The following is a 114571-nucleotide window of genomic DNA, read 5'->3' as shown; positions in this document are numbered from 1 at the left end:
GTCGAGGGTCAGCACCACGATCTGGTCCTGGCCTTTTTCGTAACGAATGGCATCGGTCATGACAAATTCCTTAGGCTCAGAGGCGTTCGATAATGGTGGCGATACCCATGCCGCCGCCCACACAGAGCGTGGCCAGGCCGTAGCGCTGCTGGCGCACCTCCAACTCGTCGAGCAAGGTGCCGAGGATCGCGCACCCCGTGGCCCCCAGCGGGTGGCCCATGGCAATCGAGCCACCATTGACATTGACCCGGGCGGCGTCGATGCCCATGTCCTTGATGAACTTGAGCACCACCGAGGCGAAGGCTTCGTTGACCTCGAACAGGTCGATGTCCTCGACCCGCAGGCCGGCCTTGGCCAGGGCCTTGCGGGTGGCCGGCGCGGGGCCAGTCAACATGATGGTCGGATCGGTACTGGTGACGGCGGTGGCGACGATACGCGCACGCGCTTGCAGGCCCAATTCACGGCCCCGGGCCTCGGAGCCGATCAGCATCAAGGCCGCGCCATCGACAATCCCGGAACTGTTACCCGGTGTGTGCACATGCTGGATGCGCTCGACATGGCTGTAGACCCGCAAGGCCGTGGCATCGAAGCCCATCTGCCCCATCATTTCGAAGCTCGGCTTGAGTTTGCCCAACCCTTCGAGCGTCGAGTCGCCACGGATAAATTCGTCGTGATCGAGCAGTACGATGCCGTTCTGGTCCTGCACCGGGATCAGGGATTTGTTGAAGGACCCATCTGATCTGGCCCGCGCCGCTTTCTGCTGGGAGTGCAAGGCGAAGGTGTCGACATCTTCGCGGCTGAAGCCTTCCAGGGTGGCGATCAAGTCGGCGCCAATCCCCTGGGGCGTGAAGTGGCTGTGCATATTGGTCTGCGGGTCCAGCACCCAGGCACCGCCATCGCTGCCCATGGGCACGCGGGACATGGACTCGACACCGCCGACCACCACCAGGTCCTCGAAGCCGGAACGCACCTTCATCGCCCCAAGGTTGACCGCCTCCAGGCCCGACGCACAGAAGCGGTTGACCTGCACACCGGCGACGCTGACGTCCCAGTCGGCTACCAACGCGGCGGTCTTGGCGATATCCGCGCCCTGGTCCCCGACTGGCGTGACGCAACCGAGCACGATGTCATCCACCTGGCGCGTGTCCAGGTCACTGCGCTGTTGCAGGGCGCTGAGCAAGCCGGCCAGCAGGTTCACCGGCTTGACGCTGTGCAAGGCGCCATCGGCCTTGCCTTTGCCCCGGGGCGTACGTATCGCATCAAAGATCAAAGCTTGGGTCATGACGTCCTCGAACCACTGTGCAATGGAGCTCTCAAGGGGAGAGCCGACCGTGCCCTTACCTTAAGCGCCGCCAGGGCAGATTCAATGACCGATGCGCTCATTGGCCTTGACGAGCACGCTCAGACGAACGGTAGGAGGCTGGCGAAAACCCCAGGTTAATCGTTTTAGCTGTCTAGCCAAGGGGCTGGCGCGAAGATGGCCATATGCCTCATGCGCTTTTAAAAGGATTTCAATCTAAGTTGATATGAAAGCGATCTAAGCCACGCCCGACATGGGCTCTAAGGTTGAATCAGTAAGAAGTGTATGACGCTGCTGCCGGGTCTTGCTGGAGCAGCTGTAAGAAAAATGCCATCTCGCAGGCCTAACGTAGTCAATGATGGTGCTTGCATCGGCGCATTTGACGCTCAGGAATAACAACAAAAGGCAGTCAGCCATGTTCAAACAATCGAAAGTCCGCCAGGCGGGGCTCATTCTCTTCGCCACCACACTGATTCTGATTTTGCCCAACCTGACCAAGATCATTGGTTGAGCGGGCCGATCACACCTAGACATTGCAGCCTTTGGCAGCACCGCCCGGGAAACCGCGTAGAGCGCTCCCGTGACCGGGGCTGTCTTTTTTGCGTACGGTTTCGTCGTTGATGTCCGGTATCCTGAGCCCAGACCGCCACTGCCACATGGGACTCACCTTGAAACACATTATCGTCCTGCTGATGCTGATCCTGGCCTACCCCGCCATCGCCGCCTCGTTGACCATCGAGCTGGATCACAGCCGCACAACCTGGCAAACCGCCGAGTTGCTCAAGCACCCGGCAGCGCAAACCGTGCAGATCGTTGATGACGTTTCCTACAAGCGCAACATGACCTATCGCGCAGTACCGCTGGCCGTACTCTTGCCGGGCGTGTTGGCGCAGAACCATGTGCAGGCGGTAGCGCTCGATGGTTTCGCCGCCGAACTGGCTGCCGCCCCGCTGCTTTCGCAAAGCGGCGCCCAGGCGTGGCTGGCGGTGGAGGATCCGGCCCAGCCATGGCCCCCGCTGGCCAAGGGCAAGCCCAGCGCCGGGCCATTTTACCTGGTGTGGACCCAACCCCAGGCGAGCGGGATCAGCCCGGAACAGTGGCCCTTCCAGATCTCGACGATCAAACAGTTGAAAACCGTTGCCGAACGCTTCCCGGCGCTACTGCCGGACCCTGCGCTGGCGGTGGACGATCCGGTCAACCAGGGGTTCGCCCTGTTCCAGAAGAACTGCCTGGCCTGCCATCGCCTAAACGGCGCGGGTGACGCGCAGGTAGGCCCGGACCTGAATCTACCCTACAGCCCCACCGAATATTTCGGCGGTGACTTTCTCAAGCGTTACATCCGTGATCCTCAGAGCCTGAGGCATTGGCCGCAAGCCAAGATGCCGGCGTTTACCGCCAGCGTGTTGCCAGAGGCCGACCTGGAGTTGCTGGTGGGCTATTTGAAGCATATGGCCACTCGCAAAACCGACGCCCCCTTCTAGGGGTTACGCGCCAGATGCTCCGACGGCAATACGCGCTTGGCGCTCAAATAGGCATTCTGCCAGTAGGCCTTGGACAAGGTATCAAGCTTCACCGTACCGCCGGTTTGCGGTGCATGGACGAAACGCCCTTCACCCACATAGATGCCGGCATGGCTGACCTGCGAGCCGCCGCCCGTGGCGAAGAACAGCAAGTCACCGGTCTGCAGCGCATCTTCACGCACGTCCTGGGCCCGCATCACGATCAACTCGCGAGTGGTGCGCGGCAGGGAGATACCAGCGGCATCGCGGTAGACAAAACCAATCAGGCCACTGCAATCAAACCCCGAATCCGGAGTATTGCCGCCCCAGCGATAAGGCGTGCCGACCAGGCCCAGGGCGCGAAACAGCACATCTTCAGCCGCTGGCGAAAAATTCTGGGTGGCGTAGTTGAAGACCGGCTTGGGCTTGACAGCCACAGGCGCAGGTGGAGGACGGCTGGCGCAGGCACTGAGCAGTGCGGCGCAAACAAGAAGAATTAGGCGGGCCGAGGTCGACATGGGCAGAACAATCCTGATCTGGATGCGGCTTTCGCTGCCGAACGCTGAAAACTAGACCGCGCAAGCAAGCTTGCGCGGTCAGGTTCGCAACAATATCTCAGGATTCTAGCGCTTACGCGTCAAACTTCAAGTATCACTTTAACTTTACTTGCGAGCGGTAACGGTAGTCGGGGCCATCGCCAATGCACGCTTGGCTTCGATGAAGGTTTTGCTCCAGTAGCTGTCGCCCAGCTTATCGACCCGCACCCCACCGCTGCGGCGGCTGCTGGAGTGGATGAACTGGTCATCGCCCAGGTAGATACCGGCGTGGCTGACACGACCACGGCCATTGGTACTGAAGAAAAGCAGATCGCCAGGCTTGAGGTTGTTCCGTGCGACCAACGGTGCATCCACGTTGATCATTTCGCGGGTGGAGCGCGGCAGGTTCATGCCGGCCTCTTCACGAAACAGATAGCCGATAAAGCCACTGCAGTCGAAACCGGCTTCAGAGGTACCGCCGAAACGGTAACGGGTACCGATCAGGGACATGCCGCGTTCGAGAATGCTATCGGCCAGCAGCGGCAGCTGATAAGGCTTGCTATCGGCGAACTGGGCCAGTTCTTTTTCGGTCGCCACCTCTTCTTCATAAACAGAAGAAGACTGTGCTGCGACGAATTTGGCTTGATGCTGTTGTTGCGGCTTTTGCTGCTCGACCACCTGCTGGGGGTGGGTGGCGCAACCAAACAACAGGGTAACGAGTGCGAGAGGCACGAGGGGTGCGAAGCGATTTAGCATGGGCACGACCGTGGCTGATATGTAAAGAAGTCGAGACTATGCCTTCTATGACATCGATTTGCAAATTCAATCGTGATCTATGTGACTTCTTGTTTGACCTATGTCATCTAAGCCCTTACACCCCATTTAAACCCTTTTGCGTGGCCATAGCGGCTCAAGCGCAGGTTTTCTGGCGCCTGGAATTTGCCAGGAGCACCGGTTTCAAAGGGCTGGCTACCAGCCGAGGGTTTCTTTGAGAAAGGGGATAGTGAGCTTGCGCTGGGCCTGCAAGGAGGCCTGGTCGAGCTGCTCGAGCAAGTCGAACAGCGCGCTCATGCTGCGGGTACCGCGGGTGAGGATGAAATGCCCGACTTCATCGGTCAGGTGCAAGCCACGGCGCGAGGCACGCAGTTGCAGGGCCCGCAATTTGTCTTCGTCGGACAGCGGGCGCATCTGGAAGATCAGCGCCAGGGTCAGGCGCGACTTGAGGTCTGCCAGCTTGACCGGCAATTCCCGCGGCGAAGTGGACGCGGCAATCAACAGGCGCCGGCCACTGTCGCGCAGGCGGTTGAACAGATGGAACAGTGCTTCTTCCCAGTCTGCCCGGCCGGCGACCGCTTGCAGGTCGTCCAGGCACACCAGTTCGTATTGCTCAAGGTTGTCGAGGATGCCGATGCCACGGTCCAGCAGCTCGGCCAACGGCAGGTACACCGCCGGCTCACCCAACTGCTCAAAACGCAGGCAGGCGGCCTGCAACAGGTGGGTCCGCCCCACGCCGTCCTTGCCCCAGAGGTAGATCAGGCTTTCCGTCCACCCGGCGTCGGCTTCGCAGAGCCGCTCGACATAGCCGAGTGCAGCGGCATTGGCGCCTGGGTAGTAATTGATGAAGGTAGCGTCGTCACGCAGACGCACACCTAGGGGCAGCTGAATCGGTTTCATGCTGACTGAACGGTTCCAATCGAACCGTTAGTGGCCTCTGTGAAAAGTTTGCAAAGTTTATACCCGTGACGCCGGGCGCACAATGCAACAGACCACAAGCAAAATCAAAGGTTTGCGTTAACTCATTGGATTTTTTGGAGATTGTTTGACGCGATGGCTAAATGCCAAGCCCTAGAGGCAACAAACCCGGCCTTGAGCCGGGTTTGTGATCAGCCTTACAACTGAGGGTCATCGGCGCCCGTATAGACGTCCGAATCCTTGTACACATCATGCACATGGCGCACCAGCACCATGATCACCGCCGCCACCGGCAGCGCCAGGAGGATGCCGGTAAAGCCAAACAGCTCGCCGCCCGCCAGGATCGCAAAGATCACGGCCACCGGATGCAGGCCGATGCGGTCGCCCACCAGCAACGGCGTCAGCACCATGCCTTCCAGGGCCTGGCCAACCATGAATACCGCGACAATCCCCAGCATCGGGTACAAGTCGCCGCCAAACTGGAACAGGCCGGCCACCAGCGCCGCGCCAATCCCGATGACAAAGCCCATGTACGGCACAATCGCCGCCAGGCCGGCAATCATGCCGATCAACAGGCCCAGTTCCAGGCCAATCGCCATTAGCCCGCCAGCGTAGATAATCCCCAGCGCGACCATCACCAACAACTGCCCGCGAACAAACGCACCCAGTACCTCATGGCACTCCCCGGCCAGGGACACGATGCGCTCCTCGCTATCACGGGGCAGCAGGCTGCGGATCTTGGCCATCATGATGTCCCAGTCACGCAGCAGGTAGAACGCCACCACCGGGATCAACACCAGGTTGGTCAGCCAACCGATCAGCGCCAGGCTGGAGGCCGTGGCTTGGCTGAGGATCACCCCGACGATATCGGTGGTCTGGCCCATATGCTCGCTGATCGCGGCCTTGACCTTGTCGAACTTCCAGAAGCCATCGGCCAGGCCGAGCTTGGACTGCGCCCACGGCATGGCCGTGTGTTGCAGCCAGTCGAGCATTTGCGGCGCCAATTCGTAAAGGCGGATCATCTGCTTGGCCAGCATCGGCACCAGCACCAACAGCAGCGCCATGACGATCAGGGTAAACAGCGCAAATACCGCCACCACGCCCCAGGTGCGCGACAGGCCGAGTTTTTCCAGGCGATCGACCACCGGGTCGAACAGATAAGCCAGCAGCAAGGCGACCAGGAACGGCGTCAGGATCGAATGCAGCAAGAACACAAAGACGCACAGCAGGACAATCCCGCCAAGCCACACCCAACGACGCGTATCCGCCATAAACCACTCCATCTGTCAGTTGCTTCTATATAAGGAAGAACATTTACCAACGAAAACGCAGCTGCGGCTCGGGCTCGGCTTGCGGCACGGGTGCCGGTGAAGCGCCTTCGACCACTGGCGCCGGCACAGGTTGTGGCGCGAGCGCCTCGCCGGGCGGCACTTCCTGCAGCTTGGCCAGGCTCAACTGGCTGCGCAGTTGCTCGCTGCTGCCATTGACCCGATAGACGATCCGGTCGCCATCCACTCGCTGCAACTGCGCACCAAAGGGCTCCAGCAGGTGACCGAGGGCGGCGTAGCGTTCCAGGGTCATGCCCTGCACTTGCAGCAACTGCTCGCTCGACACCCCGGCTTTTACCGCAAACCGTGGGGCAAGCCGCTCACTGACCGCCAGCAAGACGGCATCGGCCAAGGCCGCAGTGTCGGCGCCCTGTACGGTGCCCTGCTCGGCTTTGTCACCCAGCCACAGGCGCCACTTGGCTTGCCATTGGCCCGCGTCTTCACGGGCATGCACCGCCAGCAGCGCATCGGCGCCATAACGCTCGGAGGCCGAACGCAGGGGCGCGGGATCTGCGCTCTCAAGATTAGGCGCGGTGGCAACGATCTGTTCATCGAGGTCACCCAGCGGCAGGCGCAACGGCAAGCCCCGGTGCTGGGCCGCACGGCGCAGCGGCTCGGCAGCGGCCTGGCCATCACCCACCAGGCTGCTGCCTTCGGTGGAATCGCTGAGCCACCAGCCAAGGATCGATGGCCGATTGTTACCCCACAGCGCCAGGCCGGCATCGCGCAGGGCGCGGTCGGTGCTGACCGGATCGAAATCCACTTGCAGGCTTTCCGGCGGACCGGCGTCGTAGCCGTACTGGCTGATGATCTGTTGCGGATCCTTGCGAATTGCCGCCAGGCCAGGGCCCTGGGCGGCCTTGGTGTCGCCGGTGAGGCGGATCACCAGGGTTTCCAGGGCGCGCTGGGTAGCTTGTGCGCGCTCCTCGGGCGCCTGGCTGCTGACCGGCTCCAGCACTTGATAAAGACCATTAACGGTTTCGGCATGACTGGCCAGGCTGACCAACGACAAACAGCCCACAAAAAAATATCTACTCAGACCCATGAAAAAAGATTCCCGAACGACAAAAAAGCGGCTGGAACAGGCCGCGTGAAGAAGGTTAAGCAAGGCTGTGACCACAGCGACCGGCAAAACATTCACAAGGCCCCGGTAAGTTTTCGTACTGTCATAACGATAGCGGGTTAAAGGCTATACCTTAATACAGGCGATCGCGGCGCCGATTAAGGTTTTTTTAGCACCATATGCCCCTGCCCGTCGGCCCGAGGATGGCCGCTGCCCCTCAAGCCTGATAAAATCGCGCGCCTTCGCAGACCGTCAACGGCTGGGCGTCCTGAAGTGTTCGACTTCCGTACCCCCACCGCATCGGTCGTTACCCCTGAATCCCCCCCTAAAGGCCTGGATCATGAGCAAGCAACCCTCCCTGAGCTACAAGGACGCCGGTGTAGACATCGACGCCGGTGAAGCATTGGTCGAACGCATCAAGAGCGTCGCCAAGCGCACTGCGCGCCCCGAAGTCATGGGTGGCCTGGGCGGTTTCGGCGCCCTCTGCGAGATCCCGGCCGGCTACAAGCAGCCTGTGCTGGTCTCCGGCACCGACGGCGTGGGCACCAAGCTGCGCCTGGCGCTGAACCTGAACAAGCACGACACCATCGGCATCGACCTGGTGGCCATGTGCGTCAACGACCTGGTGGTATGCGGTGCCGAGCCGCTGTTCTTCCTCGACTACTACGCCACCGGCAAACTGAACGTGGAAACCGCTGCACAAGTGGTCACCGGTATCGGCGCTGGCTGCGAACTGTCGGGTTGCTCCCTGGTCGGCGGCGAAACCGCTGAAATGCCGGGCATGTACGAAGGCGAAGACTACGACCTGGCCGGCTTCTGCGTCGGCGTCGTGGAAAAAGCCGAGATCATCGACGGCTCCAAGGTGGCTGCCGGTGACGCCCTGCTGGCCCTGCCATCGTCCGGCCCGCACTCCAACGGCTACTCGCTGATCCGCAAGATCATCGAAGTGTCCGGCGCCGACATCGAGAACACCCAGCTCGACGGCAAGCCTTTGACCGACCTGCTGATGGCCCCGACCCGCATCTACGTCAAGCCGTTGCTCAAGCTGATCAAGGACACTGGCGCAGTCAAGGCCATGGCCCACATCACCGGTGGCGGCCTGCTGGACAACATCCCGCGCGTGCTGCCAAAAGGCGCCCAGGCCATCGTCGACGTGGCCAGCTGGCAGCGCCCGGCGGTCTTCGACTGGCTGCAAGAGAAAGGCAACGTCAACGAAACCGAAATGCACCGCGTGCTGAACTGCGGCGTGGGCATGGTCATCTGCGTGGCGCAAGAGCACGTGGAAAGCGCGCTGAACGTACTGCGTGAAGCCGGCGAGCAGCCATGGGTGATCGGCCAGATCGCCACCGCTGCCGAAGGCGCTGCCCAGGTTGAACTGAAGAACCTCAAGGCTCACTGATGCCAGCAACCTGTGATGTCGTGGTGCTGCTCTCCGGCACCGGCAGTAACTTGCAGGCCCTGATCGACAGCACGCGCGCCGGCGACAGCCCGGTGCGCATCGCTGCGGTGATTTCCAACCGCAGCGACGCCTACGGCCTGCAACGCGCCCAGGACGCGGGTATCGATACCCGCTCCCTGGATCACAAGGCGTTCGAAGGTCGCGAGGCCTTCGATGCAGCCTTGATCGAACTGATCGACGCCTTCAACCCCAAACTCGTGGTGCTCGCCGGCTTCATGCGCATTCTCAGCGCTGATTTCGTGCGCCATTACCAGGGGCGCCTGCTGAATATCCACCCTTCCCTGCTGCCCAAATACAAAGGGTTACACACTCACCAGCGGGCCCTTGAGGCCGGCGATACAGAGCACGGCTGCAGCGTGCACTTTGTCACCGAGGAACTCGATGGCGGGCCACTGGTCGTACAGGCAGTAGTTCCGGTAGAGTCTGCGGACTCAGCGCAGAGCCTTGCGCAACGGGTTCACACCCAGGAACACAGGATTTACCCGCTGGCGGTTCGCTGGTTTGCCGAAGGACGCTTGGTTCTCGGTGAACAGGGGGCATTGTTGGACGGCCAGTTACTTGCGGCCAGCGGCCACTTGATTCGTACCTAGGAGATTTTATGCGTCGCGCCCTGCTCTTCGCTTTTGCTCTGCTTGCCCTGCCTACCGTGCACGCGGCAGATCTTCAGCCTTTCTCCGCCAGCTATACCGCCGACTGGAAGCAGTTGCCCATGAGCGGTACTGCGGAACGCAGCCTGGAAAAAACCGCCGACGGTACCTGGAAGCTCAGCTTCAAGGCCTCGATGATGATCGCCAGCCTGACCGAAACAAGTACCTTGACCCTGGACAAGGATACTTTGCTGCCACAGTCCTACCACTTTGAACGGGGTGGGCTGGGTAAAGCCAAGAAAGCCGACCTGGACTTCGACTGGACCGCCAAGATGGTCACCGGTACCGATCGCGGCGATGCGGTGAAGATCCCGCTGAACCGTGGCATGGTCGACAAATCCACTTACCAGTTGGCCCTGCAGCATGACGTGGCCGCCGGCAAGAAAACCATGAGCTACCAGGTGGTGGATGACGGCGAAGTCGACACCTATGACTTCCGCGTGCTGGGTGCCGAGAAAGTCGACACCAAGGCCGGCAAGATCGACGCCATCAAGGTTGAACGCGTGCGCGACCCGACGCAAAGCAAGCGCACCACCGTGATGTGGTTTGCCAAGGATTGGGACTACCTGCTGGTTCGCCTGCAGCAAGTCGAAACCGACGGCAAGGAATACAACATCATGCTGTTGGACGGCACGGTCAATGGCAAGGCTGTGAAAGGCATCTGATCGTTGATGGGTTGAAAGAGCCTCGCTAAATGCGGGGCTTTTTTTCGCCTGGAGTTTGTGGTGAGGCGACTGGCGCTATCTATCGCAGCCAAGCCTGCTCCCACAGGTAAGCGCATTCCAAGCTGGCTTGCCTGCGATAGCGGTGGGATGCCCGGCACACGGCCAAAAGCCTCACTCAAACATGAAACTTTTGTCATAAATCCCCGCCCCCCTGCGACGCAATGTCGCGGTTTACTTGGCCTGGAGCATTGTTGCGTTTGCTGCAATGAATTGTTGCGCGCAAAGTCAGTTTACTTAGCAAGCTAACAAAATATATAACAAAGGCCTGCGACGCCTTGCCGCAGATCAACCAGAGACTGGAGCAAGCAGATGACAGTAAAAGTAACGGAACGCGACGATGCCCATATGTCCCACGAGGCCCTGGCCCACGGGATTCATATCTGGGATGTGCATCAACAAGACCTGCTGGTCGGTATGTTTCACAACGAGTCCGACGCCCATAACTATAAAAACGAGCTCGAAACCCTCGAAATGAGACGCCAGGCATCTAGCTCCTGAATAACTGAAATCCCATAGCCACCCGGCCCACGCAGCCGCAGTGCCTATAAACACAAACCCCGCCTTTTGAGCGGGGTTTGTTGTTTTAACGCTTTACCACATCAGATCGTCAGGGATCTGGTAGGCGGCATACGGATCATCTTCATCCGGCACCTGGGCCTCGGTAAGGATGTTCATCTGCACGATACGCTCCGGTGCGCGCTCCTGGATTTTCAGCGCGGCCTCCCGCGGGATCACTTCGTAGCCGCCGCCGTGATGGACAATCGCCAACGAGCCGTTGCTCAGCTTGTTGCGCATCAAGGTGTTGACCGACAGGCGCTTGACCTTCTTGTCGTCCACGAAGTTGTAGTAGTCCTCGGTGGTCAACTTGGGCAGGCGCGAGGTCTCGATCAATTGCTTGACCTGCGCGGCACGGGCCTTGGCCTCGACCTTTTCCTGCTGCTGGCGGTTGAGCTCCTGGTCGCGCTTGACCTTCTCGGCCTGCGCCTCCAGGGCCAGGCGCTGCTGGGTGTCATCGGCCTGGGCCTGGCCTTTGTGAACCAGGCGCTGCTGCTTCTGCTTGTCTTTGCCGACCTGCTTGGCCTGCTTCTGATTGACCAGGCCTGCTTTGAGCAACTGGTCGCGAAGGGAAATGCTCATGGTGCTTACTCACTTAGGCAACTGCTCAACCGCAGTTGGACACATTCTTTTCCTGGCGTTTGGCTTCGCCCCATAGGGCGTCCAACTCTTCGAGGGTGCAATCTTCCATGGGACGGTGGGTGTCGCGCAATGCCTGTTCGATAAATCGGAATCGCCTTTCGAATTTGGCATTGGCACCGCGCAGGGCGGTTTCCGGGTCCACCTTGAGGTGCCGCGCCAGGTTGACCGCCGCAAACAGCAGGTCACCGACTTCATCGGCAATCGCTGCCGGGTCGTTGTCGGCCATGGCTTGGAGCACTTCATCGAGCTCTTCACGTACGTTATCCACCACCGGCAACGCCGCCGGCCAGTCGAAGCCGACCTGGCTGGCGCGCTTTTGCAATTTGGCCGCGCGGGACAGGGATGGCAAGGCGGTAGGCACATCATCGAGCAGGGACAGTTGCTGCGGGGCGTCGGATTTTTCTGCGCGCTCCTCGGCCTTGATTTGCTCCCAGCGCGCCTTGACCTGCTCTTCGTTTAACTGAGGAATATCCAGCGGCGCATACAGGTCACCGGTGGGGAACACATGGGGATGGCGGCGAATCAGCTTGCGGGTGATGCTGTCGACCACGCCGGCAAACTCGAAGCGCCCTTCTTCCCGGGCCAACTGGCTGTAATACACCACCTGGAACAACAGGTCGCCCAGCTCGCCTTGCAGATGATCAAAATCCCCGCGCTCGATGGCGTCGGCGACTTCGTAGGCTTCTTCCAGGGTGTGGGGCACGATGCTGGCGTAGGTTTGCTTGATGTCCCACGGGCAACCGTATTGCGGGTCGCGCAGGCGGTTCATCAGGTGTAGCAGGTCTTCAAGTGAATACATCGTTCTCTATCCGATCAAGTGGGAAAACCACCGAGCAAATGTGGGAGCCGGGCTTGCCCGCGATGCAGGCACCTCGGTATCGGGTAGACCGAGGCGCCTGCATCGCAGGCAAGCCAGCTCCTACACAAGCCCGCTCCCACATTTCAGGCCGCACTCATCCAGCGACTCATGGCGTGCGGTTACGCCGGGTCTCGATGATGTTCGGCAACTGGGAAATACGCCCCAGCAGCCGCCCCAACGCGTCCAGCCCCGGAATCTCGATGGTCAGGGACATCAACGCAGTGTTGTCCTCCTTGTTCGAGCGGGTGTTGACCGCCAGTACGTTGATCCGCTCGTTGAGCAGCACTTGCGAGACGTCACGCAGCAACCCCGAACGGTCGTAGGCGCGGATAATGATGTCCACCGGGTAGGTGAGCACCGGCACCGGGCCCCAGCTGACCTGGATGATCCGCTCCGGCTCGCGCCCGCCCAGTTGCAACACCGAGGCACAATCCTGGCGGTGAATGCTCACCCCACGGCCCTGGGTGATGTAGCCGACGATCGCGTCGCCCGGCAACGGCTGGCAGCAGCCGGCCATCTGGGTCATCAGGTTGCCCACGCCCTGGATCTGGATATCGCCGCGCTTGCCCGGCTTGTAGCCCGTGGCCTTACGCGGAATCAGCTCCAGTTGCTCGCTGCCGCGCTCCGGTTCCACCAACTGCTGGGCCAGGTTGACCAGTTGCGCCAGGCGCAAGTCGCCGGCGCCGAGGGCGGCGAACATATCCTCGGCAATCTTCATGTTGGCTTTTTCGGCCAACTTGTCGAAATCCACCTGGGGCAGGCCCAGGCGTCCCAGTTCGCGTTCGAGCAGGGTCTTGCCGGCGGCGACGTTCTGGTCCCGCGCCTGCAGCTTGAACCAGTGGACAATCTTCGCCCGCGCCCGCGATGTGGTGATGTAGCCCAGGTTCGGGTTCAGCCAGTCGCGGCTCGGCGTGCCGTGCTTGCTGGTGATGATCTCGACCTGTTCCCCGGTCTGCAGGCTGTAGTTGAGCGGCACGATGCGCCCGTTGATCTTGGCGCCACGGCAGTTGTGGCCGATCTCGGTGTGCACGCGATAGGCGAAGTCCAGCGGCGTCGCGCCCTTGGGCAGGTCGATGGCGTGGCCGTCGGGGGTGAAGATGTAGACCCGGTCAGGCTCGATATCCACCCGCAACTGCTCGGCCAGGCCGCCGATATCGCCCAGTTCTTCGTGCCATTCGAGCACTTGGCGCAGCCAGGAGATTTTCTCTTCGTACTGGTTGGAGCCCGCCTTGACGTCGGTGCCCTTGTAGCGCCAGTGCGCGCAAACGCCCAGCTCGGCTTCCTCGTGCATGGCGTGGGTGCGGATCTGCACTTCCAGCACCTTGCCCTCGGGGCCGATCACCGCGGTGTGCAGCGAGCGGTAGCCGTTTTCCTTGGGGTTGGCGATGTAGTCGTCGAATTCCTTGGGAATATGCCGCCACAGGGTGTGGACGATGCCCAGCGCGGTGTAGCAATCGCGCATTTCCGGCACCAGCACACGCACGGCGCGCACGTCGTAGATCTGGCTGAAGGCCAGGCCCTTGCGCTGCATTTTGCGCCAGATCGAATAGATGTGCTTGGCGCGGCCGCTGATATCGGCCTCGACACCGGTGGCCTGCAACTCCGAGCGCAACTGGCCCATCACATCGCTGATAAAGCGCTCACGGTCCAGCCGCCGCTCATGCAGCAGGGTGGCGATCTGTTTGTATTGATCGGGTTCGAGGTAGCGGAAGGACAAGTCCTCCAGCTCCCACTTGATATGGCCGATCCCCAGGCGGTGGGCCAGGGGCGCGTAGATATCGAACACCTCGCGGGCGACGCGGTTGCGCTTTTCGTCATCCGCGGTTTTCACCGCACGGATCGCGCAGGTGCGTTCGGCCAGCTTGATCAGGGCGACGCGCACGTCGTCGACCATCGCCACCAGCATCTTGCGCAGGTTTTCTACCTGGCCCTGGGTGCCCAGCACCATCGACTGGCGCGGGCTGAGGCTGGCGCTGATCGCGGCCATGCGCAGCACGCCATCGATCAGCTTGGCCACCACCGCGCCGAAACGCTGGCTGACCAAGGGCAACGCGATATGCCCTTCGCGCACGCCGCGATAGAGCACCGCGGCGATCAGCGAATCCTGATCCAGCTTGAGGTCGGCGAGGATCTCGGCGATTTCAAGCCCGGTACGAAAACTGGAGGTTCCTTCGGCCCAAAGATTCTTGGCCGCATTGTCTTGCTGTTCAGCCTCGCGAGCGAACTCGCAGGCGGCTTTCAAGGCTTCACGGTCCAGTGCCGGATCGACACTGATGGCATGATCCAGCCATGCCTCGAGATTGATACTGCCGTCGGTGTTGATCGGCTGGTGTGCTCTCACCTGTACCATCTTGCTTACCTTCCCTACGACGCGCCTGTAGCGCGTCAAAATCGCTGACCCTTGTACCGCGAACTCCCTGGCAGGTCACAGGCCCTGGAGAACGCAGGCCAGTCGGACTAAGCGAGCATCCTAGCTCGCTTCAAATAACGCCATCGCCTCGACATGCGCGGTTTGCGGAAACATATCGAGGATCCCGGCACGTTTTAGCCGGTAGCCTTGCTTGACCAACTCGACAGTGTCCCGCGCCAGCGTGGCTGGATTGCAGGACACATACACCAGGCGATCAGCCCCCAGAGTGGCGAGCTTGCGCACAACCTCCAGGGCACCATCGCGGGGTGGGTCCAAGAGTACCGCACAAAAGCCTGCTTTGGCCCATTGCGCATCACTCAAAGGCTGGGACAAATCGGCCTGAAAAAACTGCACATTATGCAAATTATTGCTGCCTGCGTTGAGGGCTGCGCGGTCCACCATGGCCTGCACGCCCTCTACCGCCACCACTTCACGCACTTGGCGGGCCAGGGGCAAGGCAAAGTTGCCAAGGCCGCAGAACAGGTCCAGCACCCGTTCGTCGGAACGCGGGGCCAACCAATCCAGCGCCTGGGCCACCATCGCCTCGTTGACCCCGGCATTGACCTGCACAAAATCCCCCGGCCGGTACGCCAGCTCCAGGCCCCACTGCTCCAGACGATAGCCCAGGGCCTGCCCGGCCGCGAACGGCTGCGGCTCGCCCTCGCCATGCAGCCACAACTGGGCGTCATGGAACGCGCAGAATTCTTGCAGCACCAGCAGGTCTGCCTCCGACAGGGGCGCCATATGCCGCAGCAACACGGCAATCGACGAGCCGCTGAACAGTTCCACATGCCCCAGGGCCTGAGGTTTGCTCAGGCGCCGCAACATGTTGGGCAGGCGCTGCATGATCGGTTGCAAGGCCTGTACCAGCACCGGGCAATCATCGATGGCGACGATGTCCTGGCTGGCCACGGCGCGAAAACCCACGTCCAGGCGCTTGGCCTTGGCATCCCAACGCACGGCGACCCGCGCCCGGCGGCGATAGCCGAACTCGGGGCCGCTCAACGGCGCTGCCCACTCCTGGGGCTCGACCCCGGCAACACGGGACAATTGCTCGGCGAGCATGCGCTGTTTCAGGGCAAGCTGTTCGGCATGGGGCAGGTGTTGCAGGCTGCAACCGCCACAACGGCCAGCATGCACGCACGGCGCCGGGCGGCGCAGTTCGCTGGCCTGGAACACCCGCTCGGTGCGGGCCTCGACCACTTTGCCATGGGCACCGAGCACCCGCGCCTCGACCTCTTCGCCGGCCAGGGCGCCCACCACAAACCAGGTGCGACCTTCGAAAAACACGATCCCCCGGCCATCATTGGCCAGGCGCTCAATGGTCAGGCGTTGTTTCTTGCCGACCGGGATTTGGGGCGCCCGGCTGCCGCCCGTGGGCTGGAAGCGCAGGCCTCGCTCTTGCTTGGCCATCAGTTGGGCGCGTCGAAAATGCCGGTCGACAGGTAACGGTCGCCTCGGTCACAGATGATCGCGACGATCACCGCGTTTTCCAGTTCTGCAGACAGGCGCAACATGCCGGCCACGGCGCCACCGGAGGACACGCCACAGAAGATGCCTTCTTCACGGGCCAGGCGACGGGTGGTGTCTTCGGCTTCGCGCTGGGCCATGTCGATGATGCGATCGACGCGGGCAGCGTTGTAGATCTTGGGCAGATACTCTTCGGGCCAACGACGGATCCCCGGGATCGCCGCGCCTTCCATCGGTTGCAGGCCAACGATCTGGATCGCCGGGTTCTGCTCCTTGAGGTAGCGCGAGTTGCCCATGATGGTGCCGGTGGTGCCCATGGAGCTGACGAAATGGGTGATGGTGCCCTGGGTCTGGCGCCAGATCTCCGGGCCGGTGCTGGTGTAGTGCGCCTCGGGGTTGTCACCGTTGGCGAACTGGTCCAACACCTGGCCACGGCCTTCGGCGGCCATGCGCTCGGCAAGATCACGCGCGCCTTCCATGCCCTCTTCCGGGGTCACCAGTACCAACTCGGCGCCATAGGCGGTCATCGCCGCCTTGCGCTCGGCGCTGCCGTTGTCGGGCATGATCAGGATCATTTTGTAGCCTTTGATCGCCGCGGCCATGGCCAGGGCAATCCCGGTATTACCGGAAGTGGCTTCGATCAGGGTGTCACCGGGCTTGATCTGCCCGCGCTGCTCGGCACGGGCGATCATCGACAGCGCCGGGCGGTCCTTGACCGAGCCCGCCGGGTTATTCCCCTCGAGCTTGAGCAGCAAGGTATTGCTGGTGTTACCCGCCATGCGCTGCAAGCGGACCAAAGGTGTGTTGCCGACGCAATCGGCGATGGTTGGGTATTGCAGGGTCATGGCGTATTCGCAATCCAGACTGCGGGGGCGCCTATCATACCGGCAAACGCTGGCGGGCCATATCACGCAAAGTATGGTGCTTATAACTCAATGCGCTAACAGCGCCAAAAACGCCTGTCGGCGATGGCGACCTATTGATCGCCATCGTCGGCAAGCCGGCTGCTGCACAGTGTTTTACGTTGCAAGGATCCGCTCAGACCGTATCCACCTTCAACGAATGGTCATTCAACATCCCGTTGATGATCGTCGCGGTATCCGCGCCACCCGCAATCAGCCCGCCCGCGCCCGGTGTCACACCGTATTGGGTCGCCAGGTTGACCCCGGCCAGGTCGATGGTCTGGGTCGGCGTGGCACCGGCCACGGCGCTGATGTCGATGGTGGTCAACAACGTGGCCCCACTGCCCGTGACCTTGAAGTGCAGGTAGTCATCCAGGGACGCCGCCGTCGCATTCTCCCCTTGCAACAATTGCGAGAGGTCCAGCTTGTCGGTGCCCACGCCAAAGTCGGTGATGACATCGTGCCCGCTGTTGCCCGTCAGGTACTGGAACGTATCGGCACCAGGGCCACCGGTCAGGGTGTTGTTGCCCGGGCCGCCGATCAGGATGTCATCGCCACCCTCGCCCTTGAGGGTGTCATTGCCCAGCCCGCCGGAGATCAGGTTGTTGTTGCCGTTGCCAGTGAGGAAGTCATTGAAGTTGGAACCCACCAGGTTTTCCAGGGCCATCAATGTATCGGTCCCGGCCCCGCCGGTGATTTGCGCGCTCGCCAGGCCAAGGTTGACGGTCACGCCTGCCGTGGCGTGGGCATAGCTGACCGTATCGATGCCCGCCCCGCCATCGAGCAGGTCGTTGCCGATGCCACTGAACAGCAGGTCATTGCCATTGCCGCCGTGCATCTCGTTGTTGCCGTTACCAGCGCTCAGCACATCGTTGCCGTCGCCGCCATTGAGGATGTTGTTGCCCGCTCCGGCCAGGATGATGTCATCGCCGCTGGTCCCGTTGAGGGTGGTGCCGGCCTGGTAGCTGATGTCCACGGCAGCGCTGTCACTGCCGCCGTGGTTATCGCTGACCGAGTAGTTACCGTGGTAGTCCGGCGTGTAGTCCTGGGCGCCGGAGTAGTTGATCTTCATGTTCAACTGGTAGTTTTCGGCGCTATTGACCCCGCTGCCTGTCGGGTTAGTGACGTTGGTGATATGGATCTGATAGGTGCTGTCCATCGCTGCAGCAGGCAAGGTCGTGCCATCGGGAATGACAGTCTCGGGTCCGCCATTGATCGAGTACGCCATGATGACGTTACCGCTCGCCAGGTTGTGATCCAGGTTGAGGGTTTCACCCGCCTTGAGGCTGACCGTAATGCGGTCTTCGGCATTACTGTTGCCGACCGCGCCGAGGTTACCGCTGACCACGAGTAAAGCGGTCATGGCCGCCGAGTCGCGGGCAAAGGAGGTACGCACATCCGCCAGGGTCGTGCTGCTGGGGTTGATGAACGATCGGCTCCCCGACCCGGTAAAGCTGACGCCCTTGGTGGCCACCCAGCCGGTTGGAAAACTGGTAGGGATAGCCGTCAGGGTGTCATGGTTGGCATCGCTGTCATTGGCCAGCAGCAACTCGGCAGGCACCACGATATTGCCCGACAGGATATTGGTGATCACATGGTCGTCACCGGCCACCGGCGCCACGTTGGGGTTGACCTTGACCACCAGGCTGGAACTCGCCAGGTCGCCGTCGTTGTCGCTGACGATCACCCCAAAGGTTTCGGTGACCAGCGAGCCGGTCAGCTTGGGCGGTGTGTAGCGGAACTCGCCGTTGTCCATGTCCACTATCAGCGTGCCGCCCTGGTTGGTGGTGATGGTGACGCTGTTGCTGACGGTGTCGAACGTGCCATGCCCGCCCGGCAGGTTGGCGCTCATCGAGCCCCCCGCCGCGGGGTTGTAGGTATAGGTGATGCCGTCCACCGTGAGGGATTTGACGAAGCCACCATCGGCGCCGAACGTGCCGTCCGTCAGCAGGCTGCCGGTGACCGGCGCGCCCTGTACCGTACCAGCCAGCACCGCATCCAGGCCCGCCAGGTTGGCCACTACCACCGCGTTGGTGTTGGTGTGGGTGCTGCCGTCGTAGGCCACCGGGTCCAGGTAAATACTGTTGACCCCCGCCCCCAGGCCAATGGCATAGGCCTTGATGCCGTTGGCATCGAGGAAGGCGCGCCATACACCTTCTTCAGTGGCGTCGATCCCATCACCGTATTCCGGGTTGACCACGTTGCCGGGGTTGTTCGGGTTATTGGTGTTGGACGTGGTGGGGTTACCGTCCGAGAAGAAATACGCCACGTTCTGCGCACCTTCCAGCTTGCCGGCAGTGCCGTAGGCGGTCTGCGCGGTGCCGAGGGCCGAATCGTAGTTAGTGCCGTTGAACGCGGTGAGGCCGTTGACCAAGGACTTGGCCGTGGCGACGCTGACCCACTGGCTGCTCAATTGCTGGGAGCTGTCATTGAAGGTCACGATCTGCACCTTCACATCGCCCATCTCGTCATAGCGGTTGAGCAACTCGACGATGGAGGCCTTGGCCAGGTCGAGCCGCGAACCACCGGCCCCGGACGGGTCGTTCATGCTGCCGGAAATATCGATGATCAGCAGCAGGTTGGAATCTACCTCCGTGGCCGTGACCTCACGTGCGCTGGACACCACTTTGGGCACGTCATCGACGATGCTCACCACGATGCTGCTGGTGGTGGAGTTGCCCAGTTGGTCGGTGGCCTTGTAGGTGAAAGTCTCGGTCAGCACATTCGGCCCATCGTTGCTGTTGGGCAAAGTCTTGGGAGCCGACGTCAGGGTGTAGGTGTAGGTGCCGTTGGGGTTGAGCAGGATCTGCCCATAGCTGCCCGTTGCGCTGCCCACCAGGCTGAAACTCAACGGGCCACTGCCACCCGTGGCCGACCCCACCAGGGTGCCGCTGGCGGTTTCGCTGGTGGCGGTCGGGTCGCTGCCGACCACGGTGCCGGGCGCCAGGTCCTGGCCATCGAGGTTCAGGTCCAGGGCTTTCTCGTAGACCGTGACGTCGCCGTCGACTGTCGCCACCAGGCCGCTGTCGGCCACCGTAATGGTCAGGGTCGTGGTGCTCAAGTCACCGTCGCCATCGCGCACGGTATACACGAAGGTATCCACGGCTCCCGGCGGGCTCACCGAGTTGGGGTTGCTGTGGTACACGGCATTGCCGTTCGCATCCAGGGTCAGGTAACCGAAGTTGCCGTTGATATTCACGCCCAGGCCACCACTGGCCGGGGTGCCGGTATTGCTCCCCGCCCGCACCCCGACCACCGCGCCGGCCAACGTGGGGCTATCGGCGCCGCCGACGTCATTGCCCAGCACATTGGCGCTGACCACACCGCCTTCTGCCACCGAGCGCACGTCAGGGTTGGCGGTGGGCAGGTCGTCGATGATGTTGATATCGATCGTGCCCGTGGCCGTATTGGTGTCGTAATCGCTGGCCGTGACCGTGATGTGCTCGGGCAGGCTGTTGTCACCGCTGGCATTGGGGTGCATTTCATTGTCGAGCAGGGTGTAGCGGTAGCTGACCACCCCGGTGTTGGGGTCGTAGCCGACCACCGTAAAATTATTGCCCAGCAGGGTGCCTTCCGACAGCGGGAAGGTGGCTACGACGCCGTTGGTCACCACGTTCAGGCCGCCGACCGTGAGGTTCTTCAAACCGTCCAGGGCCGTCACGGTGAAGGTACCGGTCTGGGTCAGCAAGGGGGTGTTGGGGCTGGAACCGTCGATCAGGTTTTTTTCAAAGACGGTCAACTCACCGCCGGTGAGGTCCAGGCCGGTCAGCACCACCGGATCGTTGTTGTTATGCACCTGTAGCACCAGTTTGGCGGTGCTGGTATCGCCATCGCTGTCGTTCAACTGATAAGTGAAGGTCTCGGTGCCGTTCCCCCCTCCGTGAAGGGCGACAAATTGTGGGTCGGTCTTGTCGAGGGTGTAGGTGTAGCTGCCGTCGGCGAACAGCTGCAGGGTGCCGTAGGTACCGACGATGGTGTTTGGCGTAACCGGGCCGGTGGCGATGCGGTCGGCGCCTTGTACGTCGTTACCGAGAACACTGCCGCTCAGGATGAGTTGGCTTTCAGAGGCAATACCCGCCGGATTGTCGTCGACAGCTTTTGGCACATCGTCGACCACATTGACGTCCAGGGAGCCATTGGCACTGCTGTTGTTGCTGTCGGTCGCAACCACCGCAAACGACTCACTGATGCTATTGATACCCGCGCCGGTTGGGTGGCTGTCAGTGCCGTTGAGGGTGTAGCTGTAGCTGATCACCCCAGTGCTGGCGTTGTAGCCGGTGATGGTCAGGGTGTTGCCGAAACCGGTAGGTTCCGACTGCGGGAACGTCGCGGCAACACCGTTGGTGACGACGCTAATGCCGCCCACAGTGAGGTTTTTCAGGCCGTCCAATGCCGTCACGGTGAAGGTGCCGGACTGGGTCAACGCAGGCCCGTCGATAGCACTGCCCAGCGGCAAGTTTTTCTCGTAGACCGTGACCTCCCCGCCATTCACCTCGAGTCCCGTCAGCACCACCGGGTCGTCGTTGTTATGCACCTGTAGCACCAGCTTGGCGGTGCTGGTATCACCGTCGCTGTCGTTCAGTTGGTAGGTGAAGGTTTCAGTGCCGCTGCCACCGCCATTTAGGGCGACGAATTGTGGGTCGGTCTTGTCGAGGGTGTAGGTGTAGCTGCCATCGGCAAACAGTTGCAGGGTGCCGTAGGTGCCGACGATGGTATTTGGCGTGACGGGGCCGGTAGCGATGCGGTCGGCGCCTTGCACGTCATTGCCCAGCACGCTGCCGCTCAGGGTCAGCAGGCTCTCGGAGGCGATACCTGCGGGGTTGTCGTCGACGGCTTTGGGCACATCGTCGACCACATTGACGTCCAGTGAACCATTGGCGCTGCTGTTGTTACTGTCAGTGGCAACCACCGCAAACGACTCACTGATGCTATTGGTGCCCGCTCCGGTTGGGTGGCTATCGGTGCCGTTGAGGGTGTAGCTGTAGCTGATCACCCCAGTGCTGGCGTTGTAGCCGGTGATGGTCAGGGTGTTGCCGAAGCCGGTGGGTTCCGACTGCGGGAACGTCGCCGCGACACCGTTGGTGACGACGCTAATGCCGCCCACAGTGAGGTTTTTCAGGCCGTCCAACGCCGTCACGGTGAAGGTGCCGGATTGGGTCAGCGCAGGCCCGTCGATAGCACTGCCCAGCGGCAGGTTTTTCTCGTAGACCGTGACTTCGCCGCCGGTGACGTCTAAGTCGGTCAACACCACCGGGTCGTCGTTGTTATGCACCTGCAACACCAGGTTCGCGGTGCTGGTATCGCCGTCGCTGTCGTTCAGTTGGTAGGTGAAGGTTTCAGTGCCGCTACCACCGCCATTCAGGGCCATGAACTGCGGGTCAGTCTTGTCGAGGGTGTAGATGTAGCTGCCATCGGCGAACAGTTGCAGGGTGCCGTAGGTGCCGACGATGGTGTTTGGCGTAACCGGGCCGGTGGCGATGCGGTCGGCGCCTTGTACGTCATTGCCCAGCACGCTGCCGCTCAGGGTCAGCAGGCTCTCGGAGGCGATACCTGCGGGGTTGTCGTCGACGGCTTTGGGCACATCGTCGACCACATTGACGTCCAGTGAACCATTGGCGCTGCTGTTGTTACTGTCAGTGGCAACCACCGCAAACGACTCACTGATGCTATTGGTGCCCGCTCCGGTTGGGTGGCTATCGGTGCCGTTGAGGGTGTAGCTGTAGCTGATCACCCCAGTGCTGGCGTTGTAGCCGGTGATGGTCAGGGTGTTACCGAAGCCGGTGGGTTCCGACTGCGGGAACGTGGCGGCAACACCGTTGGTGACGACGCTAATCCCGCCCACAGTCAGGTTTTTCAGGCCGTCCAATGCCGTCACCGTGAAGGTGCCGGATTGGGTCAGCGCAGGCCCGTCGATAGCACTGCCCAACGGCAGGTTCTTCTCGTAGACCGTGACTTCGCCGCCGGTGACGTCTAAGCCGGTCAACACCACCGGGTCGTCGTTGTTATGCACTTGCAGCACCAGGTTCGCGGTGCTGGTATCACCGTCGCTGTCGTTCAGTTGGTAGGTGAAGGTTTCAGTGCCACTGCCACCGCCATTCAGGGCCATGAACTGCGGATCAGTCTTGTCGAGGGTGTAGATGTAGCTGCCATCGGCGAACAGTTGCAGGGTGCCGTAGGTGCCGACGATGGTAGTTGGCGTGACGGGGCCGGTAGCGATGCGGTCGGCGCCTTGCACGTCATTGCCCAGCACGCTGCCGCTCAGGGTCAGCAGGCTCTCGGAGGCGATACCTGCGGGGTTGTCGTCGACGGCTTTTGGCACATCGTCGACCACATTCACGTCCAGTGAACCGTTGGCGCTGCTGTTGTTGCTGTCGGTCGCAACCACCGCAAACGACTCACTGATGTTATTGGTGCCCGCTCCAGTTGGGTGGCTATCGGTGCCGTTGAGGGTATAGCTGTAGCTGATCACCCCGGTGCTGGCGTTGTAACCGGTGATGGTCAGGGTGTTGCCAAAGCCGGTGGGCTCCGACTGCGGGAACGTCGCCGCGACACCGTTAGTGACGACGCTAATCCCGCCCACAGTCAGGTTGTTCAGGCCATCCAACGCGGTCACGGTGAAAGTGCCGGACTGGGTCAAAGCAGGCCCATCGATAGCACTGCCCAGCGGCAGGTTTTTCTCGTAGACCGTGACCTCCCCGCCATTCACCTCAAGTCCCGTCAGCACCACCGGGTCGTCGTTGTTATGCACCTGCAACACCAGGTTCGCGGTGCTGGTATCACCGTCGGCATCCGTCAGGGTGTAGGTAAACGTCTCCGTCCCATTGCCGCCACCGTGCAACCCCAGGAAGTCGCTGTCGGCCGGGTTCAGCGTGTACACATAAGTGCCATTCGCCGCCAACTCCAGCGTGCCGTAGAGCCCCGTGAAGGAGCCCGGCGTCACCGGCCCGGACGCGACCCGATCAGCGCCTTGCACGTCATTGGTCAACACCGTGCCGCTCAGGGTCAGCAGGCTTTCGGAGGCCACTTGTGCATTGCTGTCATCGGCAGCGGTCGGTACATCGTCCACCACGCTCACGTGCAGGGTGCCGGTGGCGGTGCTGTTGTTGGTGTCATTGGCGATAACGCTGAAGCTCTCGGTCAGCTCATTCACCCCTCCTGCCGACGGGTGCGCCTCGGTGCCGGTCAGGGTGTAGCTGTAGCTGATCACCCCGGTGGCCGGGTCAAACCCGGTGATGGTCAGGGTATTGCCCAGGCCGGTGGCGATCGATTGCGGGAAGCCGGCGGCGACACCGCCGGACACCACGTTGATACCGCCCACGGACAGGTTCTGCAAACCGTCCACGGCCGATACGGTCAGGCTGCCGGTACGGGTCAGCGCGCCAGCGTCGGGGCTGCTGCCATCCACCAGGTTTTTTTCGTAAAGGGTCAGGTCAGCGCCATTCACGCTGATGCCGCCGATCACCACCGGGTCGTCGTTGTTGTGCACTTGCAGCACCAGGTTGGCGGTGCTGCTGTCGCCATCGGCGTCGGTCAGGGTGTAGGTGAAGGTTTCCGTGCCATTACCGCCGCCCTGCAGCGCGACAAAATCAGGGTCGGCGCTGTTCAACGTGTAGGTGTAGCTGCCATCGGCCGCCAGCACCAAAGTGCCATATTGACCCGTGAACGTACCGCCCGTGATCGGGCCACTGGCGACTCGGTCGGCGCCCTGGGTGTCGTTGTCCAGGACGTTGCCGCTGAGGGTCAACAGGCTTTCCGAAGCGCTGCCCTCATGGCTGTCATCCAGCGCCTTGGGCACGTCATCGACAATGGTGATATCCAGCGAGCCGGTGGCGGTGTCGTTATCGCTGTCGGTGGCCACTACCGCAAATTGCTCGCCCAGGCTGTTGGTGCCGCCACCTGACGGATGGGCCTCGTTGCCGGTCAAGGTGTAGCTGTAGCTGATCACCCCGGTGGCCGCGTTATAACCGGTGATGCTCAGGGTATTGCCCAGCCCGGTGGTGATAGTTTGCGGGAAGCTGCTGGCCACCCCGCCGCTGACCACACTGATGCCGCCCACCGTCAGGCTTTGCAGACCATCGGGCGCTGTGACGCTGAAGGTGCCGCTTTGCACCAGCGCCGCCGGGTTGCTGGCCGAGCCTTGGGCAAGATTGGCCTCGTTGAGCGTCAACTCGCCGCCCTCGACCTCCAGCCCACCCAGGCTCACCGGGTTGTCGGGAGGCACCACCACAGGCTGGCCGTTGCCGGTGTCCGGCTGGCCGGCGACCTGGAACAACGGGAACTCGGGAATCCCACCAAACCCTGCCGTAGGAAAGCCGATGACCGGCTCCACGCGCCCGGCGACTTCGGTCAACAGCACAAAGGAGTGCCCGCCGCCCAACTCACCCGCCGCCGTGCTGCCGGTTTGCCCGGCAGCCGTGGCTTCAGCGGTCTGGGTCGGGTCGTCACCGGCGGCGATGGCTTTTTGCAACTGCTGCACATCGGTCAACTGCGCCTGGCTCGGCGCAAGGTCTTCGGAGGCGTGAATCTGCGGCGCCTGGCCAGCCAGCAATTGCGGGGAAAGGCCCAGGCTGCTGTCGCGCCCCAGGGTCAGCTCATGGCCGTTGGTCAGTTGCACCGCCACCGCACCGGCCGCGCCGGTCTGCAGTTGCTCGCCGGCAAACAGTCGGTCGCCTTCGACCAGGCTTCGGCGGCTGCCATCTCCCGCCACCGCGAAGACTTCCCCAACCACCTTGCTGACAACACCGATTAACTTGGCCATGTGCTTATCTCCCTGTCCGACCCCAGTAGTCGGCACCTCGGTTACGTGCACAAGCGCAGTGGATCGGGTGGCCCGCAGGTGGCACAAAACTGATTCAAATCAGCCGCCAACCAGCGCTTTGACCCGCCTGCAGAGAGCCTTCCAAGGGAACAAGTGACAAAAAACCGTCACCCTGAAATTCCCTTTTTTCCGCTACCCCATCATCCGCTTGCACTTGCGATTGAACTTTCCAAGAGCCTCAAAACGCGCCGAAGCGCACATAACTCAAGGCTTGTGCTTTGAACAATGTCTTGCTTCGCGCAGAACGCATAAGTTTTTTTGGACATAACCATTATGAGAAATCCTTCTTAGGTCCTCCCGCAAATGTTCTTAGCTCTGTTGTTACAAGCCTGAGACGGTTTGACCCCTTAAATTCGTCAAATAAATGGCGACAGACCAGCAACATTGATACACAGGAGAGGTACCCATGCGCGTCTTTACCCCCCTCTGCAGCGCGATTCTGATCGCCATGGCCTGCACCAACACCCAAGCGATGTCGCTGACCCAAGCGATCCAAAGCACGCTGGACACTCACCCGGAACTCAATGCCAGCCGTAATAGCCGGCTGTCGGCTGATGAAGATGTGAAAGTCGCCAAGGGCGGTTTCTACCCCAGCCTCGACCTCAACGCCGCCTACGGCCGCGGTTACAGCGACAACAGCACCACCCGCGCCCGTGGCGGCAACCACCACACCGAGACCGACAACTACACCCAGTCGGAACTGCGCCTGCGCCAGATGCTGTTCGACGGTTTCAACACCTCCAACGAAGTGCAGCGCACCGGGGCGGTGGTCAACTCCCGCGCCTATTACACCCGGGGCACCGCCGAAAGCCTGGCCCTGCGCACCGTCGAGGTGTACCTGGAAGTGCTCAAGCGCCGCGACCTGCTGACACTGGCCAAGAACAACCTGCAGGCGCACCTGCGGGTCACCGACCAGATTGGCCTGCGCACCGAGCGCGGCATCGGCAGTACCGCTGACCGCGATCAGTCCACCGCCCGCCGGGCCCTGGCAGACAACAACTACCAGACCGCCCTGGTCGACCTGCAAGACGCCGAATCGAACTTCTACAGCGTGGTCGGGCGCATGCCGGACGAACTGGAAAGCCCGGCCTCGATCAAGGGCGAACTGCCCAGCGACCAACTCGGCGCCCGGCGCAGCATGCTGGAGAACAACCCCTATCTGAAATCGGCCCAGTCCGACGTGATGGCCGCCGAGAGCCAGTACGAAGTGGCCAAGTCGCCGTTCTACCCACGCTTCGATGCCGAGGCGGCGGTGGGTGCCAATAACAATGTGCAGGGCGACCTGGGCCACGACAACGAATGGCGGGTGGGCGTGGTGATGAACTACAACCTGTTCCGTGGCGGCAGCGACAAGGCCCGCCTGGCGTCGGACTCGCACAAGATCAACCAGGCCATGGACATCCGCAACAACGCCCTGCGCATGCTCAACGAGAACCTCAACCTGGCATGGCATGCCATGGACAACGCGCGCATCCAGACTCCCACCGCCCGCGAATACGCCGAAACCACCCAGCGCGTACGCGCGGCCTACCAGGACCAGTTCGGCCTGGGCCAACGCACCCTGCTGGACCTGTTGGACAGTGAAAACGAGCTGTACAACGCCAATCGGCGCTACACCGAAGTGCGCTACACCGAAGAGTTCTCCATGTACCGCGTGCTGGCCAACATGGGCGAGTTGCTGAACAAGGAGCGCGTGGTGGTGCCGGCCGAAGCCATTGCCCAGTCGGAAGTCAGAAGCGAAGCCCACCTGCCTGACCTGAAGTAGCCAACACGTGGAGCAGATCGCCGTGAGCCAGATGGAACCGCTGAACCCGGGTGTCGACCCGCGCCAGAGCTTTGATGACCCGCTGCTCGACGGCCTGCTGATCCTGTGCAAGCTGCACGGCTGTACCGTCAGCCGCTCCAGCCTGAGCGCCGGCCTGCCCTTGGCAGAGCAGCGCCTGAGCCTGGACTTGCTGCCACGGGCGGCGGCCCGGGCCAGCTTGCAGGCGCGGGTATTGCGCCGGGACTTGAAGGCCATCTCGGCGTTGAACCTGCCAGTGCTGTTGCTGCTCAAAGAAGGCCGCTGCGCGGTGCTGCGGCGCTGGGGCGAGGATGGCCAGGCGCTGATCCTGCCCAGCGAAGCCGAGGGCGGCGAACAGTGGGTCAGCCGCGAGGAGCTCGAGGCGGCCTACAGCGGCCAGGCCCTGTTCGCCCGGCCCCGGCACGAGATCGAAGACCTGCGCGCGCCGCTGGTGCCACGGGTCGAGGCGTGGTTTCGCGACACCCTGAAGCTGTCGCGCTGGCTGTACAGCGATGCGATCCTCGCCAGTTTGCTGATCAACCTGCTGGGCCTGATGGTGCCGCTGTTCGTCATGCAGACCTACGACCGCGTGGTGCCGAACCAGGCCACCTCGACCTTGTGGGTGCTGGTGATCGGCCTGCTGATCGGCACGGGCTTCGAGCTGGTGCTGCGAGTGGTACGCGCCCATCTGCTGGACACCGCCGGCAAAAAGACCGATGTGATTCTTTCCGCCACCCTGTTCGAGCGCATCACCGGCATGTCGATGAAAGCGCGCCCCGCGACCATCGGCGGTTTTGCCCAGAGCATCCATGACTTCCAGGGCCTGCGCGAATTCCTCACGGCCGTGACCCTCACCAGCTTGATCGACCTGCCCTTCGCCGTGCTGATGCTGGTGGTGATCGGCCTGCTCGGTGGCTGGCTGGTGATCATCCCGTTGTGTGCGTTCCCGCTGACCATCGGCTTTGCGATGCTGATCCAGGCGCGCCTGCGCGACACCGTGCAAAAAAGCCTGAGCCTGGGCGCCGAACGCCAGGCGCTGTTGATCGAAACCCTCAGCGGCCTGGAAACCCTCAAGGCCTGCAGCGCCGAAAGCGAGCGCCAGCACCAGTGGGAAAGCACCCACGGCGCCCTCACCCGCCTCGACAGCCACGCGCGCAACCTCTCGGCGCTGGCCACCAATGGCACGCTGTTCATCCAGCAGTTTTCCGGGATGGCCACGATTGTCGCCGGGGTCTACAGCATCATCGCCGGCAGCCTCAGCGTCGGCGCGCTGGTGGCCACCTACATGCTCGGCAGCCGGGTACTGGCGCCGCTGGGGCAGATCGCCGGGTTGATCACCCGCTACCAGCAGGCGCAGTTGACCATGCGCAGCACCGACGCGCTGATGGCCCTGCCCCAGGAGCGCGACCCGCAGCAGCGCCCACTGGAACGCACGCAACTGAGCGGCGCCCTGGAAGTCAGCCAGGTCACCTTCCGCTACGCCGGGCAAAACGCCCCGGCCCTGAGCCAGGTCAGTTTCCAGCTCAAGGCCGGCGAACGCGTGGGGATTATCGGCCGCAGCGGCTCGGGCAAAAGCACCCTGGGCCGCCTGGTGATGGGTTTTTACGCGCCAGAAGAAGGCCAGTTGCTGCTCGATGGCCTCGACCTGCGCCAATTGGATGTGGCCGACCTGCGCCAGCAAGTGGGTTATGTGGCCCATGACCTGCCGCTGTTGGCCGGCAGCCTGCGCGATAACCTGACCCTGGGCGCGCGCTACATCAGCGATGCGCGGATGCTCGAAGTGGCCGAATTGACCGGTGTCAGCGAACTGGCCCGCCAGCACCCTCAAGGCTTCGACCGGCCGGTGGGCGAGCGCGGGCAGTTGCTGTCCGGCGGCCAGCGCCAGGCGGTGTTGCTGGCCCGCGCGCTGCTGCTCGACCCGCCGATCCTGCTGCTGGACGAACCCACCAGCGCCATGGATAACAGCAGCGAAGAAACTCTGCGCCAGCGCCTGGAACTGTGGGTCAAGGGCAAGACGTTGCTCTTGGTCACACACCGCACCTCGATGCTCAGCCTGGTCGACCGCCTGATCGTGCTGGACAACGGCCGCATCGTTGCCGATGGTCCCAAAGAAAGTGTGATCGATGCTCTGCGCAAGGGCCGTGTCGGCTCGGCCGCCGTCTAGGAGCCCCACCATGTCAGCCACTCCCACGTCACCGGGCTATTTCAAGAGTTTTGGCAAAACCGCCGACAGCGAATTCATGCCCGAACTGGCGGGCGCTGCGCTGCAGGACTCGCCGCGCCGCTCACGGATTATCGTGTGGCTGACCGCCGGCCTGATCATCTGCGCCCTGCTATGGGCCAACTTTGCCGTACTCGATGAAGTGACCATGGGCGAAGGCAAGGCCATCCCGTCGAGCAAGGTGCAAGTGATCCAGAACCTGGAGGGCGGCATCGTCACCCAGATTTATGTACGTGAAGGGCAGATGGTGGACAAGGGCGACAAACTGCTGCAACTGGACGACACGCGGTTCCGCTCGAACAAGGGCGAAAGCGAAGTCGACCGGTATGCCCTCACCGCCCAGGTCGAACGCCTGTCGGCCGAGGCCGAGGGGCGGCCGTTCAAATTGTCCGATGAAGTGATCGCCAAGGCCCCGCAAGTGGCCGAAGACGAACGTTCACTGTTCGAACAACGCCAGCGCCGCTTGAGCAGCGAGCAACGGACCTTGAGTGAACAACTGCGGCAGAAAACCCAGGAACTGGCGGAGTTTCGCTCCAAGCAGGGCCAATTCAGCTCCAGCCTGGCGCTGTTGCAACAAGAGATGAACATGTCGGCGCCCCTGGTGGGCACCGGTGCGGTATCACCGGTGGAAATCCTGCGCCTCAAACGTAGCGCCGTGGAGATCCGCGGTTCGCTGAACGCCACCACCCTGGCGATCCCCCGGGCGGAATCGGCGATCAATGAGATCAAGAGCAAAATCGACGAATCGGTACAGACTTTCCGCTCGGAAGCCGCCAAGGAACTCAACGAAAAACGCACCGACCTGTCAAAAATCACCGCCACCAGCATCGCCATCGATGACCGCGTCAGCCGCACCACCGTGGTCTCGCCGGTGCATGGGGTGATCAAGCAATTGAAGGTCAACACCATCGGCGGCGTCGTCCAGCCAGGCAGCGACATGGTGGAAATCGTCCCGCTGGAAGACAACCTGCTGATCGAGGCCAAGGTGCGGCCCCAGGACGTGGCGTTCTTGCATCCGGGGCAGAAGGCGATGGTCAAGTTCAGTGCCTATGACTACACCATCTACGGCGGGCTGGCGGCGAAACTGGAACTGATCGGCGCCGATACGATTACCGACGACAAGGGCAACAGCTTCTACCTGATCCAGGTGCGCACCGATAAGAACCATCTGGGTGGGGAGAAAAAACCGCTGCTGATCATCCCGGGGATGGTGGCGACGGTAGACATCATTACCGGGGAGAAAAGCGTGCTGGATTACTTGCTCAAGCCGGTGTTGAAGGCACGCACGGAGGCGATGCGCGAGCGTTAGCGGTGTTTGGGTGGGCGCCATCGCCGGCAAGCCGGCTCCTACACTGACCGCGCATGTCTTGAGCAACGCGGTCAATGTGGGAGCTGGCTTGCCAGCGATGGCCCCACCTCGGTGCCCCTGCTAGTCACCCCCATGATTGCGCTGGAAAACCTCTTCCCCCATCGCCGCAATCTGCCCCTCGATCAGCGCCTCGAACGGCCGCAACAAGGGCTCGAATGACTGCGGCGCCTCCAGCACCTGCAACGCCTGCACGATCGCCTCCACCGTCGACAGCGCCCCCGGCCCCGGTGCCTTGCGCAGCCGGTAGCGGGACACGGCCCCTTCAGCCAGCGTCACCCGTGGCAACGCCGCCAGCAGCGGGTTGAGGTGCAGCAACTTGCGCGCCTTGCGCCAGGTGCCGTCGGGCACCACCAGCAGCAACGGCTGGCTGGATGGGCTGTAGGCCTGCAAAGGCTGCGCATCCTCGGCGGGAAACAGCAGCCGCGCCTGATAGCCCGGCGGGTTGAGCAAGGCCTGCAAGTCTTCGAATATTTCACCTACCACCAGTTGCGCATTCACCAGGCCCAACGCGGCCAGGCGTGCGGTGTTGAGCGCATGGTTGACCTCGCTGGGATGCTGCAACAGCAACACCCGGGTGCGGCTGTCGAGGCGCGGGATCAGTGCGCACAGGCAGTGGGTGGTTGGCCGCAGGCAGCGGGGGCATTGGGGTCTGGACATGTTCAGGCCTGATTGAGCTGTGCTTTGAGTAAATCGCGGAAGGTCTGGATCAACGGCTCGCGGCTGCGCCCACGGCGCATGATCAGCGAAAACGGCGCCTGGTAGCCAAAGGTCGCCGGCAGCAGCACCCGCAAGTCGCCCTTGTCGGCCCAGGCCTGGGCGTAGTGTTCGGGCAAATAGCCGATGTAGGCGCCGGACAGCACCAGGATCAACTGCGCCTCCATACTTTCTACGGTGGCGGCGCTGTGCTTGAAGCCGTGGCGCGCCAGTTCCGCCTGGCTCCAGTAACCGCGCCCGACCATGCGTTGCTGGGTGATCACCTGCTCCGGAATGCGCCTTTCGCTGAACAGCGGATGCCGCGAGCTGCAATAGAGCCAGTGCTGTTCGCGGTACAGCGGCATGTAGACCAAGCCGCTCATGCGGTTGGAGAAGGCGCCGATGGCGAGGTCCAGGCGATTGTCCTGCACCCCCAGTTGCAGTTCGTAGGGGCTCATGACCGATAAGTGCAGATGCACCGCCGGGTGCTCAAGGCTGTAGGCGCCGATGACTTCGGCGAATGGCAGGGCCTTGTCGCTGACCGTGGAGTCGAGCACACCCAGCTTGAGCGTGCCGCGCAGTTCGCCCTTGAGCGCCGCCGCGTATTGCTCGAAGCCCTCCAGTTCGCCCAGCAGGCGCAGGGTCTCCTGGTGAAACAACTCACCCTTGCTGGTCAGGCTGAAGCCGCCACGCCCGCGATGGCACAACACCAGGCCCAAGGCGCCTTCCAGCTGGCTCATGTAGGTGCTGATGGCCGAGGTCGACAGGTTGAGCTCGTGCTGGGCACTGGCAAACCCTTGGTGGCGCACCACGCTTGCGAAGATGCGCAACAGTTTCAGGTCGGGCAAGGCGCTGGCCATGGAACCTCCAGGCAAAAAATCGGCTGACAGGCCCATTCCCTGTAGGAGCGAGCTTGCTCGCGAAAAACCTGAGAGCGCCGCGTACATTCTGAATGCCCGCGTAATCGTTAACGTTTTTCGCGAGCAAGCTCGCTCCTACAGGGAACAGGGTTTGCAACCCGGTGGAGTCTACCCCAGGCATTAGTTCAGAAAAATCTGAACTAAGTATTTCCCCACAGCGATTCTTCCCTTGTCTGGCATTTCGCAGAATCGACCCCTGATAACCACAACAACGATGAGGCCCTGCCGTGGACAAGATCTTTCACCAACCACTGGGCGGCAACGAAATGCCGCGCTTTGCCGGCATCGCCACCATGATGCGCCTGCCCCACCTGCAAACCGCCGCCGGCCTGGATGCGGCCTTTATCGGCGTGCCCCTGGACATCGGTACTTCACTGCGCGCCGGCACCCGCTTCGGGCCGCGTGAAATCCGCGCCGAATCGGTGATGATCCGCCCCTACAACATGGCCACCGGCGCTGCGCCGTTCGACTCGCTGTCGGTGGCCGATATCGGCGATGTGGCGATCAACACCTTCAACCTGCTGGACGCCGTGCGCATCATCGAAGAGTCCTACGATGAGATCCTCAAGCACGATGTGATCCCGCTGACCCTGGGCGGCGACCATACCATCACCCTGCCGATCCTGCGGGCGATCCACAAGAAGCACGGCAAGGTCGGGCTGGTGCATATCGATGCCCACGCCGACGTCAACGACCATATGTTCGGCGAGAAAATCGCCCACGGCACCACCTTCCGCCGGGCCGTCGAAGAAGGCCTGCTCGATTGCGACCGCGTGGTGCAAATCGGCCTGCGCGCCCAGGGCTATACCGCCGAAGACTTCAACTGGAGCCGCAAACAGGGGTTTCGCGTGGTCCAGGCCGAAGAGTGCTGGCACCACTCCCTCGCGCCGTTGATGGCCGAAGTCCGGGAGAAGGTCGGCGGTGGCCCGGTGTACCTGAGCTTTGACATCGACGGCATCGACCCGGCCTGGGCGCCGGGCACCGGCACCCCGGAAATCGGCGGGCTGACCACCATCCAGGCGATCGAGATCATCCGTGGCTGCCAGGGCCTGAACCTGATTGGTTGTGACCTGGTGGAGGTTTCGCCGCCCTACGACACCACCGGCAACACCTCGTTGCTGGGCGCCAACCTGCTGTACGAAATGCTCTGCGTACTGCCGGGCGTCACGCACCGCTGATGTAGCGCGCTACCTGATCAGTCAATAAAAACAATAACTGGAGAAGCGCCACCATGGCCCTGGATCTGTTCGTCGTACTTATCTACGCCGCCGGCATGCTTGTGCTCGGCTATTTCGGCATGCGCCGGGCCAAGACCCATGAAGACTACCTGGTCGCCGGGCGCAACCTGGGGCCGACGCTGTACATGGGCACCATGGCCGCGACGGTGCTGGGCGGCGCGTCCACGGTGGGCAGCGTGCGCCTGGGCTATGTGCATGGCATTTCCGGTTTCTGGCTGTGCGCGGCGCTGGGCACAGGGATCATTGCGCTGAACCTGTTTCTGGCCAAACCCTTGCTCAAGTTGAAAATCTTCACCGTGACCCAGGTCCTGGAGCAGCGCTACAACCCCACGGCCCGCCAGGCCAGCGGCCTGATCATGCTGGCCTACGCGCTGATGCTGGCGGTGACCTCGATCCTGGGGATTGGCACCGTATTGCAAGTGATGTTCGACCTGCCGTTCTGGGCTGCCATCCTGCTGGGCGGTGGCGTGGTGCTGGTGTATTCGACCATCGGCGGCATGTGGTCGCTGACCCTGACCGATATCGTACAGTTCGTGATCAAGACCGTCGGCCTGATGTTTATCCTGCTGCCGATCTGCCTGTACCGCGTAGGCGGCTGGGATGAGCTGGTGGCCAAGCTGCCGGCGGCCAGTTTCAGCTTCACCAGCATCGGCTGGGACACCATCATCACCTACTTCATGATCTACTTCTTCGGCATCCTGATCGGCCAGGACATCTGGCAACGGGTATTTACCGCCCGCGACGCAAAGGTCGCCCAGTATGCGGGGACCTTCGCCGGTTTCTACTGCATCCTCTACGGCCTGGCCTGCGCCCTGATCGGCATGGCCGCCCACGTGCTGATCCCGGACCTGGACAACGTCAACAACGCCTTCGCCGCCATCGTCAAACTGTCGTTGCCCGATGGCCTGCGCGGCCTGGTGATTGCGGCGGCCCTGGCGGCGATGATGTCCACCGCCAGCGCCGGCCTGCTCGCCGCATCCACCGTGCTGACCGAGGACCTGCTGCCGCGCCTGCGCGGCGGCAAGCAGTCGAGCCTGAACATCAACCGCCTGTTCACCCTGCTGACCGGCTGCGCCGTGCTGGCTATCGCCCTGGTGGTCAGCGATGTGATCAGCGCACTGACCCTGGCCTATAACCTGCTGGTCGGCGGCATGCTGATTCCATTGATCGGGGCGATCTACTGGAAACGTGCCACTACCGCGGGCGCGATCAGCGCCATGGCATTGGGGTTTGTCACATCCCTGGGGTTCATGATCAAGGATGGTTTGGAGGCAAACACACCGATCTACTACAGCCTGGGCGTGAGTGTGGTGAGTTTTGTGCTGGTGAGTGTGCTGTCGCGTCGGCCAGAGGTGGCGGCGGCCGACGCAGCCTGAGTGAAGCTGGCTTGAGCGGGTGCGATAAACACCAAACAAAAAATGGGAGCGGGCTTGCCCGCGATTACGGTAGGTCAGTCAAACTTTCAGTGACTGATTTAGCGTAATCGCGAGCAAGCCCACTCCCACATCGAATCTGCGGTGTTGCGTGCTCCTACAACCGCGCTCAAACCCTGTGTCTGAGCGCTTTTGCGGACTTACCTGCGACGCGGGCGGCGCTGTTCGTCATCGGTGCGGATTGGCACCGGTTGCAGCGGTGGCTCGATCAAGCCGAGTGCGACGCCGAGGTCGTGCAGCCAGTTTTGCAGTTTTTCTTTCATGGTGCCCCCTTTGAGGGTAGTGCCGAGCAGCTGGAATTCTGTGGCTGCTTCCTACAGATAGTAGTACTAAGTCCTACGCAATGCTTGCCTGAAACCGCAACGAACCATTACTGAATTGATACAAATCCTGACGGGGTGGTCAGGCAATCGCGTGCGCCTGCTGTTCTGGACGCGTCTTGCCCGCTTGCTGCAGGTCAATCCACGCGTTGAGATTAGCGCCGAGCATGCCCTTGCGCCACATCAGCCAGGTGGTGGCATGGGCAAATGGCTCGGCCAGGGGGTGGATCGATACACTGTCCTTGCCCGGCAGACTGTCGAGCATCGACTCGGACATCAACGCGACCCCGGAACCGGCGATCACGCACGCAAGCATGCCTTGATAGGACTCGATCTCGATGGCCCGGCCCATGGCCACGCGATCGTGGGAAAACCACGCCTCCAGGCGCGTCCGATAGGAACAACTGCGTCGGAAGGTGAATACCGCGCGCCCGGCCACATCCTGCGGGCCGCGTACCGGCGGGTGGTCCGCCTCGCAAATCAGCAGCAAACGTTCCTCGCACAATGGCACACCGTCCAGGGTCGCCAACGCCAGCGGGCCATCCACCAATGCCGCATCCAGGCGCCCGGTGATCAGGCCCTCGAGCAACTCGCCACTGGGCGCCGACTGCACTTGCAGGTTCACCATCGGGTAAGCCTTGTGATAGCGCGCCAGCAGTTTTGGCAAATGGATCGCGGCGGTGCTGTACATGCTGCCTAGCACAAAGTCCCCGGCCGGCTGCCCGCCCTGCACGGCGCCGTGCGCTTCATCATGCAGGGCCAACAGCCGCGTGCTGTAGTCGAGCAGCACCTTGCCCGCAGGCGACAGTTGCAGGCGCTGGCGCTCGCGCACGAACAACTCGACACCCAATTGCTCTTCCATTTGCTTGAGCCGGGTCGAGAGGTTCGACGGCACCCGGTGCAGACGCTCTGCAGCACGGGTGATGGAGCCCTCCTCGGCCACGGCCTGGAAAATACGCAATTGGCTGAACTCCACGACCATTCTCCTTAACTGAACAAGTTACTCAGTATTATTCATTTTTACTGAACAACAATCCACCTTAACCTGGGGTCATCGCTTCTGCAGGAAGGTGCCCCATGTCTCCCCTGATCCGTTTACTCGCCAGTTTTATCGCCCTGATGATGGCCATGGGCATTGGCCGCTTCGCCCTTACCCCACAGATGCCGCACTTGCTCAGCGAAGGGCAAATCGACCTGACCGAGGCCGGGCTGATCGCCGCAGCCAACTACCTGGGCTACTTCGTGGGGGCCGTGGACTCGATGTTCGCGCGCAGTCATCACCACATACGCGGGCGGTTGCTCGGCGGGTTGTGGTTGTGTGTGCTGCTGACCCTGGCGTCGTTCTGGGCCAACGGCTTCTGGTCGCACCTGCTGCTGCGCTTTGGCACGGGCGTGGCCAGCGCCTGGGTGCTGGTGATGATTACCGGCCTGAGCCAACCCCTGGCGATTGCCGCCGGGCGCCCGCGGCTGGGCGCATTGGTGTTTGCCGGGCCGGGGCTGGGGATCCTGCTGACGGGATTGCTGGCACTGGCCTCCAACCTGCTGGGCAAGGATTCGGCGACGCTGTGGCTGGTGTATGGCGTGGTCGCTCTGGGCATGTTGCTGGTGATCCTGCCATTGCTGCCCAAGCCGCACAGGGAGGCGCTACAAAGCAGCGCCGCTGCCGGGCGCAACGCCAGCATCACGCATCTGGGCTGGGTTTACCTGCTGTATGGCCTGGGCTACATCATTCCCGCCACCTTCCTCTCGCAAATGGCCAACGCGCAGTTCAAGGGCGCCTGGCAGGCAGACCTGTTCTGGCCATGCTTTGGCTTGGCGGCGGCCCTGGGCGTGTTGCTGGTCAGCCTGCGCAAGCCCAACCCCGACACCACGCGCTACTGGTTGATGGCCACACTATGGCTGCAAGCGGCTGGCGTCTTCGCGTGTTTGTTGGGCAATGGCCTGGGTTTGGCCCTGGGCGTCGTGCTCTGCGGGCTGCCGTTCCTGGCGTGCATGCAACTGGTGATGCAACGCCTGCGGGAAATCGCGCCGCACGCGGCGCAACGCGGCACGGGGTTGCTGACGGCGTGCTTTGCCCTGGGCCAGTTGAGTGGGCCGTTGCTGGCCTCGTTAAGCAGTCACCTGAGCGGCGGCTTGCAACCGGCGCTGATGGTAGCGGGTAGCGGCCTGATACTGGCCGGCGCATTGCTGCTTCGACCTGCCCGGGCACTGATTGATTGCCGCGCGCGGGTCAGCCGCTGACGCGGCGCGCCGCGCCGTACCCCAACGCACAACAGGCCGCCGTGAGGCAGGTGCCCCACGCCATGTCCATCAATGCAAGGCCCGCAGACCAGCCTTGCAAGGTCGCCCAGTTGCTCAGGTCATAGGTGCCATAGGCGACCAACCCGAGCAACGCGCCCAGGCGGGCGGCCCGTTGCCAGCCTCCACTGGCCAGCGCCGGCACCACCACAAAGGCTACACAGCCCAATGCATAAAGGAAGTAGAACAGCGCCGCCGGCAGCCATCGCGGCTGTTCAAGCATCAGCGGCCCCAGCAAGGCCTTGTAGGTCGGCCCCATCAACACGCCAAGCCAGAGGCCATCAAGCACCAAAAAAGCCAATAACGTACCGAGGTAAGCAAACACGACTTTTTTGCCCATGACGACAACCTACTGTAGGAGCCGGCTTGCCGGCGATAGCGACTCCTACCCAAGAGCAGCTTGCAGTCAGCTTAGTTCAATGCGATCGGCATGAATCACGATCTGACCCTGCTTGTACAGCGCACCAATGGCCTTCTTGAAGTTGCCCTTGCTCACGCCAAACAAGTTGCTGATCACGGTCGGATCGCTCTTGTCGCTGACCGGCAGGCTGCCGTTGTTTTCACGCAACTTGGCGAGGATCTTCGAGTTCAGGCTGGACGCCGCTTGCTCGCCGACCGGCTGCAGGCTCAGGCTGATATTGCCGTCGGCGCGGATTTCCTTGATGAAGCCCTTCTCTTCCTTGCCCGGACGCAGGAACTTGAACACTTCGTTCTTGTGGATCAGGCCCCAGTGCTTGTTGTTGATAATTGCCTTGAAGCCCATATCAGTGGCTTCGGCAACCAGCAAGTCGACTTCCTGACCCACGGTGTAGTTGGCCGGCGTCTTGTCCAGGTAACGGTCCAGGCGCGCGGTGGCGGTGATGCGCTTGGTGTGTTTGTCGAGGTAGACGTGCACCACGCAGTATTCACCGGCGGTCAGTTGGCGCTTTTCCTCGGAGTAAGGCAGCAGCAGGTCCTTGGGCAGGCCCCAGTCGAGGAACACCCCGATACTGTTGACTTCGACCACTTTCAGGCTGGCAAACTCACCCACCTGCACTTTTGGTTTTTCAGTGGTGGCGATAAGTTTGTCATCGCTGTCCAGATAAATAAAAACGTTAAGCCAGTCTTCATCTTCACTGGGAATATCTTTGGGAATATAACGATTGGGCAAGAGGATTTCGCCATCTTGCGCACCGTCCAGATACAAACCAAAGTTAGTGTGTTTAACCACTTGCAAACTGTTGTAGCGCCCGACTAAAGCCATTTCCAATACCCTCATTGCGTGGGCGGCATTCTACCCGAGTTGAAGGCGGCGGTCCCGTGTCCGGGCGCGCAACCCTGAAAAATCGCGGGTTTGCCGGGCAGTTGTGGGCAATTGCCCCGCTCGTCAGGTCAAGCCCGAGCTGTGCAGCAATGGCCAGGTGCTGTTTTTACCCATGGTTTCTATTTAAAACAGCGAGTTAGGGCCTTCGATCAAAGACCAACTTCGGGCTTTTATAATAGCGCAGCTTATTCCTGGGAGATATTTACCAAGCAATTGTCAAGCTTTTCATGTACGATGCCTGGCCAAGTTAATTTTCTACAGGTTAGTGGCCGCCATGCGCGTAAAAGCATCCAACAGCAAAGCAAAGCCAGCTCCCGCCGTTGAAACCAGCGAATCGATCAACAACCAAATCGCCGCGTTCCTCAAGTCCGGTGGCGAAATCCAGCAGATCGCCAAGGGCGTGAGCGGCCAGACTTTCGGCCCGTCCAAGCAGATCACCCTGGGTAAAAAGTAAGCGCGCAGCCGCCTACGCACCCCACCTGGTCCCTAAGCGCCTTGCCATCAAGGCGCTAGGACTAGAGCAAGCAACCTCCCCCTGACACACATTCAACTGCGCCAATCGACGAACGGGCCTCAACCCCGGACTTTCGCCGGTATGCTTGCACACCTCTAGAACGGGCGTTTGCCCGATTCCTTCGGTTACTGCTCCTCGCTTTTCATGGAGTGACGCATGCTCAAGCCCTGCATATTCCTGGTCAGCGCCCTGCTCGCCAGCCCCCTCGCCCAAGCGCAGGTTTTCCAGCGTGAACTGGGCGACTTCGACTTGAAACTGGGAACCACCCCCAGCCGCAGCATGGCCCAGGGCCTGGTCAAACCCACCGCTCCGGGCAGCAACTCGTTCCACGGCGGCCTCGACCTCACCCACGCCAGCGGCCTGTATTTCGGCCAGTTTTCACCGAGCATGGGCCTGTCGCCCGCCAGCAACCTCGAAGTCGATTCCTACATGGGCTTCAAGCGCCCGTTCGACCAGACCCTGGGCTATGAGCTGGGGATGATTCACTACAGCTACCCCAAGCTCAGCCCCCTCGACAGCCAGGAGTTCTACGGCGGCCTGAACCTGCTGGGCAATCGGTTTGGCGTGTCACTGGGCAACGACCCCGACCGGCGCGACAGCACCCTGTTTGCCGACCTGGGCGGGACCCAACCCTTCGGCATTGGCGTGAGCATGAAGTACACCACTCATCAGTTGGGCGCCCCAGCCTCGGTGGAGGGCGGCTCAATCCGCAGCTTCAGCGACTGGTCGGTGAAATTCTCGCGGCCATGGATGGGCATGGACCTGGACCTGATCTACAGCGACTCCAGCCTCAACGGCAGCGACTGCTCGGCCTACTCCGGACACAATTCGCAATGTGATGGCCTGTTGACCCTAAAGGCCGAGCGGTCGTTTTATTGATGGGCTGAACTGTCACGCCCCCGGCGGGTTCAGATAAACATCCCTGGTCTGTGCAAGGACTCGCCCATGCTGCGTCGGTTAAGAATCCTGGTGGCCTTACTGGCCCTGAGCGTCCTGCTGGCCGGCTGCAATCGCGTGGGTCTGGCCTATCGCAATCTCGATGTGATCATCCCCTGGACACTCAACGACTACCTGGACATGAACGCCGGGCAGAAAAGCTGGTTCAACGACACCCTCAAGGAACACCTGGCCTGGCACTGCACCACCCAATTGCCCGGCTACCTGGACTGGCTCGACCGCCTGCAACAGATGGTCGACAACCATCAAGTCAGCGATGCCGCCCTGCAAACCCGCACCCTCGAAGCCAAGCAGGCAATCGCCGACGTCGCCCGGCAGATTACCCCGTCAGCCATCGAGTTGCTGCGCGGGCTGGATGAGCAGCAGGTGCGCGAGATGGATCAAGCGCTGGCCAAGGACCTGCGCAAACGCCAGGACGAATACCTCAAGCCGCCCTTGGAACAGCAGATCAAGGACCGCAGCGAGCGCATGAGCGAACGCCTGAATACCTGGCTTGGCCCGTTGAGCACCAGCCAGCAGGAGCGTGTGCGGGCCTGGTCCACCGCCCTCGGTGCGCAGAACCAGCAATGGATCGGCAACCGCGCCCATTGGCAGGCGCAGTTCATCGCGGCAGTCAATCAACGGGCCAGTAGCGATTTCCCGCGCAAGATGGAGCAACTGCTGGTGGACCGTGAAAGCCTGTGGACAGCGGACTATCGCCAGGCCTACGCCCAGACCGAAGCGGCGGCCCGCAGCCTGCTGGTGGACTTGATGGCCGAAAGCACCGTGCAGCAACGCCAGAAGCTGGTGCAGCGGATCGATAAGGTGCGCAGCGATTTCCAGGCACTCAAGTGCCTCAAGGGCAGCGCGGCCTAGGCGACTGCAGCGCCCTCAGAACCACAGGCGCACGCCCAGGACCCAGCGCACTTCGCTGCGGTCCTCGCCCTCATCCCTGGCGTATTCGGCCGTCTGGCCATAGGCGCGATTCCAGGTCACGCCGACATAAGGGGCAAACTCGCGGCGGATTTCGTAACGCAGCCGCACCCCGACCTCGGTGTCCGCAAGGCCGGAACCAATCCTTCTCTGAGGGTCGTTTTTCCCGTAGACGTTGGCCTCGGCGGTGGGCTGCAGCACCAGGCGATTGCTCAGCAAAATGTCGTAGTCGCCCTCCAGGCGCGCGGCAGTCTGGCCACCTTCACCGACAAACAGCGTGGCCTCGGCCTCGAAGTTGTACAGGGCCATGCCTTGCAGGCCCAGCGCCGCCCAACTCTGGCTGTCGCCCGGCTTGAAATCCTGGCGCATACCGGCCACTACATCCCACCAGGGGCTAATGGCGTGGCCCCATAACGCCTGGACCTCGGCCTTTTCGGTATTGCCCTTGGCGCGCTCGCCCTCGCTGCGCAGCCATAGGCGATCGATATCCCCGCCGACCCAACCCTTGGCATCCCAGCTCACGGCATGGCCATCGCCGGCCCCCTGCCATTCCAGCTGGTTGATCACAAATAGTGAGTTGAGGGCGCTGTCATGCACCACATGCCCACCCGGCGCGTCGTACACCGCTGCGCGGTCGGCATCGGTCAGCAGCGGGATCGGCGTGCGGCTCTGGCTGGGCGGCGTCATGCCGTGCATCTGGCTGTGGGCCAGCGCTACGGGGGCGAATGTCGTAATCAGCAGCGCAACGCGGCGAAATAGAGAGTTCATGCTCGGCTCCTCACTCTTGCACCCGGACTTCACGGAACATGCCCATTTCCATGTGGTACAGCAGATGACAGTGGAAGGCCCAGCGCCCCAGGGCATCGGCCGTCACCCGGTAGCTGCGGCGGCAACCTGGCGGCATATCGATGGTGTGTTTGCGCACCATGAACTGGCCGTTTTCGTCTTCCAGGTCGCTCCACATGCCATGCAGATGGATGGGGTGGGTCATCATGGTGTCGTTGATCAGCACCAGCCGCACGCGCTCGCCATAGGTCAGCCGCAGCGGCTCGGCATCGGAGAACTTCACCCCGTCGAAGGACCAGGCGAACTTCTCCATATGCCCGGTCAGGTGCAACTCGATGGTGCGGCCGGGTTCGCGGCCATCGGGGTCGGCAAAGCTGCTGCGCAAGTCTGCATAGGTCAGGACCCTGCGCCCGTTGTTGCGCAGGCCCATACCCGGATCATCGAGCTTGGGTGAGGTGCTCATGGCCTGCATGTCCACCAGCGGGTTATTGGTTTCGCTGGCCGGGTGGCCTTGCATCGGCATCGCCATCCCGGCCATTGCGCCGTGGTCCATGCCGGGCATCGCACTGTGGTCCATGCCAGGCATAGCCCCCGTGGCACCGTGATCCATGCCGCCCATGCCCATGTCGTCCATGGTCAACCAGGGGCGCGGGTCCAACGCGGGAACCGGCGCCCGCAAGCCCGGCTGGCGGCTGAGAGTGCCGCTGGCGTAGCCGGTACGGTCCATGGATTGGGCGAACAGGGTGTAGGCGGCGGCGCTCGGTTCGACGAGCACGTCGTAGGTCTCGGCCACGGCGATGCGCAACTCGTCCACGCGGATCGGTTTTACCGGCTGGCCATCGGCAGCCACCACCGTCATCTTCAGGCCCGGAATACGCACATCGAAGTAGGTCATGGCCGAACCGTTGATCAACCGCAGACGGATCTTCTCACCGGCGCGAAACAGCCCGGTCCAGTTTTGCGCAGGTGGCTGGCCGTTCATCAAGAAGGTGTAGGTCGCGCCGCTGACATCCGCCAAGTCCGTGGGATTCATCTTCATTTGCGCCCACATCAGACGGTCGGCAGCGGTGGCCGACCAGCCCTTGTCGGCCACATCCTTGATGAAGTCGCCCACGGTGGGTTTATGGAAATTGTAGTAATCGGACTGTTTCTTCAGGGTCTTCATCAGGCTGGCGGGATCTTCATCGGTCCAGTCCGTGAGCATCACCACATAGTCGCGCTGGTAGGTGAAGGGTTCCGGCTCCCGCGGATCGATCACCAGCGGCCCATAGACCCCTTGTTGCTCCTGGAACCCGGAGTGGCTGTGATACCAGTAGGTGCCGTGCTGGTTGACCTTGAACTGGTAGACATACACCCCGCCCGGCTCGATCCCCTTGAAACTCAGGCCCGGCACGCCATCCATATTGGCCGGCAGGATAATCCCATGCCAGTGGATCGACGTCGGCTGCGCCAGGCGATTGCGCACGCGCAGGGTCACGGTATCGCCTTCACGCCAGCGCAGCAGCGGGCCCGGCAGGCTGCCGTTGATCGTCAGCGCGGTGCGCACGTGGCCGGTGATATTGACCGCAGTCTGGCCGATAGACAGCTCGAACTCGCGGCCCGCCAGCACACCCGGCTCCCCGGGGCTGGCCAGGGCCCAGACCGGTGGCCGCCACAGGCCTGCGCCGCCCAGCAGGCCGGCCGCAGCCAAGCCTTTGACGAAGGTTCGTCGAGAAGTGTTGGGGTGCATGCCGATTCCATTCCCGTCAATTGAATGACCGCAGAGTAGGGACCGGCGCCTGTCAGTTGGCTTAGCGCCAGATTACCTATTTGACAGTTTGCGCGTGCTCAGGCGATCTGCGCCTTGGAGGCCACCACCTCGAACGTCGCCGGGTCCAGCGCGTCAGCCTGCTCGTCCAGCACCTGGCGCGGATGATTGTTACCCGGGATGGAGCTGTCGATCAGCGCCAGCAGCCGCGCACCCAGCGGCGTCAAAATGAAGTTCTCACCGTTGCCGCCCTCATCCTCGGGCCGGGACTCGATAAAGCCGCGCTTGAACAACAATGCCTCGTAGTCGGCGGCAGTCTTCTTCAGCGCATCAAGGTCACCGTTGAACTCACCCGCCGTGGCCTTCTCGGCGGCTTCCTGTTCGGCATATTTGCGCGGGGCAAAGCTGCCCTCGCCGTTTTGCACTTCATGCAATAGACGTTCGATCAGATCCCAATTGTAAGTGCTCATCCTCAATCCTCCTGCAGGCACACCGGCTGGCTGCCTTCGAAGGTTGTGACCTGTGGGTGCGGGCGCCGTTCAGCCGGGTCGACGGGCGTGATTGCACTGAACTTTTCGCCGGCCGGTGCCCTCAACCGGGTATCACCGCCAAGGAGGTCTACCCCATGAAACCCCTGATGCAACTGGCTGTCGCCGCCACCCTGTTGAGCGCCTTGCCCGCCTGGGCCTGTACCCCGGAAGAAGCCACGCAAAAACGCGAACAACTGGCCAAGGAGGTCAGCACCCTCACCCAGCAGAACCCGACCAAGGCCAAGGAAATCAACGACGAACTGCAGCAGATGGACCTGGACACCGAAAGCGCGAAGTTTCCGGACAAGTGCCAGTTGATCGAGGCGCGGCTCAAGGAGTTGAAGGAAGCGGCGGCCAAGGCGAAAAACTGAGGGCATAAAAAAACCGGACATTGTCCGGTTTTTTAGTGCGCTGGCGTATTACTCGGCAGCCGGCGCTTCTGGCTTGCGGCGCTTGAGCGGCGCCATGCCGTCCTTGCTGACCAACGACAGGTTGTCGGTCTTCGGCCGGTTGGCGATCTTGCGCTTGGTCGGCGACTTGGCGCCGGTTTTCTTCTTGTCGCCCTTGGCATCGACCTTTTTCTTCTTCACGCCCACGGCCTTGCCCGAAGCCTTGACCTTCTTCGGCCCGGTGTAGGTGCCTTTGACTTCCTTGATGGTGCGGCGCTCGAACGACTGCTTGAGGTAGCGCTCGATGCTCGACATCAGGTTCCAGTCGCCATGGCAGATCAGCGAGATGGCCAGGCCATCGTTGCCGGCCCGCCCGGTACGGCCGATACGGTGCACATACTCGTCGCCGCTGCGTGGCATATCGAAGTTGATCACCATGTCCAGGCCTTCGACGTCCAGGCCGCGCGCGGCGACGTCGGTGGCCACCAGGATCTTCACGCCGCCCTGCTTGAGGCGGTCGATGGCCAGCTTGCGGTCCTTCTGGTCCTTCTCACCGTGCAACACAAACGCCTTGTACTCCTGAGCCACCAGGCGCCCGTAGATACGGTCAGCCATGGCCCGGGTGTTGGTGAACACGATGGCCTTCTGATAGGTCTCGTTGGCCAGCAGCCAGTTGAGGATCTGCTCTTTGTGCACATTGTGGTCAGCGGTGATGATCTGCTGACGGGTAGTCGAGTTCAGGTCGCTGACGTTATTGACCTGCAGGTGCTCGGGGTTGTTCAGGACCTTGGCGACCATCTCGCGCAGGGTCGAACCGCCGGTGGTGGCGGAGAACAGCATGGTCTGCTGGCGGTTGACGCATTCTTCGACCAGGCGCTGCACATCGTCGGCAAAGCCCATGTCGAGCATGCGGTCGGCTTCGTCGAGCACCAGCACTTCGACTTCCTTGAGGTCCAGGTTGCCGGCGTTCAATTGCTCGATCATCCGCCCTGGGGTGCCGATCAGGATATCCGGGACCTTGCGCAGCATGGCGGCCTGCACCTTGAAGTCTTCGCCACCGGTGATCAGGCCGGACTTGATGAAAGTGAACTGCGAGAAGCGCTCCACTTCCTTCAAGGTCTGCTGGGCCAGCTCGCGGGTAGGCAGCAGGATCAGGGTCTTGATGCTGACGCGGACCTTGGCCGGGCCGATCAGGCGATTGAGGATTGGCAGGACGAAAGCGGCGGTCTTGCCACTCCCGGTTTGAGCCGTCACCCGCAGGTCACGCCCTTGGAGCGCGAGCGGGATGGCCGCTGCTTGCACAGGCGTAGGCTCGACAAATTTAAGCTCGGCCACGGCTTTGAGCAGGCGTTCGTGCAGGGCGAATTGGGAAAACACGGGTGCTACCTCGAAGAAATACAAAAAATCAGCTGCATAGGGTAACGGTTTCGGGCGCTCAGGCCGAGTTTCTTTACGCGAAGTGGGCCAATCAGGTGGTTTTTTGTCAGGTGATTTGTCTGCCTGCACAACTTTGCAGCACTTAAATGCTCTAATCGCCCCGTCATGTCTTACAGAAGAATCGCGTTAAACCATGGATATCAAACAGCTCTGGCTCAACGTCCAAGACCTCTGGGGTGCCTTGGACCAACACCCGCTGCTGCATTCAAGCCTGGCTTTGCTGGTGCTGTTGGTGGTGGCCCTGCTGGTCGGACGGGTGGCACGCTACCTGATCCTGCATGCCGTCAAGTTGCTCGGCCGCCAACCTGCCCTGCATTGGCTCAATGACCTGCGCCACAACAAAGTCTTCCACCGCCTGGCACAGATGACGCCGTCGCTGGTGATCCAGTTCGGCCTGCACCTGGTGCCGGAATTGAGCAAGACCAGCGCGCTGTTCATCGGCAACGTGGCGCTGGCGTTCACCATCCTGTTCCAGGTATTGGCCATGAGCGCCCTGCTCAACGCCCTGCTGGATATCTACGCCCGCACCGAACATGCCCGCACGCGCTCGATCAAGGGCTATGTGCAACTGGCGAAAATGGTGTTGTTCGTGTTTGGCGCGATCATCATCGTCGCAACCTTGATCGACCGCTCGCCGCTGTTGCTGCTGTCGGGGTTGGGTGCGATGTCGGCGGTGATCCTGTTGGTGTACAAGGACACCTTGTTGTCGTTTGTCGCCAGCGTGCAATTGACCAGCAACGACATGCTGCGAGTCGGCGACTGGATCGAAATGCCCCAGGTCGGCGCCGATGGCGACGTGGTGGACATCACCTTGCATACGGTCAAGGTGCAGAACTTCGACAAGACCATCGTCTCGATCCCCACCTGGCGCTTGATGTCCGAGTCGTTCAAGAACTGGCGCGGCATGCAGGCCTCGGGCGGGCGGCGGATCAAGCGCAGCCTGTTTATCGACGCGGCCGGCGTGCGTTTCCTGCGTGACGATGAAGAAGTGCGGATGACCCAGGTCCACCTGCTGACCGACTACATCAGCCGCAAACAGGCAGAATTGAAAGCCTGGAACGAAGCCCAGGGCCACAGCGCGCAACTGTCGGCCAACCGCCGGCGCATGACCAACCTGGGCACCTTCCGTGCCTATGCCCTGGCTTATCTGAAGAGCCATCCGGATATCCAGCCGAACATGACCTGCATGGTGCGCCAGATGCAGACCACCTCCCAGGGCGTGCCGCTGGAAATCTACTGCTTCACCCGCACCACGGCGTGGGCGGATTACGAGCGGATCCAGGGGGATATTTTCGACTACCTGCTGGCGGTGCTGCCGGAGTTTGGCTTGAGCCTGTACCAGCAACCGAGTGGCAACGACCTGCGGGCCGGAGTACTGCCGGCGGTGTTGGGTGCCAGCCATTTGCCGGCGCCGGAGAAGGCTACGCTCTAACCAGGCGCGAAGCAGCGCCCCTGTGGGAGCGGGCTTGCCCGCGATAGTGGTGGGTCAGTCAACACATCTGTTACTGATCGTCCGCTATCGCGGGCAAGCCCGCTCCCACCTTGGGAACGATCATTGCCGGCAGAGTGGCGCCGGGCGAATCCCCAACCGGCTGATCCACACTGCCGCCACAATCACCGCCCCGCCCAGGAACAACCGCCCCAGCGGCTCATGCTGATTCCAGATCAGCAGATTCAGCAGCAACCCCACCGGCACATGCAGGTTGTTCATCACCGCCAGGGTGCCGCCATTGACCAGGCACGCGCCCTTGTTCCACCAGTACAAACCCAAGGCGGTGCTGACCAGGCCAAGAAACAGCAGCACACCCCATTGCAACGGCGCTTCGGGCAGGAAGTTGGCCTTGCCGAACAGCAGGAACGCCGGCAATACCACCGCCAACGCTCCCAAATAGAAGTAGCCAAAGCGCCGGTAGTGCGGCAGGTCGCTCGGGTGCCGCGCCACCAGGCGCCGATACAGCACTTGCCCAGCGGCGTAGGTGAAGTTGGCCAGTTGCAGCAGCAAAAAGCCCATGAAGAAGTCCGGGTTGATCTGGTCAAAACGGATCACCGCCGCCCCCGCTACCGCCACCAGCGCGGCGATCAGCGCCCAGGGGTTGAAGCGCCGGTTCAGCGCGTCTTCGATCAGGGTCACATGCAACGGCGTGAGGATGGTGAACAGCAGCACCTCCGGCACCGTCAACACGCGAAAGCTCAAATACAGGCATACGTAGGTCACACCGAACTGCAACGCGCCGATCAGCAGCATGCCGCGCATGAACGCAGGCTCCACCGAGCGCCAGCGGGTCAGGGGGATAAACACCAACCCAGCCAGCAGCACACGCACCAGCACGGCGAAGTAGCTGTCGACATGACCGGCCAGGTATTCGCCGATCAAGCTGAAGGAAAACGCCTGGATCAGGGTGACAATCAGTAAGTAGCCCATGTGCGCCTCATATTTGAATGGGCGCGACATTAGCGCCTTTCACGGCGGGGCGAAACTCGGGGCAAAAAAAACCCGACCTCGCTAAAGCGTCAGTCGGGCAGGAGCACTCAGGAGCAACGAGCGCAAAGGGAGGTTCGATACGCGTACTTGAAGGGTTGCGTGGAGCTATAAAAACATCGCGCGATTATCTGGCGATTAACGCTTCAGGCAACTTGTGCCAGCAGGGCCTTGGCATGGTTCACGCCCTTTTCCTGGAAATCGCCACCCAGGTTCACCCCTTCGGCATGAATGAAGGTCACGTCATGGATGCCGATAAACCCCATGACCTGGCGCAGATACGGTTCCTGGTGATCGCTGCTCGCGCCGGTGTGGATGCCACCACGGGCGGTCAGCACAAAGGCGCGCTTGCCGGTCAACAGGCCCTGGGGGCCGGTGGCGGTGTACTTGAAGGTCACGCCGGCACGCAGCACATGGTCAAGCCAGGCCTTGAGGGTGCTGGGGATGGCGAAGTTGTACATCGGCGCCGCCATCACCAGCACATCGGCGGCCAGCAACTCGTCGGTCAGGTGGTTGGAACGGTCCAGGGAAGCCTGCTCGTCGCTACTGCGCTGCTCGACCGGCTTCATCCAGCCACCCAGCAGGTTCGCGTCCAGGTGCGGCACCGGGTTGACAGCCAGGTCGCGCACGGTGATCTGATCGGCCGGATGGGCCGCCTGCCATTGGCTGATGAACTGTTGGGTCAACTGGCGGGAGATAGAGTCCTGCTGGCGGGCGCTGCTTTCGATGATCAGAACGTTGGACATGGCTTTGTAAGCTCCATCGGTAATTGCTGTAAGTCGATGGAGTGAAGGTTAAACAGAGCCCGTTCGATAAAAAAGCGCAAAAAACTGCTATAACCCATCTATAAAGTTGTTTATAAGCGGAGCATCGTCAGTGCTCCGCAGCACCTTACTTGGGTTCGCAGGTCAGCTTGATCCGCATCTTGATAATCGCGCGGCTGAACTTGACCGTGGTGTTGGTGCTTTTGCCGGCGGGGACCGTGACCTTGCGCACCCGCGCTGGCTCCGGGCCATTGGTAAACGCGACCGTACACGCAGCGTCATTGCTGCCGAAGTTACTGAGCTGGATGGAGCTGATATCGCCGTCCACATCGGAGGCGTTGTAATCGATGCTGACCCCCTTGATCGACTTTGACACGTCGATCGGATAGGCAAACGCGCTCAACGGCAACAATGCCAGCACTACACAACAGAATTTTCTCATTCGGCAGTCTCCAATAAGGACCGCCAGCTTAGGACAAGAGGAGCTCATCTTGAAAGCGCCCCGCGTGACCCTTGATCAATGGCGCACGTTGCAAGCCGTGGTCGACCATGGCGGCTTCGCCCAGGCGGCCGAAGTGCTGCACCGCTCGCAATCCTCGGTGAGCTACACCGTGGCCCGCATGCAAGACCAACTGGGCGTGCCCCTGTTGCGCATCGATGGGCGCAAGGCCGTACTCACCGACGCCGGCGAAGTGCTGTTGCGTCGCTCCCGGCAACTGGTGAAAAACGCCAGCCAACTGGAAGACCTGGCCCACCATATGGAACAAGGCTGGGAAGCCGAAGTACGCCTGGTAGTCGATGCCGCCTACCCCAACGCCCGCCTGGTACGCGCCCTCACCGCCTTTATGCCGCAAAGCCGTGGCTGCCGTGTGCGCCTGCGCGAAGAAGTGCTGTCGGGTGTCGAGGAACTGCTGATCGAAGGCGTGGCCGACCTGGCGATCAGCGGCTTCAGCATCCCCGGCTACCTGGGCACGGAAATGAGCGACGTGGAATTTGTCGCCGTGGCCCACCCCGAACATCCGTTGCACCGGCTCAACCGGGAATTGAGCTTCCAGGACCTGGAAAGCCAGATGCAAGTGGTGATCCGCGACTCCGGTCGCCAGCAACCGCGGGACGTCGGCTGGCTCGGCGCCGAACAGCGCTGGACCGTGGGCAGCCTGGCCACCGCCGCCACCTTCGTCGGCAGCGGCCTGGGGTTTGCCTGGCTGCCCCGGCACATGATCGAGCGCGAACTCAAGGAGGGTGTGCTCAAGCAACTGCCCCTGGAGCAAGGCGCCAGCCGCCACCCGACGTTCTACCTGTACTCGAACAAGGATAAGCCCCTGGGCCCGGCCACGCAGATTCTCGTCGAACTGCTGCGCACCTTCGACACCGCACCGCTGGACGCACCCTTTGCCGCTCCCCGGCAAGCCTGACACGGAGTTCACCGATGGCCTATTTCGAACATGAAGGCTGCACCCTGCATTACGAGGAATACGGCCACGGCGAGCCACTGATCCTGATCCACGGCCTGGGCTCCAGTTGCCAGGATTGGGAGCTGCAAATACCGGTATTGTCCCGGCATTACCGCCTGGTGGTGCTGGATGTGCGCGGTCACGGGCGCTCCGACAAGCCCCGGGAGCGCTACAGCATCGCCGGTTTTACCGCCGACCTGGTGGCGCTGATCGAACACCTGCAACTGCCCGCCGCCCACGTGGTAGGCCTGTCGATGGGCGGGATGATCACCTTCCAACTGGCGGTCGACCAACCGCAGTTGCTCAAAAGCCTGTGCATCGTCAACAGCACGCCCGAGGTCAAGGTGCGCAGCGCCGATGATTATTGGCAATGGGCCAAGCGCTGGAGCCTGGCGCGCGTGCTGAGCTTGAATACCATCGGCAAGGCGCTTGGCGACCGGTTGTTCCCCAAGCCCTCACAGGCCGACCTGCGGCGCAAGATGACCGAACGCTGGGCAAAAAACGACAAACGTGCTTACCTCGCCAGCTTCGATGCGATTGTGGGCTGGGGGGTGCAGGAACGACTTTCGCGGATTACCTGTCCAACCCTGGTCATCAGCGCCGACCACGACTACACCCCGGTGGCGCAAAAACAAATCTATGTAAAACTGCTGCCTGATGCGCGGTTGGTGGTGATTGCGGACTCACGTCACGCGACACCGCTGGACCAACCCGAGACCTTCAATACAACCCTGCTCGATTTTCTCAAGACCGTCCAAACCACTTCCCAGGATCACTGACCCATGCTGAAAAAAATCGCCGTTTTTGCCGGTTCTGTTCTGTTTGCTGCCAACCTGATGGCGGCGGACGCCAAGGCACCGCATGTCTTGCTGGACACCAGCTTCGGCAACATCGAAATCGAACTGGACCCGGTCAAGGCGCCGATCTCCAGCAAGAACTTCCTGGAATACGTGAAGAGTGGTTTTTATACCAACACCATTTTTCACCGTGTGATTCCAGGCTTCATGGTCCAGGGCGGTGGCTTCACCTCGCAAATGGTCCAGAAAGACACCAAGGACCCTATCCGCAACGAAGCCAGCAACGGCCTGCATAACGTGCGTGGCAGCTTGTCGATGGCCCGGACCTCCAACCCCAACTCGGCCACCAGCCAGTTCTTCATCAACGTTGCCGACAATGCCTTCCTCGACCCAGGTCGCGATGCCGGTTACGCAGTCTTCGCCAAAGTCGTTAGTGGCATGGACGTGGTGGACCAGATCGTCAACTCGCAGACCACCACCAAGCAAGGCATGCAAAACGTGCCCGTCGATCCTGTGCTTATCAAGTCGGCCAAAATCATCGACTGATCGACAGGAGTTCCGCGCGCCGCCCACAAGGCCGCGCGCGTATTCAACAAGGAGAGCCCGCCCGGCGGGCGTCAGACCTAATGCTCTATCGTCGTTTTGAACAACTGATCGATATCTTCCGCGACGCTCCCAGCGCGGCACCTCCCGATAAAGTCCTGCCCTTCTATCTCTATTACCTGCGCCAGGTCTGGCCGTGCTTTGCCGCTCTGCTGGTGGTGGGCCTGATCGGCGCGCTGATCGAGGTGGCGCTGTTCAGCTACCTGAGCCGCATCATCGACCTGGCCCAGGGCACGCCGCCGGCCAATTTCTTCCAGATCCACGCCACCGAGTTGATCTGGATGGCCGTGGTCGCCCTGCTGCTGCGCCCGATCTTCGGCGCCCTGCACGACCTGCTGGTGCACCAGACCATCAGCCCCGGCATGACCAGCCTGATCCGCTGGCAGAACCACAGCTATGTGCTCAAGCAGAGCCTGAACTTCTTCCAGAACGATTTTGCCGGGCGCATTGCCCAGCGCATCATGCAGACCGGCAATTCGCTACGTGATTCGGCCGTGGCCGCCGTCGATGCCATCTGGCACGTGGCGATCTATGCCATCAGTTCCCTGGTGCTGTTCGCCGAGGCCGACTGGCGCCTGATGATCCCGCTGGTCACCTGGATCATTGCCTACAGCCTGGCGCTGCGCTACTTCGTGCCACGGGTCAAGGAACGCTCGGTGATTTCCTCCGAGGCGCGCTCCAAATTGATGGGGCGCATCGTCGATGGCTACACCAATATCACCACCTTGAAGCTGTTCGCCCACACCCAGTCCGAGCAGGAGTACGCCAAGGAAGCGATCATCGAGCAGACCGAAAAAACCCAGCTGGCCAGCCGCGTGGTCACCAGCATGGACGTGGTCATCACGACCATGAACGGCCTGCTGATCGTCACCACCACCGGCCTGGCCCTGTGGCTGTGGACGCAATCGCTGATCTCGGTCGGCGCCATCGCCCTGGCGACCGGCCTGGTGATCCGCATCGTCAACATGTCGGGCTGGATCATGTGGGTGGTCAATGGCATTTTCGAGAACATCGGCATGGTCCAGGACGGCCTGAAAACCATCGCCCAGCCGCTGGCGGTAATCGACCGCGAGAACGCCCCGCGCCTGCGCGTGCCCCACGGCGAAGTGCGCTTCGAACAGGTGGATTTCCACTACGGCAAGAGCAGCGGCATCATCAGTGGCCTGAACCTGGTGATCAAGCCAGGGGAAAAGATCGGCCTGATCGGCCCGTCCGGTGCCGGCAAGTCGACCCTGGTCAACCTGCTGCTGCGCCTCTACGACCTGCAAGGCGGACGCATCCTGATCGACGGCCAGGACATCGCCGAAGTGGCCCAGGAAAGCCTGCGCGAACGCATCGGCATGATCACCCAGGACACCTCGCTGCTGCACCGCTCGATCCGCGACAACTTGCTGTACGGCAAACCCGATGCCACTGACCAAGAGCTCTGGGAAGCGATCCGCAAGGCGCGTGCCGATGAATTTATCCCGCTGCTGTCGGACGCCGAGGGCCGCATTGGCCTGGATGCCCATGTGGGTGAGCGCGGGGTGAAACTCTCCGGCGGGCAACGCCAGCGCATCGCAATCGCCCGGGTCCTGCTCAAGGATGCACCGATCCTGATCATGGACGAAGCCACTTCGGCCCTGGACTCGGAAGTGGAAGCGGCCATCCAGGAAAGCCTGGAAACCCTGATGCAGGGCAAGACGGTAATCGCCATCGCTCACCGCCTGTCCACGATTGCTCGAATGGACAGGTTGGTGGTCCTGGAAAAAGGCCAGATCGCCGAAAGTGGCAGCCATGCGCAATTGCTGGCACATGGCGGCCTGTACTCGCGATTGTGGCAGCACCAGACCGGAGGATTCGTGGGTATCGACTGATTCTGGACTACTAACCGCGCGATCAATTCCGAACAATTCTGACAGTTTTTTCTAACTCGCTGGCCGTGTATCACAATCCTGCTGTACTGCAATCAGGGCCCAAGGAGGGCCCTGACATCAGACTGCAGGGAAGCCTCACCGACCAGTTGATTTAGAAGGACGCGTTCATGTCTCTGTTCAAACGTTCCGTTACAGAAGGGTTAGGTACGTTTTGGCTGGTGTTGGGTGGTTGCGGGAGTGCGGTTCTGGCCGCAGCGTTCCCCGATGTCGGAATCGGCCTGCTGGGTGTCTCGCTGGCATTCGGGCTTACCGTACTGACCATGGCATTTGCCATTGGCCATATCAGCGGCTGCCACCTCAACCCGGCAGTCACCGTGGGCCTGGTGGTCGGCGGCAGGTTTTCGGCCAGGGAAATGCCAGCGTATATCGTCGCGCAAGTCATTGGCGGCGTAGTGGCAGCGGCCCTGCTGTACTTCATTGCCAGCGGCAAGCCGGGTTTTGAGCTGGCTTCGGGCCTGGCATCCAATGGCTACGGTGAACACTCGCCGGGCGGGTATTCGATGGCGGCTGGGTTTGTCACCGAACTGGTGATGACCGCGATGTTCGTGCTGATCATCCTCGGCGCCACTGACCGTCGCGCACCGGCTGGCCTGGCACCCATCGCCATTGGCCTGGGGCTGACACTGATCCACCTGATCTCCATCCCGGTCACCAACACCTCGGTCAACCCGGCCCGCAGCACCGGCCCTGCGCTGATTGTCGGCGGTTGGGCGATCCAGCAGCTGTGGCTGTTCTGGCTGGCGCCGATCCTTGGCGCAGTGATCGGTGGCATCACCTACCGTTGGTTGGGCAAAGAAGAAACCGCCTGATCCAACAGTATTGACCCACCCTGTGGGAGCGAGCTTGCTCGCGAAAAACCTGAGGGCGCCGCGTTTATCCAGAATGAACGCGGTGTACTTGAGTTCTTCGCGAGCAAGCTCGCTCCTACAGGGGAACAGGTTGAGTTCCCTGAGCGTTATTCCTGTCGATACGGCAACGCCGACCGCGCCTCTTCGGCATACGCCAGAATCCCCACCCGCTCGCGCTCCAGGAAATCCGCCACGGCGCTTTTCAAGCCTGGATGGCGCAAGTAGTGCCAGGAGTGGGTAATCACCGGCTCAAATCCACGGATCAACTTGTGCTCGCCCTGGGCCCCGGCGTCGAAACGTTGCAGGCCATTGGCAATCGCGTGGTCCATGCCTTGATAGAAGCAGGTCTCGAAATGCAGCCGGTCGAATTCGCCCAGGCAACCCCAATAGCGGCCATATAGGCTGTCGCCGCCGACCAGGCTGAACGCCATGGCCACCGGGCGCGGCCCTTGCTTGGCCAGCACCACCCGTATTGCCTGCGGCATGCGTTCGGCCAGCAGGCTGAAAAACGCTCGCGTCAGGTACGGTGACTGCCGGCGCACCGCATAGGTGTTGGCGTAGCAGGCGTAGACAAAATCCCACTGGGCCTCGCTCAGTTCATGGCCGTGCAGCCACTCGAACTCGATGCCCTGCCCCGCCACTTGTTCGCGCTCCTTGCGCATCTGCTTGCGCTTGCGCGAGCTCAAGGCGTCGAGGAAGTCCTGGAAGTCGCGATAACCACGGTTCTGCCAATGAAACTGGCAACCCAGGCGCGCAAGCCAACCGGGTTGCTGGCCCAGCGCGGCATCGGCCATGGCATCGGTGAAGTTGATGTGGGCACTGGAAAGCCCTTCGATCTCCAAGTAGCCAGGCAGGCTCTGGAGCAGCTCCAGGCCATCCGCGCCACTGGCCGTCAACAGGCGCGGCCCGCTGACCGGGCTGAAAGGCACCGCTGTCAGCAGCTTAGGGTAATAGTCGATGCCCGCGCGCGCGCAGGCGTCAGCCCAGCCATGGTCGAATACGTATTCGCCATAGGAGTGCCATTTGCGATAACTGGGCAGCGCCGCCACCAGCCGCTCGCCCTCGTAATGCAGCAAGTGCTCCGGCTGCCAGCCAGAATGCCGGCCAAGGCTGGCACTGTCTTCCAGCGCACTGAGGAAAGCATGGCGCAGAAACGGCTGATCCTCGGGAACCAATGCGTTCCATTCATCAGGCGACACTTCGGACAGGCTATTCAAACGTTTCAACGGCATGCCATTCCCCGACGGTAAACGCTCGCTCACAATATTCAGGCCATTCTGACAGAACCTGCCACCCGCGCGGTCAGCAAAAAAAAACCCCGCCAGTTGGCGGGGTGAAAAAGAGGATCGCGCTTTAACGGATGAAGAAAGAGCGCGTTGGAGCGGTATTACAGTTGCTTAGAACACGTACTGCACACGACCGACGATGGAGTCACCGCTGTCATCGCCATTGGCGTTGGTGATTTTGTCGGTGCTGACCTTGCTGTAGTTCACGGACAGCTTGACCGCTTCGTTGGCGTACCAGTTCACACCCAGGGTGTTCACGTTGGCCTTGGCGTCGCCGGTTTCGCGGGTAGCGCTGCTGACGACGATGTTCTTGTCGTCAACCTTGATGCTGTCGTAACGGTAGAACACTTCCCAGGCGCCGTACTGCTTGTTCTCAGGCTTGATGGCGTCGAACTTGCCGCCGTCGAGCTTGTAGGCACGGGATTCGCCGGTCAGGGTGTAGGCCAGTTGGCCGTAGAAACCGCTGGTTTTCACGTCCTGGTAGGCATTGCTGTCAGCCTTCATCTTGCGGCTCAGGGCTTCAGCCTGTACCGAGAATGGGCCAGTGGCGAAGGCAAACTCACCACCAAACACGGTGTCGGTGTCATAGGCGCCGACTGCGGTCAGGTTGCTGGCGTTCAGGCCCACACCGCCGCCGAAGGTAGCGCGGTTGCCGTTGGAGCCAGCATCGTTGCCACCGGTCGTCGCCACGCCACGGGCGCCAAGACGCGGACGGATCCGCGAGTCGAAGGCCGCGTCGTTGAGGTCACGTGCCGCCACGTTCAAGCCGAAGTGCAGGACGTCGCCGCCTTTGTTCATCGGCGCCAACACGATACGGCCGTTGAATTGCTTCACGCCCTTACCGTCTTCGTCGTTGATGTCTTTGGAAGCCAGGCTGGCGGAGCCGTAGAACATCTCAGCCGCAGTGCCGCTGACCTGGATGCCCATGCCGTTTTCGTGGGTGTTGACCCAGTCTGCAACCTCGTAGGCCGAGTTACGCTCCATGGCGGTGATCCACTTGGAGCTGGTAGCTTTTTCCAGGCCGAAATCCGGGTCAAAACGACCAACGCGGATAGTCACCGGCTTGAAGCCCACATAGGACATGGACGCTTCGTCGAAGTAACCGTCGTCGGAGTTACCCGAGTTGTGGGAGAAGTCGTAGTTGAGCTGGTATTTGAAATCCTTGTAGACGGTGCCACCCAGCTCCAGGAAGGCGCGACGGAAGTAAGCGGCGTCGCCCGAATCACCGTTCTTGGTGTAGAAGCCGTCAAATGTGCCGTAATCGGCTTGCAAGCGACCACCCAGCTTGAAGCTGAAGTTCTGGTCGGTAGTAGCAACCTCAAGGCCGCCCTTGGTTTTGACAACGATATCGGCGCCGTCAGTAGTGACAGTACCAGCGAAAGCCTGGGCGGTAACGGCCAGGGCCAGGGCGCTGGCCGCGAAACCGGCGAAGTGCTTACGGATCATCGAAGAATTCCCCTAATTGGTGGTCTTTTGCGTTGGAAAACACACGGGTTCTGCCCCGCTGGTGTTGGGAGGGGATCTTGGCGAGGGGATATTTCAGCCAAGTTGCTGCAAGATAAATATTTTATTACAGGGGAACTTTCTTACAACCACTTGGAATAAGCGCAACGCTACGGCCGGCGTGGGCTTGAGCGAAAAAAGTACGAGAAATGCCAAGTGAAAAAAAGGTGAAAAAAAATGACAAACCTACAAGGTTTTTCAGCGCATAGCTTTTCGCCGACACAAAAAAGCCCGCGACGGGGACGTCGCAGGCCTTGGCAACCGCAGACAGCGTTGGGTCAGGAGTTGCGCTTGAGCTCCGAGGCCAGGCGCTCGGCCAACCCTTGCGCATCGGCCACTTCGGGTTCGGGCAGGATGCGCAACGTGGCTTGCATCAGGCGCATCTGGCGAATGAAGCGCCGGCAATTGGCGCAGAACATCAGGTGATGGCGCATACGCAGGCGCTCACCAAAGCTCAGTTGCCCATCGAGAAAATCGCTGGAACGCGCCACTTGTTCTTTGCAGGTCAACATTCGCCGGTCTCCTCGAAATGCTCCACCGTAGCGAAGACTTTAAGCCGCGCCCGGTGCAGCAGCACTCGCACATTGGAGAGCGAGATCTCCAGAAGATTACAAATCTCTTCCAGTTCCAGCCCCTGGCGCTCGCGCAGCAGCAGCACACTGCTTTGCAGCTCGGACAGACTTAGCAACGTGTGCTCCAGACATTCACGCAGCTCGTTTTCGGTGAGCAGCGCCTCAGGGGTGTCCTGGTGCCAGGCAAATGGCGCGATCAGCCAATGCTCATCGCCGGCGGCAAAACGCTCATCGCCGATGGTGCCGTGGGGCGACGGCAGGTCGTCCAGCAGCACTTCCCGTCGATTCTGCTTGTAGCGCCCCTTGGCCGAGTTGGCGGTGATGGTCAGCAGCCAGGTCTTGAGGCTGGAACGCCCTTCAAACCGGGCGAGGCTGCGCACCACCGAGAGCCATGCGTCCTGGACCACTTCGTCGGCATGGCGCTGGCCTACGATGGCGTAGGCCACCGCACGCATCGCGCTCTGGTAGGTGGTGACCAATTCCTTGTAGGCCCGCTGCTCGCCCTTGAGCAGGCGTTCAAGCAGGTGCGCGTCGTCGGCTGCTGCCATTCAAAACCTCATTGTGCAGGACGTGGCCGCAATCGCCTGGTTCCTAGCGCTTGCGCAGGATCACGCTGCCAATCGAATACCCGGCGCCAAACGAGCTGAGTACCGCCAGCGCGCCCTTGGGCAAGTCGTCCTGATAGGTGTGGAACGCGATCACCGAACCCGCCGAACTGGTGTTGGCGTAGGTATCGAGGATCACCGGTGCTTCTTCGATCTCGGCTTCACGGCCCAGCAGCTTCTTGACGATCAGATGGTTCATGCTCAGGTTGGCCTGGTGCAACCAGAAACGCTTCACATCGGTGACGCTCAACTGGTTTTCCGAAAGGTGCTGGCCGATCAACTCGGCAACCATCGGGCAGACATCACGGAAGACTTTGCGGCCTTCCTGCACGAAAAGTTTATCTGGCGCACCAACGCCCTCTTCCGCCGCGCGGTTGAGAAAGCCAAAGTTGTTGCGGATGTTATTGGAGAACTTGGTCAGCAACTTGGTGCTGACAACGTCGAACTGGTGTTCGGAAGTGGCCAGGTCGGCACGCTCCAGAATCACCGCGGTCGCCGCATCGCCGAAGATGAAGTGGCTGTCACGGTCGCGGAAGTTCAGGTGGCCGGTGCAGATCTCCGGGTTGACCATCAGGATCGCCCGGGCCTGGCCCAGCTGAATGCTGTTGCAAGCGTTCTGGATACCGAAAGTCGCCGAAGAACACGCCACGTTCATGTCAAAACCAAAACCCTGGATGCCCAGGGCTTCCTGGACTTCGATGGCAATGGCCGGATAGGCGCGTTGCAGGTTGGAGCAGGCGACGATCACCCCATCGATATCGGCGGCAGTCTTGCCAGCGCGCTGCAGGGCTTGCTCGGCGGCGCCCACGGCCATCTGGCAGAGAATCGACCACTCGTCGTTGGAGCGCTCGGGCAAACTCGGGGTCATGCGCTGGAGGTCAAGAATGCCTTCCTTGTCCATGACAAAGCGGCTCTTGATACCTGAGGCCTTTTCGATAAAGGCGGCGCTGGATTCGGTCAACGCCTGAACGTCGCCCTGCTCGATGGCCACGGCGTTGTCGGCATTGAACTGTTGAACGTAAGCATTGAAAGACTGCACCAGCTCTTCGTTGGAGATGCTGTTGGCCGGGGTGTACAGGCCTGTGCCGCTGATGACGACGTTATGCACGGTCGTTCCTCTAAATCTGTTCAGGCAGAAGGGATTGGTACCTTCGTACCAAACCGTAAATCGCTCTAGTCCGCCGCGCGGACATCAAACGGGGAAACGCTTTGTCCCGGCGCGTCGAGGCTGATACAGCCAATCTAGACGATCCTGGCATTTATAGCGGCGAAGTTTGCCATAAACCGGGGGGTTTGGCGCCTGTCGCGCGCGCACCCGCCCCCGGCACGCCAGGTCAAGGCTCGACCTGGCTCCACTGTTTGCTCAAGCGTTTGTCGGAAATCGGCGCCTTGGTGCCCAACTGCTGGGCAAACAACGACACCCGGTATTCCTCCAGCCACCAGCGGTAAAGCTCCAGTTGCGGGTCGCGCTTGCCTTCCTGGGTGTGCTTGTTCAGGCGTGTCTGGTACTGGCTCCACAGGCCGCTCAACTCACCGCTCCAGACCCGGTCCTTCTGCACCTGGCTGGGCAGTTTTTCCAGGCGTAGCTCGATGGCCTTGAGATAGCGCGGCAGTTCCTTGAACCACTGCGCCGGGGTTTCGCGCACAAACCCTGGATACACCAGGTTGCTCAGTTGCTGCTTGATATCGTTGAGTGCCACGGCCTGGGCCAGGTCGATCTTGCCTTTGAAGCGCTTTTGCAGGCCATGCCACAGTTTCAACACTTCCAGGGTCAGGCGCGCCAGGCGTTCGGCATGTTCGGTCCAACTGCCGCGCTTGCGCTCGGCCAGGGCGGCCAGGCCCGCGCCATCCCTGGGCAGGCTGGCCTCGCCTTCCAGCACGCAGCTGTCGAGGCTGGCCAGCAGAATGTCCTCCACCAGGGCCTCGATACGTCCCAACTCGCGGTACATCAGCCCCAGCTCTGTCAGGCCCGGCAATTTGCCGCGCAGGAATTTTGCCGGTTCGGCCAATTGCTGCATCAACAGGCGCTGCAAGGCACGGCGATGCTGGAACTCGGCTTCGGCAGCCGTGGAGAAACGTCCTTCCTTGACCGTGCCGTTTTCTTCTACCAGCGCCGGATACACCGTCATCGACAGGCCAGCAATCTTCTGCTGGGTAGTCTCGGCAACCGCAGCGAAGACCTTGGCCTCCACCGGCTGCTGGCTTTTGGCAGTCTGCGGCACCGCCAGGGCAGCCTGGCTGGCTTCGACAAACCGCGCAGTCAACGCTGCCAGGTCGCGGCCTTCGCCGAGGAACTTACCCTGGGCATCGACCACTTCCAGGTTCATCTTCAGGTGGTTTTCCACCTGCTGCGCCGCTTCGCTCCAGGCTTCATCGCTGACCCGTACACCGGTCATGCGCAACAGTTCGCGCCCCAGCGCCTGGGGCAGCGAGCCCTGGGCAAATTCGATACGTTGCAGCGCGGCCTTGACGAAGTCCGGCACCGGCACGAAGTTCTTGCGCAGGGCCTTGGGCAGGTTGCGCACCAGGGCAATGCACTTGGCTTCGATCAGCCCGGGCACCAGCCATTCCAGACGCTCGGCGGGCAAGGCCGGCAACAGCGGCGCCGGCACGCGCAAGGTCACGCCGTCGCGCGGGTGGTTGGGTTCAAAGTGGTAACTCAAGGCCAGGGCCAGGTCGCCCAGGTGCAAGGTGTCGGGGTAATGGGCGGCGGTGACCTCGCTGGCCTCGCGGGCCAGCACGTCTTCTTCGCGCATGATCAGCAGTTGCGGGTCTTTCTGGCTGGTGATCTTGTACCAACTGTCGAAGGTCGCCGTCTGATGAATCTCCGCCGGCAGGCGCGCGTCGTAGAAGGCGTACAGGGTTTCCTCGTCGGCCAGGATATCGCGGCGCCGGGCCTTGGCTTCCAGCTCGTCCAATTGCTCCAGCAACTGCTGGTTTGCGGCCAGGCACTTGGCCCGGGATTGGATCTCGCCACGCACCAGGCCTTCGCGGATAAACAGCTCGCGGGACACCACAGGGTCCACCGGCCCGTAATGCACGGGCCGGCGCCCCACCACAATCAAACCGAACAACGTGATCTGCTCAAAGGCCACGACCTGGCCGCGCTTCTTCTCCCAATGGGGTTCGAAGTGGTTTTTCTTGATCAGGTGCCCGGCCAACGGTTCGATCCAATCGGCATCGATCTTGGCCACCATGCGCGCATACAGCTTGGTGGTTTCCACCAGTTCGGCGGTCATCAACCATTGCGGACGCTTCTTGCCGATCCCCGAGGAGGGATGAATCCAGAAGCGCCGCTGACGGGCCCCCAGGTAATCGCCGTCTTCGGTTTTCTGGCCGATCTGGCTCAACAGGCCGGACAGCACCGCCTTGTGCAGTTTCGGGAAGTCCGCCGGTTCCTTGTTGACCGTCAACTGCATATCGCGGCAGATCAGGCTCAACTGGCGATGGGAATCGCGCCACTCGCGCAGGCGCAGGTAGTTGAGGAAGTTCTTGCGACACCAGTTGCGCAGCGGGCTGGCGGTCAGTTCCTGGCGCTGCTCTTCAAAGCCGCGCCACAAATTGACCAGCCCGGCGAAGTCCGAATCGGGATCCTTCCATTGCGCGTGGGCCTGGTCGGCCGCTTGCTGGCGCTCCGGCGGGCGCTCGCGCGGGTCCTGGATCGACATGGCGCTGGCGACGATCAGCACTTCCTGCAAACTGCCAAGCTTGGCCGCTTCCAGCAACATGCGACCCATGCGCGGGTCCACCGGCAGGCGCGCCAGTTGCCGGCCCAGGGGTGTCAGTTGGCTATTGCGGTCTACTGCCGAGAGTTCCTGCAGCAGGTTGAAACCATCGCTGATGGCCTTGCCATCCGGCGGCTCGATAAACGGGAAGTCGGTGATTTCGCCCAGGCGCAGGTGCAGCATCTGCAGGATCACGGCCGCAAGGTTGGTACGCAAGATCTCCGGGTCGGTAAATTCCGGGCGCCCGATAAAATCTTCTTCGCTGTACAGGCGCACGCAAATGCCCGGCTCGACCCGGCCGCAACGGCCTTTACGCTGGTTGGCGCTGGCCTGGGAAATCGCCTCGATCGGCAGGCGCTGGACCTTGGCGCGGTAGCTGTAGCGGCTGATGCGTGCGGTGCCGCTGTCGATCACGTAGCGGATGCCAGGCACTGTCAGCGAGGTTTCCGCAACGTTGGTCGCCAGCACCACGCGCCGCCCCGGATGGGACTGGAAAATGCGCTGCTGTTCGGCCGGTGACAGGCGCGCGTACAACGGCAGGATTTCGGTGTGCTTGAGCTGGGCCTTGCGCAGCATATCGGCGGCATCGCGGATCTCGCGCTCACCGGGCAGGAACACCAGCACATCGCCAGGGCTCTTGCGCTCGCTGCGTTCAAAGGCGGCGATTTCATCGAGGGTGGCGAGGATCGCCTGGTCCACGGTCAAGTCGTCTTCGACGCGGTTGCCCTCTTCGTCCTGCTCCAGGGTCAGCGGGCGGTACCAGGTTTCCACCGGGAACGTACGCCCCGAGACCTCGACAATCGGCGCATCGTCGAAGTGCTTGGAAAAGCGCTCCAGGTCGATGGTGGCCGAGGTGATGATGACTTTGAGGTCGGGACGGCGTGGCAGCAGGGTCTTCAGGTAGCCGAGCAGGAAATCGATGTTCAGGCTGCGCTCGTGGGCTTCGTCGACGATGATCGTGTCGTAGCGTTCGAGGTAGCGATCGTTCTGGGTCTCAGCGAGCAGGATGCCGTCGGTCATCAACTTGATCAGGGTGTTGGAATCGCTCTGGTCCTCGAACCGCACCTGATAACCCACCAGCGCCCCCAGCGGCGTGGCCAACTCGTCCGCGACCCGGCTCGCCACACTGCGCGCGGCGATACGCCGGGGCTGGGTATGACCGATCAAGCCGTACTGGCCGCGACCGATTTCCAGGCAGATCTTCGGCAACTGCGTGGTTTTACCCGAGCCGGTCTCGCCCGCGATGATCAGCACCTGGTGCTTTTGCAGCGCGGCCTTGATCTCGTCGCGCTTGGCGGCGATGGGTAGGCTGTCGTCATAGCGAACCTGCGGCACGCTGGCCGCGCGCGCCGTGACCTGGGCACACGATGCCTGCATGCGCGCCACCCACTGCGCCAGCTTCTCCTCATCGGGTTTCTTGCGCAGCTCAAGCAACTGCCGACGCAAGCGGTGGCGGTCGGCGAGCATGGCGTGATCGAGGTTTTTCAGGAGTTGGTCGATAGCGGGCGCTTGGTCAGTCATCAGGTACTTTGAAGGTCGTCTATTTATGCACGGCCGGCAATTGTGGCAGAAAAGCGCACACAACGTTAAAGGGCGCGTAAATCACCTGAAGGGGCTGGCCCGGTCGGCATCGCTGTTGGCTGGCCCACCGCTATCGCAGCCTCGCCGGGGCTCGACAGCTCCCGCAGGGTCTGGCGGTATTGATGCCCCTATTCGTTATCCAGGCCCTTGCGCCGATACGGGAACACATCAATCACCTTCCCCGCCCGAATCGCCTCTTGCAGGCCTTTCCAGTAGTCGGCGTTGTACAACTCGCCGTGCAGCTCATCGAACAGGCGCCGCTGCCCGGCGTCGGCAAACAGGAACGGCGGGAATTCCTCGGGGAACACGTCCAGCGGGCCGATGGAATACCAGGGCTCGGAGGCCATTTCGTCTTCCGGGGTGCGCGGTGCCGGGATGTGGCGAAAGTTGGCTTCGGTAAGAAAGCAGATCTCGTCATAGTCGTAGAACACCACGCGACCATGACGGGTGACGCCAAAGTTTTTCAGCAGCATGTCGCCGGGAAAGATATTCGCCGCCGCCAGTTGCTTGATGGCCAGGCCGTAGTCTTCGAGGGCTTCGCGTACCTGGGCCTCGTTGGCGTTTTCCAGGTAGAGGTTGAGCGGGGTCATGCGGCGTTCGGTCCAGCAGTGGCGAATCAGTACCGTGTCGCCTTCGACTTCGACCGTGCCTGCGGCCACTTCCAGCAGTTCGGCCAGGCATTGCGGCTCGAATTTGCTCAAGGGAAAACGGAAATCGGCGAACTCCTGGGTATCGGCCATGCGCCCGACCCGGTCGACACTCTTCACCAGGCGGTACTTCTCGATCACCGTGGCACGGTTGACGTTTTTCGACGGCGAAAAACGGTCCTTGATGATTTTGAACACCGTGTTGAAGCCCGGCAGGGTAAACACGCTCATGACCATCCCACGCACGCCCGGGGCCATGATGAACTGATCGTCAGTGCTGGCCAGGTGGTTGATCAGCGCCCGGTAGAACTCCGACTTGCCGTGTTTGTAGAAGCCGATGGAGGTGTACAGCTCGGCGATGTGCTTGCCCGGCAGGATGCGCTTGAGAAAGCCGATGAACTCTGCCGGCACCGGCACATCCACCATGAAATAGGAGCGGGTGAACGAGAAGATGATCGACACATCGGCTTCATCGGTGATCAGCGCGTCGATGCGGATGCCCTGCCCTTCGCGGTGCAGCAGCGGGATGACCAGCGGCCATTGTTCATCGCGGGTGTAGAGGCGGCCCACCAGGTACGCGCCCTTGTTGCGGTAAAGCACCGAGGAAAACAGCTCGACGTTGAGGTCCGGGTCCTTGCATACCCAGTCCGGCAGGTTCTCGCGCAGTTGTGCTTCGAGACGCTGCAAGTCGCCGGCCAGGTCGGCGTAGGGTTCGCTGAAGCGGTAGTCGCTGAAAATTTGCTCGAGCATCCCGGCCAACTGGCCCTGGGGCTTGTAGGTGCGGGTTTGCGCGGCACGGGCGCGGCGCAGGCTCGGGCGGGTGGTGTGGATGAACATGCAGCCGTCGCTGATCAGGTCGTGGCTGAACAGCCCGCAAAAGATCGAGTTGTACCAGGTCTCGGACAGTTCATCGTCAAACCGCAGGTCGATCAGGCTGATATAGGCGCTCTTGACCAGGGGCCAGGACTGGATATCCAGCAGCGCCCCCGCATCGAAAGTGGCTCGCAGGCGTGTGGTGACTTCGCCGACCTTCTCTTCATAGAGGTTGATCCGCGCCGCCGAGGCGGCTTGCGCCTCTTGCCACTGGGCCTTTTCAAAACGCTCGCGGGCGCCGTCGGTGATCTGGCGAAAGTGCTCGCGGTAATCGTCGAAGCCATCGAGGATCATCTTGGCGATGGACTGCGCGGTGTCGATGGCAGGCGTTTGCTGCGGCATGTCGTAGACCTCTGCGGGCATTCGGAAGACCTGAGATTAGCCAGAGTCCTCATGCAGGAGAAGTACATTTTTTACCGGGCGCTGGCTCCTCACGGGGGCGCCTCAAACAATTTTTTACGATTTTTTAATTCGACCATAGGGTCAATAAAGCACCCATAAAGTCACCTCGCGTTGATTAATCGATTCATCTGAAGGCCACAAAACACGGGCGCTGGCACCGCGAACAGGAAGAACCCCAGGCCGGGCGGGGTTTGGCGACCTTATACGGACTTGGATCCAACGTAAGGGAAACCCCGATTACCTCAATGATGGCACTTTGCTATATAGCCCAGCGTTTTCCCTGATAACAAGGTCCTAAGACCGGCTCGGGAATCGATTTAAATCGCCCAAGGAGCATTGATATGTCATTGAGGAACATGGGAATCGGCCTGCGTGCCAGTCTGAGTTTTGCGGTATTGGCCGGCCTGCTGGTGCTGGTCGGGTTGTTTGGCCTGGGGCAGATGGCCAAGCTGCGCGAAAGCGCCGCCATCATTGAAACGGCCTGGATGCCGAGTATCGAGAACATCCACAACAGCGCCGCCAACGTCGCGGCTATCCGCCTGGAGGCGTTGCGCTTGCTGACCACCGATGAATCGGCGGTGCGCGAGCGCAGCAAAGAGGTGATCACCAAGGAGCGCGGCTATTTGCAGGAACGCCTGGACAATCACCAGGCCCTGCTGAGCAATGACCAGGAGCGCCAGCTACTGGAGCAGCTCAAGGCCACCGCGTCGGCCTATATGACCATCGTCGACCAATTGATCCACCTGGTGGACCAGGATAACCAGATGCAGGCCCTGACCCTGCTCACCGATACGTTGACGCCCCAGGGCGTGATCCTCAACCGGAGCCTGGGCGCCTTGATCGACTTCAACCAGCAAGGCGCCCAGGATGCGGCGCAATCGGCGGCGCAGATGTACCAGAGCGCACAGTGGATCGTCGGCCCCATCATCGCGGTCGCCCTGATCGCGACGCTGCTGCTGGCCTGGCTGTTGACCCGCAGTATCACCACGCCCCTGGCGCAGGCACTGCACGCGGCGCGCACGATTGCCGCCGGCGACCTGAGCCAGCCGATCCACGTGCATGGCAAGGACGAACCGGCACAGTTGCTGGGCGCCCTGGCCACCATGCAGGAACAGTTGCAGGCGACTATTCGCGGCATCAGCGAGTCCGCCCAGCAACTGGCCTCGGCAGCCGAAGAGATGAGTTCGGTGATGGAGCAAAGCACTCGCGGCCTGCAAGCACAGAACGATGAAATCGAACAGGCCGCCACCGCCGTCACACAGATGAGCGCAGCGGTGGATGAAGTGGCGGGGAATGCGGTCTCCAGCGCCGAGGCATCCCAGGCGTCCGATGAGGACAGCAAGCACGGCCATTTCCAGATCAGCGAAACCATCAGCTCGATCCAGAGCCTGGTCAACGAGGTGCTCGACGCCTCGGGCAAGGCCGAGGGCCTGGCGCTACAGGCGCAAGACATCAGCAAGGTGCTGGAAGTGATACGCGGGATTGCCGGGCAGACCAACCTGCTGGCGCTCAATGCGGCCATTGAAGCCGCCCGCGCCGGCGAGGCCGGGCGGGGTTTTGCGGTGGTAGCCGACGAGGTTCGCTCGCTGGCGCAGCGGACCCAGGATTCCACCGAGGAAATCGAGCAGATGATCACCGGTATCCAGCAAGGCACCCAGGCCACGGTCGGCGCCCTCACCAGCAGCGCCGAGCACGCCAGCCAGACCCTGCAACGGGCCAACAGCGCCGGCAATGCCCTGGAAAAAATCACCGCTGCCATCTCGCAGATCAGCCAACGCAACCTGGTGATCGCCAGTGCCGCCGAGCAACAGGCATCGGTGGCCCGGGAGGTGGATCGCAGCCTGGTGAATATCCGCGACCTGTCGACGCAAACCGCCGCCGGTGCGACCCAGACCTCGGCCGCCAGCCAGGAGCTGTCGCGCCTGGCGGTGGACCTCAACGGCCTGGTGACGCGCTTTATTGTGTAGTTGATACGTAAAAGATTGTGTCAGGCAGGCCCCTGGGCAACACTCTCGCCCTTGTTGAAAAGGAGCTGTCCGTGAGACCTGTCGACACCCTCTACCTGCTGCTACTGGCCGCCATCTGGGGCGCGAGCTTTCTGTTCATGCGGATTATCGCGCCGCAGATCGGCACCTTGCCTACGGCGTTTTTCCGCGTTTCGATTGCCGCCGCCGGCCTGCTGGTGATCCTGGCGATGCTACGGGTGCGCTGGGATTTCCAGGGCAAGTTCAAGATCGTGTTGTTGCTGGGGGTGATCAACTCGGGGATTCCCGCGACCATGTATTCGGTGGCGGCCCAGGTCTTGCCAGCGGGTTACTCGGCGATTTTCAACGCCACCACGCCGTTGATGGGGGTGTTGATTGGCGGGCTGTTTTTCCATGAGCGGCTGACACCCTCGAAAATTGCCGGGGTGTGCCTGGGCCTGTTCGGCGTGGGCATCCTCACGCGCGCCGGGCCGGTGGCGTTTGACCTGGAGTTGCTGATGGGCGCCCTCGCCTGCCTGCTGGCAACCACCTGCTACGGCTTCGCCGGTTTCCTGGCACGCCGTTGGCTGGATCAACAGGGTGGCCTGGACAGCCGCCTTTCGGCACTGGGCAGCATGCTCGGCGCCACATTGTTTCTATTGCCGTGGTTTGGCTGGAGCGCCATCAACCACCCGCCCGCCAGTTGGGGCGGCTGGAATGTGTGGCTGTCCCTACTGGGCCTGGGGCTGCTATGCACGGCATTCGCCTACATCCTGTACTTCCGTTTGCTGACCTCCATCGGGCCGGTGAAGTCGATGACCGTCACCTTCATGATTCCGCCATTCGGCGTGTTGTGGGGCGCATTGCTGCTGGACGAGCCGTTGTCCATGGCCCATCTGTATGGCGGGTTGTTGATCGCGGGGGCGCTGTGGCTGGTGCTACGGCGAGGGAAATTGATCAAAGCTGTGTAGGAGCCGGCTTTTCGGCTCCTACACAGGGATATCAAGCTTTACGGAAGACGAATACCAACCCGATGATGATCAACCCCATCCCCAGCACGCTCAGCACTGCCAGCCGATTACCGAAGATCAAGTAGTCCATCACCGCAGTGACTGCCGGCACCAGGTAGAACAGGCTGGTGACATTCACCAGGTTGCCCCGGGCAATCAGGCGGTACAGCAGCAGCGTCGCCAACAGTGACACCACCAGCCCCATCCACAGCACCGGCAGGTAAAAGCCACTGTTGTGCTCGAAAGCAAAGGGCTGGAACGGCACGAACACCGCGCACAACAACAAACCTGCCAGGTACTGCACCGGCAAGGTACCCAATGGGTTATCGGTGATGCGCTTTTGCATGATCGAGCCCAGGGTCATGCTCGCCAGCGCCAGCAAACCAAACAGCATGCCGGCCAGGGACATGCCAGCCAGACCGATGCCCTGGTACACCACCATGATCAGGCCCGCCAACCCCAACGCCAGGCCGAACACCCGGCGCCATGAGCGCTGGCGCTCCATCAGCACCACGGTGAGGATCGGTTGCACGCCCATGATGGTCGCCATCACGCCGGGGGTGACCTTCAGGTCCAGGGCCAACAGATAAAAAATCTGATAGGCCCCCAGCAACACCAGCCCGGTGGCCGCCGCATACCACAGCGGTTTGCCCGGGCGCGGCAACCTCAGTTTGAGAATCGGCACCAGCAGCACCAGGCCCGCCAGGGCAATGGCAAAGCGGATCAACAGGAAGGCAAAGGGGGACGCATGGGCCAGGCCCAGCTTGGAGAAAATCGCCCCGCTGCTCCACAGCAGCACAAACAGGCTCGTCGAGGCCGCCGCGGCCACGGATTGTTTCGAAAGAACAGACATGATGAACACCTGTAGTCAGGCAAAAAGCCAACTCAGCCAAGGCTGAAATTCAGTAGGTTCGGTACAGGCAGGCAACGGGGAACAGCGGTCTGCTGATCAGCCCGAAATGCCAACGCCCGGCGGTGATACGAGTGCGTACACCGGGGTGCTACTGACAGGTGGGGGGTAATGACTGATCTGCACAGGCTGCTGATTCCCGCACGGCACGACCGCAGCGTTGACCGCTGAATCGACTACCGCTATGCGTGGGGAAGCAGGCATGGGCTGATCTTTTTTGAAGGGATGAAAGGTGCTGCGAAACACCTGGCGCCGACTATAACCAGCCGCTGACACGCTTTGCAATGGCTTTGCCAAAAGGCCAGTAAGGACATGTTGAAAAACCACCTCTAGCCTTGGGAAAACCCAACGCCCTCCGCTTCAGGAGGCTTTCGACTCATGACCGCCAATGCCAAAAAAACGCGACCCCTTGCGATACCAGCTCTACCGATCAAAAGCCTTACGCCTTGTGAATGCATCGACTCAACAGTGGTACAAAAACCTGAAACACACCGCCGCCCAAGGCACAGAGATCGACTTAACCCATGTCCGTTTTGAATTGATCGACAGCCATGCATTGGCTGCCTATCAGGACTGGGCAGCAGACTCTCACTTCTCATGGGACGAGGTTGCGACGTGGAAAGGCCGTGAACCGATGGCGTTCGATTTGTCCCTCTGGTACGAAGAGGAACTCTGTGGGCTGTGCTTTGCCAATCCCAATCAAAGCCGATTGCGGATCAAGGTCATCCGCCTGGAGGGAAGACCTGGAAAATCCCACCCGTTGAAAAGCCGCATAGCTTCACTGACGATGATTGCCATCGACCATTACGCGAGAATCATTGGCAGCCAATGGATAGAAATTCAGGAGCCCGCACCCGGTGCTATTGCCCTCTATCAAAACCTGGGCTTTGACTTCGATTCACGGGGCAGGCTTGTGATAGCGGTAGAGAACGAATAGCATCGAAAACATGTTCAATTAATGATCAATTGTGGAGGCTGCATGGGAGAACTTATTAAAAAACCCGTCGCCCGAAAAGCGTCGTCCAAGGCCCGCCAGGAACCTAAAAGCACTGTACTGACTGCCAATCAGCGCCGCTTTCTAAACGCGGCCATGGCCGGCAACGTTGAAGAACCAAGCCTTTTGGCGGGGCACCCGGAAAAATAAAAGTCATAAAAAAACCGCTCATACGAGCGGTTTTTTTTGAACCCATCAGCCAAATAACCAATACACCAACGCCACAACCACCACCGCCGCCAGCACCGGCCGCATGATGCGATAGGCTTTGGGGTGCTTGCGCTTCCACTGCTTGACCACCCCACTGAAGCGATCGCTGAAGCTCTTGCTCCAGGCATAGGCCTGGTTGATCCCGCCCACGCGCTCGTCATCCAGGTTCTGCGGCGCGGTTGCGCGGCCCAATTGGGCACTGACCCAGCGATTGACGCGAGTCATCAACCGGTTGCTCAGTGGCCGCTCGATGTCACAGAACAAAATCACCCGGGTCTTCTCGGTTTCGTTCTTCACCCAGTGCACGTAGGTTTCGTCGAACATCACGTCTTCGCCATCGCGCCAGGCGTAGACCTGGCCATCGACGAAAATGCGGCAGTCGTCGGAGTTGGGCGTCGACAACCCCAAGTGATACCGCAGGGAGCCGGCAAACGGGTCGCGATGGGGGTTGAGGTGGCTACCGCCCGGCAACAGCGCGAACATGGCGCCCTTGACGTTGGGAATGCTGCTGACCAGGGCCACGGTCTTGGGGCACAGCAACTCGGCCGATGGCAGCGGTTTGTCGTACCACTTGAGGTAGAAGCGCTTCCAGCCCTTCTTGAAGAACGAGCCAAACCCGGCATCGTTGTTCTTCTCGGCAGCGCGGATATAGCCTTCGTCGAACAGGTGCATGGCCTCCTCGCGGATCACCTCCCAGTTGTCCTTGAGCACATCCAGTTCCGGGAACTTGCTGCGATCCAGGTAGGGCTTGGACGGTACAGCCGAGAAGATGTACATCAACGCGTTGTACGGGGCGAACAGCGCCGAATGGTTGACGAACTGGCGCAGCACCGGCAAACGCGCCTTGCCGCGCAAATGCACGTAGAGCGTACTGCCGATAAACAGCAACAGCACCGACAGCTTGGCGGCCAAAGAAAAGGTCATGCAGCAACTCCTGGAAATAGCCTCCCGGCAGCGGGAAACCAGACATAGCAGCCGGCCATGATAAACACTCCGGGCCGGAGGAAAAACCCGCGTCATCCAACAATCCGTTTTAAGGGGCGCGCGGCGAGCAATCAATTATGCATAAGGGGCATAAAACCGGGCTGATATGGATCAACCCGATTTCCCTGGAACGGCACCTACCAGGGTCAGGCCTGGTTTTCCTGGTCGGTGAACAGATCGCTGAACAACATGCTCGACAAGTAACGCTCGCCGGAGTCCGGCAGGATCACCACGATAGTCTTGCCCTGCATTTCCGGTTTCTCGGCCAGGCGCACCGCAACGGCCATCGCCGCGCCACAGGAGATCCCGCACAGGATGCCCTCTTCCTGCATCAAGCGCAGGGCCATGGCCTTGGATTCCTCGTCACTGGCCAACTCCACCCGGTCGACCATCGACAGGTCGAGGTTCTTCGGTACAAAACCGGCACCAATGCCCTGGATCTTATGGGGGCTGGGCTTGATTTCTTCACCGGCCAGCGCCTGGGTAATCACCGGCGAGCTGATGGGCTCCACCGCCACCGAGAGGATCGGCTTGCCCGCCGTGTTCTTGATATAGCGCGACACGCCTGTGATCGTCCCACCCGTGCCGACGCCCGCCACCAGTACATCCACCGCGCCATCGGTGTCGTTCCAGATTTCCGGGCCAGTGGTTTTCTCATGGATAGCCGGGTTGGCCGGGTTGTCGAACTGCGCCGGCATGAAATAGGTCGCCGGGTCGCTGGCGAGGATTTCGCCGGCTTTCTCGATCGCGCCTTTCATGCCCTTGGCCGGCTCGGTCAGCACCAGTTCGGCGCCCAGGGCCTTGAGCACCTTGCGCCGCTCGATACTCATGGACGCAGGCATGGTCAGCAACAGTTTGTAGCCACGGGCGGCGGCGACAAAGGCCAGGCCAATCCCCGTGTTGCCCGAGGTCGGTTCGACGATGGTCATGCCTGGCTTGAGTTTGCCGCTGCTTTCCGCATCCCAGATCATGCTCGCGCCAATCCGGCACTTCACCGAATACCCAGGGTTACGCCCTTCGATCTTGGCCAGGATGGTCACGCCACGGGGCGCGATACGGTTGATCTGAACCAGGGGCGTGTTACCGATGGAGTGCGCGTTGTCTGCAAAAATGCGGCTCATGGCGGGATCCTTTAGGCAGTTTTCATGAAGGCAACAAGGGTATGCCTCGTACTCCAAGGCGTCCAGTCGAGGAACGTTGCCGCTGCCGGCGTAGTCAACCGCCTATACACAGGGAGGAAAAACCCATGAAGCGTCGCTACAGTTGGCCGATATGGACGGTCGCCGGGCTGGTGGTCGTGCTGGTGGCACTGGACATCGCACTGCCCTACCTGGTGCGCAACTACCTCAATGAAAAACTCGCCGACATGGGCGACTACCGTGGCCAAGTGACGGACGTAGACCTGGCCTTGTGGCGCGGCGCGTACCGGATCAATGGCCTGCAGATCGTCAAGGTCGACGGCAAGGTGCCCGTACCGTTCGTCAAGGCGCCGGTCATTGATCTGTCAGTGAGCTGGCATTCCTTGTGGTACGACCATGCGGTGGTGGCCCAAGTGCAATTCGTCAAGCCAGAGCTCAACTTCGTCGACGGTGGCGCCAACAAACAGGCGTCCCAGACCGGTCGTGGCACCGACTGGCGGGCGCAACTGGGCAAACTGCTGCCCATCACCCTCAACGAAGTGCGCATCGACGACGGCAAGATTGCCTTCCATAACTTCAACTCCAAACCGCCGGTCAACATCGGGGCCACCCAGGTCAACGCCAGTTTCTACAACCTGACCAATGTGGTGGACGTCGAAGGCAAGCGCGATGCGCGCTTTGACGGCAAAGCCCTGTTGCTTGGGCATGCGCCGCTGGAAGCCAGCGCGACTTTCGACCCGCTGAGCAACTTTGAAGACTTCGAGTTCCGCTTTCGCGCCCGCGATATCCAGCTCAAGCGCATGAACGACTTCGCCTCGGCCTACGGCAAATTCGACTTCAATGCCGGCACCGGCGACGTGGTAATCGAGGCCCAGGCCGAGAAAGCCCAACTGACCGGCTATATCAAGCCACTGTTGCGGGATGTGGAAGTCTTCGACTGGCAACAGGATGTGCAGAACAAGGACAAGGGGATTTTCCGCTCGATCTGGGAGGCCGTGGTCGGCGCCAGCGAAACCGTGCTGAAGAACCAGAGCAAAAACCAGTTCGCCACCCGAGTCGAGCTCAGTGGCAGCGTTCACCAGCAAGATATCAGCGCGTTCCAGGCGTTTTTGCAGATTTTGCGCAATGGTTTCGTCCAGGCGTTCAACGCCCGCTACGAACAACCCAAACCCAGCGCCGATTGAACCTGGCGTGACTGGTCATTCAGAGACTGAATAACCCGTCTGCGTTCACAGTCACCGGGGCTGCGCGCTATAGTCGCAGGCATGCTGACTACCGGCGTCATGTTCGAGGATTGAGAAATGAAGTTCGAAGGCACCCAGGCCTACGTTGCCACCGATGACCTGAAATTGGCCGTCAACGCTGCCATCACGCTGGAGCGCCCGCTGCTGGTCAAGGGCGAACCGGGTACCGGCAAGACCATGCTCGCCGAACAACTGGCCGAATCGTTCGGCGCGCGGTTGATTACCTGGCACATCAAGTCCACCACCAAGGCGCACCAGGGCCTGTATGAATACGATGCGGTCAGCCGCCTGCGCGACTCGCAGCTGGGTGTGGACAAGGTCCATGACGTGCGCAACTACCTGAAAAAAGGCAAGTTGTGGGAGGCTTTCGAGTCCGAAGAGCGGGTGATCCTGCTGATCGACGAGATCGACAAGGCCGATATCGAGTTCCCCAACGACCTGCTGCAAGAACTCGACAAGATGGAGTTCTACGTCTACGAAATCGACGAGACCATCAAGGCCAAGAAACGCCCGATCATCATCATTACCTCCAACAACGAGAAAGAGCTGCCAGACGCGTTCCTGCGTCGCTGCTTCTTCCACTACATCGCCTTCCCCGACCGCACCACCCTGCAAAAAATCGTCGACGTGCACTACCCCGACATAAAGAAAGACCTGGTCAGCGAAGCGCTGGACGTGTTCTTCGACGTGCGCAAGGTGCCGGGCCTGAAGAAAAAGCCCTCCACCTCCGAGCTGGTGGACTGGCTCAAGCTGCTGATGGCCGACAATATTGGCGAGGCGGTGCTGCGCGAGCGTGATCCGACCAAGGCCATCCCGCCACTGGCCGGCGCCCTGGTGAAAAACGAGCAGGATGTGCAACTGCTTGAGCGCCTGGCGTTCATGAGCCGTCGCGGCACTCGATAAGGGCTTTTGCCATGCTGCTCAACCTGTTCAATGAAATGCGTGCAGCCAAGGTGCCGGTCTCGGTGCGTGAGCTGTTGGACCTGATCAACGCCCTGAAACAACGGGTGACCTTCGCCGACATGGACGAGTTCTACTACTTGTCCCGGGCGATCCTGGTGAAGGACGAGCGCCATTTCGACAAGTTCGACCGGGCCTTTGGGGCCTACTTCAACGGCCTGGAAAAACTCGACGATCACCTGCAGGCGCTGATTCCCGAAGACTGGCTGCGCAAGGAGTTCGAGCGTTCGCTGAGCGATGAAGAGCGCGCGCAGATCCAATCCCTGGGCGGCCTGGACAAGCTGATCGAAGAGTTCAAGAAACGCCTGGAAGAACAGAAGGAACGCCACGCCGGCGGCAACAAGTGGATCGGTACTGGCGGTACCAGCCCGTTCGGTTCCGGCGGTTTCAACCCCGAGGGCATTCGCGTGGGCGATGCCGGCAAGCGCCAGGGCAAGGCGGTCAAGGTCTGGGACCAGCGCGAGTACAAAAACCTCGATGACTCGGTGGAGCTGGGCACACGCAATATCAAGGTGGCCCTGCGCCGCCTGCGCAAATTTGCGCGCCAGGGGGCGGCCGAGGAGCTGGATATCGACGGCACTATCGACCACACCGCCCGCGACGCCGGCCTGCTGAATATTCAGATGCGTCCGGAGCGGCGCAATACGGTCAAGCTGCTGTTGCTGTTCGATATCGGCGGCTCGATGGATGCCCACGTCAAGACTTGTGAAGAGCTGTTCTCGGCCTGCAAGACCGAGTTCAAGCACCTGGAGTACTTCTACTTCCACAACTTTATTTATGAGTCGGTGTGGAAGAACAACATGCGCCGCACTTCCGAGCGCACCTCGACCCAGGACCTGCTGCACAAGTACGGCGCCGACTATAAGGTGATCTTTATCGGCGACGCGGCCATGGCGCCTTACGAAATCACCCAGGCCGGTGGCAGCGTGGAGCACTGGAACGAGGAGCCGGGGTATGTGTGGATGCAGCGGTTCATGGAGAAGTACAAGAAGCTGATCTGGATTAACCCTTACCCGAAAGACACCTGGGGCTATACCTCGTCGACCAACATCGTGCGGGATTTGATTGAGGACCAGATGTATCCGTTGACCTTGCGCGGGCTTGAAGAAGGGATGCGTTTTCTCTCTAAATAGGCGGTGAATTCACCGCAGCTATCGCAGGCAAGCCAGCTCCTACAGTTGAATTGCATTCACAAATCAAAAGATGTGAACGCCGCTCAACTGTGGGAGCTGGCTTGCCTGCGATGCCTTTAGCGATTCGTAAATCGCTGCAAATAGCTCAGATGCTCGCGATGCGCTGTCTCCTGCATCACCGGCGCCAGCCTCACCTTCTCCCCCGGCAGGCACTGCGCCAGGCGCGCCAACGCCAATGGCGTCAACGCCCCCAACCGCGGATAGCCACCAATGGTCTGGCGATCATTGAGCAATACAATCGGCTGCCCATCCGGCGGTACCTGGATCGCACCCAAGGGAATGCCTTCGGAGATCAGCGACGGCCCCTGATACGCCAATGGCGTGCCCAGCAAGCGCATGCCCATGCGGTCGGCGCGGCTGTCCACGGCCCATTCGGTATTGAAGGCATCGAACAGACTCTGGCCGCTGAACTGGCCGATCTGCGCGCCGAGGATCACGTCCAGGGGCGCGGTAGCTTGCAACCGCTCAACCGGCAACTCCCGCAACTCACTGCCGGTGCCGGAATACCCCAGGGCCGCACCTTCGGCCAGGGCCCGGCCAAAACCGTCAAGCCCGCCCAGGGCTTCGCGCCCGACGCTGGCACAACTGCCCAGCACCTTGGGCGCGTCAAACCCGCCCGGCGCCGCCAGGTAAGCCCGCGCACCACGGTGTGGCTGGGTGAAGCGCAGACGCTGGCCTTTTTGCAGAATGAAACTGCGGCCAGGGCTGATGGCGCGTTCGTCGATATACGCCCCCAGGTCCGCACCGGCCAGGGCCAGCACGCACAGCGCCTCGGCCTGCACGGTAAAACCGCCCAGGGTGATTTCCACCACCGGCGCATCCAGCGGGTTGCCCAGCAGCCAGTTGGCCCAGGACATCGACACCCAATCCAGCGCGCCGCCCTGGGTCACGCCCAGGTGCCGCACACCAAAACGCCCGGCATCCTGCAACAGGCACAGCGCGGTGCTGGCCTCGATCAACAAGCGGCTCATGCCTGGGCCTCCAAGGGCGTGTCATCGCCACCCAGCTTGATAAATTCAGCGCGGCCAATAGCTTCGAAACGCACGCTGTCGCCTGGCTGCATCAGGCTGTAGCCGTCGCGCTCGCGGTCGAACAGTTTGGCCGGGGTGCGGCCGATCAGGTTCCAGCCACCAGGAGATTCCACCGGATAGGCTGCGGTCTGGCGCTCGGCAATACCGACGCTGCCCGGCGCCACCCGTTTGCGCGGGGTGCCCAGGCGCGGCGCGGCAAGCTGTTCTTCCACCAGGCCCATAAACGCAAACCCAGGAGCAAACCCGAGGGCGAAGACCTGATAGTGATGCTGGCTGTGGCGGCGAATCACCTCGTTGACCGCAAGCCCGCTACGCTGGGCGAGCAAGGTCAGCTCAGGGCCGACGCTCAGGTCGTACCACACCGGCAATACATGACACTGCCCACTGCCCTGGGCCTGCGGCTGCAAGTCCGTCAGGGCGTGCTCGATCAGTTCCCGGGCCTGTGCCGGGCTCAGTGCCAGCAGGTCGTAATGCACCATCAGCGTCGTGTAGGAAGGCACCAAATCCACCAGCGCCGCGCCAAACCCCTCGCGCAGCCGGCGCGTGGCAGCAAGCATCCAGGGCATGTTGTCTTCGGCGATCACGTCAAACAGGCGCACCATCAGACAGTCGATGGCGACTACTTCAATCCGTGGCTTCATGCTGGCGTCAACGCCTGGCGAATGCGCTGCACCGCCGCCACCGAGCTGGCGTTATCGCCATGCACGCAGAGGGTGTTGGCTTGCAGCAACAGCGGGCTGCCATCGCTGGCGACCAGGGTTTGGCCACGGGCAATGGTCAAGGCCTGCTCAAGGATGACCTGCGCATCGTGATGCACCGCGCCCGGTAACTGGCGCGAGACCAGGTGCCCGGCGTTGTCGTAGGCGCGGTCGGCGAAGGCTTCGAACCACAGGGTCACGCCATATTCATCCCCCAGGGCCTGGGCGGCGCTGTTGTCACGGGTGGCCATCAGCATCAACGGCAGGCTGGCGTCGTACGCCGCCACGGCCTGGATCACTGCGCGCAGTTGCGCAGGCTTGGCCATCATGTCGTTGTACATCGCGCCATGGGGTTTGACGTAGCTGACCCGGCCACCCTGGGCCCGGCAGATACCGTCGAGGGCACCGATCTGGTAATGCAACAGGTCCTGGAGTTCCTGGGGCGCATAGGCCATGGAGCGGCGGCCGAAGCCTGCCAGGTCCTGATATGCCGGGTGCGCACCTATCTGCACGCCATGCTGCAACGCCAGGGCGACGGTCTTGCGCATGATGCTCGGGTCGCCGGCGTGGAAACCGCAGGCGATATTGGCGCAATCAATGAATGGCATGACCTCGGCATCCAGACCCATGGTCCAGGCGCCAAAACTTTCGCCGATGTCGCAGTTCAGTAGCAGGCGGCTCACACTGAAGACTCCTGTAGGCTTTATTTTTTTGTAGTGTGGGATCTTTTACCAAGATCCCGCAACGATGTTGTCCTGAGCCCCGACGACGCTTATCGTGAGACTGCCCGATTTTTGGCGCGCAGCCCCTGCTGCGTCCAACTAATAAAAACCGATCCATGCATAAGAAAAAGTTGATCCCATGAATTTGAAGTTCCTCGAAACCTTCGTCTGGGTGGCCCGGCTCAAGAGCTTCCGGCTCACCGCAGAGAAGCTGTTCACCACCCAGGCCTCGATCTCCAGCCGCATTGCAGTGCTGGAAAGCGAGCTGGGGGTGAAGCTGTTTTTGCGAGACTCGCGTGGCGTAAGCCTGACCCCGGACGGGATGAAGGTGCTCGATTATGCCGAACAGATGATGGTCACCATGCAGGGGCTCAAGCAATCGCTGGAAACCACCAGCAGCAAGGTCGGACGCATCCGCATCGGCGCAATGGACACGGTGATCCACACCTGGCTCAGCCCGTTGGTGACCGAACTGATGGACCACTTCCCCTTGGTTGAGATCGAATTGGTCGCCGATACGGCGCTGAATCTCTGCGATCAGCTGCAAAAAGGCTTCCTCGACGTGATCCTGCAAACCGACCTGATGCGTCAGGAGTCGGTGCGCAGCCTGGAACTGGCCAGCCACCCCATGGGCTGGATCGTCGCCAGCCACTCGATCTACAACCGCGACTACGCCTCCCTCGCCGAACTGGCCCAGGAACGGATTATTACCTACTCGAAAAACTCCCATCCCCACCAGGACGTGTTGAGCCTGATGCAGGCCCATGGCGTGGCGGCGCCGCGCATGAACTGCGTGAACTCGGTGTCGGCCATCACCCGCCTGCTACGCGACGGCTTCGGTATCGGCGCGTTGCCGCCGGTGCTGGTCAGCGAAGAATTGGCGCGGGGCGAGTTGCTCGTGCTGCCGATGGCGCAGCGCTTGCCGAACCTGCAGGTGGTGGTGTCGTGGCGGGTGGGGGTGGAGTTGGTGGAAGAGATTGTGGCGTTGTGCCAGAGCGTAGTGGCGCGGTATGCCAAGGAAGTGGGTGAAGAGCGCATGGTGCTCAACCAACCAAACCCGCTGAGGACACCCGATTAAACCTGTGGGAGTTGGCTTGCCTGCGATGCAAGCACCTCGCTACATAAGCTGTACCGGGGTGACGCCATCGCAGGCAAGACAGCTCCCACACAAACCCACTGCAACCTTGGGATTTGTGGCGTAGTTACAGGCCCTTGAGGTCCCGCTCTTCAATCGGCCGGCTCTGGCGCAAGCGCTTGCCGCCCAGCACCACCCAGTCGATCAGGCGGAACAGGCACTCCAGGCCGAACGACAGCAGCATCGCCCCACCCAGGCCCCAGCCCATGGCTTCGGGGGTCAGGAGGATCTGGTAGCTGTAGCCATTCCAGGTTTCCCGGCGGATATCCGGGTCGGCGGCCACCGCCACCTGCAAGGCGCGGATGTACCACGGCCCCTGCATGGCCTGGAATTGCTTGTCCAACGCCACCTGGCGATCGAGCAAAGTGCCGAGGCTGTTGGCATCGCTGCGGAACACCGGGTCATCGCTGGCACGGTAATGTGCCACCAATGCTTGCAAATCGCCATTGAAGAACTGCTGGGCAGTGCTTTCAAAACCGCGCAAACCGGTCTGGGCTTCGATCAGGTGGGCCTCGACCCGCTTGGCGTAGTCGTTGATAAACCCCGGGACTTGCACCCCGACCAACAAACCGATGGCAAACAACACCAGGCGCAGATAGCTGAGCAACATAATCGACGTCCTTATGCGGTTGTGCCCTGGCGCACGCATTCGCCGCGCCGCCACAGGCTCCACTGGCCCGGTTCGTAGCGGGTCCAGGTCTCGTTTTCGGTCAAGGGTTCGGTGGCAATCACCGTCACCACATCGTTTGGCGTGGTTTCAGCCTGAAAATCGACGATCACGTCGACATCTTTCAACCGTGCAGGGCCAAACGGCGCACGGCGGGTGATCTGCGCCAGCTTGGTCGAGCAGTAGCAGAACAACCAATCACCATCACTGAGCAGGCAGTTGAACACGCCCTTGCTGCGGTATTCGGCGCAGGCCGCGATCAGGTCCGGCAGCACTTGCTCGATATCCACCGGTTCTGGAAACGCCTCGCGGATGCGGTTGAGCAGGTCGCAGAACGCCGCTTCGCTGTCGGTATCTCCCACCGGGCGGTAGAACGTGGCCTGGGGCGTGAAGTCGGCGAGTTGGCCATTATGGGCGAAACACCAGTTGCGCCCCCACAGTTCGCGCACGAACGGATGGGTGTTGGACAGGCTCACCTTGCCGACGTTGGCTTGGCGGATATGACCAATCACCACTTCACTTTTGATCGGATAACGCTGCACCAGCAGGGCCACTTCCGACTCGCTGCTGGCCGCCGGGTCCTGGAACAGCCGCAGGCCACGGCCCTCATAGAAGGCAATGCCCCAGCCATCGCGGTGTGGCCCGGTGCGCCCACCGCGCTGCATCAGCCCGGTGAAGCTGAACACAATATCGGTCGGTACGTTGGCACTCATGCCCAATAATTCACACATGCCAGGACTCTCGATGCAGGGCTTACAACGTTAAAGACGCGGCTCGACCCGCATACCACTGACCGGGGCCGGCGCACGGCCATAGGGTTCGTCGTCCTCAGGCTCGGCCGCGACCGCTGCTGCAGCGGCGGCCTTCTGCTCACGCCGGGCCTTGGCGGCACGCTCGATGGGCCAGCGAATCAGCACAAAGACCAGGTACAGGCCAAAGGCGATCATGGCGTACATCAGCAAATCGGACACCGCCCGCCAGGCGTTATTGCCCACTTTGAGCAACAGATCCAGGGCGGTGATGGCCACGGCCGGAGCGAATTGCTCCTTGACCGGGTCGACAATGGTCGGGCTCAACAGCAGCACCGCCATCAGCAACCGCAGCGGTTCGCGCAGCCAGCGCCAGATCCAGCGGGTCAGGCGAAACCACACCAGCAGGCAGCCCAAAGCGGCGAAGGCGTAGAGGCCCCAAGCGGTCAGATAGTCGTTCTCGGTCATGGTGTCCATGGCAAGGTAGGCAAACAGGCCCGTATGATAACGGCTTTTGAGTGCCACGGCTGCAATGCCGTCGGCCCGCCACCAGACAGAGAGTGATCCATGCCTTCATCGACCCACGCCGCTGCCGCCCCGATTGCCCGCCAGGACTCAGGCCAGGACCCGTATGCCTGGTTGCAGGAACGCGACAACAGCGAGGTGCTCGACTACCTCAAGGCCGAAAATGCCTGGCAAGAGGCGCAGCTTGAGGACCAGAAAGCGTTGCGCGAAAGCCTGTTCCAGGAGATCAAGGGCCGTATCCTCGAGACCGACCTGTCACTGCCCTCGCCCTGGGGCCCGTACCTGTATTACACGCGCACCACCGCCGGTGACGAATACGCGCGCCATTACCGCTGCCCGCGCCCGGCCGACGACAGCCAGCAGATCGATGAAAACGCCGAAGAACTGCTGCTGGACCCAAATGTGCTGGCCAATGGCGGCTTTTTCTCCCTCGGCGCCTTCAGCATCAGCCCGGACCACAAGCGCCTGGCCTACAGCCTGGATACCAATGGCGAAGAGATCTACACCCTGTACGTGAAGGAATTGTCTTCGGGTAAGGTCAGTGAACTGGCCTTCGAAGACTGCGATGGCAGCATGACCTGGGCCAACGACAGCCTGACGCTGTTCTTCGGCGAACTGGACGACACCCATCGCCCGCACAAGCTGTATCGCTACCGCCTGGACGGTACCGCTGCCGAAGAAGTGTTCCACGAGCCCGACGGCCGCTTCTTCCTGCATTGCTACCGCTCCAGTTCCGAGCGCCAATTGCTGCTGTCCCTGGGCAGCAAGACCACCAGTGAAATCTGGGCCCTGGACGCCGAGCAGCCGCAACAGGCGTTTGCCTGCCTGGCGCCACGGGTTGAAGGCCATGAATACGATGTCGATCACGGCAAGCTGGACGACCAATGGACCTGGTTTATCCGCAGCAACCGCGATGGCATCAACTTTGCGCTATTCCAGGCGGCCGACACCGGCGGCGTGCCCACCGAAGACCAGTGGCACAACCTGATTGCCCACGATGACGCGGTGATGCTCGATGGTGTGACGCTCAATGCCCGGGCCATGACCCTGAGCCTGCGCATTGGCGGCCTGCCGGTGATCGACGTGCACCCACAAGGCCTGCCGACTTATCGCGTGGAACTGCCGGACGCGGCCTACAGCCTGTATGTGCAAAACAGCCTGGAATTCGACAGCGACAAAATCCGTCTGCGCTATGAAGCACTCAATCGTCCGGCCCAGGTCCGCCAATTGGAGCTGGCCAGCGGCGCGCAGCACGTGCTCAAGCAAACCCCGGTACTGGGCGTGTTCAATGCTGACGATTATGTCAGCCAGCGGCTGTGGGCTACCTCTGCCGATGGCACCCAGGTGCCGATCAGCCTGGTGGTCAAGCGTGACCAGGTGGGCCAGCCGACGCCACTGTACCTGTACGGCTACGGCGCCTACGGCTCGAGCCTCGACCCGTGGTTTTCCCATGCGCGCCTGAGCCTGCTGGACCGCGGCGTGGCGTTTGCCATTGCCCATGTGCGCGGGGGCGGCGAATTGGGCGAAGCCTGGTACCGCGCCGGCAAGCAGGAGCACAAGCAAAACACTTTCAGCGATTTTATTGCCTGCGCCGAACACTTGATCGCCGAGGGCCTGACCACCTCCAAGCAACTGGCCATCAGCGGCGGCAGCGCCGGCGGGCTGTTGATCGGTGCCGTGCTCAACCAGCGCCCGGAGCTGTTCCAGGCAGCAATTGCCGAAGTGCCCTTTGTCGATGTGCTCAACACCATGCTCGACCCGGACCTGCCACTGACCGTCACCGAATATGACGAATGGGGCAACCCTCAGGAACCCGAAGTGTACGAGCGGATCAAGGCCTATGCGCCGTACGAAAATGTCAGCGCCCAGGCCTACCCGGCGATGCTGGTGATCGCCGGCTATAACGACAGCCGCGTGCAGTACTGGGAAGCCGCCAAGTGGGTGGCCAAGCTGCGCGCCACCAAGACCGACGACAACCTGCTGCTGCTCAAGACCGAACTGGGCGCCGGCCATGGCGGCATGAGCGGGCGTTACCAGGGCTTGCGTGACGTGGCCCTGGAATACGCCTTTGTGTTCAAGGCCCTGGGGCTGGTTTAAGAACCCGCCGCCTTGGGCTTGCTGTCGTTTTGCTGCAAGCCAGGCAAGGTCTGGTCCTTGGGCGGCTTGGGCATTTCAATCGGCGGCAACAACGGCGCCCCGCTACCTTGTGGCTTGGGCGCCGTTGGCGGCGTGACTTGCGGATAGGGGGTCGGCGTGGCAGTGCCCGGCGCCCCCGTGGTGGTCGCCGGCGTGTTCGGCACGGGTTGCAACTGCTGGGCATGTGCGGCACCCAATGTGAGCACACTCCCTACAATGACCGCTAGAATGCTGCACTTCATCGATGGCTCCATGGCCTGACTGTTAACCAGTCCCAAGGCTACTCCCAACCGCGCAAGAATGCCCTTCCCAATGAGATTTCCATGAAACGTTTCGTGCTGCTCGACACCACCCCGATCCCCGATAACGGCGGCGCCCTGTGCCTGTTCGAGTACGGCGAGGATTTTGTGATCAAGATCCAGGGCGGTGACGGCGGGCAATTGATGAACACGCGCATGCACGGCTCCGAAGATGCCCTGGCCGAAATCCCCTGTCGCAAGGTCGCCGGCCGCCCTGGTTCACGGGTATTGATTGGCGGCCTGGGCATGGGGTTCACCCTGGCCTCGGCGCTCAAGCACCTGGGCAAGACGGCCGAAGTGGTGGTGGCTGAATTGGTACCGGGCGTCGTGGAGTGGAATCGCGGCCCGCTCGGGGAAAAATCCGGCAACCCGCTGCTGGACCCGCGCACGGTAATCCGCCTGGAAGACGTGGCCAAGGTGCTGCAAGCCGAGCCCCAGGGCTTTGATGCAATCATGCTCGACGTCGACAACGGCCCCGAAGGCCTGACGCAGAAAGCCAACAGCTGGCTGTACTCCGCCGGTGGCCTCAGCGCCTGTGCCAAGGCCCTGCGCCCCAAGGGCGTGCTGGCCGTGTGGTCGGCCAGCGCCGACAAGCAGTTCAGCGACAAACTGCGCAAGGCCGGCTTCAAGGCCGAGGAAGTGCAAGTGTTTGCCCATGGCAACAAGGGCACCCGGCATACCATCTGGATTGCCGAGAAACTCAAGGGCTGAACGGCGCGCCGCTCAGATCGAGCGACGCAGTCGACTCAGGTGCCGCAAGCCTTCCAGTACCAACACCACCACCGCCAGCCAGATGGGCAGGTAGGTCATCCACTGGCCCGGCTTGAGGCTGTCGCCCAGCATCAACGACACCGCCACCAGCAACACCGGCTCAGCGTAACTGAGCAGGCCGAACAGGCTGAAGGGCAACAGGCGGCTGGCCAGGATGTAGCAATAGCCTGCCGCCGCGCTGACCAGGCCCATCACTGGCACCAGCCAGTACAACGCCGGGCGCTGCGCCAGCGTTTCGCCAATGGGTTGGCCGCCGAGGATGAACCACAGCGCCACGGGGATCATCAGCATCATGTCCAGCCACAATCCGCCCAGGTTGTCGGTGCCACAGCGCCGGCGCAGGACGAAATACAGCGGGTAACCAACACACACCACCAGGGTGGTCCAGGAAAACCCGCCCGTGCGGTACAACTCATTGCCCACGCCCACTGCGGCCAACACGGCGGCAATCTTTTGCAGATGGGAAAGGCGTTCGCCATAAACGATACGCCCGGTGATAACCATGGTCAGCGGCAACAGGAAGTAACCCAGGGAAACGTCCAGGCCATGGCCGTTGAGCGGCGCCCACATGAAGATCCACAACTGCACACCCACCAACGCGCTGGTCAGCACCACGCAAGGCAACAACACCGGCTTGTCGCGCAAGCGCTGGTAGATCAGCGGCACCCATTTCCAATCCCCGGACAGGCACAGCAACAGCGTCATGAAGGGCAACGAAATAAGGATTCGCCAGCCAAATATCTGCTGGCCGTCCAAAGGCTCAAGAAGAGAAGTAAAGAAATACAGCACACCAAACAGCAAGGACGCGGAAACCGCCAGAACAACACCTTTAGACACAACAGCCTCTACAACAAATTGCATGTATTGAATTGAAGCTGGCAGTTGAATGTAAGCGAGACGAACATCAAAACTTATTAACGCGCACCACAAACTTACAACTCACACAGAATAGAATTCCAGAGTCATGAATTTATAAGCACAGGGTAACTCGTCGATTTTTTATTATTGGCAAGACGCTGATCAAACTCTTCAACCAACCCGACTTCGGTGATTGGCAGCAGTACGCTCTGCACGAGCGCCTCTGATTTGAAACGCCACAACGCCAGCCGCGGGGGCTGATATCGTGATGGGAAAACCCGATTGCACGGGAAACTAACGGTCGCCAGGCAAGACCTGGCTTATTGAGAACCTGACACCACCACACAACAGCGGCAGTGGGCCAAGAGACGCCACATTAAAGAACTTGGCAAAGTTAGTCCAACACTTTCTCAGCTAAAACTAACGTTGGCCTTATTTAACTTCCCAACGGTATTCAAACACAGCGCTGGCCAGCCATTGTTAGTGCGCCCCAAGCCGGCCAATCGCCGCCCGGCACCCGGACTGAAAAAGCCAAGGGCTTATTGCTCCGCGAGCAGCTAGAATCAACGCCATCCGTGATCCACTAAAAACAGGAGCCATGATGAGCTCAAGCAACCCGCCCTCCCACACCGCCAAGCTGGACCGTATCCTCGCCGATGCCCAGCGCGACCGGGAAATGGGCTACCGCGACAAAGCCCTGAAAATGTACCCCCACGTATGTGGCCGCTGCGCCCGTGAATTTGCCGGCAAGCGCCTCAGCGAATTGACCGTGCACCACCGCAACCACAACCATGACGACAATCCCCAGGACGGTTCCAACTGGGAATTGCTGTGCCTGTACTGCCACGACAACGAACACTCGCGCTACACCGACCAGCAGTATTTCGGCGAAGGCTCCACCAGCAGCCCGACCATTGCCAAGGCCACGCACAACCCGTTTGCGGCGTTGGCGGGGTTGATGAAGAAGGACGACTGACGGTCGTCGCTGAACGTTACGACGTCATCGCGGCGATGCTGCGATGACAATCACCCAAACACGCCATTTCTATAGCGACCGCTGCTCGAGCAATCCCCGTATAATTGCGGTTTTTCTCGAAGGCACCCTCTCCCGTGGGCAATAAACGCTACAGCTGCATCGGTCTGTACAACCCCAAATCCCCCGAAAACGTCGGTTCGGTTATGCGCGCCGCCGGCTGCTATGGCGTGGCTTCGGTGTTCTACACCGGTAAACGCTATGAGCGGGCCCGGGACTTTATTACCGATACCAAGAAGGTCCACCACGATATCCCGCTGATCGGTATCGACGACCTGAAAAAGATCCTGCCCCTGGGCTGCATCCCGGTCGCCGTCGAGCTGGTGGACGGCGCCCGCCCGCTGCCCGAATACACCCACCCGGATCGCGCGCTGTATATCTTCGGCCCCGAAGACGGATCCCTCGACAAAGAGATCCGCGACTGGTGCGAAGACGTGATCTACATCCCGACCACCGGTTGCATGAACCTCGCGGCCACGGTCAACGTGGTGCTCTACGATCGCCTGGCCAAGGGCAATAACACCCGTTCGGGCCCCAAGTACTGATTTGGCGGGAACATCCACGAACTGCCGGCAGTCAGTTGCATATCAATGGCCCTTTGTTGGAGACAGACCATGAGCGACAGCAAAACCCTCAACCCTGTAATTGAATCGACGCCGTTCCAAACCCAGCCGACCCAGAATGTCCAAGGCTGGGAGCGCATTGGCTCCTTGGCCGGTGGCGTGGTGATGATGGGCAAGGGCATTCGCCGGGGCGGCTTCTTTGGCCTGATCCAAGTGGCGATTGGCGGTGTGGCCTTGGCACGCGGGATCAGCGGGCATAGCTCGGCCAAGTCGCTGCTGGAAAAAAGCCGCCAGGATATGAACAGCGTACGCACTAAAATCGAACGCGCCGGCGAAGAACTGAAAAACCTCAAGACCCGCGCGCAAGTGGCTGCCGAAAAAACCACCCCGTGACGCAACTTGTGTGGGAGCTGGCTTGCCTGCGATGCGTGCGGCTCGGTCTTTTAGTCAGACCGAGGTGATGCTATCGCAGGCAAGCCAGCTCCCACACAAACCCAGTGCCTACACAAGCTGTGTTTGCACCATTGAGGTTCAGCGCAGCAGTTTGCTGTCGAGCACCACCGAGGATTCGCCAATCACGCTTTCGGCCAACTGCACAAACTCCCTGGTCGTGATGCTGTCCAGGCGCATCAGCGCCTGCGTCAGGTCATCCAGGGAGCGCTTGTTGTGGGTTTTCAGGCGGATTTCGCGATCCAGTTCCTGCAACACCACCACCGCCCGCGCCACCGTGGCGCCGCTGACGTGCTCGCCGCGCAAGGTCGTCACACCCTTGCCGTCCTTGCTCAAGCGCGCCTGTATTGCCTCATAACGCTCGTCGCTGATGCCACCCGCACGGCGTAGCAGTTCAATGGAGTAATACTCGGCAAGCCCTTCGCTGATCCAATCGCTGCCCTGATGGTCGTTGAACCGGCCGATGGCCTGCACCACTTCGCGAATCAACGGGCTACTGCCATTTTCGCTGACCAGCGGCGTGCGGCTATTGAGGTACACCGAATCGCGCCCGGAAAACGCGCCACGGCGCATCGGATCACTGGCCCCCACGACCAGCAGTTTGGCCGGATGCCGGGGAAACGCTGCTTGCACCTGGGGCCAAACGAATGTCAGCAACGTCAACACGTCCATGCGGCGCATGGCCTGGCCCTTGGGCGAGGTCACGGTGATTTCAGTTTCGCCCAGGCGTACCCGGCGGCTGCCCAGGTTACCGGCGAGCATCCAGCCCGTAGGCCGGTCGAACAGACGGGACACGTTGTCGATACGGAACTTGTGCTTGCCGATCCGCGGCCAGGGGGTCTCGACGCTTTTCCATCCTGGCGGTAGCTCGAAGGTCAGCCGCGACACCAACTCCACGCCGTCCTGCTGGTCAAGCCGGGCCGCAGGCACCAGGTCTTCACCACGAAACAACGCCCAGCTGGGGGTCATGCGCGATTCATAGATGCCGGGCTTGCGCGCATGGCTCAGGCGCACGCGGTAGGTCAGGCTGGCCTTGTCCGCGCCCGGCTGCCACAGGCCACGCCGGGCGCCCGTATCGGGCGTGACCTGCCACTGGCCGTCGGCCTTGAAGTCGCTGTAGTCACCTTCGCGCCCCAGGTCGAAGTTCAGGCTGCGCACCGCCGAGCCCTCGGACAGGCTCAGGCGCACCTCGGCCTGATCGCTCTGGGGTAATAGTTTGACGTGATAGTCGAGGTCGACTTTTTTCGCCGACCATGCCGACGTGCTCAACCCCAGCAACAGCAGGCTTGCCGCCAGCCTGGCTTGGACCGTCATACGCTCTCCTTTTCAGCCTGCGCGAAAAATCAGGTAATCCTCCCAATCGTCCTCGGGCACGCTGCCTTCGCTGAGCATGCGGCCGGACTGGGAAATGCGTTCGTGGTGCACGGCGTCGCGATCACCGCAGACCAGGTGGTGCCATAGCGGCAAGTCCTTGCGCTCACTGACCAGGCGATAGCCACAGGTCGGCGGCAGCCATTTGAACTGATCGGCCTGGCCCGGCGTGAGCTGGATGCAATCGGGCACCGAGTCCCGACGGTTAGGGTAGTCGGTGCACTGGCAGGTTTTCAGGTCCAGCAATTTGCAGGCGATGCGCGTGTAATAGACGCTGTTGTCGTCTTCATCTTCAAGCTTTTGCAGGCAGCACAGGCCACAGCCGTCGCACAGCGACTCCCATTCCTCCTGGTCGAGGTGCTCAAGGGTTTTGCGTATCCAGAAAGGTTCGACTTTGGCGGCCATGGCTCTACATCAGTATCGGTAGGTGAAAAGGCCGCCAGTCTAGTGCCCAAGCCCCCTGGGGCCAAGCGCTTACGACTGCCGGTAGGGCAAGACTTGTCAGGCGCGCGGCGGCGCAGTAGCTTTGAGGGCCGTTTTTTTCACCAGGATCCGCTTATGAGCACTGAGCCACGCGTTGCCGATTACCCGATCCACCCGCAGTTCACCGAGCGTTGGTCGCCGCGTGCGTTTACCGGGGAAAGCATTCCGGAGGAAACCCTGCTGAGCTTCTTCGAAGCTGCGCGCTGGGCGCCTTCGGCCTACAACTCGCAGCCTTGGCGGTTTCTCTATGCCCGTCGCGATACGCCGCACTGGCAGCGTTACCTGGGCCTGCTCAATGAATTCAACCGTGGCTGGGCGCAACATGCCTCCGCACTGGTGATCGTGGTGTCGAAAACCACTTTCGCAGTGCCCGGCGCCAGCGAAGAAACCCCGGCGCTGTGGCACACCTTTGACACCGGCTCGGCCTGGGGCCACCTGGCGCTGCAAGCCAGCATCAGCGGCTGGCATACCCACGGCATGGCCGGCTTCGACCAAGAGCTGACCCGCAAGGAACTGAAGATCCCCGAGGGTTATGCGCTGCATGCGGCAGTTGCGGTGGGCAAGCTGGGGGACAAGGCGACCCTGGCCGACTACCTACAGGCCCGGGAAGCCCCAAGCCCCCGCCGGCCGTTGAGCGAGTTGGTATCTGCTGGTGACTTCAAGCTCTAAGCCCCCGGCTGCATAGGCCATCGCCTGGCGTATGCAGCTTGTTGAAAGCGCCAAGGTGCAGATCAAGACGCTCAGGCAAGCAGGCGCGCAAAGGCCTGGCGCAGCGCCTCTCTTTGACGTACATACGCGGCCATCACCACCGGCACCATGAACTCCAACGGCTGGGAATCCATATCCACCGGGTAGATTTTCTGGTCTTTCGCCGAGTACATAAAGTTCTTCAGCTGCAAATCATTGTGATAGATATCCTTCGCTTCCATTTGCGCCAGGGCATCATCCAGCAAGGACCGTGCTTGCGGCGGCAAACTCCCTCTCTCAAAATGACTGAGCGCCACCCCATCAAGCTTGCGCATCTTTATGTATTTAAAGCCGTCCTCAATGATCCCTCTTGCAAAACCATCGCCATAATATTTATTCAGCGATATCACCTCCATGTTGAGGTAATTGGCCGAAGGTTGCAGTGAAGTAGGCCCAAGATCCTTGTAGACACTTTTGCCATCGCGGCTGGCGTAAATCACACCCTCGCCACCGGCCGCGATTTCCGGCCCCAGATCGTCCGCGACTGACACAGGCCCCGCCCCGCGCAGCGTCAGCCGCCGCCATTGATCGCCCTGGACGTGCTCGACCAGCAACGGCGTTTGCCGGCCATTGTGATAGATCCGTGCCTGGACAGTGCCGTCCTCGGCACGACTGACTTGCCGGACTTCATACACCGCCGTCTGACCGGCACTGTCGATGTGGCGGATATGAGACAGATGGCCATCAGCGGCGAGATAAACCCCCTGGCTGTTGCGCGAAAGCCCGGCGATTCGCGAGGGCGCAACGCTGTACTCGGCAAACAGCCGGTTGCCCAGCTCGCTACCCGGGGCAATACGCGCCATGGCCAGTGCGCCGTCCACGGCCTTGGTTTGGGCAACAAACCCTTCAAGGGGGCTCCCATAGGGGCGTATCCTGTCAACATCGAAGGCATACCATTTACCGTTGCGCAGCACCGCGCCGCCTTCGATACGCCTTCCTGCAACTATGTAGGTGCCTGTTGCCGCAACACCAGACTCCTTACTGACCGCCTTCAATAGGTCATAGCTGCCGCTGCTCCCCCTGAGCTTGTTAACCGCCTGGATACCTTTGGACAATCCTTTACCGGCCAGTTGCGCACCGCCCACGGCCAAGTCGCCCAATCCTCCCAGGGGGTTAAACGCGCCAATCGTGGCCACACCGATTATCTTCGTCCCCCGTAATACCTTGGTCACCCCGGAGACAGCAGCGCCGCCCAACCGCCCCAGTTTCCCCGCCACTGCCGCGCCGGCAGTCAGGAAGCCAAAGATATCCAGCGCCAGGTCCACAGCCCCCTCGCCGTAGTTGCCCTGCTGAAAATTGACAATCGCCGAGCGCAACGGAATAAGGTTGAGCACAAACTCTTTAACCGCCCTGGCTGTGCCCTTCTGCTCGTCCAGCGTGGTCTGCCCCCTGGCATGTTCCTTTATCTGCGGGTCATCCAGATCAAGATGCTCAACGAATACATCGGCAATGTATTGAGTACGCGGCGTCGCAAAGCTATCAAGCAACCCGTTACCCCGTGGGGTTCTTTCATTTCTCTGCTGAGGGGCACCCTCAGGGCTGAACACTTTGGTCTCGTACACGACATTGGCATTTCTTGAACTACGCTGCGCCGCCCGCCAGAGATCCACGGGCCGAATAACCCCTTGGGCAAAGTTGATTTCATAGGCTGCTGGAGGCTTTCCCTCGCGCTCAACTTTCAGCAGCAGTTCCTGGCCTTTGGGGTGCTGGGTTCTGTCGGTAAAGCCTAGGCCCAAGGTGTGGGATAGATTCTGATAGAAGGTCAGCTTTCCATACTCAAGGTTCTCCCGATCGACCACCGGCAACTGCGCGACCAGATGCTTGATGGTGATGCCGATAGCTGCCTTTTTATTTTTTATCGTGTCATCGAACGGCTGGCTGAACGCCTCGGTGGTGCCAAATCGGTGATTGGCGTTCAACTCGGCCAGGGGGATGCGGCTGTCTGCGCAATCAAATACGGCGGGCGAAGGTAGGTCCATCATGGCGATATCCAGCAGCGAATGGCGCCCAAGCAAGTAGGTTGCTGGCGTTCCAGGACCACCTCGCGGATGGCCTGTAGTACTGATCAGTTTCTCTTCAAACAACGCGCCCAGGTCGCCAAATCGTCGCTTGAGTTCGGCCAGCGCCAACTCTTTTCGACTGGGAATCGCCTTATCCAATGCCTGGCTGGCGCTGATCATTTGCCGCTGGCGGCTGTTGAAGGTGTCTTTGAGTATGTTCAGTTCCTGGTCGCTGTAGCCCTCATCATCCCGGCGCTCCAGCAGTCCATTGGCAACCCCCCAGTCCAGCAGGGCGGCCTTCTGCGCCCGCCAGGTGACGCCCGGATCAGCCAGGCCCGCACTCTCGGCCTGTTGCATGACCTGCACAAAGGTCATGTTCGGTACCTTGCCCGGCGATTGAGCTTCTATCGTGCGCGCCGCAACCGCCAGGTTTACCCAGGCCGAGCTGCCATAGGTGACACTGGCGGGGATGTCCTTGATCAGGAACTCGGGGGCCATCCTGGCCAACAACAGATAGGCGCCTACCCCAGCCATCTCCGGGCGGGTCCTGCCACTGGCGCTCAGGTGCGTGCGCAACCCGTCGACCACCACTGAAGCGGGTTTACCCCAGTGCCGAGCGCTTGCCAGGTCAAAACCCGCCACCTTGGTGCGATGTGGCGCGGTGATGGATTCGGGATCCATCTGCACAGCAATGGCAGCCAGCAAATAGTCGTTGATACTGCGGTCGGTAGCGACTGCATCCATTTGCTCTTGCAGGTACTGTCCCAGCCGCTGCCCTGGCGCGCAACTGATCAGGGATTGCAGGGCCTCGATGGGGTTGCTGCGTACCTGCAGGTCGACGGGCTGCTGATCGTTCAGGTAATCCAGCACCCCCTTATCACCGAGCCGGTCCAGAGCCAGCGCGCCCAGCCTGCGTTGCTCATCAGGACTGATAGGCACCGGCCACGATAAGCCGCCGCCAAGATCGCCAAGTGGGTGCTCCAGGGCTTTTTGAGTGACCGCATCGGCGAGGCTGGCAAGGTGAAAATGGCTGGTGGGCTGGAAAAATCCAAGATGCCGGATAAAGGTCGTCAGGGTGATGCTGCTGCCGGCATCCAGCGGATAGGACGACCCAGGGTCTATGCCCATCGGGGTACTGCCCAGCGCCGCCAGCACAGCTTGCGGAGTGGCATCTACGCCCAGGCGCGTGGCGACCTCGAAGAGCTTTTGCCCCAGGACCTTCAGGTTTTCTCTGTCGGCCAGGGCAGCCTGCAGGCCAGACTTGGGTTTGGCCTGTGTCGGGATGACCGGGCCACCAGCAGCGCCAGTTGCCGGCAAAGGGTCAGGCTGCGCAGGCCTGGCCCCTTCAGCGACACGGTCAGTCAAAGACGCGGGAAACAGAGGTGTTTGCGGGGGGATAGCACGCAGATCGAACATTGAGAGGCCTCCCTGATTAAGGTCAGCGAGCCTCCCACGATGCCGTCAGCGATAAAATCAGATGCGGGCTACGCAGCCTGTGGGGGAGTTCAATATCCGCGCTCGAAACTCACCTCGCCACGCAGCGAATCCTTGGCCTGGTACGCCCCAAGGTTCTCGACAAACAACGCCACCATGCGTCGCGGGCAGGTCGGCGCCGAGCTGTGGCCCGTCAGCAACAAGCCCCAGGCAGTCCAGAACGGATGGCGCTGGGGCAAAGGCTCCTGGCGACACACGTCGATGACCGCACCGGCCAGGTGCCCTTCTTTCAGGGCCTCGACCAGATCGGCATCCACCACCGCCACGCCCCGGCCGACGTTGATGAACAGGCCGGTCGGCTTGAACTGCTTGAACAGCGCCGCATCGTACAGGTCGTGGGTGTTCGGCGTGTTGGGCAGCAGGTTGACCACATAGTCCACCTCGCCCACCAGCCGGCCCAGTTGATCCGGCCCGGCCACCTCGAGAAACGGGGCCTGCTCCCGGGCTTGGCTGGCAACGCCGTATAACTCCACGCCAAAGGGCAGCAGGAACTGCGCGACGCTCTGGCCGATATCGCCGGTGCCGACGATCAGTACCTTGCGCCCCGCCAGGCTCTGGCCCATGCGGTTGTCCCACTTGCGCTCGACCTGGCTGACCAGGCGCGCCAGCACCTCGCGCTCGTGGCCGAGCATGTAGGTGAGCACGTACTCGGCCATCACCTGGCCAAAAATGCCGACGGCACGGGTCAGTCGATAATCCCGTGGCAAGCCATCGGCCAGCAGCGGCGTGATACCGGCCCAGGTCGATTGCAGCCATTGCGGGTGATGGCCCTGGCGCAGCAGGGTGGCCAGCAGGTCCGGCTGGCCCAGCCACACCGGGCAATCGGCGGCCAGGCGTGACAGTTCAGCCGAGTCGCCGCTGGTCAGGACTTCAATATCCGGCGCCGCTTCGCGCAGCAGTCGGGCGTACAGCGGGTGGTCCTGTTCTGCTATCAGAACGCGCATGGTTCAAACCTTTCAAAAACAGTGCAGGCGACCACCGGCAGCAGACTGACTGCTGGGCTCGGGGCTCGCCAGGTCATTCGATTCAAACGTGCCCCGAGCGGGACACGGGTCGATCACATCGGGTCGTTACGGCGCAGCAGTTCTTCGGGCAGGTGTTCGATGTACTCATCGTCCGGCGGTGGCATCTGCAGGTGGTAGCCCTGCTTTTGCAGGTTGGCCAGGACTGCCACGATATCTTCCTGCTGCAGCTTGCGTTCCGCCGTCAGCACCAGGTTGAAGGCGTGTACCGGCTTGCCGAACACGGTCAGCAGGCCTTCGGGCACGCGCTCCAGGGCATCGCTCTTGAGCACGTAGAGGTACATGCCGGCGCGTTTCGGGCTGCGGTAGATGGAACAAATATGTTTCAAGGCTGTTCTCCGGCAGTGGCCAGGCTGTCCAGCAGCGCCTGGCCCATCAACTCGCGGCGCCAGCCACGCAGCGAGTCAGGCAATTGGTAAGGCCCATCGGGGTAGCCACTCTTGACCAGCGCCTCGAGGGTTTTCTTGCGCAGCATCAGCTCCGGGGCCATGTCCAGGCGTTCGGCGAAGGTTTGGCCCAGGGCGCGCAGTTGCTTGATCAGCACCGCGGCATCCACCGGCAACGGCTCAGGCACGGCCGGCGGCCATTGGTCCATCGGCACACTGGCGGCACGTTTGATCAGGCCCAGCAGAAACTCGCCGTCCTGGCGCACGGTGCGCGGGTGCATGTCTTCGATTTTGCCCAGGGCCGCGAGGTTATCCGGCTGCGACTTGGCCAGGGGCCATAGCGAGTGTTCACGCAGGATACGGTTGCGTGGCAGGTCGCGGGCGCGGGCTTGCTGTTCGCGCCAGGCGCACAGCTCGCGCAGCACAGCGAGTTGGGCACGGGACAGTTTCCAGGCCAGCTTGGCGTCGCGGTAGACCTCATAGGGATCGATTTCCCGACGCAGGTTGGCCACCAGTTCCGCGCCATCTTCTAGGATCCAGGCGTATTTTTCGTCGGACAGGCGCGGGCGCAGCCGTGTGTAGACTTGCGCCAGGTGCACCGCGTCTTCGGCGGCGTAGCTGACCTGGGTCTCGGACAATGGCCGCTGCAGCCAATCCGAACGGGTCTCGCCCTTGGGCAGTTCGATGTCGAGCACAGCTTGCACCAGGCGCGAGTAGCCCATGGAGAAGCCGAGGTTCAGGTAGGCAGCTGCCAGTTGGGTGTCGAACAGCGGCGCCGGCAGACTGCCGGTCAGGCGCAGCAACACTTCCAGGTCTTCACTGCAGGCGTGCACCACCTTGATCACCGCTGGGTTTTCCAGCAGCGCGGCCAGGGGTTGCCAATTATCGATGGTCAGGGGATCGATCAGATAAGCGCGTACACCATCGCCAATCTGGATCAGCCCGGCGATGGGATAGAAGGTATCGACCCGCATGAATTCGGTGTCGAGGGCGACGAATGGCAACTGCTGCCATTCGGCGCAATGCTGGCCGAGGCTATCGTTGTCGCAGATCCAGTGAATATCGATGGCCACACGGCTCTCCCTTGAAGAATGGCGCGCAGTATATATCGCCAGAGGGACTTTCGAGCACCCGCAGTGTGCCAGCCATCATGAAAACTCTGACAGGAGACGAAGAATTGCCCGACAGCTGAGGGTTATCCTCGTTTGCGCAGCACATAAACCCGCCACAAGGTCGAGCCGGGCATGAACTCTTGCTGATTGAGCACCGTGAACCCCGCCTGGCGGAACTCCGCTTCCACCTCGACACGATGGGACAGCAAGGCTTGCCCCGTGCCTGGCGGGTGGAGCTCACGATGGCGGCTGTCGCTGTCCACCGAGACAATCACCGTGTCGCGGCTGACCCGGTGAAACTCGCGCAACAGCGCCAGGCGTGCGTCGGCCGTGGGGACGTGGCGAAACAGTTCCAGGCAGAAAATGCAGTCCACCGCGTTGGCCGACAGGCCGATGGAAAAGGCCGAGCCCTGGAACGTCTTGATCCGACGCAAAAATGCCGCGCCGTGATGGCTCTGGGCATGATCGAGCATGGCCTGGGATGGGTCCGAGGCGAGGATCACACGGTTGCTGTGTTCGGCCAGCACCGGCCAGAAGCGCCCCGCCCCACAGGCCAGGTCCAGCAGCAGCCCGGGCTCCCCCGCGACTTTCAGGGCCTGGCGCACCAGGCGCTCATCGCGCCATAACCATAGGCGCCGCCGTAAAGTCGGGGGGCGCGGGTCGCCGCAGACCCGAGCGTGGTCACGATCACAGCGCGCGGCGAATTCAGCCTCGATGGACGATGGGGGTTGCGACGACATCACGGGACTCATGTAGATGAACCGGTCTCTACGGACACTGGACCCTCAGCTTATCCACCCGCTCGTGAAAAAAAGGTCGAAAGCATCGCGCTTCATCATCACGCCTGGTGCAGGTACCAGCGCCAGTCCTGCTCGCCCACCTCGCCCATGAACTGCCGGTACTCAGCCCGCTTGACCGCCAGGTACACGCCGAGAAACTCCTGGCCGAATGCTTCACGTGCCCAGGTCGAACCTTCCAATGCACGCAAGGTGGTCAGCCAGTCGGTGGGCAGCAGCTCCTTGGCCTGGGCATAACCATTGCCCGTGACTGGCGCGCCGGGATCGCGCTGCTCACGAATGCCACGGTGGATCCCCGCGAGGATTGCCGCCGCCGCCAGGTACGGGTTGGCATCGGCGCCGCAGATGCGGTGTTCGATATGCCGCGAAAACGCCGGGCCGCCGGGCACACGCAGGCTCACGGTGCGGTTGTCGACCCCCCAGGTGGCCGCCAGCGGCGCATAGCTGTTGCTCTGGAAGCGTCGATAAGAGTTGGCGTTGGGGCAGAACAACAGCAAGGAGTCGAGCAAAGTACTGAGCATCCCGCCCACCGCCTGGCGCAGCAGCGGCGTACCATCGGGCGCCTCGCTGGCAAACAGGTTGTTACCGTCGGCGTCCGCCAGGCTGACGTGCATGTGCATGCCGGTGCCGGCCAGGTCGTCGAACGGCTTGGCCATGAAACAGGCCGTCATCCCGTGCTTGTGGGCCACGCCCTTGACCAGGCGCTTGTAACGCACCGCCTCGTCCATCGCCTGCAACGCATCGCTGCGGTGTTCGAGGGTGATCTCCACCTGGCCCGGCGCGTATTCGGAGATCGCCGTGCGCGCGGGAATGCCTTGCAGCTTGCAAGCGCTGTACAAGTCGGCCAGAAACGGCTCGATCTGCTCCAGCTCGCGCAGGCCATAGACCTGGGTCGAGCGCGGGCGACCGCCGTCCATATCCCGCGCCGGTTGCGGGCGGCCATTGCTGTCGGGCTTCTGGTCCAGCAGGTAGAACTCCAGCTCCGCCGCCATCACCGGGTAATAACCATCGGCCTTGAGCCCGTCGATGACCTTGGCCAGCAAGTGCCGGGGATCAGCCACCGTCGCCGGCAGGCCCTCCACCGGGTGCATGCTGACCTGCACCGCCGCAGTGGGAATCAACCGCCACGGCATGCGCTGCAAACTGCCGCTGATCGGGTAGGCGCGGCAGTCGATATCCCCTACCTCCCACACCAGGCCGGAGTTTTCCACGTCGTCGCCATTGAGGGTCAGGCCCAGGATGGTACTGGGCAGCGGGCGGCCACTGGCGTAGACCGCCAGCAGTTCATCACGGTGCAGCAACTTGCCGCGAGGCACGCCGTTGCTGTCGAGGATGAACAGTTCGAACATCTCGATATCGGGGTTTTGGTCAAGAAACGATCGGGCTTCGTGCAGGCTGGCAAAGACGGTACTCATGGCAACTCTCTTACGTATGCGTCAGGCAGGCGCGCACGACGGCGCACCCGTGAGGGGGCAATCAGCGTAAGGGAGCGGTATCCGGCGGGCGGGCGTGGCGGCAGTGCCACAGCGCCCAAAAGGCCAGTTCAGAAGGCAATACATCAACGCCCAGCCGACACACCGGGCGGCTCGGCGCGATGGCGCCAGGCAAGGCCTCGGGGTGAGTGTCGGGGGAACCGTCCATGCAGGGATCACAGTGAAGAGATAAGCGCCAGCGTCACACGCTGGGTTAAGCCATTAAATTCAGTCTTGATGGAGTTCACTTTCAGGATGACTAAACATTCGCCACCCACTCACCACATCGACAAACGCCCGGCATGCAGCACTGCGATAAGCGCCCTTGCGACTGAGCAGGGCCACCGTGCGCTGCGGCAACGGCGGGCGCAGTTGCACCGCGTGCAAGCCCTGCTGGGCCATGGCCACCTCGCGGGGCAGGATCGTCGCCAGTTGGGTATGGCGAATAATTTCAATCACCGCACTGATCGAATTGGCCTGCATGGCAATCTGCGGCGTTATCTCCAGCGTCCGGCAATAGTCATCAATGTAACGTCGCGTCGCAAATCCGCTGTTCAACAGCACCAGGGGTTGCTGCTTGAAGTCAGCCAGCTTGAGCCACTGTTTGCGCTTCAAGGTTGGATGACTGGCGCTGGCCACTACGCTCAACTCCTCGACAAACACCCCTTGGCATTCGATGTCTGGCATGTGCTCGCCGCTGAAGCCAATGCCGATATCCAGCAAATCCTCGGTCAGCGCGCGCTCAAGACGGTCCTGGGGCATTTCCTCGACGCTGACGGTGATCCCCGGATACTGCTGATAAAACTGGGCCAGTAGCGGCCCGATCAGGTACGCGGTGAACGTCGGGGTCATGGCCAAGCGTAAATTGCCACGGCTCAGGTCCTGCACGTCATGCATGGCCCGGGTGCCCGCCTGCAGATCCTGCAGCGCCAGGCGGGCAAACCGCACATAGGCCTGGCCCGCGTCGGTCAGGTTGACACTGCGCCCGGAACGATCCAGCAGCGGTGCCCCCAGGTTCTCTTCGAGTTGCTTGATCTGTTGCGACAATGTCGGCTGCGACACATGCAACGCTTCGGCAGCCCGCGTGAAGTTACGGTGCTCGGCGACGGCCAGCAGGTAGCGGATATGGCGTAGCAGCATGCAAAACACTCCAACTATAGGCATGACTTATAGAAACCATAATAATCCAGTCTTGGACGCTATAACCAAAAACTTCCATCCTTGCCCCATTAGCGACGCAAGGAGAAACACCATGCAGCATCTCATCGACGGCTTGCGCAAGTTCCAGAGCGAAGCCTTCAGCCAGCGCAGTGACCTGTTCAAGCAACTGGCAACCACGCAACACCCCAGCACGCTGTTTATTTCCTGCTCCGACAGCCGTGTAGTCCCGGAGCTGTTGACCCAGCAGGAACCAGGCGATCTGTTTGTGATCCGCAATGCCGGCAATATCGTGCCGTCCTACGGCCCGGAGCCGGGCGGGGTCTCGGCCACGGTCGAATATGCGGTGGCCGTGCTGGGGGTCAGCGATATCGTGATTTGCGGCCACTCCGACTGCGGCGCCATGACGGCCATTTCCACCTGCAAATGCCTGGATCACTTGCCCGCCGTGGCCAACTGGCTGCGCCATGCCGAGTCGGCCAAGGTGATCAACGCCGCACGTACCCATGCCTCGGATGCAGAGCGACTGAGCGCCCTGGTGCGGGAAAACGTGGTCGCACAATTGGCCAACCTCAAGACTCATCCCAGCGTCGCCCTGGCGCTGGAACAGGGCCGGCTGAGTCTGCATGGCTGGGTCTACGATATCGAAAGCGGCTGCATCAACGCCCTGGATGGCCGCACCGCTCGCTTTGTATCCCTGCTGGACAATCCACAGACCCGCGCACACGCCGCCTGAACCTTATTTAACCGAAGAGGAAGTCATCATGCTGCAATCCCAATTGTCCCAAACCCCACGCCTGGCCCTGGCCGACACCGTGATTGATATCAAGGCCCGCAAAAACCTGTCCTGGCAGGACCTCAGCGACGGCACCGGCCTGAGCCTGGCGTTCGTCACCGCAGCCCTGCTCGGGCAACACCCGCTGCCCAAGGACGCAGCCGATGTGGTGTGCGCCAAACTGGGCCTGGACGCGGACGCCAGCCGTCTGCTGCAAAGCGTGCCTCTGCGCGGCAGCATCCCCGGTGGCATTCCGACGGATCCGACCGTGTACCGTTTCTATGAAATGCTGCAGGTCTATGGTTCAACCCTCAAAGCCCTGGTCCACGAGCAGTTTGGCGATGGCATCATCAGCGCCATCAACTTCAAGCTAGACATCAAAAAGGTCGAAGACCCGGACGGCGGCTCCCGCGCGGTCATTACCCTGGACGGAAAATACCTGCCGACCCAGCCGTTCTAATCCCCGGGCAACCGTCTACGCTCTTGGGACATTCACAAGAACGAGGGACGGGTAATGAAGGGAATGCTCCGCGCCACCTGGCTGCTGCTGTTGCTGGGTTTCAGCCAGGCCCAGGCCGCAACCGCCCATGAACAGGACGCCCAGGCCGCCAAGGCGCTGCTGGAGAAGGCCCTGGCTTATTACCACGACAACGGTGACAAGGCCTTCGCCGCCTTCAGCCGCCAAGGCGAGTTTGTCGACAAGGACCGCTATGTGTTCGTCGTCGATACCAAGGGCGTGCTGCTGGCCAGTGGTGGGCCTTCATCGGCGCTGATCGGTCGCGACGTGTCCGAAGTGCTCGGGCCGGACCTGCGCCAGTCGTTCAAGGACGCGCTGAAGATCCCGGAAGGCAATGGCATCCAACAGGCCGAATACCGCTGGCAGAACTGGAACGACGGCAAGGTGGAACGCAAGCATGTGTTCTACCAGCGTATCGGCCAGCGCATCCTGGCCGTCGGCTATTACCTGCCCCGGGCCACACCCGAGCAGGCCAAGGCCCTGCGGGACAAGGCAGTCAGGGAACTGGAGAAAAACGAAGCCGGCACGTTGAAGGCAATCAATGCGCTGCAAGGCGGCTTTTTGCAGGACGACTTGTATGTGTTTGTGGTCGACCTGGATACCGGGCGCTATGTGGCCCACGGCACCAACCTGCGCCTGATCAACACCGACTTCGCCAAGATCAAGGACCCGGACGGCAAGCCCGTGGGTGAACCGATCCTGGCACTGATGAAGGAGCAGGGTCAGGGAGAATATGAATACCGCTGGAAAAACCCGGTGACCGGCAAGGTGGAAAACAAGCATGCCTATCTGCGCAAGAGCGGGCATTTTCTGGTAGCGGTGGGTTACTACAGCCCGTAAGCGCGCAACTGCACGCCTTGTAGGAGCAGGCCGGCGCCTACGCTAGCGCGCCTTGTCTTCGCGCCCGCGCAACAGCTGGTTGGGCATCGCAATCGCCGCTGCCAGCCCCAGCAGCGACACCGCCGCGCTGATCATCAACAAATGCCGGAAGGTCCTCAACAGCTCCCCACGCAAGGCGTCCTGCGCCGGGCCGGGAGCCGCGTTGAGGCCATCGAGCAGCACGTTGCCGGAGCTGCCTTCGGCCATCATCGAGCCACTGGCCAGGTGGGCAAAACTCGAGTCCTGCAACAACGCCAAAAGCAAGGCCGACATACACGCCACGCCGACCGCGCCACCCAGGGAGCGAAACAGGTTGGTGGTGCTGGTAGCGACACCGATGTCGTGTTGCGCCACCGAGTTTTGCGTGCCCACCAGGGAAGTCGGGAACTGCATGCCCGAGGCAATGCCGCTGAGCACCATGAACAAGCTGCTGAGGATCAGTGACTGGGGTGCGCTGAAGGCCATGCCGAGGATGGCAATCGGCGTGAGCAGCGCCCCGGTAAGGATCATCGGTTTATAGCGACCGGTGACTGAGGTCATGCGCCCGGCAAAGAACGCGCCCATGGGCAAGCCAATCGCCAGCGGCAGCAGGTGCAAGGCGGCGCTGTCGGCACCGGCCCCCGTGACGCTCTGGTAGCGCAGGGGCATCAGCACGATCAGCGAGATGGCCTGGAAGCTGGTGAAGAAAATCGTACACCAGCACAACACCGCGCTGCGGTTGGCGAACAGGTGCATGGGCAACAACGGCTCCCGCGCCCGGCGCTCATGCCAGACAAACACCGTCAACGCCACCAGCGCACAGGCCAGCAGGCCCAGTACTTGATCATCGCGCCAATGATGGCCCTGGCCGATTTCAGTGATGCCCAGCAACAGCGCGGTCAGGCCGATGATCATCAGCACCGTGCCAAGGTAATCGATGATCGGCTTGCGCTGTGGCACCGGCAGCCCCACCAGCGTGCGATGGGCCACCCACCAGGCGCCCGCGCCCAATGGCAGGTTGATCAAAAATACCCAGCGCCACGACAGGTACTCGGTCATATAGCCGCCCAACACCGGCCCGGCCACGCTGGCGACGGCGTACATGCTGCTGAAGTAACCCTGGTAACGCCCACGCTCGCGGGGCGGAATGATGTCGCCGATGATCGCCTGGCTCACCGAAATCATCCCGCCCGCGCCGATGCCCTGGAGGATCCGCGCCAGCACCAACTGCTCCATGCTTTGCGCCATGCCACAAAACAGCGAGGCCACGGTGAACAGGCCCATGCCGATCAACATCATCGGCCGCCGCCCATACAGGTCGCCAAGCTTGCCGTAGATCGGCACCGCCACGGTCATCGCCACCATGTAGCCGGAGATGACCCAGGCCAGCAGGTTGACGTCGTTGAACCGCGCAGAAATGGCCGGCATCGACACGGCGACGATGGTCTGGTCCAGCGCACCGAGGAAAATCGCCAACATCAGGGCGGCAAGGACACTGCGTACAGAGGGTGTGGATTGGGTCACGACAGAACCTGCAGGCAAGCGGCAATGCCCGCCATGTTACTCGATAGCCGGCTATTCGATAGCCTCGTAAGGAAGCCCGACGTAATTTTCTGCAATGGTTTCGCGTCCAGCCTGCGACTCGACAAAGTACTCCAGCTCGCTCTGGGCAATCCGTTGGCTGAAGCCATCCGCCTCGGGAAACTGGTGCAGCATCGAGGTCATCCACCAGGAAAACCGCTCGGCCTTCCAGATCCGCCGCAAACAGATCTGGGAGTATTTCTCCAGCAGCTCCACGCGCCCTTCCCGGTACACCTTGCACAAGAGGGTGAACAGGGTGCTCACGTCACTGGCCGCCAGGTTCAGGCCCTTGGCGCCGGTGGGCGGCACGATATGGGCGGCGTCCCCCAGCAGGAACAGGCGCCCGTACTGCATCGGCTCCACCACGAAACTGCGCAGCGGCGCGATGCTCTTTTCAATCGAAGGCCCGGTCACCAGGCTGGCCGCCAGATCCGCCGGCAAGCGCGCCTTGAGTTCGGCCCAGAAGCGCTGGTCGGGCCATGCATCAAGCGACTCCTCGGCCGGCACCTGCAGGTAATAGCGACTGCGGCTGGGCGAACGCATGCTGCACAGGGCAAAGCCACGCGAATGCTTGGCGTACACCAGTTCCCCGTGGACCGGCGGGGTGTCGGCAAGGATGCCCAACCAGCCGAACGGGTAGACCCGCTCGAAGGTCTTGAGCACATCGGCGGGGATCGACTGGCGCGACACGCCATGGAAGCCGTCGCAACCGGCGATGTAGTCGCAGTCCAGGCGCACCTGCTGGCCTTGATGCTCGAAGGTCAGCCAGGGCCGCTCGCCCTTAAGGTCGTGGGGCTGAACATTGCGCGCTTCATACAGGGTGATCGCGCCGGCGTGCTCGCGGGCGGCCATCAGGTCGCGGGTGACTTCGGTCTGGCCGTAGATCATCACAGTCTTGCCGCCGGTCAGGGTCTTCAGGTCGATGTGGTGCAAGCGCCCATTGAGGGCCAGCTCGAAGCCTTCATGCACCAGGCCCTCGGCGTCCATCCGCTGGCTGACACCCGCCTGGCGCAACAGGTCGACCATGCCTTGCTCCAGCACTCCGGCGCGAATTCGCCCGAGAACGTAGTCCGGGGCCTGGCGCTCAACAATCAGGGTTTCAATCCCCGCGTTATGCAGCAATTGGCCGAGCAGCAGCCCCGAAGGACCGGCGCCGATGATGGCGACTTGAGTTTTTAGGGTTTTCATTATTTTTATGGCCCGCCGGCTTCCCCCGAACGTTATCGGTGAAAGCGTTGTCATTGGTTTTGGTACTGGCATTTTTCCCTTGAGTGAGCCCCACAAGAAGGTGAAAACTGAGCCAAAGCCTGCGCTTTTCGCCAATCGGGGCGATTACCGAACCACTGTCCTGAGTATCGGATAAAAACATGACCAAAAATGCCAGTCCCGCGATTCCAGTGTTCAAACTCTACGGAGAAAGCCAGCAGTGGCCGACTCCGGATTTGCTGCATTGCGAGACCATCTCCCGGCGCAGCCGCGAGTACCAGTGGGAGATCCAGCCCCACCGGCATGCGGACCTGTGCCAATTGCTCTATGTGTACAAGGGCCAGGCGCAATTGGAGATCGAGGGCCAGCGCACGACGCTGACCGAATCGACCCTGCAAGTGCTGCCGCCGCTGTGTGTGCACGGATTTCGGTTTGCCGAGGATGTAGAAGGGTTTGTGGTGACACTGGCCGCGCCGCTGGTGGCGCACCTGCAAGGCCAGTTGGGCTCGGCGGTAGACGGTTTGAGCGCCCTGGGCAGCTACCCGGCGGGCCATGACAGTGACTACCTCAATAGCCTGTTCACCCGGTTGCAGAATGAATACACCGATGACTTCCCGGCCCGGGACATGATGATGCACGCGCTGGTCAGCGTGCTGCTGGTGTGGATCAGCCGCCAGGCCATCCAGCGCCGCCATCCACGGGCACCTCGGGGCCGCGAGTACTTCCGGCACTTCACCCAGTTGGTGGAGCAGCACTACCGCGAACACCCGAAGATCGAAGACCTGGCGCACAAGCTGGGGATCTCGGTGTCGCACCTCAACGGCACCTGCCGCGAGCTGGGCGGGCAGCCGGCGTTGCAGATCATGCACGACCGCCAACTGCTGGAGGCCAAGCGTCTGTTGACCTACACGAGCATGACCATTAATGAAATGTCTGACGTACTGGGATTCTCTGACCCGACGAACTTTTCTCGATTGTTTCGCAGGCGCGTAGGATTTTCACCCAAGGCATTTCGCGAACAACTGAACGCGGACTGACCGACCACCCACGCACTGTTGCAGGAGCCCGCAAGCCGGCTGCTGCAACAGGTTGCGTGTCAGCGCAGTGCGCTCAGGGTCGCCGAGTAGGTGCATTGCCCATGGTTGCAGGCAGAAGCCATGCCGGGTTGCAGGCGGGCCTGTTCGGCGCGGTAGGCAGCGGTGCCATAGAGGGCCGTGGCAAAGGCGCAGAGGGCAAAAATCGTCAGGTACTTTCTGGTTTTGATCGTCATGGCATCAACCTCCGGACAGATCAAGAAGGTGCTGTATTGAGCATAGGCCAGCCAGGGCCAGTTGCCAGTATTGACGGGTATTCAGACGCCTTATAGAGCTTACAGCCCCACGTCCCATTGCGGCTCTGGCGGGAACCTCAAGACCAGGAAATCCAGAAGGCTGCGCAATGCCTGGGGCATGTGCTTGCGCGAGGCATACACCGCATACATGTTCATCTGCCGCGGTTCGGCATGGGGCAGCAGGCGGATCAACTGGCCGCTGCGGATGTAGTCGCCGGCCTGATAGGTCGGCAACATCGCCACCCCTGCCCCGGCCAGGGTCAGCCGCAGCAAGGTGCTGGCTTCATTGGCGCTGATATTGCCATGCACCGGCACCGACACGGGCTCAGCGTTCTCCTCGAAGTGCCACAGGCTCTTGCCGAAGTAGGAATGGGTCAGGCAGTTGTACTCCGCCAACTCTTCTACCCGCTGGGGCTGCGGGTGTTCCTGCAGGTAGGCCGGCGACGCGCAGATCACCGAGCGGCACACGGTCAACTGACGCGCAATCAGATTGGGATCCAGGTCGTTGCTGGTGCGGATCGCCAGGTCGATGCGCTCATCCACCAGGTTCACTGTGCGGTCGAGCATTTGCAGGTCAATACTGACCAGCGGATAACGCTTGACGTACTCGGCCATGGCCTCGGCCAACTGCGCCTGGCCAAACGAGGTGCTGACGCTCAGGCGCACCAGGCCGCGAGGGGCGTCGTCCGGTTCGCTGACGGCGGCCTGCATGTCGTAGGACAGTTCCAGCATCTGCCGGCAACGCGGCAGGGTCTCACTGCCAGCGGCGGTCAGGCTGAGCTTGCGCGTAGTGCGGTGCATCAGGCGCGCGCCCACCCAGTCTTCCAGCTCCGCCAGATAGCGCGACACCACTGGGCGCGACAGGTCCAGATGATCGGCGGCGGCCGATTGGCTGCCCAGGTCGACCACGGTGACAAACACCCGCATTGCTTGAAGACGATCCATGATTTGCCCGGTTTTAGAAACAAACTATGTCCAAGCATCGCATTTTTTGCTGCGTTCAGTGCAACTAAGCTCTGTCCATCGCCTGCCAAGGCATCCCTGACCTGGACTTGAACATGCTCACTACCCTCAAGCGCTTTGTACTGGCCACTACCGTTCTTGGCTTTGCCGCCCACGCCGTCGCCGCCGACCTGACCCTCGAGGTGTATAACCCAGGTGAATCGGCGATCTTCCCCGTCAGTTCGGTGCTGGTCAGCGGCGAGAAAGACGCGATCCTGGTAGACGCGCAGTTCGGCAAAAGCCAGGCCGAACAACTGGTGCAGAGGATCCGCGCCAGCGGCAAACAGCTGACCACCATTTACATCAGCCATGGCGACCCGGATTACTACTTCGGCCTCGACACCCTGGCCAGCGCTTTCCCACAGGCCAAGATCGTCGCGCCACAACCGGTGGTCGAGCATATCAAGGCCACCGTTGCCGGAAAGATTGAATATTGGGGCCCGAAAATGGGCGCCGATAAACCCGCCAAGACCCTCATTCCCCAAGTCCTCGACGGCCATAGCCTGACGCTCGAAGGGCAATCGCTGGAAGTCATCGGCCTGGACGGCCCGCAGCCGGACCGCAGCTTTGTGTGGATCCCGTCGATCAAGGCCGTGGTCGGCGGCGTGGTGGTCTCGCAGAACATCCACCTTTGGATGGCCGACACCCAGGGCGCACAGTCCCATGCCGATTGGTTGGGCACCCTGCAACGTATCGAAAAACTCAAGCCGGTCACCGTGGTTCCCGGCCACTACTTGGGCACGCCTTCGGTCAAAGCTGTCGCCTTTACGGCCGACTACATCAAGGCTTTCGATGTAGAAACCGCCAAGGCCAAGGATTCCTCGACCCTGATCGCAGCCATGAAAAAACGCTACCCGAACCTGGCCGATGAAAGCTCCCTGGAGCTGAGCGCCAAAGTCGCCAAGGGCGAAATGAAGTGGTGATTTGATCCAACCCTTACCCACACTGGAGAACGTCATGAGCAAGATTGCAATCATTGGTGCCACCGGCCGTGCCGGTAGCCAACTGCTGGAAGAAGCCCTGCGTCGCGGCCACACCGTCACGGCCATTGCCCGTAACACCGGCGCGATCGCCGCGCGTCCCGGCCTGACCGTCAAACAGGTGGACGCACTGGACGCCCAAGCCCTGCAACAGGCCATCAGCGGCAGCGACGTGGTGATCAGCGCCGCGCACTTCGCCACCCTGCCTGCGCCTGCGGTGATCGGGCCGGTAAAACAGGCCGGCGTGAAGCGCCTGCTGGTAGTGGGCGGTGCGGGTTCGCTGCTACTGCCGGGTGGCGGGCGGGTCATCGACAGCGAAGGTTTCCCTGCCGAATACAAGGCCGAGGCCAGTGCTGGCGCAGCGTTCCTCGACACCTTGCGCCAGGAAAAGGAGCTGGACTGGACGTTCCTTTCGCCCTCGGCAGAGTTTGTCGAGACCGAGCGCACCGGTAAGTTCCGCCTGGGCCAAGATGACCTGTTGGTGAGCAGCGAGAACCGCAGTTGGATCAGCTTTGCCGACTTCGCCATTGCCATGATCGACGAAGTGGAAACAACCAAGCATTCGCGCCAGCGTTTCACCGTGGGCTACTAAGCCCACAACCCTGTAGGAGCCGGCTTGCCGGCGATGGCGGCGATGGCGGCTTATCTGACAGACCACTATCGCCGGCAAACCGGCTCCTACAGATGTAGTTTTTCAATAGCTCCTGCGACTTTCTGATTTGCCGCCGGGCCCGCGCGGTCGCCTAATGGCGACCTTGTCCGCTCAAGGCCCGCCCATGGAAAACGTCCACGCAAAACCCACTACCGCCCTCTGGCTGATGATCAGCGTCGTGCTGGTGGCCCTCAATCTGCGTCCGTCCATGGCGGCGGTCGGCCCTTTGTTATCGTCGATCCGCGGCGATGTGCCGCTGAGTTTCAGCACTGCTTCGTTACTGACCATGTTGCCGGTGATGGCGATGGGCTTGGCGATGTTCTTCGGCATGGGCCTGGGCAAACGCTTTGGCGAGCATCGCAGCATTGTCCTGTCGCTGGTGGTGATTGGCCTTGCCACCTTGTCGCGGCTGTTTCTCGACTCTGCCGCCGAGTTGATCCTCAGCGCCATCGCCGCCGGCGTGGGCATTGCCCTGATCCAGGCGTTGATGCCGGCGCTGATCAAGTCGCGTTTTAGTGACAACGTTTCGCTGTTCATGGGCTTGTACGTCACCGCGATCATGGGCGGCGCGGCATTGGCGGCGTCGTTCTCGCCATTCATCCAGGTACAGACTGGCAGTTGGCGGATGGGTCTGGCGATCTGGGCGGTGCTTGCCGTGTTGGCGCTGCTGTTCTGGTATGCCCAGCGCGCCGCGTTGCCACCACTGCCCCAAGCCGGCAGCGGCCCGCAGGAATCGTTTTTCCGCAATCGCCGCGCGTGGTTGCTGGCGATTTTCTTCGGCCTCGGTACCGCGTCCTACACCTGTGTACTGGCTTGGCTGGCGCCGTACTACGTCGAGCAGGGCTGGAGCGAACAGAACGCCGGCCTGCTGCTGGGCTTCCTGACGGCCATGGAAGTGGTCTCCGGACTGATCACCCCGGCTATCGCCAACCGACGCCAGGACAAGCGCGGCGTGGTGGCCGTGCTGCTGGTGCTGATCATCGCCGGCTTCTGCGGCCTGATCCTTTCCCCGCAACACTTCACACTGCTGTGGCCATGCCTGCTGGGCCTGGGCATTGGCGGGCTGTTCCCGATGAGCCTGATCCTGTCCCTCGACCACCTGGACAACCCGCGCCGCGCCGGTGGCCTGACGGCGTTTGTGCAAGGCATCGGCTACCTGATCGCTGGGGTGTCGCCGCTGATTGCCGGGATGATCCGCGACCAACTGGGCAGCTTCGAATGGGCCTGGTGGTCACTCACCGCGGTGGTGGGGGTGATGTTACTGATAGTCCTGTGCTTCGACCCGCGCCACTATGCACGGCATATTCGTTAAGGCGTCGTGTTCCAAACAGTATCTGTCCCACAATGAACATAGAAAGGTCCGACAGACCTTTCTATTGGGACGAGCGTTCCGTTAACATTTTGTCTTGTTTGCGCTGCGGTCGCGCAACAGGCTCACGGACGGAACGAATGCTAAACAGTAACTTGCTTAGAAAGCTCGATATGCAGGATCTGATGGTGTTTATCGCTGTGTATGAGCAAAGCAGCGTCACCGATGTCTCCGAAACCCTGTTTGTCAGCCAGTCCACGGTCAGTTACAGCCTGAAAAAGCTGCGCACCAGCTTTGAGGACGACCTGTTTATCAACACCCGTGCCGGCATGCGCCCAACCTACAAGGCCAGCACCATGTACGGGCATGTGCAGAAAATCCTCGAAAGCATCAACCTGTGCCACGCGGGCGCGCAGACGTTCGATCCCACGCAAAAAGCCGTCACCTTCAACCTCTGCGCACCCGAATACTTCGAGCAACTGATCCTGCCCAGATTGTTGAAACACTTCGATCATGCCGACCTGCCGGTGATCGTCAATGTGCAGAAGCTGGAAACCGAGATCCCTGTCGAGGCGCTGCGTGACGGGCGCCTGGACCTGGTGATCTGCTTCGGTCCGCACTTTCACCGTGAGCACAAGGACCTCAGGACCCAGATGCTGCTGGAAGACGACTTGGTCTGCGTCTTCGACAAGCGTGCGGCCCCCCGGGAGCCGGCGTTCAGCCTGCAGTCCTTTGTGGCCCGGCGCCATGTGTTCCCCACGCCCTGGACCTCGGACACCAACATGATCGACGGCTGGCTGAGCCGCCAGGCTCACAAGCGCCAGGTCATCGCCCGGGCCAACAGCTACAGCGCGGCGCTGAAGATGATTGCCGGCACCGACTTTATCGTCACCCTACCCCGGCGCGTGCAACAACTGCTGGCCGTGGAACCACAGTTCGGCCATTGCGAAGCCCCCAACGGCCTGCCGGGGTTTACCCTGGAGATGCAGTGGAACGATGCCAGCGAGCAGGAAAGCGCCAACGCGTGGTTTCGCGAGCAGGTGGCGGCGGTTGCGGCCAGTTGCAAAGTGGACGTGGCAAGAGAAGCAAACGCCTAACTTGCCGCGCTCACGCCCCCATGAACGCTTCCAGCCGCGAGCGCATCCAGCGTTCGGCGGGGTCGCTGTCAACGTGGCTGAGCCAGACCATGGACAGGTCCAGGGTCGGTGTATCGAACGGAAACGGCTCACAAAACAGGTTGCCCGCCGCCGCCATGGCTTGGGCCGTGTAGTCCGGCAGGCTGGCGATCATATCGGTGCCGGCCAGTAATGCCGGTAAGGAACTGTATTGCGGCACGGATAACACCACGTGCCGCTTGCGACCGATCTCCGCCAGCCACTCATCGGCAAACCCCGCGACGTTAGCGGTGTGAGACACCAGCACATGGGGCCGTGCGCAGTATTCGTCGAGGGTCAGCGCCTGGTCCGAGGCATCGGCGCGCAGCACGCTGGGACGGATGTGGCGCAACAGTTTGCGCTTGGCATTGGCCGGCAGGCCACGGGTCTGGGTGATGCCGACGGTGATATCGCCAGAGGCCAGCAAATCGGGAATCCGCCAGTAATCGACGTGCTGCACCACAAACACCACCTGCGGTGCTTCGGTGCGCAGGGCCCGCAACAGCGGTGGCAACAGACCGAACTCGACGTCATCGGACAGGCCGATACGAAAGGTCATGGTACTGACAGACGGGTCGAAATCATGGGTAAGACTCAACGCCGCCGACAGCGAGTCCAGGGCCGGCGACAGATGCAGGATGAGCTCCTCGGCCCGCGCCGTGGGTTCCATGCGGTGGCCGACACGGATAAACAGCGGGTCGTTGAACAGCGTGCGCAGGCGGTTGAGGGCCGAACTGACCGTGGGCTGGCCAAGGAACAGCTTCTCTGCCACACGCGTTACGTTGCGCTCGAGCATCAGTGTTTCAAAGACCACCATCAGGTTGATGTCGGCCTTGCGTAATTCATTGCGATTCATGGCAAGCGCCCCACTGCCCAAGACAGTCGGCAGTTTAGGAACACAGCGGGGCCTGCGTCTATGCGCCGACTATCCAACCCACGTATTTGGGACTATAAATCAGCTTCCATGGCAACCGAGAACATCCCCGTGCTGGTCATTCTTGCCCTGGCCATCCTGATGGCCGGGCTGTGCATCTGGAGTATCAGGTTCATCGCCCATCCAACCGCCAGGACGCTGCTGCGGGTATTTATCGGGTTGTGCCTGGCCGCCATCGTGGCGTACCTGGTCTTGGCGTCGGGGTTTCCCACGGCGCTGCTGGTATCGGCAGGTTGACGAGCCTGCTGGCACTTCCTCTAATAGGCATCTTTTTCAAGCACGGAGCGCTTAGCCATGAAATTCGCCTACACCATCGTCTACGTCCCGGATGTCGCCGCGTCGCTGCAGTTTTTTGAAACGGCCTTCGGCTTCAGTCGACGCTTCCTGCATGAGTCTGGGACCTATGGCGAGCTGGAAACCGCAGGCACCACCTTGTCCTTCGCCGCGCATGAACTGGGGGAGTTGAATTTCAAGGGTGGGCACGTCGCTGCTCATTCTTCTAAGCAACCGCTGGGTGTGGAACTGGGATTTGTGACCGATGACGTCCCGGCCGCCCACGCCAAGGCTGTGGCCGCAGGTGCGACCGAGCTATCAGCACCGAGCAGCAAGCCCTGGGGCCAAGTGGTGTCTTATGTGCGCTGCCCGGATGGGACGCTGGTGGAGTTGTGTACGCCGATGTCCTGTAAGCCGGCTTGACGGCGGGGGCCTGTCAGCGTTATGCCCATCGCGGGCAAGCCGGTTCCTACAGTTATGGCTTCAGGGGGCGTTCCTGATCGCGTTCGGATAGCTCCGTCCCGTCATCCGGATGCTTCCAGGTCTGTGGCTTCTCTTCCTCGCGACGCTGCCTGGCGCGCTCCTGCTCCGCGTCATCGCGCGGTTTAGGTTCAGTGGTCATACCTACCTCCCGTCCTTAAGAATGAGTAAAGCCAACTAAGCATAGAGCAGCAATCGCATTTGTTGCAGTTGGCGGGCGCGACCAGTTGCTTGCGGGCTTATGGGTTTTCGACCGCCCAAAACAAAACCCCAACTGCTTTCGCAATTGGGGTTTCGGAATTTAATCTTGACGATGACCTACTCTCACATGGGGAAACCCCACACTACCATCGGCGATGCATCGTTTCACTGCTGAGTTCGGGATGGGATCAGGTGGTTCCAATGCTCTATGGTCGTCAAGAA

General features: G+C 61.5%; 104 protein-coding genes and 1 rRNA gene (1 of these 105 cut by a window edge). 45 read left to right on the top strand and 60 right to left on the bottom strand.

What is annotated here, in order from left to right:
* Nucleotides 1-60, bottom strand: partial view of a 3-hydroxyacyl-CoA dehydrogenase NAD-binding domain-containing protein gene (locus HBO11_RS00520; RefSeq protein WP_169956991.1) — the start only. The gene continues 2085 nt to the left of window position 1, outside the view; 60 of the gene's 2145 nt are visible here — the first part of the coding sequence; it begins with the start codon at nt 58-60; the stop codon falls past the left edge of the window.
* Between the two features lie 16 nt (nt 61-76).
* The gene (locus HBO11_RS00515) at nt 77-1282 is read right to left on the bottom strand and encodes an acetyl-CoA C-acetyltransferase (protein ID WP_169956990.1); all 1206 of its coding nucleotides are present in this window, start codon (nt 1280-1282) and stop codon (nt 77-79) included.
* Between the two features lie 686 nt (nt 1283-1968).
* On the opposite strand from HBO11_RS00515, the gene HBO11_RS00510 reads away from it, so the two are divergent.
* Entirely contained in the window at nt 1969-2781 is an 813-nt protein-coding gene (locus HBO11_RS00510) for a cytochrome c (RefSeq protein ID WP_169956989.1), read from the top strand.
* On the opposite strand, the gene HBO11_RS00505 is transcribed toward HBO11_RS00510, so the two are convergent.
* The 5 genes from HBO11_RS00505 to HBO11_RS00485 form a co-directional block, all read right to left on the bottom strand.
* Entirely contained in the window at nt 2778-3317 is a 540-nt protein-coding gene (locus HBO11_RS00505; RefSeq protein WP_169956988.1) for a C40 family peptidase, read from the bottom strand. The genes HBO11_RS00510 and HBO11_RS00505 overlap by 4 nt on opposite strands.
* A 144-nt stretch (nt 3318-3461) precedes the next feature.
* Entirely contained in the window at nt 3462-4091 is a 630-nt protein-coding gene (locus HBO11_RS00500; protein WP_057438759.1) for an NlpC/P60 family protein, read from the bottom strand.
* Between the two features lie 213 nt (nt 4092-4304).
* Entirely contained in the window at nt 4305-5009 is a 705-nt protein-coding gene (hda, locus tag HBO11_RS00495; protein WP_029292403.1) for a DnaA regulatory inactivator Hda, read from the bottom strand.
* 215 nt (nt 5010-5224) lie between these two features.
* On the bottom strand, nt 5225-6298 hold the full coding sequence (locus HBO11_RS00490; RefSeq protein WP_169956987.1) for an AI-2E family transporter: 1074 nt from the start codon (nt 6296-6298) through the stop codon (nt 5225-5227).
* 43 nt (nt 6299-6341) lie between these two features.
* Nucleotides 6342-7400: a DUF2066 domain-containing protein gene (locus HBO11_RS00485; RefSeq protein WP_169956986.1), complete on the bottom strand. Its 1059-nt coding sequence runs from the start codon at nt 7398-7400 to the stop codon at nt 6342-6344.
* A 358-nt stretch (nt 7401-7758) separates the two neighbouring features.
* On the opposite strand from HBO11_RS00485, the gene purM reads away from it, so the two are divergent.
* From purM to HBO11_RS00465, 4 genes are all read left to right on the top strand, one after another.
* Nucleotides 7759-8817, top strand: coding sequence for a phosphoribosylformylglycinamidine cyclo-ligase (gene purM / locus HBO11_RS00480; RefSeq protein ID WP_169956985.1), 1059 nt, complete (start codon nt 7759-7761; stop codon nt 8815-8817).
* Complete coding sequence (gene purN / locus HBO11_RS00475) at nt 8817-9467, top strand: phosphoribosylglycinamide formyltransferase (RefSeq protein WP_169956984.1); 651 nt, start codon at nt 8817-8819, stop codon at nt 9465-9467. Before purM ends, purN begins: the two co-directional genes overlap by 1 nt.
* Before the next feature lie 8 nt (nt 9468-9475).
* Nucleotides 9476-10189 (top strand): DUF3108 domain-containing protein, encoded by a 714-nt coding sequence (locus HBO11_RS00470; protein ID WP_169956983.1) that lies wholly within the window; start codon nt 9476-9478, stop codon nt 10187-10189.
* A gap of 369 nt (nt 10190-10558) precedes the next feature.
* A complete protein-coding gene (locus tag HBO11_RS00465; protein ID WP_169956982.1) occupies nt 10559-10747 on the top strand; it encodes a hypothetical protein in 189 nt (62 codons plus the stop codon).
* 93 nt (nt 10748-10840) lie between these two features.
* On the opposite strand, the gene HBO11_RS00460 is transcribed toward HBO11_RS00465, so the two are convergent.
* The 6 genes from HBO11_RS00460 to HBO11_RS00435 form a co-directional block, all read right to left on the bottom strand.
* On the bottom strand, nt 10841-11386 hold the full coding sequence (locus HBO11_RS00460; protein WP_076963006.1) for a DUF2058 domain-containing protein: 546 nt from the start codon (nt 11384-11386) through the stop codon (nt 10841-10843).
* 25 nt (nt 11387-11411) lie between these two features.
* On the bottom strand, nt 11412-12245 hold the full coding sequence (gene mazG / locus HBO11_RS00455) for a nucleoside triphosphate pyrophosphohydrolase (protein ID WP_169956981.1): 834 nt from the start codon (nt 12243-12245) through the stop codon (nt 11412-11414).
* Between the two features lie 166 nt (nt 12246-12411).
* Entirely contained in the window at nt 12412-14655 is a 2244-nt protein-coding gene (gene relA, locus HBO11_RS00450; protein ID WP_169956980.1) for a GTP diphosphokinase, read from the bottom strand.
* Nucleotides 14656-14775: 120 nt separating this feature from the next.
* Entirely contained in the window at nt 14776-16128 is a 1353-nt protein-coding gene (gene rlmD, locus HBO11_RS00445; RefSeq protein WP_169956979.1) for a 23S rRNA (uracil(1939)-C(5))-methyltransferase RlmD, read from the bottom strand.
* Entirely contained in the window at nt 16128-17030 is a 903-nt protein-coding gene (cysM, locus tag HBO11_RS00440) for a cysteine synthase CysM (RefSeq protein WP_169956978.1), read from the bottom strand. Before cysM ends, rlmD begins: the two co-directional genes overlap by 1 nt.
* 193 nt (nt 17031-17223) lie before the next feature.
* Complete coding sequence (locus HBO11_RS00435; protein ID WP_170058699.1) at nt 17224-25845, bottom strand: retention module-containing protein; 8622 nt, start codon at nt 25843-25845, stop codon at nt 17224-17226.
* 466 nt (nt 25846-26311) lie between these two features.
* Here HBO11_RS00435 and HBO11_RS00430 point away from each other — a divergent pair, with 466 nt between their 5' ends.
* Genes HBO11_RS00430 through HBO11_RS00420 form a run of 3 tightly spaced genes read left to right on the top strand, consistent with a single transcriptional unit; the run spans nt 26312 to nt 31218 of the window.
* The gene (locus HBO11_RS00430) at nt 26312-27670 is read left to right on the top strand and encodes a TolC family outer membrane protein (RefSeq protein ID WP_169955621.1); all 1359 of its coding nucleotides are present in this window, start codon (nt 26312-26314) and stop codon (nt 27668-27670) included.
* Nucleotides 27671-27692: 22 nt separating this feature from the next.
* Nucleotides 27693-29852 carry a type I secretion system permease/ATPase gene (locus HBO11_RS00425; RefSeq protein WP_169955620.1) on the top strand — a complete coding sequence of 720 codons (2160 nt, stop codon included), beginning with the start codon at nt 27693-27695 and terminating at the stop codon, nt 29850-29852.
* Nucleotides 29853-29862: 10 nt separating this feature from the next.
* Nucleotides 29863-31218: an HlyD family type I secretion periplasmic adaptor subunit gene (locus tag HBO11_RS00420; RefSeq protein ID WP_169955619.1), complete on the top strand. Its 1356-nt coding sequence runs from the start codon at nt 29863-29865 to the stop codon at nt 31216-31218.
* Nucleotides 31219-31338: 120 nt separating this feature from the next.
* On the opposite strand, the gene HBO11_RS00415 is transcribed toward HBO11_RS00420, so the two are convergent.
* Together HBO11_RS00415 and HBO11_RS00410 are read right to left on the bottom strand one after the other, a co-directional pair.
* On the bottom strand, nt 31339-31935 hold the full coding sequence (locus tag HBO11_RS00415; RefSeq protein WP_169955618.1) for a DTW domain-containing protein: 597 nt from the start codon (nt 31933-31935) through the stop codon (nt 31339-31341).
* Nucleotides 31936-31937: 2 nt separating this feature from the next.
* Complete coding sequence (locus HBO11_RS00410; protein WP_169955617.1) at nt 31938-32831, bottom strand: LysR family transcriptional regulator; 894 nt, start codon at nt 32829-32831, stop codon at nt 31938-31940.
* A 287-nt stretch (nt 32832-33118) separates the two neighbouring features.
* On the opposite strand from HBO11_RS00410, the gene speB reads away from it, so the two are divergent.
* Together speB and HBO11_RS00400 are read left to right on the top strand one after the other, a co-directional pair.
* On the top strand, nt 33119-34069 hold the full coding sequence (speB, locus tag HBO11_RS00405) for an agmatinase (RefSeq protein WP_169955616.1): 951 nt from the start codon (nt 33119-33121) through the stop codon (nt 34067-34069).
* 53 nt (nt 34070-34122) lie between these two features.
* Nucleotides 34123-35505: a sodium:solute symporter gene (locus tag HBO11_RS00400; RefSeq protein ID WP_169955615.1), complete on the top strand. Its 1383-nt coding sequence runs from the start codon at nt 34123-34125 to the stop codon at nt 35503-35505.
* A gap of 197 nt (nt 35506-35702) precedes the next feature.
* Here the strand turns inward: HBO11_RS00400 and HBO11_RS28520 are convergent, their stop codons facing one another.
* Together HBO11_RS28520 and HBO11_RS00395 are read right to left on the bottom strand one after the other, a co-directional pair.
* On the bottom strand, nt 35703-35825 hold the full coding sequence (locus tag HBO11_RS28520; RefSeq protein WP_003210728.1) for a PA1414 family protein: 123 nt from the start codon (nt 35823-35825) through the stop codon (nt 35703-35705).
* A gap of 139 nt (nt 35826-35964) precedes the next feature.
* A complete protein-coding gene (locus HBO11_RS00395) occupies nt 35965-36858 on the bottom strand; it encodes a LysR family transcriptional regulator (RefSeq protein WP_169955614.1) in 894 nt (297 codons plus the stop codon).
* Nucleotides 36859-36959: 101 nt separating this feature from the next.
* On the opposite strand from HBO11_RS00395, the gene HBO11_RS00390 reads away from it, so the two are divergent.
* Nucleotides 36960-38123, top strand: a complete 1164-nt coding sequence (locus HBO11_RS00390; protein WP_169955613.1) for a YbfB/YjiJ family MFS transporter — start codon at nt 36960-36962, stop codon at nt 38121-38123.
* Here HBO11_RS00390 and HBO11_RS00385 read toward each other — a convergent pair.
* Together HBO11_RS00385 and HBO11_RS00380 are read right to left on the bottom strand one after the other, a co-directional pair.
* Nucleotides 38113-38520, bottom strand: a complete 408-nt coding sequence (locus HBO11_RS00385; protein WP_169955612.1) for a DUF2177 family protein — start codon at nt 38518-38520, stop codon at nt 38113-38115. The genes HBO11_RS00390 and HBO11_RS00385 overlap by 11 nt on opposite strands.
* 66 nt (nt 38521-38586) lie before the next feature.
* The gene (locus HBO11_RS00380) at nt 38587-39423 is read right to left on the bottom strand and encodes a S1-like domain-containing RNA-binding protein (RefSeq protein WP_038446825.1); all 837 of its coding nucleotides are present in this window, start codon (nt 39421-39423) and stop codon (nt 38587-38589) included.
* Nucleotides 39424-39757: 334 nt separating this feature from the next.
* On the opposite strand from HBO11_RS00380, the gene HBO11_RS00375 reads away from it, so the two are divergent.
* The 3 genes from HBO11_RS00375 (at nt 39758) to HBO11_RS00365 (ending at nt 41809) form a co-directional block, all read left to right on the top strand.
* A complete protein-coding gene (locus HBO11_RS00375) occupies nt 39758-39937 on the top strand; it encodes a hypothetical protein (RefSeq protein WP_007946007.1) in 180 nt (59 codons plus the stop codon).
* Between the two features lie 216 nt (nt 39938-40153).
* On the top strand, nt 40154-40876 hold the full coding sequence (locus tag HBO11_RS00370) for a TorF family putative porin (RefSeq protein ID WP_169955611.1): 723 nt from the start codon (nt 40154-40156) through the stop codon (nt 40874-40876).
* Between the two features lie 66 nt (nt 40877-40942).
* Nucleotides 40943-41809: a DUF6279 family lipoprotein gene (locus HBO11_RS00365; RefSeq protein ID WP_169955610.1), complete on the top strand. Its 867-nt coding sequence runs from the start codon at nt 40943-40945 to the stop codon at nt 41807-41809.
* A gap of 15 nt (nt 41810-41824) precedes the next feature.
* Here HBO11_RS00365 and HBO11_RS00360 read toward each other — a convergent pair whose 3' ends face one another.
* The 3 genes from HBO11_RS00360 to HBO11_RS00350 all read right to left on the bottom strand — a co-directional run bounded on the left by HBO11_RS00360 (nt 41825) and on the right by HBO11_RS00350 (nt 44869).
* Nucleotides 41825-42634 (bottom strand): copper resistance protein B, encoded by an 810-nt coding sequence (locus HBO11_RS00360; RefSeq protein ID WP_169955609.1) that lies wholly within the window; start codon nt 42632-42634, stop codon nt 41825-41827.
* Between the two features lie 10 nt (nt 42635-42644).
* Nucleotides 42645-44381 (bottom strand): copper resistance system multicopper oxidase, encoded by a 1737-nt coding sequence (locus HBO11_RS00355; protein ID WP_169955608.1) that lies wholly within the window; start codon nt 44379-44381, stop codon nt 42645-42647.
* A 98-nt stretch (nt 44382-44479) separates the two neighbouring features.
* Complete coding sequence (locus HBO11_RS00350) at nt 44480-44869, bottom strand: transcriptional regulator (RefSeq protein ID WP_169955607.1); 390 nt, start codon at nt 44867-44869, stop codon at nt 44480-44482.
* A 155-nt stretch (nt 44870-45024) separates the two neighbouring features.
* Here HBO11_RS00350 and HBO11_RS00345 point away from each other — a divergent pair, with 155 nt between their 5' ends.
* Entirely contained in the window at nt 45025-45300 is a 276-nt protein-coding gene (locus tag HBO11_RS00345) for a hypothetical protein (protein ID WP_169955606.1), read from the top strand.
* A gap of 48 nt (nt 45301-45348) precedes the next feature.
* Here the strand turns inward: HBO11_RS00345 and HBO11_RS00340 are convergent, their stop codons facing one another.
* The gene (locus tag HBO11_RS00340) at nt 45349-46695 is read right to left on the bottom strand and encodes a DEAD/DEAH box helicase (protein WP_169955605.1); all 1347 of its coding nucleotides are present in this window, start codon (nt 46693-46695) and stop codon (nt 45349-45351) included.
* 193 nt (nt 46696-46888) lie between these two features.
* Between HBO11_RS00340 and HBO11_RS00335 the strand changes: the two genes are divergently transcribed.
* Complete coding sequence (locus tag HBO11_RS00335; RefSeq protein WP_169955604.1) at nt 46889-48187, top strand: mechanosensitive ion channel family protein; 1299 nt, start codon at nt 46889-46891, stop codon at nt 48185-48187.
* Between the two features lie 120 nt (nt 48188-48307).
* Here the strand turns inward: HBO11_RS00335 and HBO11_RS00330 are convergent, their stop codons facing one another.
* From HBO11_RS00330 to HBO11_RS00320, 3 genes are all read right to left on the bottom strand, one after another.
* Nucleotides 48308-49177, bottom strand: coding sequence for a carboxylate/amino acid/amine transporter (locus HBO11_RS00330; protein ID WP_128593759.1), 870 nt, complete (start codon nt 49175-49177; stop codon nt 48308-48310).
* Between the two features lie 203 nt (nt 49178-49380).
* Nucleotides 49381-49980 carry an FMN-dependent NADH-azoreductase gene (locus HBO11_RS00325; RefSeq protein WP_169955603.1) on the bottom strand — a complete coding sequence of 200 codons (600 nt, stop codon included), beginning with the start codon at nt 49978-49980 and terminating at the stop codon, nt 49381-49383.
* Nucleotides 49981-50125: 145 nt separating this feature from the next.
* Nucleotides 50126-50440, bottom strand: coding sequence for a 3-phosphoglycerate kinase (locus tag HBO11_RS00320; protein WP_169955602.1), 315 nt, complete (start codon nt 50438-50440; stop codon nt 50126-50128).
* 49 nt (nt 50441-50489) lie between these two features.
* On the opposite strand from HBO11_RS00320, the gene HBO11_RS00315 reads away from it, so the two are divergent.
* The 5 genes from HBO11_RS00315 to aqpZ all read left to right on the top strand — a co-directional run bounded on the left by HBO11_RS00315 (nt 50490) and on the right by aqpZ (nt 55577).
* Nucleotides 50490-51413, top strand: coding sequence for a LysR family transcriptional regulator (locus tag HBO11_RS00315; RefSeq protein ID WP_169955601.1), 924 nt, complete (start codon nt 50490-50492; stop codon nt 51411-51413).
* 14 nt (nt 51414-51427) lie between these two features.
* Nucleotides 51428-52231, top strand: coding sequence for an alpha/beta hydrolase (locus HBO11_RS00310; RefSeq protein ID WP_169955600.1), 804 nt, complete (start codon nt 51428-51430; stop codon nt 52229-52231).
* A gap of 3 nt (nt 52232-52234) precedes the next feature.
* Nucleotides 52235-52795: a peptidylprolyl isomerase gene (locus tag HBO11_RS00305; RefSeq protein ID WP_169955599.1), complete on the top strand. Its 561-nt coding sequence runs from the start codon at nt 52235-52237 to the stop codon at nt 52793-52795.
* 80 nt (nt 52796-52875) lie between these two features.
* Nucleotides 52876-54708: an ABC transporter ATP-binding protein gene (locus tag HBO11_RS00300; protein ID WP_169955598.1), complete on the top strand. Its 1833-nt coding sequence runs from the start codon at nt 52876-52878 to the stop codon at nt 54706-54708.
* Between the two features lie 167 nt (nt 54709-54875).
* Entirely contained in the window at nt 54876-55577 is a 702-nt protein-coding gene (aqpZ, locus tag HBO11_RS00295; RefSeq protein ID WP_169955597.1) for an aquaporin Z, read from the top strand.
* 146 nt (nt 55578-55723) lie between these two features.
* Here the strand turns inward: aqpZ and HBO11_RS00290 are convergent, their stop codons facing one another.
* From HBO11_RS00290 to aceK, 7 genes are all read right to left on the bottom strand, one after another.
* A complete protein-coding gene (locus HBO11_RS00290; protein ID WP_169955596.1) occupies nt 55724-56848 on the bottom strand; it encodes a GNAT family N-acetyltransferase in 1125 nt (374 codons plus the stop codon).
* A 165-nt stretch (nt 56849-57013) separates the two neighbouring features.
* Nucleotides 57014-58348: an OprO/OprP family phosphate-selective porin gene (locus tag HBO11_RS00285; RefSeq protein ID WP_169955595.1), complete on the bottom strand. Its 1335-nt coding sequence runs from the start codon at nt 58346-58348 to the stop codon at nt 57014-57016.
* Between the two features lie 335 nt (nt 58349-58683).
* Nucleotides 58684-58917, bottom strand: a complete 234-nt coding sequence (locus tag HBO11_RS00280) for a zf-HC2 domain-containing protein (RefSeq protein WP_169955594.1) — start codon at nt 58915-58917, stop codon at nt 58684-58686.
* Complete coding sequence (locus tag HBO11_RS00275; protein WP_169955593.1) at nt 58911-59525, bottom strand: RNA polymerase sigma factor; 615 nt, start codon at nt 59523-59525, stop codon at nt 58911-58913. Before HBO11_RS00275 ends, HBO11_RS00280 begins: the two co-directional genes overlap by 7 nt.
* A 43-nt stretch (nt 59526-59568) precedes the next feature.
* Entirely contained in the window at nt 59569-60690 is a 1122-nt protein-coding gene (locus tag HBO11_RS00270; protein WP_169955592.1) for a beta-ketoacyl-ACP synthase III, read from the bottom strand.
* A gap of 226 nt (nt 60691-60916) precedes the next feature.
* A complete protein-coding gene (hrpA, locus tag HBO11_RS00265; RefSeq protein WP_169955591.1) occupies nt 60917-64828 on the bottom strand; it encodes an ATP-dependent RNA helicase HrpA in 3912 nt (1303 codons plus the stop codon).
* 188 nt (nt 64829-65016) lie between these two features.
* Nucleotides 65017-66750: a bifunctional isocitrate dehydrogenase kinase/phosphatase gene (gene aceK, locus HBO11_RS00260; RefSeq protein ID WP_169955625.1), complete on the bottom strand. Its 1734-nt coding sequence runs from the start codon at nt 66748-66750 to the stop codon at nt 65017-65019.
* A gap of 401 nt (nt 66751-67151) precedes the next feature.
* On the opposite strand from aceK, the gene HBO11_RS00255 reads away from it, so the two are divergent.
* Nucleotides 67152-68777 carry a methyl-accepting chemotaxis protein gene (locus HBO11_RS00255; protein ID WP_169955590.1) on the top strand — a complete coding sequence of 542 codons (1626 nt, stop codon included), beginning with the start codon at nt 67152-67154 and terminating at the stop codon, nt 68775-68777.
* Between the two features lie 71 nt (nt 68778-68848).
* A complete protein-coding gene (locus HBO11_RS00250; protein WP_170058698.1) occupies nt 68849-69745 on the top strand; it encodes a DMT family transporter in 897 nt (298 codons plus the stop codon).
* Nucleotides 69746-69776: 31 nt separating this feature from the next.
* Here HBO11_RS00250 and HBO11_RS00245 read toward each other — a convergent pair whose 3' ends face one another.
* A complete protein-coding gene (locus HBO11_RS00245; protein WP_169955577.1) occupies nt 69777-70637 on the bottom strand; it encodes a DMT family transporter in 861 nt (286 codons plus the stop codon).
* A gap of 445 nt (nt 70638-71082) precedes the next feature.
* Here HBO11_RS00245 and HBO11_RS00240 point away from each other — a divergent pair, with 445 nt between their 5' ends.
* Both HBO11_RS00240 and HBO11_RS00235 read left to right on the top strand, forming a co-directional pair.
* Nucleotides 71083-71631: a hypothetical protein gene (locus HBO11_RS00240; protein WP_169955576.1), complete on the top strand. Its 549-nt coding sequence runs from the start codon at nt 71083-71085 to the stop codon at nt 71629-71631.
* A 42-nt stretch (nt 71632-71673) separates the two neighbouring features.
* Nucleotides 71674-71838, top strand: coding sequence for a hypothetical protein (locus tag HBO11_RS00235; RefSeq protein WP_170058697.1), 165 nt, complete (start codon nt 71674-71676; stop codon nt 71836-71838).
* 45 nt (nt 71839-71883) lie between these two features.
* Here the strand turns inward: HBO11_RS00235 and HBO11_RS00230 are convergent, their stop codons facing one another.
* Both HBO11_RS00230 and cysK read right to left on the bottom strand, forming a co-directional pair.
* Nucleotides 71884-72822, bottom strand: coding sequence for an aspartyl/asparaginyl beta-hydroxylase domain-containing protein (locus HBO11_RS00230; protein ID WP_169955575.1), 939 nt, complete (start codon nt 72820-72822; stop codon nt 71884-71886).
* 206 nt (nt 72823-73028) lie between these two features.
* Nucleotides 73029-74003, bottom strand: coding sequence for a cysteine synthase A (cysK, locus tag HBO11_RS00225; RefSeq protein WP_169955574.1), 975 nt, complete (start codon nt 74001-74003; stop codon nt 73029-73031).
* A gap of 125 nt (nt 74004-74128) precedes the next feature.
* On the opposite strand from cysK, the gene HBO11_RS00220 reads away from it, so the two are divergent.
* The 3 genes from HBO11_RS00220 to HBO11_RS00210 all read left to right on the top strand — a co-directional run bounded on the left by HBO11_RS00220 (nt 74129) and on the right by HBO11_RS00210 (nt 77358).
* Nucleotides 74129-75205 (top strand): DUF748 domain-containing protein, encoded by a 1077-nt coding sequence (locus tag HBO11_RS00220; protein WP_169955573.1) that lies wholly within the window; start codon nt 74129-74131, stop codon nt 75203-75205.
* 117 nt (nt 75206-75322) lie between these two features.
* Nucleotides 75323-76168, top strand: coding sequence for a MoxR family ATPase (locus HBO11_RS00215; protein WP_029292347.1), 846 nt, complete (start codon nt 75323-75325; stop codon nt 76166-76168).
* 11 nt (nt 76169-76179) lie between these two features.
* A complete protein-coding gene (locus tag HBO11_RS00210) occupies nt 76180-77358 on the top strand; it encodes a VWA domain-containing protein (RefSeq protein WP_057441266.1) in 1179 nt (392 codons plus the stop codon).
* A gap of 116 nt (nt 77359-77474) precedes the next feature.
* Here the strand turns inward: HBO11_RS00210 and HBO11_RS00205 are convergent, their stop codons facing one another.
* The 3 genes from HBO11_RS00205 to HBO11_RS00195 are packed head-to-tail and all read right to left on the bottom strand — an operon-like array spanning nt 77475 to nt 79830.
* Complete coding sequence (locus HBO11_RS00205) at nt 77475-78389, bottom strand: biotin-dependent carboxyltransferase family protein (RefSeq protein ID WP_169955572.1); 915 nt, start codon at nt 78387-78389, stop codon at nt 77475-77477.
* Entirely contained in the window at nt 78386-79090 is a 705-nt protein-coding gene (locus tag HBO11_RS00200) for an allophanate hydrolase subunit 1 (RefSeq protein WP_169955571.1), read from the bottom strand. The genes HBO11_RS00205 and HBO11_RS00200 overlap by 4 nt, the downstream gene beginning before the upstream one ends.
* Nucleotides 79087-79830, bottom strand: a complete 744-nt coding sequence (locus HBO11_RS00195; protein WP_169955570.1) for a 5-oxoprolinase subunit PxpA — start codon at nt 79828-79830, stop codon at nt 79087-79089. The genes HBO11_RS00200 and HBO11_RS00195 overlap by 4 nt, the downstream gene beginning before the upstream one ends.
* A 178-nt stretch (nt 79831-80008) precedes the next feature.
* Here HBO11_RS00195 and HBO11_RS00190 point away from each other — a divergent pair, with 178 nt between their 5' ends.
* Nucleotides 80009-80947 carry a LysR family transcriptional regulator gene (locus HBO11_RS00190; protein ID WP_169955569.1) on the top strand — a complete coding sequence of 313 codons (939 nt, stop codon included), beginning with the start codon at nt 80009-80011 and terminating at the stop codon, nt 80945-80947.
* 124 nt (nt 80948-81071) lie between these two features.
* Here the strand turns inward: HBO11_RS00190 and HBO11_RS00185 are convergent, their stop codons facing one another.
* From HBO11_RS00185 to HBO11_RS00175, 3 genes are read right to left on the bottom strand one after another with little or no spacing between them, the layout of a single operon-like run.
* Nucleotides 81072-81614, bottom strand: coding sequence for a DUF2937 family protein (locus HBO11_RS00185; RefSeq protein WP_016971394.1), 543 nt, complete (start codon nt 81612-81614; stop codon nt 81072-81074).
* A gap of 11 nt (nt 81615-81625) precedes the next feature.
* A complete protein-coding gene (locus HBO11_RS00180; RefSeq protein ID WP_029292340.1) occupies nt 81626-82402 on the bottom strand; it encodes a class II glutamine amidotransferase in 777 nt (258 codons plus the stop codon).
* A 30-nt stretch (nt 82403-82432) separates the two neighbouring features.
* Nucleotides 82433-82897, bottom strand: a complete 465-nt coding sequence (locus HBO11_RS00175; RefSeq protein ID WP_225923868.1) for an MFS transporter — start codon at nt 82895-82897, stop codon at nt 82433-82435.
* Nucleotides 82898-82987: 90 nt separating this feature from the next.
* On the opposite strand from HBO11_RS00175, the gene HBO11_RS00170 reads away from it, so the two are divergent.
* Nucleotides 82988-85042, top strand: a complete 2055-nt coding sequence (locus tag HBO11_RS00170; RefSeq protein WP_169955568.1) for a S9 family peptidase — start codon at nt 82988-82990, stop codon at nt 85040-85042.
* Here HBO11_RS00170 and HBO11_RS00165 read toward each other — a convergent pair.
* Entirely contained in the window at nt 85039-85323 is a 285-nt protein-coding gene (locus HBO11_RS00165) for a hypothetical protein (protein ID WP_169955567.1), read from the bottom strand. The genes HBO11_RS00170 and HBO11_RS00165 overlap by 4 nt on opposite strands.
* 81 nt (nt 85324-85404) lie before the next feature.
* On the opposite strand from HBO11_RS00165, the gene HBO11_RS00160 reads away from it, so the two are divergent.
* Nucleotides 85405-86091, top strand: a complete 687-nt coding sequence (locus HBO11_RS00160; protein ID WP_169955566.1) for a hypothetical protein — start codon at nt 85405-85407, stop codon at nt 86089-86091.
* A gap of 12 nt (nt 86092-86103) precedes the next feature.
* Here HBO11_RS00160 and rarD read toward each other — a convergent pair whose 3' ends face one another.
* Nucleotides 86104-86988, bottom strand: a complete 885-nt coding sequence (gene rarD / locus HBO11_RS00155; protein WP_169955565.1) for an EamA family transporter RarD — start codon at nt 86986-86988, stop codon at nt 86104-86106.
* Between the two features lie 622 nt (nt 86989-87610).
* On the opposite strand from rarD, the gene HBO11_RS00150 reads away from it, so the two are divergent.
* From HBO11_RS00150 to HBO11_RS00140, 3 genes are all read left to right on the top strand, one after another.
* A complete protein-coding gene (locus tag HBO11_RS00150; protein ID WP_038448187.1) occupies nt 87611-87985 on the top strand; it encodes a YajD family HNH nuclease in 375 nt (124 codons plus the stop codon).
* 134 nt (nt 87986-88119) lie between these two features.
* Entirely contained in the window at nt 88120-88587 is a 468-nt protein-coding gene (locus tag HBO11_RS00145) for an RNA methyltransferase (RefSeq protein WP_032863501.1), read from the top strand.
* A gap of 69 nt (nt 88588-88656) precedes the next feature.
* Nucleotides 88657-88998, top strand: coding sequence for a DUF2892 domain-containing protein (locus tag HBO11_RS00140; RefSeq protein WP_169955564.1), 342 nt, complete (start codon nt 88657-88659; stop codon nt 88996-88998).
* Nucleotides 88999-89136: 138 nt separating this feature from the next.
* Here HBO11_RS00140 and HBO11_RS00135 read toward each other — a convergent pair whose 3' ends face one another.
* Together HBO11_RS00135 and HBO11_RS00130 are read right to left on the bottom strand one after the other, a co-directional pair.
* The gene (locus tag HBO11_RS00135; RefSeq protein WP_169955563.1) at nt 89137-90369 is read right to left on the bottom strand and encodes a hypothetical protein; all 1233 of its coding nucleotides are present in this window, start codon (nt 90367-90369) and stop codon (nt 89137-89139) included.
* 12 nt (nt 90370-90381) lie between these two features.
* Nucleotides 90382-90831 carry a YcgN family cysteine cluster protein gene (locus HBO11_RS00130; RefSeq protein ID WP_029292333.1) on the bottom strand — a complete coding sequence of 150 codons (450 nt, stop codon included), beginning with the start codon at nt 90829-90831 and terminating at the stop codon, nt 90382-90384.
* Nucleotides 90832-90984: 153 nt separating this feature from the next.
* On the opposite strand from HBO11_RS00130, the gene HBO11_RS00125 reads away from it, so the two are divergent.
* Nucleotides 90985-91578 (top strand): nitroreductase family protein, encoded by a 594-nt coding sequence (locus HBO11_RS00125; protein WP_169955562.1) that lies wholly within the window; start codon nt 90985-90987, stop codon nt 91576-91578.
* Nucleotides 91579-91649: 71 nt separating this feature from the next.
* Here HBO11_RS00125 and HBO11_RS00120 read toward each other — a convergent pair whose 3' ends face one another.
* From HBO11_RS00120 to cynR, 7 genes are all read right to left on the bottom strand, one after another.
* Nucleotides 91650-95072: a hypothetical protein gene (locus HBO11_RS00120; protein ID WP_170058696.1), complete on the bottom strand. Its 3423-nt coding sequence runs from the start codon at nt 95070-95072 to the stop codon at nt 91650-91652.
* A gap of 89 nt (nt 95073-95161) precedes the next feature.
* Entirely contained in the window at nt 95162-96094 is a 933-nt protein-coding gene (locus HBO11_RS00115; RefSeq protein WP_169955560.1) for a D-2-hydroxyacid dehydrogenase, read from the bottom strand.
* 113 nt (nt 96095-96207) lie between these two features.
* Entirely contained in the window at nt 96208-96501 is a 294-nt protein-coding gene (locus tag HBO11_RS00110) for a YcgL domain-containing protein (RefSeq protein ID WP_169955559.1), read from the bottom strand.
* A complete protein-coding gene (rnd, locus tag HBO11_RS00105) occupies nt 96498-97631 on the bottom strand; it encodes a ribonuclease D (RefSeq protein ID WP_169955558.1) in 1134 nt (377 codons plus the stop codon). Before rnd ends, HBO11_RS00110 begins: the two co-directional genes overlap by 4 nt.
* A gap of 122 nt (nt 97632-97753) precedes the next feature.
* Entirely contained in the window at nt 97754-98410 is a 657-nt protein-coding gene (locus HBO11_RS00100; protein WP_169955557.1) for a class I SAM-dependent methyltransferase, read from the bottom strand.
* Nucleotides 98411-98508: 98 nt separating this feature from the next.
* On the bottom strand, nt 98509-99882 hold the full coding sequence (locus HBO11_RS00095; protein ID WP_169955556.1) for a glutamine synthetase family protein: 1374 nt from the start codon (nt 99880-99882) through the stop codon (nt 98509-98511).
* A 285-nt stretch (nt 99883-100167) separates the two neighbouring features.
* Nucleotides 100168-101079, bottom strand: coding sequence for a transcriptional regulator CynR (cynR, locus tag HBO11_RS00090; protein WP_169955555.1), 912 nt, complete (start codon nt 101077-101079; stop codon nt 100168-100170).
* A 112-nt stretch (nt 101080-101191) separates the two neighbouring features.
* On the opposite strand from cynR, the gene HBO11_RS00085 reads away from it, so the two are divergent.
* Genes HBO11_RS00085 through HBO11_RS00075 form a run of 3 tightly spaced genes read left to right on the top strand, consistent with a single transcriptional unit; the run spans nt 101192 to nt 103229 of the window.
* Nucleotides 101192-101833, top strand: a complete 642-nt coding sequence (locus tag HBO11_RS00085) for a carbonic anhydrase (protein ID WP_057958801.1) — start codon at nt 101192-101194, stop codon at nt 101831-101833.
* Nucleotides 101834-101861: 28 nt separating this feature from the next.
* Nucleotides 101862-102332 (top strand): cyanase, encoded by a 471-nt coding sequence (gene cynS / locus HBO11_RS00080; RefSeq protein ID WP_057958800.1) that lies wholly within the window; start codon nt 101862-101864, stop codon nt 102330-102332.
* Nucleotides 102333-102386: 54 nt separating this feature from the next.
* Nucleotides 102387-103229, top strand: coding sequence for a cache domain-containing protein (locus HBO11_RS00075; RefSeq protein WP_169955554.1), 843 nt, complete (start codon nt 102387-102389; stop codon nt 103227-103229).
* Nucleotides 103230-103271: 42 nt separating this feature from the next.
* Here the strand turns inward: HBO11_RS00075 and HBO11_RS00070 are convergent, their stop codons facing one another.
* Together HBO11_RS00070 and pobA are read right to left on the bottom strand one after the other, a co-directional pair.
* Nucleotides 103272-104726 carry an MDR family MFS transporter gene (locus HBO11_RS00070; RefSeq protein ID WP_262380960.1) on the bottom strand — a complete coding sequence of 485 codons (1455 nt, stop codon included), beginning with the start codon at nt 104724-104726 and terminating at the stop codon, nt 103272-103274.
* Between the two features lie 96 nt (nt 104727-104822).
* The gene (gene pobA / locus HBO11_RS00065) at nt 104823-106016 is read right to left on the bottom strand and encodes a 4-hydroxybenzoate 3-monooxygenase (RefSeq protein ID WP_169955552.1); all 1194 of its coding nucleotides are present in this window, start codon (nt 106014-106016) and stop codon (nt 104823-104825) included.
* Between the two features lie 179 nt (nt 106017-106195).
* Between pobA and HBO11_RS00060 the strand changes: the two genes are divergently transcribed.
* Nucleotides 106196-107071, top strand: a complete 876-nt coding sequence (locus HBO11_RS00060; RefSeq protein ID WP_169955551.1) for a helix-turn-helix domain-containing protein — start codon at nt 106196-106198, stop codon at nt 107069-107071.
* A 59-nt stretch (nt 107072-107130) separates the two neighbouring features.
* Here the strand turns inward: HBO11_RS00060 and HBO11_RS00055 are convergent, their stop codons facing one another.
* Both HBO11_RS00055 and HBO11_RS00050 read right to left on the bottom strand, forming a co-directional pair.
* Nucleotides 107131-107304: a hypothetical protein gene (locus tag HBO11_RS00055; RefSeq protein WP_169955550.1), complete on the bottom strand. Its 174-nt coding sequence runs from the start codon at nt 107302-107304 to the stop codon at nt 107131-107133.
* A 99-nt stretch (nt 107305-107403) separates the two neighbouring features.
* The gene (locus HBO11_RS00050; protein WP_169955549.1) at nt 107404-108309 is read right to left on the bottom strand and encodes a LysR family transcriptional regulator; all 906 of its coding nucleotides are present in this window, start codon (nt 108307-108309) and stop codon (nt 107404-107406) included.
* A gap of 113 nt (nt 108310-108422) precedes the next feature.
* On the opposite strand from HBO11_RS00050, the gene HBO11_RS00045 reads away from it, so the two are divergent.
* The 4 genes from HBO11_RS00045 (at nt 108423) to HBO11_RS00030 (ending at nt 112404) form a co-directional block, all read left to right on the top strand.
* Nucleotides 108423-109289, top strand: a complete 867-nt coding sequence (locus HBO11_RS00045) for an MBL fold metallo-hydrolase (RefSeq protein ID WP_169955548.1) — start codon at nt 108423-108425, stop codon at nt 109287-109289.
* A 34-nt stretch (nt 109290-109323) separates the two neighbouring features.
* Entirely contained in the window at nt 109324-109938 is a 615-nt protein-coding gene (locus tag HBO11_RS00040) for an NAD(P)-dependent oxidoreductase (RefSeq protein ID WP_169955547.1), read from the top strand.
* Nucleotides 109939-110122: 184 nt separating this feature from the next.
* On the top strand, nt 110123-111310 hold the full coding sequence (locus tag HBO11_RS00035; protein ID WP_169955546.1) for a cyanate transporter: 1188 nt from the start codon (nt 110123-110125) through the stop codon (nt 111308-111310).
* A gap of 137 nt (nt 111311-111447) precedes the next feature.
* Nucleotides 111448-112404, top strand: coding sequence for a LysR family transcriptional regulator (locus HBO11_RS00030; protein ID WP_169955545.1), 957 nt, complete (start codon nt 111448-111450; stop codon nt 112402-112404).
* A 10-nt stretch (nt 112405-112414) separates the two neighbouring features.
* Here the strand turns inward: HBO11_RS00030 and HBO11_RS00025 are convergent, their stop codons facing one another.
* Entirely contained in the window at nt 112415-113317 is a 903-nt protein-coding gene (locus tag HBO11_RS00025; RefSeq protein WP_169955544.1) for a LysR substrate-binding domain-containing protein, read from the bottom strand.
* A 108-nt stretch (nt 113318-113425) separates the two neighbouring features.
* Between HBO11_RS00025 and HBO11_RS00020 the strand changes: the two genes are divergently transcribed.
* Both HBO11_RS00020 and HBO11_RS00015 read left to right on the top strand, forming a co-directional pair.
* Nucleotides 113426-113632, top strand: coding sequence for a hypothetical protein (locus HBO11_RS00020; RefSeq protein ID WP_178121219.1), 207 nt, complete (start codon nt 113426-113428; stop codon nt 113630-113632).
* Nucleotides 113633-113689: 57 nt separating this feature from the next.
* Nucleotides 113690-114091 carry a VOC family protein gene (locus tag HBO11_RS00015; protein WP_169955543.1) on the top strand — a complete coding sequence of 134 codons (402 nt, stop codon included), beginning with the start codon at nt 113690-113692 and terminating at the stop codon, nt 114089-114091.
* Nucleotides 114092-114143: 52 nt separating this feature from the next.
* Here the strand turns inward: HBO11_RS00015 and HBO11_RS00010 are convergent, their stop codons facing one another.
* The gene (locus HBO11_RS00010; RefSeq protein ID WP_169955542.1) at nt 114144-114290 is read right to left on the bottom strand and encodes a hypothetical protein; all 147 of its coding nucleotides are present in this window, start codon (nt 114288-114290) and stop codon (nt 114144-114146) included.
* Nucleotides 114291-114453: 163 nt separating this feature from the next.
* Nucleotides 114454-114569, bottom strand: a 5S ribosomal RNA gene (gene rrf / locus HBO11_RS00005).
* Between the last annotated feature and the right edge of the window lie 2 nt (nt 114570-114571).

The sequence above is a fragment of the Pseudomonas sp. WS 5010 genome (assembly GCF_012985565.1).
Classification (GTDB): Bacteria; Pseudomonadota; Gammaproteobacteria; order Pseudomonadales; family Pseudomonadaceae; genus Aquipseudomonas.
The sequence above is the reverse complement of the archived record's forward strand: the minus strand, read 5'-3'. Positions and strand labels throughout refer to the sequence as shown.

Excerpts from the sequence above, each read along its gene's own strand:
- HBO11_RS00515 (WP_169956990.1), bottom strand. The coding sequence starts at position 1,282 with ATGACCCAAGCTTTGATCTTTGATGCGATACGTACGCCCCGGGGCAAA.
- HBO11_RS00505 (WP_169956988.1), bottom strand. The coding sequence starts at position 3,317 with ATGTCGACCTCGGCCCGCCTAATTCTTCTTGTTTGCGCCGCACTGCTC.
- HBO11_RS00500 (WP_057438759.1), bottom strand. The coding sequence starts at position 4,091 with ATGCTAAATCGCTTCGCACCCCTCGTGCCTCTCGCACTCGTTACCCTG.
- hda (WP_029292403.1), bottom strand. The coding sequence starts at position 5,009 with ATGAAACCGATTCAGCTGCCCCTAGGTGTGCGTCTGCGTGACGACGCT.
- HBO11_RS00490 (WP_169956987.1), bottom strand. The coding sequence starts at position 6,298 with ATGGCGGATACGCGTCGTTGGGTGTGGCTTGGCGGGATTGTCCTGCTG.
- HBO11_RS00485 (WP_169956986.1), bottom strand. The coding sequence starts at position 7,400 with ATGGGTCTGAGTAGATATTTTTTTGTGGGCTGTTTGTCGTTGGTCAGC.
- purM (WP_169956985.1), top strand. The coding sequence starts at position 7,759 with ATGAGCAAGCAACCCTCCCTGAGCTACAAGGACGCCGGTGTAGACATC.
- purN (WP_169956984.1), top strand. The coding sequence starts at position 8,817 with ATGCCAGCAACCTGTGATGTCGTGGTGCTGCTCTCCGGCACCGGCAGT.
- HBO11_RS00470 (WP_169956983.1), top strand. The coding sequence starts at position 9,476 with ATGCGTCGCGCCCTGCTCTTCGCTTTTGCTCTGCTTGCCCTGCCTACC.
- HBO11_RS00465 (WP_169956982.1), top strand. The coding sequence starts at position 10,559 with ATGACAGTAAAAGTAACGGAACGCGACGATGCCCATATGTCCCACGAG.
- HBO11_RS00460 (WP_076963006.1), bottom strand. The coding sequence starts at position 11,386 with ATGAGCATTTCCCTTCGCGACCAGTTGCTCAAAGCAGGCCTGGTCAAT.
- mazG (WP_169956981.1), bottom strand. The coding sequence starts at position 12,245 with ATGTATTCACTTGAAGACCTGCTACACCTGATGAACCGCCTGCGCGAC.
- relA (WP_169956980.1), bottom strand. The coding sequence starts at position 14,655 with ATGGTACAGGTGAGAGCACACCAGCCGATCAACACCGACGGCAGTATC.
- rlmD (WP_169956979.1), bottom strand. The coding sequence starts at position 16,128 with ATGGCCAAGCAAGAGCGAGGCCTGCGCTTCCAGCCCACGGGCGGCAGC.
- cysM (WP_169956978.1), bottom strand. The coding sequence starts at position 17,030 with ATGACCCTGCAATACCCAACCATCGCCGATTGCGTCGGCAACACACCT.
- HBO11_RS00435 (WP_170058699.1), bottom strand. The coding sequence starts at position 25,845 with ATGGCCAAGTTAATCGGTGTTGTCAGCAAGGTGGTTGGGGAAGTCTTC.
- HBO11_RS00430 (WP_169955621.1), top strand. The coding sequence starts at position 26,312 with ATGCGCGTCTTTACCCCCCTCTGCAGCGCGATTCTGATCGCCATGGCC.
- HBO11_RS00420 (WP_169955619.1), top strand. The coding sequence starts at position 29,863 with ATGTCAGCCACTCCCACGTCACCGGGCTATTTCAAGAGTTTTGGCAAA.
- HBO11_RS00415 (WP_169955618.1), bottom strand. The coding sequence starts at position 31,935 with ATGTCCAGACCCCAATGCCCCCGCTGCCTGCGGCCAACCACCCACTGC.
- HBO11_RS00410 (WP_169955617.1), bottom strand. The coding sequence starts at position 32,831 with ATGGCCAGCGCCTTGCCCGACCTGAAACTGTTGCGCATCTTCGCAAGC.
- HBO11_RS00400 (WP_169955615.1), top strand. The coding sequence starts at position 34,123 with ATGGCCCTGGATCTGTTCGTCGTACTTATCTACGCCGCCGGCATGCTT.
- HBO11_RS28520 (WP_003210728.1), bottom strand. The coding sequence starts at position 35,825 with ATGAAAGAAAAACTGCAAAACTGGCTGCACGACCTCGGCGTCGCACTC.
- HBO11_RS00390 (WP_169955613.1), top strand. The coding sequence starts at position 36,960 with ATGTCTCCCCTGATCCGTTTACTCGCCAGTTTTATCGCCCTGATGATG.
- HBO11_RS00385 (WP_169955612.1), bottom strand. The coding sequence starts at position 38,520 with ATGGGCAAAAAAGTCGTGTTTGCTTACCTCGGTACGTTATTGGCTTTT.
- HBO11_RS00380 (WP_038446825.1), bottom strand. The coding sequence starts at position 39,423 with ATGGCTTTAGTCGGGCGCTACAACAGTTTGCAAGTGGTTAAACACACT.
- HBO11_RS00375 (WP_007946007.1), top strand. The coding sequence starts at position 39,758 with ATGCGCGTAAAAGCATCCAACAGCAAAGCAAAGCCAGCTCCCGCCGTT.
- HBO11_RS00370 (WP_169955611.1), top strand. The coding sequence starts at position 40,154 with ATGCTCAAGCCCTGCATATTCCTGGTCAGCGCCCTGCTCGCCAGCCCC.
- HBO11_RS00365 (WP_169955610.1), top strand. The coding sequence starts at position 40,943 with ATGCTGCGTCGGTTAAGAATCCTGGTGGCCTTACTGGCCCTGAGCGTC.
- HBO11_RS00360 (WP_169955609.1), bottom strand. The coding sequence starts at position 42,634 with ATGAACTCTCTATTTCGCCGCGTTGCGCTGCTGATTACGACATTCGCC.
- HBO11_RS00355 (WP_169955608.1), bottom strand. The coding sequence starts at position 44,381 with ATGCACCCCAACACTTCTCGACGAACCTTCGTCAAAGGCTTGGCTGCG.
- HBO11_RS00350 (WP_169955607.1), bottom strand. The coding sequence starts at position 44,869 with ATGAGCACTTACAATTGGGATCTGATCGAACGTCTATTGCATGAAGTG.
- HBO11_RS00345 (WP_169955606.1), top strand. The coding sequence starts at position 45,025 with ATGAAACCCCTGATGCAACTGGCTGTCGCCGCCACCCTGTTGAGCGCC.
- HBO11_RS00335 (WP_169955604.1), top strand. The coding sequence starts at position 46,889 with ATGGATATCAAACAGCTCTGGCTCAACGTCCAAGACCTCTGGGGTGCC.
- HBO11_RS00330 (WP_128593759.1), bottom strand. The coding sequence starts at position 49,177 with ATGGGCTACTTACTGATTGTCACCCTGATCCAGGCGTTTTCCTTCAGC.
- HBO11_RS00325 (WP_169955603.1), bottom strand. The coding sequence starts at position 49,980 with ATGTCCAACGTTCTGATCATCGAAAGCAGCGCCCGCCAGCAGGACTCT.
- HBO11_RS00320 (WP_169955602.1), bottom strand. The coding sequence starts at position 50,440 with ATGAGAAAATTCTGTTGTGTAGTGCTGGCATTGTTGCCGTTGAGCGCG.
- HBO11_RS00310 (WP_169955600.1), top strand. The coding sequence starts at position 51,428 with ATGGCCTATTTCGAACATGAAGGCTGCACCCTGCATTACGAGGAATAC.
- HBO11_RS00305 (WP_169955599.1), top strand. The coding sequence starts at position 52,235 with ATGCTGAAAAAAATCGCCGTTTTTGCCGGTTCTGTTCTGTTTGCTGCC.
- HBO11_RS00300 (WP_169955598.1), top strand. The coding sequence starts at position 52,876 with ATGCTCTATCGTCGTTTTGAACAACTGATCGATATCTTCCGCGACGCT.
- aqpZ (WP_169955597.1), top strand. The coding sequence starts at position 54,876 with ATGTCTCTGTTCAAACGTTCCGTTACAGAAGGGTTAGGTACGTTTTGG.
- HBO11_RS00290 (WP_169955596.1), bottom strand. The coding sequence starts at position 56,848 with ATGCCGTTGAAACGTTTGAATAGCCTGTCCGAAGTGTCGCCTGATGAA.
- HBO11_RS00285 (WP_169955595.1), bottom strand. The coding sequence starts at position 58,348 with ATGATCCGTAAGCACTTCGCCGGTTTCGCGGCCAGCGCCCTGGCCCTG.
- HBO11_RS00280 (WP_169955594.1), bottom strand. The coding sequence starts at position 58,917 with ATGTTGACCTGCAAAGAACAAGTGGCGCGTTCCAGCGATTTTCTCGAT.
- HBO11_RS00275 (WP_169955593.1), bottom strand. The coding sequence starts at position 59,525 with ATGGCAGCAGCCGACGACGCGCACCTGCTTGAACGCCTGCTCAAGGGC.
- hrpA (WP_169955591.1), bottom strand. The coding sequence starts at position 64,828 with ATGACTGACCAAGCGCCCGCTATCGACCAACTCCTGAAAAACCTCGAT.
- aceK (WP_169955625.1), bottom strand. The coding sequence starts at position 66,750 with ATGCCGCAGCAAACGCCTGCCATCGACACCGCGCAGTCCATCGCCAAG.
- HBO11_RS00255 (WP_169955590.1), top strand. The coding sequence starts at position 67,152 with ATGTCATTGAGGAACATGGGAATCGGCCTGCGTGCCAGTCTGAGTTTT.
- HBO11_RS00245 (WP_169955577.1), bottom strand. The coding sequence starts at position 70,637 with ATGTCTGTTCTTTCGAAACAATCCGTGGCCGCGGCGGCCTCGACGAGC.
- HBO11_RS00240 (WP_169955576.1), top strand. The coding sequence starts at position 71,083 with ATGCCAAAAAAACGCGACCCCTTGCGATACCAGCTCTACCGATCAAAA.
- HBO11_RS00235 (WP_170058697.1), top strand. The coding sequence starts at position 71,674 with ATGGGAGAACTTATTAAAAAACCCGTCGCCCGAAAAGCGTCGTCCAAG.
- HBO11_RS00230 (WP_169955575.1), bottom strand. The coding sequence starts at position 72,822 with ATGACCTTTTCTTTGGCCGCCAAGCTGTCGGTGCTGTTGCTGTTTATC.
- cysK (WP_169955574.1), bottom strand. The coding sequence starts at position 74,003 with ATGAGCCGCATTTTTGCAGACAACGCGCACTCCATCGGTAACACGCCC.
- HBO11_RS00220 (WP_169955573.1), top strand. The coding sequence starts at position 74,129 with ATGAAGCGTCGCTACAGTTGGCCGATATGGACGGTCGCCGGGCTGGTG.
- HBO11_RS00215 (WP_029292347.1), top strand. The coding sequence starts at position 75,323 with ATGAAGTTCGAAGGCACCCAGGCCTACGTTGCCACCGATGACCTGAAA.
- HBO11_RS00210 (WP_057441266.1), top strand. The coding sequence starts at position 76,180 with ATGCTGCTCAACCTGTTCAATGAAATGCGTGCAGCCAAGGTGCCGGTC.
- HBO11_RS00205 (WP_169955572.1), bottom strand. The coding sequence starts at position 78,389 with ATGAGCCGCTTGTTGATCGAGGCCAGCACCGCGCTGTGCCTGTTGCAG.
- HBO11_RS00200 (WP_169955571.1), bottom strand. The coding sequence starts at position 79,090 with ATGAAGCCACGGATTGAAGTAGTCGCCATCGACTGTCTGATGGTGCGC.
- HBO11_RS00190 (WP_169955569.1), top strand. The coding sequence starts at position 80,009 with ATGAATTTGAAGTTCCTCGAAACCTTCGTCTGGGTGGCCCGGCTCAAG.
- HBO11_RS00185 (WP_016971394.1), bottom strand. The coding sequence starts at position 81,614 with ATGTTGCTCAGCTATCTGCGCCTGGTGTTGTTTGCCATCGGTTTGTTG.
- HBO11_RS00180 (WP_029292340.1), bottom strand. The coding sequence starts at position 82,402 with ATGTGTGAATTATTGGGCATGAGTGCCAACGTACCGACCGATATTGTG.
- HBO11_RS00175 (WP_225923868.1), bottom strand. The coding sequence starts at position 82,897 with ATGGACACCATGACCGAGAACGACTATCTGACCGCTTGGGGCCTCTAC.
- HBO11_RS00170 (WP_169955568.1), top strand. The coding sequence starts at position 82,988 with ATGCCTTCATCGACCCACGCCGCTGCCGCCCCGATTGCCCGCCAGGAC.
- HBO11_RS00165 (WP_169955567.1), bottom strand. The coding sequence starts at position 85,323 with ATGAAGTGCAGCATTCTAGCGGTCATTGTAGGGAGTGTGCTCACATTG.
- HBO11_RS00160 (WP_169955566.1), top strand. The coding sequence starts at position 85,405 with ATGAAACGTTTCGTGCTGCTCGACACCACCCCGATCCCCGATAACGGC.
- HBO11_RS00150 (WP_038448187.1), top strand. The coding sequence starts at position 87,611 with ATGAGCTCAAGCAACCCGCCCTCCCACACCGCCAAGCTGGACCGTATC.
- HBO11_RS00140 (WP_169955564.1), top strand. The coding sequence starts at position 88,657 with ATGAGCGACAGCAAAACCCTCAACCCTGTAATTGAATCGACGCCGTTC.
- HBO11_RS00135 (WP_169955563.1), bottom strand. The coding sequence starts at position 90,369 with ATGACGGTCCAAGCCAGGCTGGCGGCAAGCCTGCTGTTGCTGGGGTTG.
- HBO11_RS00130 (WP_029292333.1), bottom strand. The coding sequence starts at position 90,831 with ATGGCCGCCAAAGTCGAACCTTTCTGGATACGCAAAACCCTTGAGCAC.
- HBO11_RS00125 (WP_169955562.1), top strand. The coding sequence starts at position 90,985 with ATGAGCACTGAGCCACGCGTTGCCGATTACCCGATCCACCCGCAGTTC.
- HBO11_RS00120 (WP_170058696.1), bottom strand. The coding sequence starts at position 95,072 with ATGTTCGATCTGCGTGCTATCCCCCCGCAAACACCTCTGTTTCCCGCG.
- HBO11_RS00115 (WP_169955560.1), bottom strand. The coding sequence starts at position 96,094 with ATGCGCGTTCTGATAGCAGAACAGGACCACCCGCTGTACGCCCGACTG.
- HBO11_RS00100 (WP_169955557.1), bottom strand. The coding sequence starts at position 98,410 with ATGTCGTCGCAACCCCCATCGTCCATCGAGGCTGAATTCGCCGCGCGC.
- HBO11_RS00095 (WP_169955556.1), bottom strand. The coding sequence starts at position 99,882 with ATGAGTACCGTCTTTGCCAGCCTGCACGAAGCCCGATCGTTTCTTGAC.
- cynR (WP_169955555.1), bottom strand. The coding sequence starts at position 101,079 with ATGCTGCTACGCCATATCCGCTACCTGCTGGCCGTCGCCGAGCACCGT.
- HBO11_RS00085 (WP_057958801.1), top strand. The coding sequence starts at position 101,192 with ATGCAGCATCTCATCGACGGCTTGCGCAAGTTCCAGAGCGAAGCCTTC.
- cynS (WP_057958800.1), top strand. The coding sequence starts at position 101,862 with ATGCTGCAATCCCAATTGTCCCAAACCCCACGCCTGGCCCTGGCCGAC.
- HBO11_RS00075 (WP_169955554.1), top strand. The coding sequence starts at position 102,387 with ATGAAGGGAATGCTCCGCGCCACCTGGCTGCTGCTGTTGCTGGGTTTC.
- HBO11_RS00070 (WP_262380960.1), bottom strand. The coding sequence starts at position 104,726 with ATGTTGGCGATTTTCCTCGGTGCGCTGGACCAGACCATCGTCGCCGTG.
- pobA (WP_169955552.1), bottom strand. The coding sequence starts at position 106,016 with ATGAAAACCCTAAAAACTCAAGTCGCCATCATCGGCGCCGGTCCTTCG.
- HBO11_RS00060 (WP_169955551.1), top strand. The coding sequence starts at position 106,196 with ATGACCAAAAATGCCAGTCCCGCGATTCCAGTGTTCAAACTCTACGGA.
- HBO11_RS00055 (WP_169955550.1), bottom strand. The coding sequence starts at position 107,304 with ATGACGATCAAAACCAGAAAGTACCTGACGATTTTTGCCCTCTGCGCC.
- HBO11_RS00050 (WP_169955549.1), bottom strand. The coding sequence starts at position 108,309 with ATGGATCGTCTTCAAGCAATGCGGGTGTTTGTCACCGTGGTCGACCTG.
- HBO11_RS00045 (WP_169955548.1), top strand. The coding sequence starts at position 108,423 with ATGCTCACTACCCTCAAGCGCTTTGTACTGGCCACTACCGTTCTTGGC.
- HBO11_RS00040 (WP_169955547.1), top strand. The coding sequence starts at position 109,324 with ATGAGCAAGATTGCAATCATTGGTGCCACCGGCCGTGCCGGTAGCCAA.
- HBO11_RS00035 (WP_169955546.1), top strand. The coding sequence starts at position 110,123 with ATGGAAAACGTCCACGCAAAACCCACTACCGCCCTCTGGCTGATGATC.
- HBO11_RS00030 (WP_169955545.1), top strand. The coding sequence starts at position 111,448 with ATGCTAAACAGTAACTTGCTTAGAAAGCTCGATATGCAGGATCTGATG.
- HBO11_RS00025 (WP_169955544.1), bottom strand. The coding sequence starts at position 113,317 with ATGAATCGCAATGAATTACGCAAGGCCGACATCAACCTGATGGTGGTC.
- HBO11_RS00020 (WP_178121219.1), top strand. The coding sequence starts at position 113,426 with ATGGCAACCGAGAACATCCCCGTGCTGGTCATTCTTGCCCTGGCCATC.
- HBO11_RS00015 (WP_169955543.1), top strand. The coding sequence starts at position 113,690 with ATGAAATTCGCCTACACCATCGTCTACGTCCCGGATGTCGCCGCGTCG.
- HBO11_RS00010 (WP_169955542.1), bottom strand. The coding sequence starts at position 114,290 with ATGACCACTGAACCTAAACCGCGCGATGACGCGGAGCAGGAGCGCGCC.